82 protein-coding genes, 3 rRNA genes and 1 pseudogene (2 of these 86 cut by a window edge) are annotated in these 115,343 nt (G+C 71.3%); 41 read left to right on the plus strand and 45 right to left on the minus strand.

Annotated features, from left to right (window positions below; all coding sequences use genetic code 11):
• Nucleotides 1-1,829, minus strand: the 5' end (the start) of a protein-coding gene (locus HUT12_RS30995; RefSeq protein ID WP_254877003.1) for an alpha-(1->3)-arabinofuranosyltransferase. It extends 2,401 nt beyond the left edge of the window; 1,829 of the gene's 4,230 nt are visible here — the first part of the coding sequence; the start codon lies at nucleotides 1,827-1,829; its stop codon lies off the left edge, out of view.
• Nucleotides 1,826-3,493 (minus strand): substrate-binding and VWA domain-containing protein, encoded by a 1,668-nt coding sequence (locus HUT12_RS31000; RefSeq protein WP_131053211.1) that lies wholly within the window; start codon nucleotides 3,491-3,493, stop codon nucleotides 1,826-1,828. Before HUT12_RS31000 ends, HUT12_RS30995 begins: the two co-directional genes overlap by 4 nt.
• Nucleotides 3,494-3,739: 246 nt before the next feature.
• Between HUT12_RS31000 and HUT12_RS31005 the strand changes: the two genes are divergently transcribed.
• A complete protein-coding gene (locus HUT12_RS31005; RefSeq protein ID WP_254877004.1) occupies nucleotides 3,740-4,900 on the plus strand; it encodes a glycosyltransferase family 4 protein in 1,161 nt (386 codons plus the stop codon).
• Nucleotides 4,901-4,960: 60 nt separating this feature from the next.
• Here HUT12_RS31005 and HUT12_RS31010 read toward each other — a convergent pair whose 3' ends face one another.
• Together HUT12_RS31010 and HUT12_RS31015 are read right to left on the minus strand one after the other, a co-directional pair.
• Nucleotides 4,961-5,122, minus strand: coding sequence for a hypothetical protein (locus HUT12_RS31010; protein ID WP_161594961.1), 162 nt, complete (start codon nucleotides 5,120-5,122; stop codon nucleotides 4,961-4,963).
• On the minus strand, nucleotides 5,119-6,837 hold the full coding sequence (locus HUT12_RS31015) for a hypothetical protein (protein WP_176095496.1): 1,719 nt from the start codon (nucleotides 6,835-6,837) through the stop codon (nucleotides 5,119-5,121). Before HUT12_RS31015 ends, HUT12_RS31010 begins: the two co-directional genes overlap by 4 nt.
• Nucleotides 6,838-6,976: 139 nt before the next feature.
• Here HUT12_RS31015 and HUT12_RS31020 point away from each other — a divergent pair, with 139 nt between their 5' ends.
• Nucleotides 6,977-8,932 carry a hypothetical protein gene (locus tag HUT12_RS31020; protein ID WP_176095497.1) on the plus strand — a complete coding sequence of 652 codons (1,956 nt, stop codon included), beginning with the start codon at nucleotides 6,977-6,979 and terminating at the stop codon, nucleotides 8,930-8,932.
• Between the two features lie 45 nt (nucleotides 8,933-8,977).
• Here HUT12_RS31020 and HUT12_RS31025 read toward each other — a convergent pair whose 3' ends face one another.
• The gene (locus HUT12_RS31025) at nucleotides 8,978-9,733 is read right to left on the minus strand and encodes an FkbM family methyltransferase (protein WP_176095498.1); all 756 of its coding nucleotides are present in this window, start codon (nucleotides 9,731-9,733) and stop codon (nucleotides 8,978-8,980) included.
• A gap of 161 nt (nucleotides 9,734-9,894) precedes the next feature.
• Between HUT12_RS31025 and HUT12_RS31030 the strand changes: the two genes are divergently transcribed.
• Nucleotides 9,895-11,142: a polysaccharide biosynthesis protein gene (locus HUT12_RS31030; protein WP_176095499.1), complete on the plus strand. Its 1,248-nt coding sequence runs from the start codon at nucleotides 9,895-9,897 to the stop codon at nucleotides 11,140-11,142.
• Between the two features lie 145 nt (nucleotides 11,143-11,287).
• The gene (locus HUT12_RS31035; RefSeq protein WP_176095500.1) at nucleotides 11,288-13,102 is read left to right on the plus strand and encodes a VanW family protein; all 1,815 of its coding nucleotides are present in this window, start codon (nucleotides 11,288-11,290) and stop codon (nucleotides 13,100-13,102) included.
• A gap of 84 nt (nucleotides 13,103-13,186) precedes the next feature.
• Here HUT12_RS31035 and HUT12_RS31040 read toward each other — a convergent pair whose 3' ends face one another.
• The 5 genes from HUT12_RS31040 to HUT12_RS31060 form a co-directional block, all read right to left on the minus strand.
• Nucleotides 13,187-13,390 (minus strand): hypothetical protein, encoded by a 204-nt coding sequence (locus HUT12_RS31040; protein WP_176095501.1) that lies wholly within the window; start codon nucleotides 13,388-13,390, stop codon nucleotides 13,187-13,189.
• A 171-nt stretch (nucleotides 13,391-13,561) separates the two neighbouring features.
• Nucleotides 13,562-13,678 (minus strand): 5S ribosomal RNA (rrf, locus tag HUT12_RS31045).
• Between the two features lie 96 nt (nucleotides 13,679-13,774).
• A 23S ribosomal RNA gene (locus HUT12_RS31050) occupies nucleotides 13,775-16,888 on the minus strand.
• 389 nt (nucleotides 16,889-17,277) lie between these two features.
• A 16S ribosomal RNA gene (locus HUT12_RS31055) occupies nucleotides 17,278-18,793 on the minus strand.
• The 16S, 23S and 5S rRNA genes sit together here, the layout of an rRNA operon.
• A gap of 733 nt (nucleotides 18,794-19,526) precedes the next feature.
• Nucleotides 19,527-19,778 (minus strand): SCO4848 family membrane protein, encoded by a 252-nt coding sequence (locus tag HUT12_RS31060; RefSeq protein ID WP_176095502.1) that lies wholly within the window; start codon nucleotides 19,776-19,778, stop codon nucleotides 19,527-19,529.
• Nucleotides 19,779-19,844: 66 nt separating this feature from the next.
• Between HUT12_RS31060 and HUT12_RS31065 the strand changes: the two genes are divergently transcribed.
• The gene (locus tag HUT12_RS31065) at nucleotides 19,845-20,384 is read left to right on the plus strand and encodes a hypothetical protein (RefSeq protein WP_176095503.1); all 540 of its coding nucleotides are present in this window, start codon (nucleotides 19,845-19,847) and stop codon (nucleotides 20,382-20,384) included.
• Between the two features lie 25 nt (nucleotides 20,385-20,409).
• Here HUT12_RS31065 and HUT12_RS31070 read toward each other — a convergent pair whose 3' ends face one another.
• The 6 genes from HUT12_RS31070 to HUT12_RS31090 are packed head-to-tail and all read right to left on the minus strand — an operon-like array spanning nucleotide 20,410 to nucleotide 38,780.
• Complete coding sequence (locus HUT12_RS31070) at nucleotides 20,410-21,039, minus strand: hypothetical protein (protein ID WP_131054391.1); 630 nt, start codon at nucleotides 21,037-21,039, stop codon at nucleotides 20,410-20,412.
• Between the two features lie 20 nt (nucleotides 21,040-21,059).
• Nucleotides 21,060-21,695, minus strand: coding sequence for a hypothetical protein (locus HUT12_RS33050; protein WP_254877005.1), 636 nt, complete (start codon nucleotides 21,693-21,695; stop codon nucleotides 21,060-21,062).
• Entirely contained in the window at nucleotides 21,692-22,534 is an 843-nt protein-coding gene (locus HUT12_RS33055) for a DUF6406 domain-containing protein (protein WP_254877006.1), read from the minus strand. Before HUT12_RS33055 ends, HUT12_RS33050 begins: the two co-directional genes overlap by 4 nt.
• A gap of 32 nt (nucleotides 22,535-22,566) precedes the next feature.
• Nucleotides 22,567-38,004, minus strand: coding sequence for a toxin glutamine deamidase domain-containing protein (locus HUT12_RS31080; protein ID WP_176095504.1), 15,438 nt, complete (start codon nucleotides 38,002-38,004; stop codon nucleotides 22,567-22,569).
• Nucleotides 38,005-38,049: 45 nt separating this feature from the next.
• On the minus strand, nucleotides 38,050-38,391 hold the full coding sequence (locus tag HUT12_RS31085; protein WP_131054304.1) for a hypothetical protein: 342 nt from the start codon (nucleotides 38,389-38,391) through the stop codon (nucleotides 38,050-38,052).
• Entirely contained in the window at nucleotides 38,388-38,780 is a 393-nt protein-coding gene (locus tag HUT12_RS31090; protein ID WP_131054305.1) for a YbaB/EbfC family nucleoid-associated protein, read from the minus strand. Before HUT12_RS31090 ends, HUT12_RS31085 begins: the two co-directional genes overlap by 4 nt.
• 209 nt (nucleotides 38,781-38,989) lie before the next feature.
• On the opposite strand from HUT12_RS31090, the gene mycP (HUT12_RS31095) reads away from it, so the two are divergent.
• Nucleotides 38,990-40,231, plus strand: a complete 1,242-nt coding sequence (gene mycP, locus HUT12_RS31095; RefSeq protein ID WP_176096054.1) for a type VII secretion-associated serine protease mycosin — start codon at nucleotides 38,990-38,992, stop codon at nucleotides 40,229-40,231.
• A 93-nt stretch (nucleotides 40,232-40,324) separates the two neighbouring features.
• On the opposite strand, the gene HUT12_RS31100 is transcribed toward mycP (HUT12_RS31095), so the two are convergent.
• The 3 genes from HUT12_RS31100 to eccB all read right to left on the minus strand — a co-directional run bounded on the left by HUT12_RS31100 (nucleotide 40,325) and on the right by eccB (nucleotide 42,545).
• Nucleotides 40,325-40,615 (minus strand): WXG100 family type VII secretion target, encoded by a 291-nt coding sequence (locus tag HUT12_RS31100; RefSeq protein ID WP_131057129.1) that lies wholly within the window; start codon nucleotides 40,613-40,615, stop codon nucleotides 40,325-40,327.
• A 14-nt stretch (nucleotides 40,616-40,629) separates the two neighbouring features.
• A complete protein-coding gene (locus tag HUT12_RS31105; protein WP_131057127.1) occupies nucleotides 40,630-40,959 on the minus strand; it encodes a WXG100 family type VII secretion target in 330 nt (109 codons plus the stop codon).
• Between the two features lie 158 nt (nucleotides 40,960-41,117).
• Nucleotides 41,118-42,545, minus strand: coding sequence for a type VII secretion protein EccB (gene eccB / locus HUT12_RS31110; RefSeq protein ID WP_176095505.1), 1,428 nt, complete (start codon nucleotides 42,543-42,545; stop codon nucleotides 41,118-41,120).
• Between the two features lie 144 nt (nucleotides 42,546-42,689).
• Here eccB and HUT12_RS31115 point away from each other — a divergent pair, with 144 nt between their 5' ends.
• Nucleotides 42,690-43,442 carry an SUKH-3 domain-containing protein gene (locus HUT12_RS31115; RefSeq protein WP_176095506.1) on the plus strand — a complete coding sequence of 251 codons (753 nt, stop codon included), beginning with the start codon at nucleotides 42,690-42,692 and terminating at the stop codon, nucleotides 43,440-43,442.
• Between the two features lie 3 nt (nucleotides 43,443-43,445).
• Here the strand turns inward: HUT12_RS31115 and eccD are convergent, their stop codons facing one another.
• On the minus strand, nucleotides 43,446-44,834 hold the full coding sequence (gene eccD, locus HUT12_RS31120; RefSeq protein WP_176095507.1) for a type VII secretion integral membrane protein EccD: 1,389 nt from the start codon (nucleotides 44,832-44,834) through the stop codon (nucleotides 43,446-43,448).
• A 170-nt stretch (nucleotides 44,835-45,004) separates the two neighbouring features.
• Here eccD and eccCa point away from each other — a divergent pair, with 170 nt between their 5' ends.
• The 5 genes from eccCa to HUT12_RS31145 all read left to right on the plus strand — a co-directional run bounded on the left by eccCa (nucleotide 45,005) and on the right by HUT12_RS31145 (nucleotide 53,522).
• Complete coding sequence (gene eccCa, locus HUT12_RS31125; protein WP_176095508.1) at nucleotides 45,005-48,967, plus strand: type VII secretion protein EccCa; 3,963 nt, start codon at nucleotides 45,005-45,007, stop codon at nucleotides 48,965-48,967.
• Nucleotides 48,968-49,145: 178 nt separating this feature from the next.
• Nucleotides 49,146-49,769, plus strand: coding sequence for a hypothetical protein (locus HUT12_RS31130; protein WP_131055008.1), 624 nt, complete (start codon nucleotides 49,146-49,148; stop codon nucleotides 49,767-49,769).
• A 33-nt stretch (nucleotides 49,770-49,802) separates the two neighbouring features.
• Nucleotides 49,803-51,530, plus strand: a complete 1,728-nt coding sequence (locus HUT12_RS31135; RefSeq protein WP_176095509.1) for a WXG100 family type VII secretion target — start codon at nucleotides 49,803-49,805, stop codon at nucleotides 51,528-51,530.
• A gap of 105 nt (nucleotides 51,531-51,635) precedes the next feature.
• Nucleotides 51,636-52,886, plus strand: coding sequence for a type VII secretion-associated serine protease mycosin (gene mycP, locus HUT12_RS31140; RefSeq protein ID WP_176095510.1), 1,251 nt, complete (start codon nucleotides 51,636-51,638; stop codon nucleotides 52,884-52,886).
• 147 nt (nucleotides 52,887-53,033) lie between these two features.
• Entirely contained in the window at nucleotides 53,034-53,522 is a 489-nt protein-coding gene (locus HUT12_RS31145) for a hypothetical protein (RefSeq protein WP_176095511.1), read from the plus strand.
• Here the strand turns inward: HUT12_RS31145 and HUT12_RS31150 are convergent, their stop codons facing one another.
• From HUT12_RS31150 to HUT12_RS31160, 3 genes are all read right to left on the minus strand, one after another.
• On the minus strand, nucleotides 53,523-54,740 hold the full coding sequence (locus HUT12_RS31150) for an SseB family protein (RefSeq protein WP_176096055.1): 1,218 nt from the start codon (nucleotides 54,738-54,740) through the stop codon (nucleotides 53,523-53,525).
• A 71-nt stretch (nucleotides 54,741-54,811) separates the two neighbouring features.
• Nucleotides 54,812-55,297 (minus strand): SUKH-3 domain-containing protein, encoded by a 486-nt coding sequence (locus HUT12_RS31155; protein ID WP_176095512.1) that lies wholly within the window; start codon nucleotides 55,295-55,297, stop codon nucleotides 54,812-54,814.
• Entirely contained in the window at nucleotides 55,294-55,677 is a 384-nt protein-coding gene (locus HUT12_RS31160; RefSeq protein ID WP_131055396.1) for a YwqJ-related putative deaminase, read from the minus strand. Before HUT12_RS31160 ends, HUT12_RS31155 begins: the two co-directional genes overlap by 4 nt.
• Before the next feature lie 203 nt (nucleotides 55,678-55,880).
• On the opposite strand from HUT12_RS31160, the gene HUT12_RS31165 reads away from it, so the two are divergent.
• The 3 genes from HUT12_RS31165 to HUT12_RS31175 are packed head-to-tail and all read left to right on the plus strand — an operon-like array spanning nucleotide 55,881 to nucleotide 59,768.
• On the plus strand, nucleotides 55,881-57,560 hold the full coding sequence (locus HUT12_RS31165) for a right-handed parallel beta-helix repeat-containing protein (RefSeq protein ID WP_131055394.1): 1,680 nt from the start codon (nucleotides 55,881-55,883) through the stop codon (nucleotides 57,558-57,560).
• A gap of 31 nt (nucleotides 57,561-57,591) precedes the next feature.
• A complete protein-coding gene (gene eccE, locus HUT12_RS31170; RefSeq protein WP_176095513.1) occupies nucleotides 57,592-59,079 on the plus strand; it encodes a type VII secretion protein EccE in 1,488 nt (495 codons plus the stop codon).
• Entirely contained in the window at nucleotides 59,076-59,768 is a 693-nt protein-coding gene (locus tag HUT12_RS31175) for a hypothetical protein (protein ID WP_131054478.1), read from the plus strand. Before eccE ends, HUT12_RS31175 begins: the two co-directional genes overlap by 4 nt.
• A gap of 56 nt (nucleotides 59,769-59,824) precedes the next feature.
• On the opposite strand, the gene HUT12_RS31180 is transcribed toward HUT12_RS31175, so the two are convergent.
• From HUT12_RS31180 to HUT12_RS31190, 3 genes are read right to left on the minus strand one after another with little or no spacing between them, the layout of a single operon-like run.
• Complete coding sequence (locus HUT12_RS31180; protein ID WP_176095514.1) at nucleotides 59,825-61,048, minus strand: MFS transporter; 1,224 nt, start codon at nucleotides 61,046-61,048, stop codon at nucleotides 59,825-59,827.
• Between the two features lie 59 nt (nucleotides 61,049-61,107).
• A complete protein-coding gene (locus HUT12_RS31185) occupies nucleotides 61,108-62,547 on the minus strand; it encodes a condensation domain-containing protein (protein ID WP_176095515.1) in 1,440 nt (479 codons plus the stop codon).
• Nucleotides 62,548-62,558: 11 nt separating this feature from the next.
• On the minus strand, nucleotides 62,559-63,677 hold the full coding sequence (locus tag HUT12_RS31190; protein WP_131054475.1) for a glycosyltransferase family 2 protein: 1,119 nt from the start codon (nucleotides 63,675-63,677) through the stop codon (nucleotides 62,559-62,561).
• A 105-nt stretch (nucleotides 63,678-63,782) separates the two neighbouring features.
• Between HUT12_RS31190 and HUT12_RS31195 the strand changes: the two genes are divergently transcribed.
• The 14 genes from HUT12_RS31195 (at nucleotide 63,783) to HUT12_RS31260 (ending at nucleotide 79,578) form a co-directional block, all read left to right on the plus strand.
• Complete coding sequence (locus tag HUT12_RS31195) at nucleotides 63,783-65,057, plus strand: DegT/DnrJ/EryC1/StrS family aminotransferase (protein WP_131054474.1); 1,275 nt, start codon at nucleotides 63,783-63,785, stop codon at nucleotides 65,055-65,057.
• A gap of 60 nt (nucleotides 65,058-65,117) precedes the next feature.
• Nucleotides 65,118-66,338, plus strand: coding sequence for an inositol-3-phosphate synthase (locus HUT12_RS31200; protein ID WP_176095516.1), 1,221 nt, complete (start codon nucleotides 65,118-65,120; stop codon nucleotides 66,336-66,338).
• Between the two features lie 69 nt (nucleotides 66,339-66,407).
• Complete coding sequence (locus tag HUT12_RS31205; protein WP_176095517.1) at nucleotides 66,408-67,652, plus strand: acyl carrier protein; 1,245 nt, start codon at nucleotides 66,408-66,410, stop codon at nucleotides 67,650-67,652.
• Nucleotides 67,649-69,154, plus strand: coding sequence for a class I adenylate-forming enzyme family protein (locus HUT12_RS31210; RefSeq protein ID WP_176095518.1), 1,506 nt, complete (start codon nucleotides 67,649-67,651; stop codon nucleotides 69,152-69,154). The genes HUT12_RS31205 and HUT12_RS31210 overlap by 4 nt, the downstream gene beginning before the upstream one ends.
• Nucleotides 69,147-70,403, plus strand: a complete 1,257-nt coding sequence (locus HUT12_RS31215; protein WP_176095519.1) for an alanine racemase — start codon at nucleotides 69,147-69,149, stop codon at nucleotides 70,401-70,403. Before HUT12_RS31210 ends, HUT12_RS31215 begins: the two co-directional genes overlap by 8 nt.
• Before the next feature lie 5 nt (nucleotides 70,404-70,408).
• Nucleotides 70,409-70,663: a phosphopantetheine-binding protein gene (locus HUT12_RS31220; RefSeq protein ID WP_131052479.1), complete on the plus strand. Its 255-nt coding sequence runs from the start codon at nucleotides 70,409-70,411 to the stop codon at nucleotides 70,661-70,663.
• A complete protein-coding gene (locus tag HUT12_RS31225) occupies nucleotides 70,660-71,811 on the plus strand; it encodes an acyl-CoA dehydrogenase family protein (protein WP_176095520.1) in 1,152 nt (383 codons plus the stop codon). Before HUT12_RS31220 ends, HUT12_RS31225 begins: the two co-directional genes overlap by 4 nt.
• On the plus strand, nucleotides 71,804-72,916 hold the full coding sequence (locus HUT12_RS31230) for an acyl-CoA dehydrogenase family protein (RefSeq protein WP_176095521.1): 1,113 nt from the start codon (nucleotides 71,804-71,806) through the stop codon (nucleotides 72,914-72,916). The genes HUT12_RS31225 and HUT12_RS31230 overlap by 8 nt, the downstream gene beginning before the upstream one ends.
• Complete coding sequence (locus HUT12_RS31235; RefSeq protein WP_131052482.1) at nucleotides 72,913-73,578, plus strand: 4'-phosphopantetheinyl transferase superfamily protein; 666 nt, start codon at nucleotides 72,913-72,915, stop codon at nucleotides 73,576-73,578. The genes HUT12_RS31230 and HUT12_RS31235 overlap by 4 nt, the downstream gene beginning before the upstream one ends.
• Entirely contained in the window at nucleotides 73,575-75,083 is a 1,509-nt protein-coding gene (locus HUT12_RS31240) for an AMP-binding protein (protein WP_176095522.1), read from the plus strand. The genes HUT12_RS31235 and HUT12_RS31240 overlap by 4 nt, the downstream gene beginning before the upstream one ends.
• Nucleotides 75,083-75,604 carry a flavin reductase family protein gene (locus HUT12_RS31245; protein WP_176095523.1) on the plus strand — a complete coding sequence of 174 codons (522 nt, stop codon included), beginning with the start codon at nucleotides 75,083-75,085 and terminating at the stop codon, nucleotides 75,602-75,604. Before HUT12_RS31240 ends, HUT12_RS31245 begins: the two co-directional genes overlap by 1 nt.
• Nucleotides 75,605-75,813: 209 nt before the next feature.
• Nucleotides 75,814-76,689 (plus strand): inositol monophosphatase family protein, encoded by an 876-nt coding sequence (locus HUT12_RS31250; protein ID WP_131052485.1) that lies wholly within the window; start codon nucleotides 75,814-75,816, stop codon nucleotides 76,687-76,689.
• Entirely contained in the window at nucleotides 76,673-77,629 is a 957-nt protein-coding gene (locus HUT12_RS31255; protein ID WP_176095524.1) for a Gfo/Idh/MocA family protein, read from the plus strand. Before HUT12_RS31250 ends, HUT12_RS31255 begins: the two co-directional genes overlap by 17 nt.
• Nucleotides 77,630-77,832: 203 nt before the next feature.
• Complete coding sequence (locus tag HUT12_RS31260) at nucleotides 77,833-79,578, plus strand: BTAD domain-containing putative transcriptional regulator (RefSeq protein WP_254877008.1); 1,746 nt, start codon at nucleotides 77,833-77,835, stop codon at nucleotides 79,576-79,578.
• Here the strand turns inward: HUT12_RS31260 and HUT12_RS31265 are convergent.
• The gene (locus HUT12_RS31265; RefSeq protein WP_176095526.1) at nucleotides 79,557-80,483 is read right to left on the minus strand and encodes an arginase family protein; all 927 of its coding nucleotides are present in this window, start codon (nucleotides 80,481-80,483) and stop codon (nucleotides 79,557-79,559) included. The two genes, HUT12_RS31260 and HUT12_RS31265, sit on opposite strands and share 22 nt — an antisense overlap.
• Nucleotides 80,484-80,677: 194 nt before the next feature.
• Here HUT12_RS31265 and HUT12_RS31270 point away from each other — a divergent pair, with 194 nt between their 5' ends.
• The 3 genes from HUT12_RS31270 to HUT12_RS31280 all read left to right on the plus strand — a co-directional run bounded on the left by HUT12_RS31270 (nucleotide 80,678) and on the right by HUT12_RS31280 (nucleotide 86,688).
• A complete protein-coding gene (locus HUT12_RS31270) occupies nucleotides 80,678-84,859 on the plus strand; it encodes an ExeM/NucH family extracellular endonuclease (RefSeq protein ID WP_176095527.1) in 4,182 nt (1,393 codons plus the stop codon).
• Between the two features lie 84 nt (nucleotides 84,860-84,943).
• On the plus strand, nucleotides 84,944-85,576 hold the full coding sequence (locus HUT12_RS31275) for a hypothetical protein (RefSeq protein WP_131052490.1): 633 nt from the start codon (nucleotides 84,944-84,946) through the stop codon (nucleotides 85,574-85,576).
• Between the two features lie 68 nt (nucleotides 85,577-85,644).
• Nucleotides 85,645-86,688 carry a DUF916 domain-containing protein gene (locus HUT12_RS31280; RefSeq protein ID WP_176095528.1) on the plus strand — a complete coding sequence of 348 codons (1,044 nt, stop codon included), beginning with the start codon at nucleotides 85,645-85,647 and terminating at the stop codon, nucleotides 86,686-86,688.
• Nucleotides 86,689-86,724: 36 nt separating this feature from the next.
• On the opposite strand, the gene HUT12_RS33295 is transcribed toward HUT12_RS31280, so the two are convergent.
• Nucleotides 86,725-88,179 (minus strand): ATP-binding protein, encoded by a 1,455-nt coding sequence (locus tag HUT12_RS33295; protein WP_176095529.1) that lies wholly within the window; start codon nucleotides 88,177-88,179, stop codon nucleotides 86,725-86,727.
• Entirely contained in the window at nucleotides 88,176-89,834 is a 1,659-nt protein-coding gene (locus HUT12_RS31290; protein WP_176095530.1) for an FAD-dependent oxidoreductase, read from the minus strand. Before HUT12_RS31290 ends, HUT12_RS33295 begins: the two co-directional genes overlap by 4 nt.
• A 121-nt stretch (nucleotides 89,835-89,955) precedes the next feature.
• On the opposite strand from HUT12_RS31290, the gene HUT12_RS31295 reads away from it, so the two are divergent.
• A complete protein-coding gene (locus tag HUT12_RS31295) occupies nucleotides 89,956-90,840 on the plus strand; it encodes a MerR family transcriptional regulator (protein ID WP_176095531.1) in 885 nt (294 codons plus the stop codon).
• 204 nt (nucleotides 90,841-91,044) lie between these two features.
• On the opposite strand, the gene HUT12_RS31300 is transcribed toward HUT12_RS31295, so the two are convergent.
• Nucleotides 91,045-91,236, minus strand: a complete 192-nt coding sequence (locus tag HUT12_RS31300; RefSeq protein ID WP_131051935.1) for a hypothetical protein — start codon at nucleotides 91,234-91,236, stop codon at nucleotides 91,045-91,047.
• 497 nt (nucleotides 91,237-91,733) lie between these two features.
• Between HUT12_RS31300 and HUT12_RS31305 the strand changes: the two genes are divergently transcribed.
• Nucleotides 91,734-92,045: a hypothetical protein gene (locus HUT12_RS31305; protein ID WP_236145612.1), complete on the plus strand. Its 312-nt coding sequence runs from the start codon at nucleotides 91,734-91,736 to the stop codon at nucleotides 92,043-92,045.
• Between the two features lie 9 nt (nucleotides 92,046-92,054).
• Nucleotides 92,055-92,786, plus strand: coding sequence for an alpha/beta fold hydrolase (locus tag HUT12_RS31310; RefSeq protein ID WP_131051932.1), 732 nt, complete (start codon nucleotides 92,055-92,057; stop codon nucleotides 92,784-92,786).
• On the opposite strand, the gene HUT12_RS31315 is transcribed toward HUT12_RS31310, so the two are convergent.
• On the minus strand, nucleotides 92,775-93,344 hold the full coding sequence (locus HUT12_RS31315) for a TetR/AcrR family transcriptional regulator (protein ID WP_131051931.1): 570 nt from the start codon (nucleotides 93,342-93,344) through the stop codon (nucleotides 92,775-92,777). The genes HUT12_RS31310 and HUT12_RS31315 overlap by 12 nt on opposite strands.
• Nucleotides 93,345-93,454: 110 nt before the next feature.
• Between HUT12_RS31315 and HUT12_RS31320 the strand changes: the two genes are divergently transcribed.
• Nucleotides 93,455-94,387, plus strand: coding sequence for an SDR family NAD(P)-dependent oxidoreductase (locus tag HUT12_RS31320; RefSeq protein ID WP_131051930.1), 933 nt, complete (start codon nucleotides 93,455-93,457; stop codon nucleotides 94,385-94,387).
• Here HUT12_RS31320 and HUT12_RS31325 read toward each other — a convergent pair whose 3' ends face one another.
• The 5 genes from HUT12_RS31325 to HUT12_RS31345 form a co-directional block, all read right to left on the minus strand.
• Nucleotides 94,388-94,981, minus strand: a complete 594-nt coding sequence (locus HUT12_RS31325) for a hypothetical protein (protein ID WP_176095532.1) — start codon at nucleotides 94,979-94,981, stop codon at nucleotides 94,388-94,390.
• A 58-nt stretch (nucleotides 94,982-95,039) separates the two neighbouring features.
• Nucleotides 95,040-95,804, minus strand: coding sequence for a sulfite exporter TauE/SafE family protein (locus HUT12_RS31330; RefSeq protein WP_131051928.1), 765 nt, complete (start codon nucleotides 95,802-95,804; stop codon nucleotides 95,040-95,042).
• On the minus strand, nucleotides 95,801-96,454 hold the full coding sequence (locus tag HUT12_RS31335; RefSeq protein WP_176095533.1) for a hypothetical protein: 654 nt from the start codon (nucleotides 96,452-96,454) through the stop codon (nucleotides 95,801-95,803). Before HUT12_RS31335 ends, HUT12_RS31330 begins: the two co-directional genes overlap by 4 nt.
• A gap of 64 nt (nucleotides 96,455-96,518) precedes the next feature.
• Complete coding sequence (locus tag HUT12_RS31340; RefSeq protein ID WP_176095534.1) at nucleotides 96,519-97,151, minus strand: hypothetical protein; 633 nt, start codon at nucleotides 97,149-97,151, stop codon at nucleotides 96,519-96,521.
• Nucleotides 97,152-97,260: 109 nt separating this feature from the next.
• Complete coding sequence (locus HUT12_RS31345) at nucleotides 97,261-99,213, minus strand: metallophosphoesterase family protein (protein WP_176095535.1); 1,953 nt, start codon at nucleotides 99,211-99,213, stop codon at nucleotides 97,261-97,263.
• Nucleotides 99,214-99,448: 235 nt separating this feature from the next.
• Here HUT12_RS31345 and HUT12_RS31350 point away from each other — a divergent pair, with 235 nt between their 5' ends.
• On the plus strand, nucleotides 99,449-99,970 hold the full coding sequence (locus HUT12_RS31350; protein ID WP_176095536.1) for a hypothetical protein: 522 nt from the start codon (nucleotides 99,449-99,451) through the stop codon (nucleotides 99,968-99,970).
• Here the strand turns inward: HUT12_RS31350 and HUT12_RS31355 are convergent.
• Both HUT12_RS31355 and HUT12_RS31360 read right to left on the minus strand, forming a co-directional pair.
• Nucleotides 99,922-100,554: a TOPRIM nucleotidyl transferase/hydrolase domain-containing protein gene (locus HUT12_RS31355; RefSeq protein ID WP_236145609.1), complete on the minus strand. Its 633-nt coding sequence runs from the start codon at nucleotides 100,552-100,554 to the stop codon at nucleotides 99,922-99,924. The two genes, HUT12_RS31350 and HUT12_RS31355, sit on opposite strands and share 49 nt — an antisense overlap.
• Before the next feature lie 78 nt (nucleotides 100,555-100,632).
• Nucleotides 100,633-100,905, minus strand: coding sequence for a helix-turn-helix domain-containing protein (locus HUT12_RS31360; protein ID WP_131051923.1), 273 nt, complete (start codon nucleotides 100,903-100,905; stop codon nucleotides 100,633-100,635).
• A gap of 80 nt (nucleotides 100,906-100,985) precedes the next feature.
• Between HUT12_RS31360 and map the strand changes: the two genes are divergently transcribed.
• Nucleotides 100,986-101,753 carry a type I methionyl aminopeptidase gene (gene map, locus HUT12_RS31365; RefSeq protein WP_176095538.1) on the plus strand — a complete coding sequence of 256 codons (768 nt, stop codon included), beginning with the start codon at nucleotides 100,986-100,988 and terminating at the stop codon, nucleotides 101,751-101,753.
• Nucleotides 101,754-101,774: 21 nt separating this feature from the next.
• Here map and HUT12_RS31370 read toward each other — a convergent pair whose 3' ends face one another.
• On the minus strand, nucleotides 101,775-102,404 hold the full coding sequence (locus HUT12_RS31370) for a nucleotidyltransferase family protein (RefSeq protein WP_254877009.1): 630 nt from the start codon (nucleotides 102,402-102,404) through the stop codon (nucleotides 101,775-101,777).
• Nucleotides 102,405-102,765: 361 nt separating this feature from the next.
• Between HUT12_RS31370 and HUT12_RS31375 the strand changes: the two genes are divergently transcribed.
• Entirely contained in the window at nucleotides 102,766-103,932 is a 1,167-nt protein-coding gene (locus tag HUT12_RS31375) for a M14 family zinc carboxypeptidase (protein WP_236145607.1), read from the plus strand.
• A 94-nt stretch (nucleotides 103,933-104,026) separates the two neighbouring features.
• Here HUT12_RS31375 and HUT12_RS31380 read toward each other — a convergent pair whose 3' ends face one another.
• Both HUT12_RS31380 and HUT12_RS31385 read right to left on the minus strand, forming a co-directional pair.
• Nucleotides 104,027-105,589: a hypothetical protein gene (locus HUT12_RS31380; RefSeq protein ID WP_176095539.1), complete on the minus strand. Its 1,563-nt coding sequence runs from the start codon at nucleotides 105,587-105,589 to the stop codon at nucleotides 104,027-104,029.
• A gap of 164 nt (nucleotides 105,590-105,753) precedes the next feature.
• The gene (locus tag HUT12_RS31385) at nucleotides 105,754-106,446 is read right to left on the minus strand and encodes a TetR/AcrR family transcriptional regulator (RefSeq protein ID WP_176095540.1); all 693 of its coding nucleotides are present in this window, start codon (nucleotides 106,444-106,446) and stop codon (nucleotides 105,754-105,756) included.
• 111 nt (nucleotides 106,447-106,557) lie between these two features.
• On the opposite strand from HUT12_RS31385, the gene HUT12_RS31390 reads away from it, so the two are divergent.
• Nucleotides 106,558-107,523, plus strand: a complete 966-nt coding sequence (locus HUT12_RS31390) for an NAD-dependent epimerase/dehydratase family protein (RefSeq protein WP_176095541.1) — start codon at nucleotides 106,558-106,560, stop codon at nucleotides 107,521-107,523.
• Nucleotides 107,524-107,664: 141 nt separating this feature from the next.
• Here the strand turns inward: HUT12_RS31390 and HUT12_RS31395 are convergent, their stop codons facing one another.
• The 3 genes and pseudogenes from HUT12_RS31395 to HUT12_RS31405 all read right to left on the minus strand — a co-directional run.
• Nucleotides 107,665-108,870, minus strand: coding sequence for an acyltransferase (locus HUT12_RS31395; RefSeq protein WP_176095542.1), 1,206 nt, complete (start codon nucleotides 108,868-108,870; stop codon nucleotides 107,665-107,667).
• A 611-nt stretch (nucleotides 108,871-109,481) separates the two neighbouring features.
• Entirely contained in the window at nucleotides 109,482-111,602 is a 2,121-nt protein-coding gene (locus HUT12_RS33300; protein WP_176095543.1) for an acyltransferase family protein, read from the minus strand.
• 82 nt (nucleotides 111,603-111,684) lie between these two features.
• A pseudogene (locus HUT12_RS31405) lies at nucleotides 111,685-112,410 on the minus strand (TerC family protein); the annotation flags it as partial.
• A gap of 12 nt (nucleotides 112,411-112,422) precedes the next feature.
• Here HUT12_RS31405 and HUT12_RS31410 point away from each other — a divergent pair.
• Nucleotides 112,423-113,697, plus strand: a complete 1,275-nt coding sequence (locus HUT12_RS31410; protein WP_303393518.1) for a non-reducing end alpha-L-arabinofuranosidase family hydrolase — start codon at nucleotides 112,423-112,425, stop codon at nucleotides 113,695-113,697.
• Here HUT12_RS31410 and HUT12_RS31415 read toward each other — a convergent pair.
• Nucleotides 113,676-115,343 carry the 3' portion of a trypsin-like peptidase domain-containing protein gene (locus tag HUT12_RS31415; RefSeq protein WP_176095544.1) on the minus strand. It continues 585 nt past the right edge of the window, so 1,668 of the gene's 2,253 nt are visible here — the last part of the coding sequence; its start codon lies beyond the right edge, outside the window; its stop codon occupies nucleotides 113,676-113,678. The genes HUT12_RS31410 and HUT12_RS31415 overlap by 22 nt on opposite strands.

The raw sequence follows: 115,343 nt of genomic DNA on the forward strand, positions 1-115,343 counted from the left end.
CCGCTGACCGTGGGCACGTCGGCGGTGAGCACCGCCGAGGCGGCGGGGACCGGTCGCTGCACCTCGTACACCTCGACCGCCGGCAGGGTGCCCGCCGGGTCGTCGACCGGGCTGCTCCAGGTGGGGGCCAGGACGTCGGTGGTGCCGAAGGTCGCCACCCGGACGACGCCCGGCGAGTCGGCCAGCGCCCGACGCAACACCGCCACCGGTGGCGCGTCGACCTGGGGCCGGTCGATGTCGTTGCGCAGCAGCAGGTGCCGGAAACCGGAGCGGGCGAGCAGGTCGGCCAGCCCCGCCGAGCCCCGACCGCTGGCCAGGGCCTCCTCGACGGTGTCCATCATCCGGGTGTTCCCGGCCGAACCGAGCGGCACCTGGTGGCGTACCGCCCATGGTGCCCCGGCCAACGCCTGCAGGGGCTCGTCGACGGTGCGTCCCCACTGGTACTGCCCGAAGCTGGTGCCCGGCACCACCAGAGTCCGGGCCAGCGCGTCGCGGTCGGCGAGCCAGGTCGCCGCCGACCGCCAGTGCGGTGGCAGGTCGGACCAGCCGGGCCCGGGCCGCAGCAGGCCCAGCCACGCGGGTGCGGCGGCTCCGAGCACGAGCAGCAGCACCGGCACGAGGACCAGCGGCCGGAGCCGCAGCCCGGGTCGGCGTCGGACGAGCGCGTGGTGCAGCCGGGTGGCCACCGCGTCGACACCGTGCGCGAAGCCGAGCATCAGCGGCAACCGCAGCACCGGGTCGAGCTTGTGGACGTTGCGGAACGGTGCCAGCGGACCGTCCAGCAGCCCGCGCACCTGCTCGGAGACCGGGCTGTCGAGCGCGCCGACGTAACCGACGGTGAGCAGGGTCAGTCCGGCCAGGAAGCCGGCCACCAGGAACCGTCGTTCGGGCAGCAGGTTGCCGGCCAGCCCGGCCAGGCCGATCAACGCCATCACGGCGGTCAGCGTCATCAACACGGGATGGTCGATCAGCAACCAGCCGGCGGGCCACCAGGGCTCGCCCTGCACGATGTACGCCACCCACTGGTTGGTGCCGCGCACCGCCTGGAACAGCGAGGCGACCGCCGTGGTCGTGGTGGACGACTCGATGTGGTCGAGGAACGGGAGGCTGTACTGGCCGAGCAGCAGCAACGGCACGATCCACCACAGGCAGACCCCGACCACGCTGAGGCACCACCAGACGACCAGGCGCCGATGCGCGGCGTCGAAGCGGCGGGTGAGCAACCACATGCCGGGGAGCAGCAGTGCCAGCAGCACGACGGCCGCGTTGATCCCGCCCATCCCGAGCACCGCCAGCGCGGAGAGTGCGGCGGCCCGCCGTGGTGAGCCGATCCGGCGCACGGTGACCAGCGGCAGCAGCACCCAGGGCAGCATCGAGGCGGCGAGCGTCTCCGAGGAGAGCGCACCGACTTCGGTCAGGATGCGCGGGGCGAGCGCGTATCCGAGCGCTGCCGCGTACCGGGTCGGTTCACTGCCGATGCCCAACGCGCGGGCCAGCCGCAGCAACCCGTAGAACGCGGCGACGAGCAGCAGCGCCGTCCAGAGCCGCTGGGTGATCCACGGTGGAATCGACAGCAGTTGCCCGACGGCGAAGAACGGACCCATCGGGAAGAGGTAGCCGTACGCCTGGTTCTGGAGTTCCCCGGAGGTGGCCTCCGGGTTCCACAGGTGCAGCGCGCGGGCCATGAAGTGGATCGGGTTGGCGGCGAGGTCGAGCTTGGTGTCGAAGGTGACCTGGCCGGGCCGCTGCACGAAGGCGATCACGGTGAGCAGGAGCATCGACAGCGCGGTGCCGGGCGAGCGGCGCAGCGCCGACAGCAGCCGGCTCACCTGCGGCACTCCGGGGGCTGGCAGCCCAGGTCGGCCAGGGCGGAGAAGAAGATGCGGCGTATCCCGCCGTGCTGCCTGGTCACGAACACCCGTCCCCCGGTCGCCTCCGCGATCGCCGTCAGCTCCGCCGGGTCGACGTCCTCACCGAGTCCGATGAAGATGATCGGCAGTGGCTGGCGCGGTTCCTGCAACCGCGCCAACTCCGCGAGGAGTGCCGCCCGGCTGATGCTCTCGTCGTCCTCGTTGCGACCGTCGGTCATCACCAGCACCAGGTTGATCCGGCCGGGCGTCCAGTTGCGGCGGGCGTCCCGGTACGCGGCCAGCGTGCTGTCGTACAGTCCGGTCCCGCCCTGCGGCGTGACCCGGACGGCGGCCAACCGTTCCGCGAGCAGTCGTCGCTGCGGACCCAGCGGGCCCACCGGCAGGATCTCCCGGTAGTCCCGGTCGCCGTCGAGCTTCGTGGAGAAGGTCCAGATGCCGAGTTCGCTGTTGTCGAGGAGCAGCGCGGCCCCCTGCTCGGCGGCCCGGACGGTCGCCTCCAGCCGGCTGCCCTCACCGGGCACCTGCGCGGCCATCGAGCCGGAGACGTCCAGCAGGGTGAGGATCCGGCCGCTGCGCTGCACGCCGCTCCAACCGGTCAGCACCTCGGTGACCACGTCCTCGGCCGGCAGCGGGACCGGCCGCCGCTCCTGCCCCAGCAACCGGCCGTCGTCCGGCACGGCCGGCGGGAAACCGGCCGAGGTGCGGAACCCGTAACCGGTGAACACCTGCTGGGCGGCCGGGGTGAGCAGACCGGTGAGGAAACCGGCGGCGGCGTCCCGCGCCCGTCCCTGGGTGGCGGGCAGCACCACGTACGGCAGGTCGAGCCAGGGGACGGCGATCTCCGGGTATGCCGCGACCAGCTTGTCGGTGCCGGCCAACGCGTTGTGCTCCCGCACGGCCTGCTCGGTGACGGCGACGGCATCGGCCCCGCCGGGCAGCGGTCGGCCCGGCGTGAGCGAGCCCTCCGGCGTGTCCGGGCTGAACGTCCGCTTCGCGAGTGCGCGCAGGGTGGCCGTCGTGGTGGCGGCCGAGTCCCGGTTCTCGTCGGCCAGCACCCGTACGCCGAGCAGTGCGGCGGACCCGGCCGGGTCGACCGCCGGGTCCGGCACACCCACCTCGACGTCGCGTGCCGTGGACCCGACCAACGCCGCCCAGGTCAACCGCTCGTCCGGCCAACCCGAGCGGCGGGCCAGTCGATCGGGCACCGCGAGCACCACCGGGGTGCTCGCGATGGAGGTGCCCTGCCCGGCGACCTCGAACGCCCCCGCCGCCCGCGCCCGTCGCAGCCAGAAGGTCGACTCGGGTACCCAGACCTCGGCCACCTCCACGCCGTCGGCGAGGTCCCGGGCGACGACGGCCGACTCGGAGGTGCGTACCTCGACGGAGACGCACGGCTGGCTGCCGGCTCGCACCCGCGCGACCCGGTCGAGCGCGGGAGCGATCAGCGGAGCGGCCACCACGCGCAGCCGGACCTGGTCGACGCAGGTCGGTGTGCCCCGGTCGGCACGCACGTAGGCCACCGCCGCCCAACCGGTCAGCACCACCGCCAGTGCGGCGCTGAGCAGCACCACCGGCGAGCGGTGGAACGGGGCCCGCGTCGGCGCGGGACGGTCGGCCACCATCGCGGCCTCACCTCCTCGTCAGCCCTGCGCCCACCTTTCGACGCAGGTCACAACGCCACCACGAGCGAAGGACTCGGCGATCGCGGGCGGTTGCGCTGCACACCCTGCCAAGGTTTGCGTCCGTCGGCAAACCCCCGATCGATGGACGGTCATGGGCCGTCACGGCCGGAACTGCCCATTGCGCACTCGGGCCGGGCGGTCCTAGGGTGGCGCGATCGTGCTCAGTTACTCACCAGTAGGAGCAGCGTGGACACCAACGGCACCCCCTCCCGCCACGTCCTGTTCCTCAACTGGCGCGACACCACCAACCCGGAGGGCGGCGGGTCGGAGGTCTACATCGAGCGCATCGCCGCCGAGCTGGTCGCCGTGGGGCACCGGGTGACTCTGCTCTGCGCCGCGCACGACGCCGCCGCGACGGCCGGCACCACCGGTTCGGGGGTCCGCGTGCTACGCCGGGGCACCCGGATGACCGTCTACCTCCGCGCGGCGCTGACCTGCATCGCCGGCCGGTTCGGGCTGGGACCGCTGAGCCGTCGCCGACTGGGCCGGCCGGACCTGGTCGTCGACGTGTGCAACGGGGTGCCCTTCTTCGCCCCGCTCTACGCCGGACGGCCGGTCGTCGCGCTGGTGCACCACGTGCACCGGGAGCAGTGGCCGGTGGTGTTCGGCCCGTGGATGGCCCGGCTGGGCTGGTGGATCGAGTCCTGGCTGGCGGTACGGCTCTATCGGCGCTGCCGCTACGTCACCGTCTCCGAGGCCAGCCGGGCCGAACTGACTTCGCTCGGCGTGGCCGCGGAGCGGATCGACGTGGTTCCCAACGGCACGCCGCCGGTGATCGGCCCGGCGTGGCCGCGTACGCCGCACCCCTCGCTCCTGGTGCTCGGCCGCCTGGTCCCGCACAAGCGGGTGGAGATCGCGCTGCGGACCGTCGCCGCGCTCGCCCGGGAACTGCCCGAACTCGAACTGGTGGTGGCCGGGCAGGGCTGGTGGGAGGAGCCGCTGCGGGAGCTGTGCGCGTCGCTCGGCATCACCGACCAGGTGCGGTTCGCCGGATTCGTCAGCGAGGAGGAGAAGCACGGGCTGCTCTGCTCGGCCTGGATCGCCCTCACCCCGTCGCTCAAGGAGGGGTGGGGCCTGACCATCGTGGAGGCCGCGGCGCGCAGCACCCCGACGGTGGCGTTCCGCTACGCCGGTGGCGTCGCCGAGGCGATGGTCGACACCAGGACCGGCCTGCTGGTGGACGACGAGGCGGAGTTCACCACGGTGGTCCGTGACCTGCTCGGCGACGACGTCCGACGCAAGGCGATGGGCGAGGCCGCACTGGCGCACGCCGCCCGTTTCACCTGGGCCGCGACCGGGGCGCGGTTCGCACAGCTGGTGGCACGGGCGACCGCTGCCACCGGTTGACGTCCGGGCACGGCGACCGGGGTGCCCGCAGATGCGGACACCCCGTCGTCACTTCTCAGGTCAGCGCGTGCCGTAGAGGGGCGCCTCGGTCTGCTCGCTCACCGTGGAGTTCGCGGCCTCCTTGGCGGACGGGCTGAGCACGTTCGTCAGACCGACGCTGCCGAGCATGCCGAGCACGATTCCGAGTACCCCGACGGCGATGAACGCAGGCAGGTTCTTCATCCACCTTCTCCTTCCGCGGGACTCGCGTGCCGGGACGTTACCACGCGGTAGCACCATTGCGCAGTGCCCGAAAGACCGACGGCCAGCAGCGCCGTAGCGGCCAGCAGATGGGCCAGGCCGACCGGCCCCGGCCGCGCCGGTCCGGGTGCGGCGGTCCACAACGGATTCTCGTACAGGGTCAGCTCGGTCCCCGCGTACCGCAGGCGCAGGCCATCCAGCGTGACCGCGTCCGGCGGCGGCCCGGCCGCCCGTTGCACCAGCACCCAACGAGGGTTGGCCGACACCACCGGCTGCCCGGCCGTCAGGACCTCGCGCAGCCGCGCCGCCCGCACGTCCTCACCGGCGACCGAGGTGCGGCCCACCCGCAGCGTGTCGTCGATCAGCACCGGCACCGCGAGATAGCGGGGTGCCGGATCGATCACCACCTGACCGTCGTTCCAGGCATAGACCTGGTACTGCTGGAACGGCAACGAGACGACCTCGCCCGGACGCTCGGCGACCAGCCGGCTCACCGTCGCCCAGTCGGCCGGCCAACTCACCGGACGGAGTCGACCGGCAGCACCGAACGCCAGGTCGGGCAGGACCGCCACCGGCAGCAGTGCCGCACCGACCAGGAACACCCGCCCGGTGGCGGCGTCGAAACGGGCGGTCAGTCGCCCGGCGGCACGCTCCGCACCCAACGCCACGGCGACGGCCAGCGCCAGGACGTACGGCACCAGCAGTTTCTGTCCGTCCCGCACCAGACCGGCGCCGGGCACCGTCGCCACCGCCCAGCTCAGCAGCGCCGCCCCGCCGGGCAGGACGCCCAGGGCCGCGACCAGCCACGACCCCACAGCGAGCACACCGAGACGCACGACGACCGGTCCGGCCCACCGACGCCGCAGCAGCGGTACGCCGTACCCGGCGACCGCCAGCACCAGCACCGTGGCCAGGGGCACCAGCCAGCTCGCCCGGGAGGCCGGGGTGGCATCGGCGCTCCAGATGCCACCCGTGCCGGCGAGCGCCACCCACGGGCCGGCCCAGTTCTCGCCCCGCGCCGCGAAGGCGGCGACCCCGGCCGGATCGGAGCGCGCGTCACCCGCCCCGGCCACACCCGCCACCAGCCACGGCGCGTTCAGCAGCACCGCCACGCCCAACCCGGTCGACGCCGCCCGAAGCGCCCCCGGATACCGCCCCACCAGCAGCACCGCCGACACGACCAGCGCGAGCAGCCCGCCGGTCGGTGTGATCGCCGAGGCCGCCACGCACAGCAGCAGCCGATGCAGGGCGTACCGCTCACCCGCGCGGACCCCGATCGCCGCCCTCAGCAGCCACGGCAGCACCGCGTACGCGACGAGCAACCCCCACTGGCCGATCAGCAGCCGCTCGGCCAGGAAGGGAGTCCAGGCGTACCCGAGTGCCGCCACCGCCCGCACGGCCACCCGCCCGGTGGGGACGAGCCGCGCGGCACCCAGCGCGGCCAGATAGAGGATCGCCACCAGGACCAGCCGTTGCAGCACCCATCCCGGGACCAGTTGCCCCGCCAGCGCCACCACCGCGTCCTGCGGCACGGCCCGGGGCAGCGCGGTGGCCGGGGCGATCAGCTCCCAGCTCAGTGTCTGCCGAGGCACGAACACCATGTCGTACCGCAACACGTAACCGGGCAGGGCGAGCGGGGCGAGCACCACCGCCACCACGGAGGCCGCCACCGCGTGCGGCACCAGCCGTTCCCGCATCCGTCGACCCCATCACAGCCGGGCGCGGTATCGGCCGCGCTGGTGGCGGCCACTGTACGCGGCGCGGTGCCGCCGCAGCCGTCGAACCATCCGTTGGCCTGATGGGGGGCGGCACGCCCGATGTGACACCCTTCCCGCCATGACATCGACGGGGGCGGACGTGACGGCGGCACCCGACCGGACCGCCGGCCGGTGGGGCGGCGACCCGATCCGGGCGACAGCGCTGGCCATGATCGCGCTCAGCGTGTTCTGGCGTACCCACGTGGCGTTCCGCGGCTTCCTGGCCGCCGACGACTACGTGCTGATCACCCAGGCTGCGGAGTCCGACCTGACCGTCGCGCACCTGTTCGCGCTCTACAACAACCACCTCATGCCCGGCGGGCGGTTGATCGTCTGGCTGGTCACCGAGTACGTCGGCCTGCACTACTGGCCGTACGTGCTGCTCATGGCGATCGGTCAGGCCGTCCTCGGCGTCGTCTTCCTCCAGTTGCTGCGCCGCCTGCTCCAGCCGTCGTGGCTGATCCTCCTCCCGCTCGGACTGCTGCTGTTCAGCCCGTTGACCCTGGAGGCGACGTCCTGGTGGGCGGTCGGCGTCAACATGCTGCCGATGCAGATCGCCATGGTGCTCGCGATCCGCGCACAGGTCGACTACGTACGGACCCGGCGGCCCCGGCACCTGGTGGCCCTGGCCTTCTCCGTCCTGTTCGGGCTCTTCTTCTTCGAGAAGGCGATCCTGGTCGTGGCGCTGGTCTTCCTGCTGACCGCCGCCCTCTACGCCGACGGCGGCCCGCTGCGCACCGTCTGGACCACGATCCGTCGCTGGTGGCCGTCATGGCTGCTGCTGACGGTGCTCTCGCTCGTCTTCATGGCCGCGTACCTGACCCGGTCGGAGTCCTCCCTGCGCCGGCCGGACTCTCCCGACGAGGTCTTCTCGTTCCTGACCCAGATGCTCAACTCGACCGTCGTGCCGGGTCTGGTGGGCGGGCCGTGGCAGTGGCTCGGTGCCGGTGACGGCGCACCGGTCACCGCACCGCCGGAGATCGGCACCTGGATGAGCTGGGTGGTCGTCGTCGCCGTGGTCGTGGCGACGGTCCGCCTTCGCCCGCGCGCCGGACGGGCCTGGCTGCTGCTCGTCGCGTACCTGGTCATGGTGGCCGCGATGCTGGCCGCCACCCGGCTCGGGTCGGCCTTCAGCGGCGTGGCGGGCGGTGTTCCCCGGTACGTCAGCGACGTGGTCGTGGTCGCCGCGATCTGTCTCGGTGTCGCCGTGGTCGGGCTGGCCCGGTCGCCCGCCGCCGCGCCAGCCGACACCGCACAGCCCGACACCGCACAGCCCGACACCGCACAGCCCGACACCGGGCCGTCCGACACCGGGCCGGTCACGCCGGCACCGGCCGGATCACCGCCACCCGGGCTGTCCGGTCCGCTGCCGGAGCGCTACCGGGAGCCGGTGGGTATCGGGCTCGCGCTGGTCCTGGTGGCCGCTGGTCTGGGCACCGCCTGGACGACCTCCCGGTACGGCGACGAGTGGGCGGCGAAGTCCGGACGGTCGTACATCGACACGGTGCGGATCGAGTTGGCCAGCGCGCCGCCCGACACCGTCTTCTTCGACTCCCCGGTCCCGGACAACGTCGTGCCGCGCCTCTCGGAGCCGTACAACCTCCAGTCCCGCTTCTTCCGCGCGCTCGGCGCCCGTCCCACCTACGTCGACGAGGCCGAGCACCCGTCGGTGCTCGACGGGCTGGGCCGGGTCAAGGTGGCCACGGTCGTGGGCAGCACGATCCAGCCCGGTCCCCGCGAGGGCTGCGGTCACCTGGTGGCCGGCGGCGAGACGGTCCGGATACCGCTGAACGAACCGCGCTTCTCGTGGCACTGGGTGGTACGCGTCGGCTACCTCAGCTCGGCCGACGGCACGGCCACGCTGCGGCTGGGCAGTGGTGAGGCGGTGTTCCCGATCAGGAAGGGGCTGAACCAGCGCTTCTTCCGGATCGTGGGCGGCGGGGACAGCGTGGAGCTGACGGTGACCGGCACCGACCTGACGCTCTGCACGAACGAGATCGCGATCGGCGATCCGGCACCCAAGCCGGAGGGGTAGCCCTCGACACCGGTCCGTACGCCACCCGGCGGGCCCGACCCTCGGTCACTCGGGACGGAACAGCACCGAGTTGACGTAGCGCGGACGCGGCCAGACGACCCGTCGGGCGAAGCTCTGGCCGACCCGCGCGATGGACTCGCGCTGGTGCCCGCCGAGGTCGAAGTCGGCCAGCGGGATCCACTGCCGGTCGGGCAGCACGTACCCCCGGTACCCCCAGGAGGTCAGCAGGTCGATCAGCGGCTCCATCGGTTGGATCCGCTCCTCGACCTCGATCAGCAGCACCGGACGGTCCCGCCGGACGGTCTCCGCCGCGCCCCGCAGCGCCGGCAGTTCGTGGCCCTCGATGTCGAGCTTGACGAACCGCACGTCGGTGAGGCCGAGCGAGTCGAGCGTGATCCGCCGGACGGACACCGGCTGGCCCTGCGTCTCGTCCTCCAACGACGAGGTACCGACGATCGCCCCGCCCTCGGGGAGATAGAGCGTCGCGGTGCCCTCGTGGTCGGAGACGGCAGCCTCGACCACCTCCACGGCCGGGAACGCCACCCGGAGCTGACCGGCCAGGGCGCTGGTCGGCTCCACCGCGACCACCCGGTCGGCACGGCGTACCAGCCGCGCCGTCCACGGCCCGTACCAGGCGCCCACGTCGACGGCGGTGCCGCCGGCCGGCACGAAGTCGGCCAACCGTGCCAGTTCCGGTTCCACCCGGGGGTAGACCCGGCGGATCGCCCCGGCGAGCAGCCGTTGCGGGAGGATTGCCGCCACACCGGAGGTCGCTGCCGGTGACAGCTTCGTCGACGCCATGGGGCAGCACACTAGACGCTCACCGGCCGCTGGGGCAGGGTCTGTCGGAGACAGCTACCGGCCGGTAGGGTCTTGCCGGTCGGGGCCGTCTCCCCGACTCGGATCCGCCCGGGGCCGGACCCGCACGGGTCCGCCGGCCCGCCGGCACGACGCGGAGTGGCATGACACGGACCACGGGCAAGGACGCCACGACGGTACGCTTCGGCGCGGCCGGTGCCGCCGTCACCGTCGCCACCCTGGCGACCAATGCGCTGGCGTACGTCGTACCCGTGCTGGGGGCACGCCGACTGAGCGCGGCCGATCTGGGCGCCCTGGCCACCGTGCTCGCGTTGGCGGCGATCGCCGCCGTTCCCGGTTTCGGTCTGCAGATCGCGATGGCGGCGCACCGGGCCCGCCTCGGCGGTGGTGGCGAGGCCGGGTTGGCTCTGCGTACCGCCACGTACACGGCGGCGGCCACGCTCGCTGCCGCACCCGTGCTCTCCGTGGTCCTGCGACTGCCGGTGACGCTGTCCCTGCTGCTCGCGGCGACCACGTTCGCCACCGTGCTCAGCGGCCGCTGGCTCGGCGAACTCCAGGGAGACCAGCGGTTCCTGCGGCTCGCCGCCGCGATGACCGTACTCGCCGCCGGCCGCTACGGCGGACTGGTCGTCGGCATCCTGGCAGGTCGGGGACCGGTGGTCTGCCTGCTGCTGGGTACGCTCACCGGCCTGCTCGCCATCCCGGTCCTGGCCCGCCTCGCCACACCGTCCCTCGGCGTGACGCCTCCGTCGGCTCCCGCAGGCGTCACCGGTTCCGGGAGACTCGGTGGACGCCAGGTGACGACCGCCTGCGTCGCGACGCTGGCGATGCTCACCATCTCGTACGCCGACCTTCTCCTCGCCCGCCAGCTGCTACCGGCGGCCGACTCCGGCGCGTACGCGGTCGGCGCGGTCCTCACCAAGGGTGCGCTCTGGGCACCCCAGGTGGTCACGCTGCTGGTGCTGCCCCGGTTGGCCCGGCACGACCGCCGGGCCCGCGTGGTGGCGTTGGGACTGATCCTGGCCTGCGGCGCGGTCCTGGTCACGGCCGCCGCCATCGGCGGAGAGACGGCGTTCCAGCTCGCCGGCGGCGCCGACTACCGGCACCTGGCCGGGCTCGCGCCGTTGTTCGCCGCCACCGGAGCCCTCTACGCGGTGGTGTTCATGCTCGTCAACGATCGGGTGGCGACCGTCGCCCGGTGGCCGGCCCTCCCGTTGTGGGTGGCGTCGGCCGTGCTGGCCGTGGCAGCCACACTGATCGCGCCACGCACCGTCACCGGCGTGTTGTCCTGCGCCCTGGCCACCGCAGCCGGGACCGCGCTGGTGATGGGCTGGCTCGTCTTCCGTCGCGGCCCGTTGACCCGGAAGGGAATGGGCGATCACCAGGAGTGACCGCGACGACCGCCTCGACCTGCTGGACGGCCTCCCTGGACGACTGACGGGTCACTCGGACTCCCCGTCGGCCGCACCGTTGGTTACCGTAGTTGTCTTCCGGGTGGGTCCCATCCCCCTGCGGTAGTTCCCCGAAGAGGTTGCTGTGACGTTGTACGGCGAGAAGAAGCCCCCCGCCGACGATCGGCCCACCGTGGAAGTGACCGCGGTCGACTGGCCGAACGCGCGGTCGGAGCCCGAGGCGAGCCCTGCCCAGCCGGGCACACCGGGCCGGCCGCGCCGGTTCCGCCTGCTCCTCGCCTCCGGGGTGGCCACCGCCGTGCTCGCCTCGGTGGGCGCGGTCACCGTCTGGGCGTACGCCGGTGACGTGCCTCGGGGCACCAGCGTGATGGGCACCGAGCTCGGTGGCCGGAGTCGGACCGACGCGGCCCGTGAACTGCGGGCGCAGCTAGACCGTCGCGCCGCCGAACTCGCCGCCCCGATCCAGGTACGCATCGGCGAACGGACCGCCGAGATCAACCCGGCCGAGGTGGGGCTCACCGTCGACGTGGACGCCACGGTGGCGGCTGCGGCGGCCACCGACGCACACGCGGTGGACCGGCTGGTCGGCTCACGGCAGGTCGACCCGGTGGTCTCCGTCGACGTGCCGAAGTTGGAAGCCGAGTTGGAGAAGCTCGTCGGCGACCAGGGCCGCAAGATGACCATGCCGGCGATCACGTTCACCGGCACGAAGCCGAAGGTGCGTCACCCCAAACCGAGCCTCGCGGTCGACCCGGAGCACTCCGCCGACGTGGTCAAGGCGGGCTGGTTGAGCGGTCAGCCGGTGACGGTGCCGTTGGTGGAGAACCACCCGGCCACCTCGGCCGAGGAGGTGGACCGCCTGGTACGCGAGCTGGCCGAGCCGGCGGTCGCCGCGCCGGTGAAGCTGACCACCGACCGTGGTTCGGTGAACATCCCGACGTCGGCCATCGCGAAGGGCCTCCGTTTCAAGGCCGACAAGAGCGGCAAGCTCACTGCCGGCATCGACATGAAGCGGCTGCGGGCGGCCCTGGGCGACCGGCTGAACGAGGTCGAGGTGGCACCCAGGGACGCCACGATGACCATCTCCGGCGGCAAGCCGAAGGTCGTCGAGGGACGCGCGGGCCAGCAGGTGGACACCAGCAGCCTCGGCGACGACCTGATGGCCGTCCTGCCCCGCACCGAGGACCGCACGATCTCGGCGAAGCTCACGGAGAAGAAGCCGAAGCTCACCGCGGAGAAACTGGGCGGCCTCGGCATCAAGGAGAAGGTCTCCTCCTTCACCACCCACTTCACCGGCGGCCTCTCCTCGGCACGCAGCCAGAACATCGTGACGATCGCCAAGAAGGTGGACGGCACCGTGGTGCTGCCGGGCGAGACGTTCTCGCTCAACGGGCACACCGGTGAGCGCGGGTACGCCCAGGGCTACCGCGACGCGCCGGTCATCATGGACGGCAAGCTGGTGCCGGGCGTCGGTGGTGGCACCTCGCAGTTCACCACCACGCTGTTCAACGCCACGTACTACGCCGGTCTCGAAGACGTCGAGCACAAGCCGCACTCGTACTACTTCAGTCGCTACCCCTCGGTCATCGAGTCGACCATCTTCTGGCCCAACCTCGACTTCAAGTTCCGCAACAACACCGATCACGGCGTTCTGATCGACACCTCGTACACGGGCAGTTCGCTCACCGTGTCGATCTGGAGCACGAAGATCTGGGACAGCGTCAAGACCGAGTACAGCCCGCGACGCAACATCACGTCGTCCAAGACCGTCTACCTGGAGCCGGGCCCGACCTGCATCCCCGCCAGCGGCAGCCAGGGCTTCACCCAGGACGCCTTCCGCGTCATCAAGAAGGACGGCAAGGTCGTCAAGCGGGAGAAGTTCACCTGGACGTACAGTGCCGAGCCGCGCTTCATCTGCGCCAAGGAGCCAGGCACCTGACGTCCACTCTCCACCACGCCCGCGTGTAAGGAAGGGTCCCCTGCTAACGCCTCGTGCATAGCAGGGGACCCTTCCTAACAGGGCTCAGGAGCGCTTCTTCTTCGCCCAGATGACGTAGACGCCACAGAGGATCAGCATGAGGACGGCGATGCTGGTCCATGCCCAGCGGGCGAAGGGCTCGTCGGCCACCAAGGCGCGGATGCCCGCCAGGACGGCGAACGCCAGAGGGCCCAAGCCGAACCAATGGGAGTGTTCGGAGAGGGTCAGATCCTTCATCGCCTGCCTCATCCGGCGAGTCTAGGTAACGACGGACCCCTCATGAATCACCGCCGCGCTGCCCCGGTTCAGGCTGCCCCGGTTCAGGCTGCCACGGTCGGGCTGTAGCGGTCGGCCTGTAGCGGTCGGCCTGTAAATGCGTTTAGGGCCACCCCCGTGGGGGTGGCCCTAAATCGAGAAGATGTCCGGCGGTGTCCTACTCTCCCACACCCTCCCGGGTGCAGTACCATCGGCGCTGGAGGGCTTAGCTTCCGGGTTCGGAATGTGTCCGGGCGTTTCCCCTCCGCCATGACCGCCGTAACCTTATCAACATGTCAAACACAATCCGCACCAACACCAACGTGTTGGGGTGTGTTTGTTTGTTGTGAGTTACACAGTGGACGCGTAGCAACTTTGATAGTCAAGTCCTCGGCCTATTAGTACCGGTCAACTGAACCCGTTACCGGGCTTACATTTCCGGCCTATCAACCCAGTCGTCTAGCTGGGGGCCTTACCCCACCAAAGGTGGGTGGGATACCTCATCTTGAAGCGAGCTTCCCGCTTAGATGCTTTCAGCGGTTATCCCTTCCGAACGTAGCTAACCAGCCGTGCCCCTGGCGGGACAACTGGCACACCAGAGGTTCGTCCGTCCCGGTCCTCTCGTACTAGGGACAGCCCTTCTCAAGTATCCTACGCGCACGGCGGATAGGGACCGAACTGTCTCACGACGTTCTAAACCCAGCTCGCGTACCGCTTTAATGGGCGAACAGCCCAACCCTTGGGACCTGCTACAGCCCCAGGATGCGACGAGCCGACATCGAGGTGCCAAACCATCCCGTCGATATGGACTCTTGGGGAAGATCAGCCTGTTATCCCCGGGGTACCTTTTATCCGTTGAGCGACACCGCTTCCACACGCAAGTGCCGGATCACTAGTCCCGACTTTCGTCCCTGCTCGACCCGTCAGTCTCACAGTCAAGCTCCCTTGTGTACTTGCACTCAACACCTGATTGCCAACCAGGCTGAGGGAACCTTTGGGCGCCTCCGTTACCTTTTAGGAGGCAACCGCCCCAGTTAAACTACCCACCAGACACTGTCCCTGAACCGGATAACGGTCCGAAGTTAGATACCCGAATCAACCAGAGTGGTATTTCAAGATTGCCTCCCCCCATACTGGCGTATGAGGTTCACCGGCTCCCACCTATCCTACACAAGCTAACTCAGATACCAATGTCAAGCTATAGTAAAGGTCCCGGGGTCTTTCCGTCCTGCCGCGCGTAACGAGCATCTTTACTCGTACTGCAATTTCGCCGGGCCTGTGGTTGAGACAGTGGGGAAGTCGTTACGCCATTCGTGCAGGTCGGAACTTACCCGACAAGGAATTTCGCTACCTTAGGATGGTTATAGTTACCACCGCCGTTTACTGGCGCTTAAGTTCTCCGCTTCGCCCCGAAGAGCTAACAGGTCCCCTTAACGTTCCAGCACCGGGCAGGCGTCAGTCCATATACATCGAATTACTTCTTCGCATGGACCTGTGTTTTTAGTAAACAGTCGCTTCCCCCTGCTCTCTGCGGCCATACAACGCTCCACCCGCGCGGGGCTTCACGTCTCCGGCCCCCCTTCTCCCTAAGTTACGGGGGCAATTTGCCGAGTTCCTTAACCACAGTTCGCCCGATCGCCTCGGTATTCTCTACCTGACCACCTGTGTCGGTTTGGGGTACGGGCCGCTAAGAACTCGCTAGAGGCTTTTCTCGGCAGCATAGGATCACTGACTTCACCTGAATCGGCTCGGCATCACGTCTCAGCCTACATGCGCCACGGATTTGCCTATGGCACGGCCTACACGCTTACCCCGGCACAACCACCGGCCGGGCTCAGCTACCTTCCTGCGTCACCCCATCGCTTGACTACTACCCGCCAGGTTCCCACGCTCCCCATCATCAACCCGAAGGTCTCAAACAGTTTGGGTGGTTAGCACAACGAGGTTCATCAGGGACGCTCTTTCGCGGGTACGGGAATATCAACCCGTTGTCCATCGACTACGCCTCTCGGCCTCGCCTTAGGTCCCGACTCACCCAGGGCGGATTAACCTGGCCCTGGAACCCTTGGTCATCCGGCGGAAGGGTTTCTCACCCTTCTTTCGCTACTCATGCCTGCATTCTCACTCGTGCCGCGTCCACAACTCGATCACTCGGCTGCTTCACCCCCGGCACGACGCTCCCCTACCCATCCACACACCTGCACAAGAAACCCGAAAGAATCCTGCGAAGCACACGTGTGAATGCCACAGCTTCGGCGGTGTACTTGAGCCCCGCTACATTGTCGGCGCGGAACCACTTGACCAGTGAGCTATTACGCACTCTTTAAAGGGTGGCTGCTTCTAAGCCAACCTCCTGGTTGTCTGTGCGACCCCACATCCTTTTCCACTTAGCACACGCTTAGGGGCCTTAGCTGGTGATCTGGGCTGTTTCCCTCTCGACTACGAAGCTTATCCCCCGCAGTCTCACTGCCGCGCTCTCACTTACCGGCATTCGGAGTTTGGCTGATTTCGGTAAGCTTGTGGGCCCCCTAGACCATCCAGTGCTCTACCTCCGGCAAGAAACACGCGACGCTGCACCTAAATGCATTTCGGGGAGAACCAGCTATCACGGAGTTTGATTGGCCTTTCACCCCTAACCACAGGTCATCCCCCAACTTTTCAACGTTGGTGGGTTCGGCCCTCCACACGGTCTTACCCGCGCTTCAGCCTGCCCATGGCTAGATCACTCCGCTTCGGGTCTAGAACATGCGACTCAAACGCCCTCTTCAGACTCGCTTTCGCTACGGCTCCCCCACACGGGTTAACCTCGCCACATGCCACTAACTCGCAGGCTCATTCTTCAAAAGGCACGCCGTCACCCCTCAAGGCTCCGACGGATTGTAGGCGAACGGTTTCAGGTACTATTTCACTCCCCTCCCGGGGTACTTTTCACCATTCCCTCACGGTACTCGTCCGCTATCGGTCACCAGGAAGTATTCAGGCTTACCAGGTGGTCCTGGCAGATTCACGGCAGATTTCAGGAGTCCGCCGCTACTCGGGAACATCCATAGAAGACCAGCTGCTTTCACCTACCGGACTTTCACCGTCTACGGTCGGCCATTCCAGACCATTCGACTAACAACTGGTTTTGTAACTTCTTCGATGAGTGTCAGCTCACCACACAGAGTCCCACAACCCCGACCACGCAACCCCTGACAGGTATCACACGCAACCGGTTTAGCCTAAATCCGCTTTCGCTCGCCACTACTCACGGAATCACTATTTGTTTTCTCTTCCTACGGGTACTGAGATGTTTCACTTCCCCGCGTTCCCTCCACACACCCTATGAGTTCAGGTGCAGGTGACATCACATGACTGATGCCGGGTTACCCCATTCGGACACCCTGGGATCACAGCTCGGTTGACAGCTCCCCCAGGCCTATCGCGGCCTCCCACGTCCTTCATCGGCTCCTGGTGCCAAGGCATTCACCGTTCGCCCTTGACAACTTGACCACAAAGATGCTCGCGTCCACTGTGCAATTCTCAACAAACAACCAACCCACAACCCACAGCGCGACACCAAACCCGACCACCGCCGGCGGTATGCCACACCAGGTCATGCCTGGAAACCAATCCGGAACATCACGTCCCGACCATCGGTTCTGAAGCAAACAACACCCACAAGGGTTGTTCCTTCAGGACTCAACAGGGTGCTAATCATTCCCCCACAGCCGCACCAGCAGAACTCTTTCCACACCACCCCCGCAAAGAGATGGCCGTACTCGAACCTGCCGGCCGTTGCCGAAAGAAAACTCGCCAGTGTCTCCGCCAATTGAGCACCCCGACCCGACATTCGCAGGTCGCGGGCTCCATACCAGCTTTCGCCGGATGGTGCTCCTTAGAAAGGAGGTGATCCAGCCGCACCTTCCGGTACGGCTACCTTGTTACGACTTCGTCCCAATCGCCAGCCCCACCTTCGACGGCTCCCTCCACAAGGGTTGGGCCACCGGCTTCGGGTGTTGCCGACTTTCGTGACGTGACGGGCGGTGTGTACAAGGCCCGGGAACGTATTCACCGCAGCGTTGCTGATCTGCGATTACTAGCGACTCCGACTTCACGGGGTCGAGTTGCAGACCCCGATCCGAACTGAGACCGGCTTTTTGGGATTCGCTCCACCTCACGGTATCGCAGCCCATTGTACCGGCCATTGTAGCATGCGTGAAGCCCTGGACATAAGGGGCATGATGACTTGACGTCATCCCCACCTTCCTCCGAGTTGACCCCGGCAGTCTTCGATGAGTCCCCGCCATAACGCGCTGGCAACATCGAACGAGGGTTGCGCTCGTTGCGGGACTTAACCCAACATCTCACGACACGAGCTGACGACAGCCATGCACCACCTGTCACCGGCCCCGAAGGACCCCACATCTCTGCAGGATTTCCGGCGATGTCAAACCCAGGTAAGGTTCTTCGCGTTGCATCGAATTAATCCGCATGCTCCGCCGCTTGTGCGGGCCCCCGTCAATTCCTTTGAGTTTTAGCCTTGCGGCCGTACTCCCCAGGCGGGGCGCTTAATGCGTTAGCTGCGGCACAGAGAACCGGAGAGGCCCCCCACACCTAGCGCCCAACGTTTACAGCGTGGACTACCAGGGTATCTAATCCTGTTCGCTCCCCACGCTTTCGCTCCTCAGCGTCAGTATCGGCCCAGAGACCCGCCTTCGCCACCGGTGTTCCTCCTGATATCTGCGCATTTCACCGCTACACCAGGAATTCCAGTCTCCCCTACCGAACTCTAGCCTGCCCGTATCGACTGCAGGCCCGCAGTTGAGCCACGGGTTTTCACAGTCGACGCGACAAGCCGCCTACGAGCTCTTTACGCCCAATAAATCCGGACAACGCTCGCGCCCTACGTCTTACCGCGGCTGCTGGCACGTAGTTGGCCGGCGCTTCTTCTGCAGGTACCGTCACTTGCGCTTCGTCCCTGCTGAAAGAGGTTTACAACCCGAAGGCCGTCATCCCTCACGCGGCGTCGCTGCATCAGGCTTCCGCCCATTGTGCAATATTCCCCACTGCTGCCTCCCGTAGGAGTCTGGGCCGTGTCTCAGTCCCAGTGTGGCCGGTCGCCCTCTCAGGCCGGCTACCCGTCGTCGCCTTGGTAGGCCATTACCCCACCAACAAGCTGATAGGCCGCGAGCCCATCCCAAGCCGAAAAACTTTCCACCCACAAACATGCGCCCATGAGTGAATATTCGGTATTAGCCCCCGTTTCCGAGGGTTATCCCAAAGCCTAGGGCAGGTTGCTCACGTGTTACTCACCCGTTCGCCGCTCGAGTACCCCGAAGGGCCTTTCCGCTCGACTTGCATGTGTTAAGCACGCCGCCAGCGTTCGTCCTGAGCCAGGATCAAACTCTCCAACAAAAACCTATTGGAAAAGCAAACCCCAGCAACAAAATGTTGTTGCCAAAGGAATCCCCACCAACCCGAAAGTTGGCACGGGGCATCATAAAACAATTTGGCACTGGCTTATCAAGCACCCTGTTGAGTTCTCAAAGAACAACCACACACCATCAGAACACCCACACCAGCAGGCACCCCTCCGGGGCATCACCCGCACCCACCTCGCGGCGGGCACTTTTACTACGTTACCTTACCGTCTGGCCCGTGTCAACCGGTGTGTCCCGGTACGTCACGCTTCTGGCGGTTCGGCATCCGTGATCAGGCGCAGCGGTGACCGCTTCGCTCGATCGTCGGATTTGGCAGGCCGGCCGCTTGCGGTTTCCCGCTAGCTCGCCCGGTTCCCTGCCGGTCGTGAACATTACCCGGTCGTTTCCGCTCCGCCAAATCCGCCCCTCGGCGTCTTCGTCGGGCCCCGCCCGGACCGCGTCCACTGAGGATCACTCCGCACTGAACTCGGTACCGCCTGGTCCGGACCTCGTGGCTTTCGCCCCGTTTGCCCGTTCCGCAGCGGCAGAGAGAAAGTTACGCGTCCGCAGGTTTGATCGTCAAATCCGGGGGAAGCGGTCCCCGTCACACTTCGGTGCCCGTGAACGCTTCGCCGGTCCGAAGTGGCCTGTTCCAACAGGTCAACACGCAGCGACGCCTGGGGAACCGGACCGCAGCACGACCCCCGTAATTCACCCGGGTGCCCAGCTCAGCGGGTACCCCGGCGGGACATCCGCCAGGCGCGTACGCCGAGCAGTCCCACTGTCGTGCCGATCGCCAGCGACGCACCGATCAGCAGCGCGTGCACCCAGAGGAAGCCGGTCGCCGGCCAGTCACCGACCGTGCCGCTGGACCAGGACCGCTCGTCGTTCCAGATCGCCACCGCGAACCTCGGCCAGATCACCCAGGTCCAGACGCCCACACCGGCGAGGAACACGGCCCAGCCACGCGACACCACCATGGTCGGCGAGTATGCCAGCGGGCGGCGGGGACGGTGCCCGGACAGCTCGATCGGTACGGTAGGCCGATGACCCCGCCGCTGAGCCGCACCAATGCGGAGGCGCACCTCTACATGGACCTGCGTCCCTGCTCGTGCGGGGACGTCGGCTTCCCTCGGCAGAGCGCGGTCGTCGCGATGGCCGACGGCGAGCTGGCGAGTCGGTACACCGGCGCCTGCGCCGGCTGCGGGCGGGAGAGGGAGTTCGTCTTCCGGCTGCCCCCGGGTCTCGGCGCGGCAGGCACCGGGTTCCGCTACGGCGGCGACGAGCCGTCGGAGCTGCTCGACCCGGGCGAATGGCTGCTCGTCGCCGACGCGTACGCCGGACAGGTGTCGGTGAACGCGGACGGCGACTCCCGGCAGCGGGCCCGGGCAGCGTTGACCCGGGCCGTCGCCGCGCTCGACGAGGTCGGCAAGTTCATCCCGGCCGACGGCGACGCGGTCCCCCCGGAGACCTTCGCCAGCGACCGGGGGCGTCACCTGCACCAGCGCGAGCCCGGTCGGTTCCGGCGGGAGCGGCTGCGGGCGGTGCGCGACACGTACGCCGGGATGCTGGCGCAGCTCGACTGAGTCGGACCCGCCGGCGGCGACGCGGTCAGAGGCCGCGGGCCTCGTCCAGGCAGGCGGCGTTGGTGGCCAGCAGCATGGGCAGCGCCGCGAGGAACTCACGCAACACGTGGCGGGGATCGTGCTCCCGCTCGTCGACGAAGTCGACCCGGGCGCCGGCCTCGGCGAACACCTCGCAGACCTCCCACAGGCTGTCGCCGACGCTGCTCCACTGCCAGACGTCGTGCACGAGGGTGGGCACCCGGACCACCGGCTCCATGCCGAACAGGCCGATGCCGTAGTTCAACGGGTCGTCCGGGCTGTTGCCGAGCGACACCATCAGCGGCAACACCCGGTGCGCGCGGGCGAACCCCTCCAGGTCGGGATCGTCGGGACTCACCTCGACCAGCAGCCCGTCCTCCAGGAACCCGTCGACGATCCGCTCCGGGTCGGTGACCCCGACGGCGGTGGCGGACTCCTCCAGGGCGCTCCTGGTCCACGGCCGGGTCGGCGCGTCGGTCGGGGGATGCGCGGCAGCCCAGACGGCGAACGCCTGCGGATCCTCCATCGTCACCACGAGGCGACCGATGCCCAACGAGTAGTAGGCGACCGGCGCGCCCGCCTCGGGATGGAACTCGCCGGTGTATCGGCCGACCGGCAGGATCAACGGCTGGGTCATCGGCGGTGTCCTCGTCTCGGTCACGGCTGCGGCTCCAGATAGACCACGCTGGCTAGCAAGAGCGGGTGCAGGGCCCGGAGGAGCGCGGTGAGCAGCAACTCCGGCTCGGTCAGCTCCGTGTCGGTGCCTCCGCTGTCGCGCTCGTCGGCGGCCAGCGACTCGCAGACGTCCCAGAGGCTCTCGCCGGAGCGCCCGCTCTCCCAGAGGTTGTAGATCGTACGGGTGACCTTCACGATCGGCCGTTCGAAGAAGCCGATCGACCACAGCCAGGGCTCGTCGGCGCTGTTGCCCAGCCCCACCATCCGCGAGCCGAGCCGGTGGCGCTGGGCGAAGTCGACCGCCGCCGGGTCGTCGGGCGTCACCTCGACGAGCAGGCCCTCGGTGAGCAGGCCGTCGAGCAGCGGTTCGACGTCCACACCGGGAAGGTGTACGCCCGCCGCCCGCCGCACCGAGGTGAGCGACCAGAGTTGTTCCTCCTCGCGGTCAGCCGTGCTGTGCGCGAGCGCCCACAACGCGAAACGCGGGTCGTCCAGGTCCCACACGTCCGGGCCGAGCCGGACCCGCTGGTAGCGCTCCGAGGCGCCGACCTTGGGGTGGAAGGTGCCGAAGTACTGCCCAAGTGGCAGCAGCAGGGCCTCTGGGGTCGGCGTACTCATGGCTGCCCGTCCTGGTGGTCGCGGGGATCGGTGAAGGTGCTGGGCGGCACCATCTGCACCGGCGGAAGATGGTCGACCTCCACGGGAGTGAGCCGGCCGAGGAGATAGCCCATGGACCTGGCCACTCCGCGTAGCTTCCTCTCCCGGGCGACGGAAGCAGGTGGACCGGGCGGGCCGACCAGGTCCGTTTCGTGAACGAAGTACACGATCGAGTCGCCCGACTGCGTCGAGACGACCAGCAGGCCGCCGGAGGGGTTCGCGATCACCAGCCAGGCCGGCGACAGCCACGGGTCGCGGTGTCGGCGCTGGGCCTGCACCAGATCGAAGAGCGGATAGTCGGGGTGCACACCGAACAGCGGGCGTTCCGGCGTCAGGGCGAACGGCACTCCGGGTACGTGGTGTGGCACCTCGGGCTGCGCGCCGTTGTTGCGGCGCAACCAATCGCGGTAATCCGCGGGCAGGCGGAGCCCTAGTGCGGACTCGACCGATTGGAGCTGTGCCTCGTCGACCTGGCCGTAGGGTCGCAGCCGAGAGGGTTTCCACAGGCGCCCGGTGGGTGGATCCATCACCTCGTTCGCGTCCACCCGGCGAACCGTGACCTCCCACTGGTCCTCGCTGGCCATGTCCAGGTCGGCGAACCGCCAGGTCTCGTCACCCACCGGGAACGTCTCGCCCAGCCGCACCTCGTGATGCGTGGACTCCTCGGCCCAGTGCGGCATGACCACCACCTCGGCGCGCACCGGCGGCCCCACGTCGACCCATCGCACCGCTAGTCGGGCGTGCCCGATGTCGACTGGGACGTTGTTCGGTATGGAGGTGATCTCCGTGAAGGAGCGCAACGGCCGTTCTCCCTGTCCTGTCGTCGGCATCGTCAGCCGTTCACCATGTCGTCCAGCACGGACTCCTCAGGGAGCCTGAACCCGAGCACGTCCTGCGCGATCTGTTCGGCCGCCTCCCGACTGACGGGCATCGATCCTCCGACGCCTGGTTGCCCACCGTCGGCGCTCCAGTGGGCCGTGCGCTGCCCATGCTCGGCGGAGACGACCACGAGCAGACCATTCACCGTACCGTCGGCACCGAGCAGGGCGAAGTAGCCGACCGTCGTCAGGTGCTCGTCGAGGAACGTGCGACCGAGCGAATGACGGTGCGAGCGTTCCGGCTCGCTCTGAGCGGGCACCTTCGGTGCCGGACTCGGCGTATCCAGCCGCGCCGCGGCGGCATCGGTCTCGAGCGGGCCGGGCGCTGTTGCGGCGGCCCTGGGCGCGACTGCGGGCGCGACGTCCAAGTGGGCATAGGACGTGCTCATCAGGTGCAGGAAGTCCAGGATCGGCATCTCCGCCGGATGATCGAAGTTCCACGGGTTTCGCAACGACACGCGGCCATCAGCGACCGCGACCACTTCGTACGCGTGGCCGGGCACCAAGCCGAACGGGAGTTGATGACGAATCTCCGCCGGGTAGTCCCGTTTCGGCAGCGTGCCGGTGATGATCGGACTGCCGGCGGCCAACAGCTCGCCGAGTCGCGCCGCGACCGCAGCCTCCTGTCCCGGCCGGGCGTCGAACGTCGATGCGCGACTGGGAGCACCCGTGAGCTGGGTCAAAAGTTGCGCCTGCATGTCGGGGGTGCTGCCGATGTTCAGCCGCGCGTAGCCCGTCGGCGCCGCCTGGTGCGGATCGTCCGGGCTGTGCCAGGCCAGCCAACTCGACTGCCACTGTTGGCGCTGCTCCACACTCCAGGTCCGGTCGACTGCCGCCAGGGCCTTCTCAAGCAGGGAGGCCCAGGCTGCGCCGTTGACCGACTGGTCGGCGTAGGCCGCCGATCCGGCTGCCACGGATCGCAGAGGTACGTCGGGGGTCACCGTGATGCGCAGTCGACGACCCGTGGGCGCCATCGTCTCACCGAGCAGGGTGCTCTCGTACAGCAGCACATCGACGGTGCCGTCCGCATTCGTCTGGAAGAGCTGCGCCAGCACGTCTGGTCGGTGACCGGCGACCGCAGCGATGGTGGCCAGTACTCCGCAGTCACCGAGCATGCCCTGTCGTACCTGGTCACGGCGGGGTGGACCGTCGAAGACCGGTGCCGGTCGCCCGGTCCGGGTATCCATCGGGCGCCCGTACTCGACGACGCGTCGGGGAACAGGGTCGGGCAGGGTGACTCGGTCGGCGGTCGCGGTGACCTCGCCGGTGGTCACCGTCGGAGTGGATTCGACCTCGACCTCGGTCTCGGGCGGCATCATCGACCGCAGCGCCTCGGTCAACGCGTTCGGCACCAGCGCCATCCGCCGCGCGTCGGTCTGGTAGTGGAACGCGTGGGTGGTGAGTACGGCCATCGCGGCGCGATTCGTGCCGTAGGCGGCCCGGAAGGCGGCGTCGATGCGGATCCGGTCCTCGGCGAGCAGGGCCTGGCGACCGGCCGGGGTGTTCAGGTCGTACGCGGGCGCCGACGCGGTGAGGGTGAACTCCGGTGCGCCGTCGAGGGTGTACGGGCGCAGGTCGAAGCGGCCGGTCAGGTCGACGTAGACGCCTTCGGCGGCCACCCGGTCGGCCAACCGTGGATCGACCTGACGGATCTGGTCCAACAGGTTCGGCGGCAGGCCGATGAGCTGCCCGGCCAGGGCGGGCATTCGGGGCATCGAGGACTGGCGCTGCTCCCCGTGCACGGCCAACTCGCGCAGCTTCGCGGTCAGCTCGGCAGCCTCCGGCGGCGGTCGGAAGTCCGGGGCCAGATGGTCCCGGTAGTCGATCGCGCGGTACCGCTCGACGAGCGTCGGGTCGGGTCGGTACGCCAGGACGTCGTTCACCGTCTCCGGTGTCATCGTCGGCAGGCTGAGCGTCATCACGTGGTACCAGACGTCACCGGGCACGACCGCCATGCGGTCCTGCGCGTCCGGCGTACCCCAGCGCAGGCCCAGGTGGTCGACCAGCGTGTCGATCTCGGCGCGCAGGGCCAGCCGGGCGGTCGGGTCGGCCTGCGCGTACCAGGTGGCCATCAGACGCAGCTCGGCCAGCCGTCCCCGGTCGGCGACGGTGAGGCCGGCCGGGTCGATCGGTCCGTCGACGGTGTCCTGGTCGAAGAGGCCGACCTTAGCCACGCCGGTCTCGTGCCGGGCCAGCAGTTCGGCGGTCTCGTGTGCCAGCGCGCGGTCGACCGCGCTGTCGGCGGCCCGGTCGGAGACGGCGAGGGTGAAGGTGCCGTCCAGGTTGCGGGTCGTCTGCGCCACCGTGCCGGTGGGCAGCGCGTCGGCGACGACCCGGACGCGCAACGGGTCCAGGCCGTCGGCCCGCACCTCGAAGACGTCCGGGCCGACGGCAACGACCTCGGTCGCGCCGATCGATTCGGCGAGGGTGGGCAGCACCAGCCGGGCCCGGTCCCGCACCGCCGTGGAATCGGCGGTCGGTCGGCCGTGACCGTGGAACTGCGAGTCCGGCAGCGCGGCGACCGTGCTGCGGGCCAGTTCGACGTGCGCGTACGTGGGCCTCATCAGGTCGAGGAAATCGCGGATCGGCATCGGCGCGGGGTGGCTGTCGTTCCACGGGTTGCGCAGCCGCACCTCGCCGTCGGTCACCGACACGACCTCGTACGCGTGCCCGGCGTAGAGCCCATGAGGCGGCTTGCCGTGCTCGTACGACTCGTAGCGCGCGGCGGGGTGCGTACCGGTGATCACCGGGCTGCCGGCGTCGAGCAGGGCCGCCAGTCGGGCCTCGGCGTCGGCCTCCCGTCCGGGTGTCGGGTCGAGCTGGTCGACCCTGGTCGGTAGGCCGGTGATCTGGCTGAGCAGTTCCGCCTGCACATAGCGGCTGCTGCCGCTGCCCAGCCGGGCGTAGCCGAGCGGGGCGGCCTGGGCGGCGTCGACGTCGGGTCGGGCGCTCCACTGCCGCTGCCACTGGTCGTGGCGTTGCGGGGTCCAGGTGCGGTCGACCGCCGCGATCGCCTTCTCCAGCAGTGACGCCCAGGACGTACCGACCATCGACTGGTCGGCGTAGGCGCTGCGGCCCTTCGAGGCCGCGTGCACGGGCACATCCGGGAACACGGTGACCCGGAGCAGGCGTCCGGTGGGGGTGACCGCGCTGCCCGGCCCGTCGGTCTCGTGCAGTAGCACGTCCACCGAGCCGTCCGGGTTGGTGTGGAACATCCGGGCGACGGTGTCCGGCAGGTGACCGGCGACCGAGCCGATCACGGCGATCATGCCGCAGTCACCGAGCGCGCCCTGCTGCACGTCCGTCCGCTTCGGCGGGCCGTCGAACAGCGGTGCCGGCTGGCCGGTCCGGGCGTCGAACGCCACCCCGTAGACCGGTCCGCTGCCGGCCGCCTTCTCCGCCGGCAGCGTCACCCGGTCGGCGGTCACCTCGATCTCGCCGGCCGGTCCCTCGGTCGGGGCGGTCTCCGCAGCGGCGGCGGTGTCCGGCGGCGTGGGGGTGATGCCGCGCAGCGTCTCGGTCAGGACGTCGGGCACCAACCCCATCCAGCGGGCCGTGCCCTGGTAGTGGAACTCGTGGTCGGCGAGGAGGGTGGCGGCCTGATCGCCGCGCAGCCCCCGCAGGGCGGCGTGAGCGCGTTGCCGGTCCTCGTGCAGTTGGGCCCGTCGACCGGATTCGGTGGTCAGGTCGAAGACCGGTCGGGCGGCGCCGAGATCGATCGCCGGAACCCCGTCCACCATGTACGGGCGCAGGTCGTATCGGCCGGTCACGTCGACGTAGATGCCGTCACGGCCGAGTCGGTCGGCAAGGTCGGGGGCGACGGCCCGGATCCGGTCGAGCTGTGCCGGGGGCAGGCCGACGATACTTCCCGCGAAGGACGGCATCCGGGGAATCCCGGTCTGCGCCTGCTCGGCCTCGATGGCCAGTTCCCGCAGCCGGTTGGCCAGATCGGCCTGTTGCGGCACCTGGAAGTCCGGCGCCAGCCGGGCCCGGTAGTCGATCAGCCGCACCCGTTCGACCTCGCTGGGGTCCGGTGTGCCCGCCAGTACCTCCGACACTGCGGCCGGAGTGAGGGCGGGCACGCTGAGCTGCACCAGGTGGGCCATCACGTCACCAGGGAGCAGCGCCCACCTGCCCCGGACCTCCGGGTCGCCCACCCGCAGGCCGAGGTGGTCGGCGAGGGCGTCGATCTCGGTACGCAGCGCGAGCCGACCGGCCGGGTCGGCGTCGGCGTACGCGGCGGCGAGCAGGCGGATCTCCGCCATCCGGCCCCGGTCGTGGGCGGTGAGCCCGGCCGGGTCGATCCGGCCGTCCACGTTGCCCGGGTCCAGCGGCCCGACGAGTGCCTGCCCCGACTCGTGCAGGGCCGACAACTCGGCCACCTCGTGCGCGAGCGCCCGCGCCACGACCTGGTCGACGGCCCGGTCGGAGACGGTGACGGTGAACGTCCCGTCGGGGTCGCGGGTCGACTGGGCCACCACGCCGTCGGTCAACGGGCCGGTGGTGAGGCGCACCGTCAGCGGGTACTGCCCGGCCACACGGATCTCGAACAGGTCCGGACCGACCTGCACCACGGCGTCCACCTGGGCGTACGGCGCGATCTGCGGCAGGGCGGCCCGTGCCAGGTCGAGTACGGCCGCCGGGTCGGCGGCCGGACGGCCCAGGCCGTGGAACCCGGAGTCCGGCACGGCAGCCGCGGTGATCCGCCCCGAGTCCGGGTCGGTCCCTCCGTCCGGCCGACCGGCGGCCAGGTCCGGCGCGGCGGGGTCGCCAGCGGCCGGGTCCGACGAGGTCGGGTCGACGGCGGTCGGGTCCGCGGAGCGCGGGAAGGCGCCGAAGAGACGCCCGAGTACGCCGTTGCGCTGCTGTGCCCCGGCCAGGCGCTCGGTGAGCCGATCGGCCGCCGACTCGGCCGCGTCGAGCCGGGCCTCCAGGTCGGCCGTCGCCTGTCCGAGCTCCCGGACCGGCTCCTGCAACCGGTCGACGACCTGGTCCACCTTGTCGGCTGCCGCCCGGGCGTCGCTACGGGCGTCGAACCGGGTCCGTACGTCGTCGGCCGCCAGGCTGGCCCGTTTCGCGTACCACTTCGCGGCGCCGATCACCGGGACGGCGGCGAGCGCGGCGACCGGGATGATCGGGGCGAGCGGACTCGACAGGGCGAGCGCGATCGCGGTGCCCCCCGCGCCGGCCAGGCCGGTCGTGGCGAAGCTGGCGCGCAGGTACGTCCGCAGGCTGGGCACGCCCGGCGGACGGCCGACGTCGATGTACCTCTGTCTTCCGCGCAGCGTCCGGAGCCGGACCGACCGACTGGCCCGGTCGCCGCCGTAGTCGACGACCACCTGGCGTGCCTCGGGCGACAACTGGGCCACCCGGTCCACCCGGCCGAACATGCCCTCGCGCAGCCCGAGCCGGTCGATGACCGCGTACAGCTCGCGCAGGGCGGGCTTGAGGGACATCGGGTCGGCGGTGCGGACGTGGCTCTCGGCGACCTGCAGTTCCCACGAGTCGGCCCGGCGCAGGACGTCCGAACCCTCCGTCGTGGTGGTGTCGCCGTCGCGGGAGGTCGACGGGGTCGGTGCCGGCGGTCCGTTCTCCGCGCCACACCCCGCCAACCGGTCGACCGCCGAGGTGACCCGGCCGAGGTTCGCCACCGCCACCCGGAGCCTGCGGGCCGCGTCGGTCACGACGACCTCGGTGGGTACGGCGAGCCGGTCCACGCGTGCCGCCGAGTCCGCCGCCGGGTTCGGATGGTCCAGGTCCCACTTGCGGCGGGCGTCCTTGACGCTGGTCTCCATCCGTTTCAGCGCCAGGTCGCGTACCGAGCCGAGCACCCCGCCTGCCGCCATGTTCAGCGGCCCCGCCCCGGCGGCGACCTGGATCACGCCGGCCAGGCCGACGGTGGTGGCAGCCTGCACCAGCGGCCCGGGGGTCTGTTCCACCGCGTACACACCGGCGTTCGGCACGTTGCTCGGCCGCGCGTCACTGTCCGTGGCGTCGGCAGGCCGGCCGACGAAGATCCGCGCCATCCGGTCCGCCAGCAGCCGACGGCCGTGGCGCTCGGCGACCGGTCGCAGCTCGGCCGGCAGGTGCTCGCGCCGCTGTGCGGCCCCCGGGGTGCCGTCGCGCAGGCCGAGCTGGTTCAGCAACGCCCGCAGGTGACGGGCGTGCCGGATCCGGACCGGACCGCGCGCGGCGTCGTGCCGGGCCGCCAGGTCGGCGAGCTGCCTGAGCGCCGCCGCGTCCCCCGGGTCACGGGTGCCGGTGGACGGATCGGCGGTGGTCGTCCCACCACCCGTCGGGTCGCCGGGGCGGGTCGGGGACGTGGCGTCGGGGGCGGCGAGCCCCGCCCAGGCCGGGTCGCCGAAGAGCAGCCGCCGGAACGACCCGGCGGCGCTGTTACGGCGGTGCGACTCGGCCAGCCGCCGGTCCAGGTCGGCCACCCGCTGCTCCAGATCGGCGGTGCGCCGGACGACGTCGGCGACCCGGTCCGTCACCAGGTCCACCGGGCCGGTCACGGCCTCGGTGAGCTGGGTGAGCTGCGCGTCCGCCGGCATCGCCGGGTGGTCCGTGTCCCAGGTGTCGCGGGCGTCCTTGGCCGCCGCCTCACGACGGGCCATGATCGGGTCGACCACGGACCCACTGGCCATCGCGGTCAGACCGGCGGTGATCGCGAACCAGCCGAGTCGGAGCTGACCGACCAGGTCACCGACGACGGCGATGCTGCCGGCGGCGAGCACGCTGGGCGCGTTCTCCGCAGTGCCCATCCACCAGGGCGCCACCTTGCCGGGCCGGTCCCCTTCGGTCGGTCGCCCGTCGACGGCCGCCGCCAGGCGGTGCCGCACCATCGCCGTACGGGAACCGCCGAAGCGGTCCGCCATCGACCGGAGGTCCTCCGGCAACAGGTCCCGGCGCTGCTCGACACCGGGTGTGTTCTGTCGCAGACCGAGTGCGTCGAGCAGAGCCCGGATCTCGCGGGTCACCCGGGGACGGGCGAAGGTGGAGGCGGCGTCGCGTTGCGCCGCGAGAGCCCGCAACTCGGCCAGCCGCCCCTGCTCGTGCGGGGTGAGGCCGACCGGCTCGGTGGAAGTCGCCGTCGCGGACGGGTCGGACCGGTTGGTCGTCGGCGGGCCGCTCGCCGGCGGGCCGGGATCCGGCGGGGCGAAGCGTCGCGGCCGGCCGATCAGGCGACGACGTCGTTCCCCGGCGTCGAGCCGCTGTCCGAGCGCCTCGACCCGGCTCTCCAGTCGGCCCGTCGCCGAGTCCGCCTCCCGGGTCGGCGGCCCCACGTCGTCGGCCCGGGCGGCGACCTCGCGGCCCGTGGTGACATCGGAGTCGACGGCGGAGCGGGCCTCCTGACGTGCGTCGTGCCGGGCCCGACGGTCCTCGGCGGCCAGACCGGCCCGCTTCGCCAGCCACTTCGCCGGACCGGTGGCGACCGCGCCGATCACCCCACCGACGCCGAGCATCAACGCCAACTCGGGCCGACCGGCGTCCGCGGTCAGCTTCACCGCCAACGCGGTGAGCATCGAGTTGGTGGCGATGTGGGTGATCACATAGGTACGCAGCCGGGGCAGTCCGGTCGGACGCGGGTCGCTGGTCGGCGCGGCGGGCAGGCGGTCCAGCGCCCGGCCCCGGCGGTCGGTGTACCAGTCCGGGTACACCTCGGTCAGGGCGGTCCGCGTCGCGGCCGGTACCCCGCTCAGGCGCTGCTCCGCGCCGAGCATGCCGTCCCGCAGGCCCAGGCGGTCGACCACGGCGGCCAGTTCGCGGCGGGCGGCGCCCAGCGACCAGCGGTCGGCGACGGCGACCTGGTGCGCGGCGGTCCGCAGCTCGGCGAGGTCGGCGGGGGAGAGCGGGGCGACCGTGGGTCCTGCCGGATCCACCGGCCGCCCGAGCGCCGACAACTCGGCCACCTCGTGGGCCAGTCCCCGCTCGACCACCCGGTCGGCGGCTCGGTCGGAGAGCGTCACCACGGCGACGCCGTCGCTGCCGAACCGGCTGGTCGCCACCGCGCCGTCCGCGACCGGCCCGCTGGTCAGGCGGAGCGTGAACGTGCTGCCGTCGGCCCGGGTCACCTGGTAGGTGCCGTCCGGGCGGGCGAGCACCTCGGAGACCTCGGCGTGGGTGGCCACCTGCCCGGCCACCGCACGAGCCCGGTCCAGGACGGCGTCCGGGTCGGGTTCCGCCCGGCCCTGGCCGTGGAAGTCGGTGCCGGGCAGGGCACTCGCGGTGATCACCGTGCCGGCCCGGTCGCCGTTCGTCCGGGTATCGCCGACGTCGGTCCGGTCGGCCGGTCCGGTCAGGTTGTCGGTTCCGCCTCGGGCCACACCTGCCGGCCCCTGGTCCGCCCCTCGCGTCGCGCCTGGGCGTACTCCTGCATGACCCGCCGGGGCGGCAGGCTGGGGTGCACGGTGATCACTCCCGAGTGGTCGATGATGTAGCTCCCCTGGCCCACGTGCGTCCCCGAGGCCCGGTCCTGCTCCGAGAGCGTCTCCCGGGCCAGCCAGCCGTACTCGAACTCCCGGAGCACGATCGGATTCCGGGTCGCCAGCAAACTGCTGATCAGTGTCAGCGCCTCGTCCTCGGTCAACTCGCCCCTCTCCGTCAGGCATCATCATCGCCCAGAGGGCATGGGTTTCCCGGATGTCCGCAGCCGGCATGTCCGCCGACGTCGTCCCGCTCTGCGGATCCCACCACACCGGCGCGTCGGCATCGACCGGGAAGACGATCACGAACGCGTGGGCACCGTCGATCTCCGGTTGGCCGTGGGCGTCCAGGATCGGCTGCCCGGCCGCGTCGACGTACAGCCAGTCGGCCACCACCAGCGCCGACGCGCCGGGACCGGCCTCCGCCACCCGCCGGTAGAGGTCGGCGTACTGGTCGGCGACCGCGTCGGTGCGGGCCGACAGGTCGGTGGGCAGGTTGTCCGGCCCGCCGATCCACTCCCCGCCGATCCACGCCTCGGCGCGTTCCAGGCCGCCCCGCTCACCGGAGACCAGGTCGATCGCGCCGTCGTCGGTCCGGTCCGCCCACCGTGGCACCGACACCTGTGGGTCGCCGTGGAAACTGGCCAGGGCCGCCAGCGACGCGTCGAGGCAGTTGTTGGCCCGGCCCGGCTGGTCCGGCCCACCATCGTTGACCAACTGGCCGTACGGGTGGGTGGACGGGTCCGCGAAGACCGCGTACCCCTGCGGCGTGGCCAGACTCGCGGCCAGGTCGTCCTGGTACCGCGGATCCTCCAGGGGGGCCAGCTCACCTGGCCCGTACCGCCGGCTCTCCGGCAGCGACGGCGCGGGACCGACGTCGGTCAGGCCGTCGGGTCCTCCGTCGGCCAGACCTGGCGGCCGGTGATCCGGCCCTCCCGGCGGGCCTGGGTGTACTCCATGATCAACAGTGGCACCGGCAGACTCATCTGTGCCGTGACCACTCCCGTCCGGTCGACTATGTAGCTCCCGTGGCCCAGGTGCCGGCCCTGGGCCCGTTCCGGTGGCGACAGTTGCTCCTTCGCCAGCCACCCGAACTCGAACGGATGCATCTCGATCTCGTTCGGCGTGCCCAGCAGGCGTGTGATCAGTGCCCGCGCCTCGTCCTGTGTCACCCGGACCCCCTTCCACCGACGGCACCATCGACCACAGCGCGTACGTCTGTGCCATGTACGCCGCTGGGGGCTGCGGCCACGTCATCCCCCGTTGTGGATCCCACCAGACCGGTCCGTCGGCACCCTCCGGATGCACCACGACCAGGGAGTGCGAATCCCCGGCCTGCACGTGCCCGCCGTCGAGCACGATGTCCCCGGTGTTCGGATCCGTCCTGCGCCATTCGACCACGACCAGGGCCGCCGTGCCCGGACCCGCCGCCGCGACCCACTGATGCAGCCGCGCGTACTGCTCGGCGACCGCCGCCGCGTTCTCGGTCGGCGTGGTGGGCAGGTCCGCCGAACCGCCGGACCAGTCGACACCGAGCCACGCCTCGGCCCGGTCGAGACCGCTCGCCTCCCCGGCCAGCGTCTCGATCGACCCGTCCGGACGGACGTCGGGCCAGCGAGGGAGGGAGACCTGCGGGTCACCGTAGAAGCTGGACAGGGCAGCCAGCGACGAGTCGAGGCAGTTGTTGGCCCGGCCCGGCTGATCCGGCCCACCATCGTTGACCAACCTGCCGTAGGCATGTGTCGACGGGTCGGCGAAGAGCGCGTAGCCCTCGGGCGTCCGCAGGCTCTGCTCGACGTCCGACTGATAGCCGGGGTGTTCCAGCGGCGCCAACTCACCCGGGCCGATCCGCCGTGTCTCCGACAACCGGTGATCGGTGTCGGTCGGCGCAGAGTCGGTCTGGTCCGGCGTCGGTACGCCGGGGTCGCTCAGTCCGTCGGGTCCGGTGTCGGCCAGACCTGCCGGCCGGTGATCCGGCCCTCCCGGCGGGCCGTCGTGTACCGCTTCATGACCAACGGTGGAGGCAGGCTGGGATGCGCGGTCACCACTCCCGTCCGGTCGATGATGAAGACCCCCTGGCCCATCTGCCGGCCCTGTGCCCGCTGCTGCGGGGAGAGCGTCTCCTGGGCTGCCCAGCCGAACTCGAACGGGAAGACCGCCACCGGGTTGTCCGTCCCGAGCAGCCGGGTCATCAGCTGCTGGGCTTCCTCCCTGCTCATCGGCATAGCCGGGGTGTACCTCCATCGACCACAGGTTCTGCGTCAGTCCAACATAGTCCCCGGGGAGCGGGTCGGTGGTGGTGCTGGCGTACAGCGGGTCCCACCACACCGGCCCGTCCGCGCCCTCCGGATAGACCAGCAGGAACGCGTGCTGGGCGGCCGGCTGGGTGTGACCGTCGGCGTCGAGCAGCGGAGCGGCGTTCCCGTCGAACTGCACCCAGTCCACCACCACGACGGCGGCCGTGCCCGGCCCCCCGCCGAGGACACTCTGGTAGAGCTGCGCGTACCGGTCGGCCACGGCCTCGGCCCGTTCGACGGGCGTACCCGGCATCGCCTCGTTGGCACTGTCGCCGACCCAGTCGCCGCCGATCCAGTTCGCGATCCGGTCGACACCGGCCAACTCCCCCAACTCGGTCTCGATGGAGCCGTCGTCGAGCCGATCCGGCCAGCGCGGATGGGACACCTGCGGATCACCGTAGAAGCTGGCCAGCGCGGCCAGCGTGGAGTCGACGCAGTTGTTGCTGCGCCCCGGCTGGTCCGGCCCACCGTCGTTGATCAACCGCCCGTACGGGTGCGTGGACGGGTCGGCGAAGACCGCGTACCCCTCGGGGGTCCACAGGCTGTCCGCGACGTCGTCCTGGTAGCGCGGATCCTCCAACGGTGCCAACTGCTCCGGCCCGTACTGCCGGGTGTCCTGCATCGGCCAGCCCTGCATGTCGGGCCAGATCGCGGCGTTCGGATCGGTGAACCTCGGGTCGACGACCGACGACGGAGCGGTGTTCGGCTCGATCCTCGGCCCCACGTCGGACGCGGTCGAATCCGGCGGCAGGACCGGGTTCGTCGTGCCCTGTGTCTCCACCGGCCGAATCGGGTCACCTTCGGCGTCGAGAACGATGGCCCAGACGTCACCCACCCTGTCGGCATAGAGCGGCTCGCCGTCGGACAGGGTCGCGTGCTGGCCGTCGATCCAGATGATCGTGCCCTCGTGGTTGACGGCGTTCCAGGTGTGCGCCCGGCCGCTGTCACCCGGCCAACTGCCCACCACGAGTGCGGCGGCGCCGGGACCAGCGGCGCGGAGCGCCTCGGCGACCGCTTCCAGGGCGGGGGAGCCACTGCCCTGGTGGCCGAAGCTGGCCCGGAGAGCCTGTTCCTGCCGGGCCGTACTGCCCAGCTCCACCTGACCGGCAGCGACGGCCGCCACGTCGGGCCGGCCGTACCAGGTCGACAGGACGGAGAGGCCGACGTCAGCACAGTTGGTGTCGCGTCCCGGTGTGGTTGGTCCACCGTCGTTGACCAGCCCTGCCCATGAACCCTCGCGGGGGTCCGGATGGACCGTAGGGCGGCCGGTACCCGCATCCCGGGGAACCGCCGCATCGAGCGCTGCCTGGTCGGCCTGGTCCGGAGCCACCAGTCCTTCCGGCCGCCCGTACGGACGGTTGTCGCTGAGCGGTGGACCATTACCCACTACTCCGGGTACGGGCGGTTGGTACACGGAGACGTCACGATCCGGGTCGGTGATCGGATCGACGTTGAACTGTGGCAGGAAATGGGCACAGCTCCGGCACGGCGGGCGGTAGTGCCCGAGGTCATAGGTGACACCATCCGACCTTGCCGTGGCCACTTGATGCGTGACGATTTTGGCGTTCTCAAAGGCGTTCAGCGCGAAGGTCTCGAACCGGCCCGGCCGTCCCGCGTCACGCCACTGCTGTTCAAGCCGATAGAGCTGGTCCGAAACCAGTGCCACTTCGGCACACTTGCCGTGCCCGCCGCCGACCCCCCTGCCCAGCACCGCTGCCGTCCGGTCGAGAGCAGCCTGGGCCAACGGGTGGACGGCCGGCTGGGTAGGCGGTTTGGTGCTCTTGTCAGGGGTCATACTGGTGTGCGTCGTGATGTCACCGTTGGGCATCAGCAGGGCGCCAGCCATGCCGGGTTGCTTGGCTTTGGAGATCGTTCCGCCCTTGACCTCCAACCGCACCGCCTCGGCCAGCGTCCGCGACGCTTCAACCAGGGTTCGTTCCGCGTCCGGGCTGGTGGGGTCGCTGACCGACGTCGGCTCCAGATGCCAACCGTAGGTACCTCGACCGGTCGGTGACTCCGAGCGTCGGAGAGTCTCCGGATTGACCTGACCAGTGTCCCTCCCCGGCCCCACCGGCCCGACCGGCCCGTTGTGGACGGTGCTTCCCGTACTGCCCGGAACAGGAACGACGACCGGCCCTTCGGCCGGCGGTGAGACCTGATCTGTCCGCCCCGTCACGGGGTCGCCAGCAGTGTCGGGAACTGACGGCCCAGTGGTGTCGACGGTGGTGGCTGGCGGGTGGGTGCCGGCCGTCTGGGCCGGCACCGTGGGTGCGGTCGGCATACCCGGGTCCGGCCGGCCCGGAGCGGGTCGGTTGTCTGGGCGGCTCGTGGTGTCCTGCTGGGTAGGTACGCCCAAGGCCGGAGTGGCTTGCTGGTGGGGCGCACTCTGCTGGGAGCCGGTGCCGGGTTGGGTGGGATTGGTGGAGGTGGGACCGGTGGACGGGGACAGCGAGACCGATCCCGCCGAGTTCGCTGCCGCCGGATTGACGGTCGGCCCTGCCGGAGGCGTACGGTTCGGCGCCGGCTGCGCGGCGGGGTTGGTGGTGCTGGGCTGAGTGGTGGTGGCCGCATTGTTCGTGCCGGTCGTCGGCGGGCCGGCGGTCGTCGGCGGTGCGGTGTTGGGGCCCGCCACCACCTGAGGGCCGGTGGACACCGTGGATCCGGCCGGGGGAGACAAGTTCGCGGTGGGCGGGACCGTCGAAGCGATGTTGCCCGGGTTCTGACCGACCGACGGGGTGGTGACCGGGTTACCGGGAAGCACAGCTGGTGGCGTGTCCGCGAGGATGGGGTCGGCCCGAACATCGACAGACCCGGTGTCGGTGAAGCCGTCCGTAGGGGATGTCTCGATGACGCCGCGGGCGGGTCCGGCCGTGCTGTCGCCGGGTGTGGTGGTACCCACTTCCGGTCCCGGAGCCGTCACCGGTCCGCCGCCGGACTGCTCAGTGGAGCTGCTGCTTGACTGGTCGACACGGACCGAATCGGGGGTCGCGGCGACCTGCCCGTCCGGGACACTCTGCACGGTGGTGTCGCTGGTGGGTGGGCTCGCAGCGGCGGTGTCGCCGGCAGGCGCGGTGGCCGCGCCCTCGACGACGACACCGGCCGGAGTTGCTGTCGCGCTGTCCGTAGTGGTGGGGGCAGCCCTGTCGTCCGATTGCGCGGCCGAGGTGTCCACCGGGGAGGCGACCGCCGCGTCCGCGGTGGGTGGCGCGAGGCTTATCGAGCCCGAGCCGCTGTCCGGCACCGTGCCGGTGACGTCCTGGTCCACCGCAGCGGTGTCGATGTTCCCGTCGCCGGTGACGTTGAGCGCGCCGTCGGCACCGGTGTTGCCCGTCGTGCCGGACCCCGTACCGCTCGTGGTGTCGGTGCTCGTCGCGCCGGTGTTGCCTCCCGACGCCGCGTTGGTGGCGGCACCACCGTTGGCGCCACCCGTAGCGCCGCTACCCGTGGCACCGGCTCCGGCCGGGCCGCCGCCCGCACCACCGTTGACACCTCCGACGGTGCCGAGGCCGTCGGCGGTGCCGACGTTCAGAGCCGGGTCGATTCCGCCCGCCGGGAGACCGGCGCCGGGGTTGAAGTCGCCGGTCCTGCCGAGGCCCCAGTTGGTGACGTTCGCACCCACGTTGCCCATGCTGCTACCGATCATGGTCAACCCGGTGCGGCCGGCGCCGCTGGTGAATCCGCCGAGGAACGCGTCCGCGCCCGGCATCGCCCACTGTCCGTTGACCGTGCCGTTGGCGAGCACGCTGGCCGCAGGGGAGACGACGGCGTTCTGCATGCCGGAGGCGAGACTCGTGGTGCCCCAGCGGACCATTCCGCTGCCGGGGAAGGAGAGCTGCGAGGGGCGGAACGAGAAGGGCATGTGCGGTGCCACCCGCCGGCCGGCGAAATGCATGCCGGTGCCGAGCACGCCGCCGATCGCGCCGCCCACCCCGGCGGTCAGGGTCCGGTTACCGTCCCACTGCCGCCGCTCGCCGGTGTGCATCTGGTACGCCTGGGCACCCACGTCGATGATCAGCTCTTCGCCGATCTCCTCGACCAGTTCCAGGCCGAGCCGGGTCATCCCCTGGCGGAAGCCCTGGCTGCTGACGATCTGCCCGAGCCTGGTGCCGGCGGCGCGCAGGGCCGTCTGCATGCCGGCACGGGTGAGCAGTTGCCGGCCCATCTGGGCGATCAACCGGCGGAAGGCGACCGTCACGGCCTGCCGACCGGCCGCCAGGATGCCCGGGATCGCTCCGGCCGACACACCGCCCAGCCAGGCCATCAGCAGGGCGACGAAGACCGCGATGACGGTGATGAAGACCGCGATCAGCACGGTCAGCTTGGCGTACTCGATCTCCATAGCGGCCTGGTCGCAGCCGGCGGCGTACGCTGCGGCGACCTCCTGCATGAGCGGCAGGCCGGTGTTCGGGTCGACGGCGATCTGGTTCCAGAGCCCGCCGAACGCCTCGCCGGCACCGCCGCCCCATGCCTGCAGGATCTTCATGACCGCCGGGTCGGCCTCGCCCAACGCCTCGCTGATCGCGTCCGCCATCACCTGCCAGGCGTCGGCGAGCTCCCGCATCTTGTCTTCGTCGCCGCTGGGCCACGCCTCGCCCGCGCTCACCCAGCAGATGGCGTCCCAGACCCACGCGTACTCGCCCAGCGAGTTCCTGGGATTGGGTACCGCCACCCCGCGTGCCCTTCCGTCCGATGTCGACCGGTGAACGGTCGCCGGCTACTTCTCTTCGCCGCCGAACAGCGTCCGGGTCATGTCGTCGACGTCGACGGTGCCCTCGACCGCACCCTTGACGGTCGGGCCCAGCAGCTCCACCACCGGCACCAGACCGTGGCCCATGTCGAGGACCTTCTGTGCCGGCTGGTTGTCGCCGCCGAGGTAGTTCTTGTTGAACTCGTTGCCCGGCTCGTCGTCGCCCCACGGCCGACCGCCGTTGAGCGTCTCGATCGTCGTGGCGGCACTCCGGAAACGCATGGCCAGCAGGGCACCGGCGGAGCCCAGTCGGTTGGCACCGTCCAGGGCCGCGTCGGGCTTGACGAAGGTCTCGCGCAGTTCGCTCACCGTTTCTCCTCCCCGGGCAGGTCACTGTCCAGTTGTCGGAAGATCCCGTCGAGATCGTGGTCGATGTAGGCCTGGAACTGGCTGTCCGGCACGTACGGCTGGAGGAGCTGCTCGACCTCGGCCATGGCCTTCTCACTCGCCCGGCGGATCGTCTCGGTGACGGTGGCCGAGAGCTCCTTGGAGTCCGGACGGCGATAGATGCGCGGGTCGAACTCGACCTTCGTCACCTGCCCACGGGGCCCGGCGGTCACGGTGACCAGGCCATCCTCGGAGGTGACCGTGGCCTTCACCGCTTTGATCTTCTGCTGGAGGTCACCCACGCCGGAGCGCATCCGCTCGAACTGAGCCATCAGTTCGTCGGCACGGGCGCGCAGCGCCTGTACGTCCATGGCGTGTCCCTCCCCGCGCACGTCCACGTCTCACCCGCGCCTTGGGCGTGGCGACTCGACCATACTGAATGGGCGCGACATCGGGGTGGCCGGTCTGCGGCCGAGCGTCGTTAGGATGCACCGGCACCGGTCGACGGGGAGGTGAGCAGGCAGTGTTCCGTGACCGTCCGATCGCGGCATTCGCCCTCGTGGGAGCCGTTCTGGCCACGATGGTGACCGCGCCCGCCCCGACCCCGGCCCGGGCCGATCCGACGATTTGCCGGAATCCGAGCGATCCGGGAGAGATGAACATCGAGACCCCGTGGCACCAGCGGTGGTTGGCGCCGCAGCGGGTCTGGCCGTTCAGCACCGGTGCGCGGGTGAAGGTCGCGGTGATCGACTCCGGCACGGACAGCACCCATCCCCAGATGGCCGGACGGGTGGCCGCCGGCTTCGACGCGTTGCGTGACGCGCCGGGGGGCGATGTGGACTGTGTCTCCCACGGCACTGCCGTGGCCAGCATCATCGCGGCCGGCCGGATGGAGGGGATCGGGTTCTACGGCCTTGCTCCGGACGCCACGATCGTGCCGATCCGGGTCAGTGAGCGCAACGCCAACGAGCAGCCGGGAACCGGTGGCGACACCGTCACCAGCGAGGTCTTCGCCCGGGCGATCCGGCGGGCGGTCGACGAGGGCGCCAAGGTGATCAACATGTCGGTGACGCTCTACTACTGGGACAAGGACGTCGAGCAGGCCGTCAGGTACGCGGTGGATCGGGACGTCGTACTGGTGGCCGCCGCCGGCAACCAGCACCAGGACGGTGCCCGTCCCGACCCGGTGCCGTACCCGGCCGACTTCGACGGGGTGATCGGCGTGGGCGCCGTCGACCAGAACGGGGCCCGGATCAGGCAGTCCCAGATCGGACCGTACGTGGACGTCGTCGCGCCGGGCGGGGCGGTGGTGGCCGCCACCCGCGTGTTCGGACACAGCGTATGGGACGGCACCAGCTTCGCCGCCCCGATGGTGAGCGCCACCGCCGCGCTGATCCGCGCGGCGGAGCCGAACCTATCGGCCAAGGAGGTCACCCGGCGGATCCTGGCCACCGCCGACCCGGCCCGTGGCGACGCCGAGGCCGGGTACGGCAGTGGAGTGGTCAATCCGTACCGCGCCGTCACCGAACGTCTGACCAGTGCGGCACCGGTGGCCCAACCTCCGCTGCCCGACGTGCCCTACGACGCCGCTGCGGAGGCCCGTGCCGAGCGGTGGGCGGTCTTCGGCCGGTGGGCACTCTGGATCGGTCTGCCGCTGGCCGTGCTCTCGGTCTGCGTGGCGGTCCTGGCGGCGTTGCTGCCGCGCGGGCGACGCACCCGGTGGCGGCCCACTCGGCCGTCGGCGCCACCCGCCCCGATGCCCGAGATCGACGAGCCCGAGGAGGCGTTCTTCCGGGTACCGACGTCGACGCCGCGCGGCTGACCAGCACGGCGGCACAGGCAGCACTGCCGCACAGGCCTTACGACGACGGCCCGGCACAGGGCCGGGCCGTCGAGGTGTCTCCTGGTGGCGGGATCAGCCGCCGAACTTCTGCCGGTTCGCCGCCTCACGGGCCTGCATCTTGCCCGCCGACTCGCGCAGCGCGCGCTCGATCCGGGTGAGCAGGTCACGCAGGTCGTTGGCGGCCGACTCCCACTCTGCCTGCCGCTGGAAGTACGCCTCACGGGCGTCGCCGTCCCAGGTCGCGAGCAGCGGGGCGATGCCGGACTTGAGCCCGTCCAGCTCGCCGGTCATGTTCCGGACCGCGCCACCACAGCTGTCCGCCGCCGCGTTCAGGCCCGCGAAGTTGTACCGAATCTCCGTCATGACTTATCTCCCCGTCAGAGCTTCAGCGCCGCGGTGATCTGGCCGGCGGTCGCGCCCGCGCCCTCCATGTCCGACCGGATCTCCTCGTCGCTGACGTCGTAGTCCTTACCGGCCGATCCCACGGCCTCGGCGATCGCGCGCAGCGCGACGTTGAGCCGGGCCATGTCCTGGTCGAACCGCTCACGGACCTGGTGGAAGGAACCCGCGCCGGCCCCCTTCCACTGGTCGTACAGCGGAGCGAGCTGGTCCATCAGCGAGTTGAGGTTGCCGGTGAGCCGGTCGGCGACGGCATCGACGTCACCCTCGGTCTTCAGCATCAAGCCGGTGTCGGTATTCATCGACATGGCGGAAGTCACCCCCGTCCTCGTTCGATCGCCCCGCGTCACCGGGGGCGGCGTGTCAGTCGGCGCTCACGCACCATCGTCGTACGAACGGTAACGGGTCGTGTCCAGTCGACGCTAGACCAGGAACCCGGCCCAGCCTTCCATTGTGGCTGGTCGGATCACTCCGGGTCGAGTGCCCGCTTGGCGATCGCCGGGTCGAGGGCGGGACCGGCGGGCAGCCGGACCACCAGGCTGGCCGGCAGTCGTACCGGCTGCACACCGGAGTAGCCGAGCATCGCCGCCACCCCTTCGGACGCCAGCGGGTAGCGGTAGCCGATGTCGGTGACCAGGTTGAGGGTGCCGGTCCGCTGGTCCGGGGAGGGCACGGCATCGACAAGCACGCCGTAACCGGGTGCGATCACCACCCGGTCGGCCAGCGGAATGCCGTCGCCGGTCTGCTCACCGGTCCGCACCGGCTCGCGTACCGGTTGCACCTCGGCGTCGAGCAGCACCGTCGGCTCGTCCTGGTCCGGCTGGTAGGCGGCACAGACGGCGGGCTGGTCACCGGTCAGTCGGGCGATCTCGGGCCGCTGCTCCGGGGCGCGGTGCCGACCCTGGGCCGGTGCCTCGCCCTTCGGCGCGGCGGCGGCGGTGCCGGCGGCGAGTTCCAGCGCCCGGGGCTCCGAGGAGTCCGGGTACGCCGCGCGGGTCTCCGGGTCGGCCAGCACCACGTCCGCCTGCACCGGAGTCAGCGGTACGAGCCGGTTCCGCTCGGCCTGGTAGTGCTGGCGCGTGCCGTTCTGGCTCTCCACCACGAAGACCTGACCAACCCGGGCGTTCGCCAGCGCGGTCGAGGTCGTCCCCCGGTCGGAGACCCGACGAGGCGCGATCGGTTCTCCGGCGGGCAGGGCGTTCAGCCAGGCACCACCGACCTCCACCACCGGTTCGGCGCTCATGGTGAGCCCCTCCAGCACGATCTTCTCGTTACGGATCTCGTACCGGTGGTCGCGCCAGACCAGGTGCAGTCGCTCGGTCTTGCGGTCGCGTACCAGCAGCGCCGCGTCGCCGGGCTCGCGCCCGCCCTCGGGTGCCCGCCCGACGGTGAGCACGGTGGTGGCGACGATCCCGCCGGCGGCGTTGCGGGCGGGCTGCGTGCACAGCGTCCACGGTCCGTCCAGGATCCGGTTGGCAGCCGGCAACGCGTCCGGCGCGAACGGGATGCCGATGCGGGGGCCACGGGGAGTACCGACCAACGAGTTGCGGGAGACCGACACGATCGGCGCAGCGGACTCCATGGCCAGCAGTGCCGAGGCGTAGTTGAGCACCGGGTGCAGGCGGCCCTCCCGATAGAGGTAGCGGGTGCCGGTCTCCTTCTCCAGGATGACCGCGCCGCCTTCCTTCCACTTCGTGGCGCCGCCGGGACGCAGCAGGCCGTAGACCCCGACGGCGCCCAGGAACAGCACCGCCACCATCACGCTGGCGAAACCGGCGCCACCGAGCCGACGGAACGGCGCCGACTCCGGGTCCGGGTCACGCGCCACCAGCGCGGAGGTCATCCGTTGCACGAAGAACTGGTACGACTGGACCTGGTCCCGCCGCGACGGCATGGCACCCCTCCCCCTGGCGTACACCCGGCACGGTCACGTGGGCCGCGCCGCGCGGTGCCTACCATATGCAGGGCGCCGGGCCAGCCGATGCCCGCACCCGGCCCGCCCGGCGAAACCGAACTCGCCAGCCCGAGGAGTCGTTCGATGATCAGTCGCGAGCAGGCCCTGGCCATCGCACGCCAGTGGGCCTCCGCCGATCGACCCGGTCCCGACCCCGAGATCGAGTTGTACGAGTTCGACCTCGGCTACGTCGCCTGGGAAGTGATCCCGCCACCACCACCCACCGACGGACCACCCGCCCCTCCAACATCCACCGGCTTTCCCAGCGCCGTCATCGACCGGGAGACCGGCGAGGTGTCACGGTGGCGTTCGGTACCTCCGGACCTGGTCGCCGAGGAGTACACCCAGCACCGGGCCGCCGAGGGACGCTTCCCGCCGGACGTACGGCATGTGTTGGACAAAGCCGGCTGGCGCCCCGGCCGCGACGCCACCTCCGCCGTGAACCACTGGATGCGACGTTTCGCCGACGAACTCACCGGCCTGGAATGCTCCCCCGCCGCCCGCGCCGCCCTGGTCGAGTTCGGTGGTCTGCGGCTTCCCCAGTTCGGTGGTCACGGCGAGCCCGGCGGCGGCTACATGAGCTTCATCTTTCCTACGCTCGGCGGCATCGTCACCGACAAGGCACACGGCTTCTCGGAGGAGTTCGACAACCCGGTCTTCCCATTCGGCAACAACGAGGACGGACCATCCGAACTGGTCGTGGACGCCCAGGGACGCGTCTTCATGCTGCACTGGGCCGACGACTTCTTCGTCGGTCCCGACATCGACTCCGCCATCGTCGCACTCATCCGGGGCGGCCCGATGACCGAAGCCAGCGACCTCGACTGGCAGACCTGAGGGTCAGCCGTTGATGGCGCGCATGAAGGCGTACAGGCCCAGCACGCTGCACGCCACCGGCACGATGGCGAGTTGGAGCAGGATGTCGCACACGTCGCCGAGGCGGGCCAGCCGGGGTGACGGGGGGCGTCGGCTGTAGGCGAGCCCGGCGGCGGCGGCGAGACCGGCCGCGACCAGGGCCACCGGCAGCACCGCCAGCACCCGCGCGGCCGTCGACGCGTCGGCCGCGCCGACCAGGGGCAGCAGGCCCAGGCCCACCAGGCCGGCGGCGAGCATCGGCACCCGGTGCCGGACCGTCGCCACCAGCCGGGCCCGCAGCAGGTAGCCGAGCGAGATCACCCCGGCCAGCAGCAGCGCGGAGACGGTGCCGGTGGCGGTGAGTACGACCAGGCAGCTGACGGTGACGACGAAGGCCCCGAAGATCATGCCGGTGAGCACCTCGTCGGCGCGGGCGGTGGCCTGGTAGACGATCTCCCGCTTGGGCTGCGGCTCGTCCCGCAGCAGGTCCTCGGCGGTACGCGGCAGCGCCGGCATCGGCATCTTGCCGAGCCGTACGGAGAGCAGCGGCATCGCCGGCAGCAGGAGGGCCACCGCGCTGACCACGACGGCGGTGCCCTGGGCGGCGTCCATCGTGCCGAAGGCGAGCAGCCCGCCGACCATGCCCCAGAACCCGACGAAGACGGCGGCGACGAAGACCCGGGTCGCGTCACCGACGCCGAGCAGACCGAGCAGACCGGAGAGCAGCAGCACGGCGGAGCCGAGTAGCACGTGCGGCGCGCCCAGCGCCCAGACCGACTCACCGGAGCCGATCACCAGCACGCCGCCGACGAAGGCGTAGGGCAACCCGGCGGCGGCGACGACCGCTCCGGCCAGCGAGTCGGCCATCGCGCGGGACAGCACGATCCCGCCGGCCAGCAGCACCGCGGCGGTGCCGAGCGCGACCGCGCCACCGAGCCAGCCGGGCTGGGTGGAGGTGACGATCACGACCAGGCCGAGCAGGAGCAGCACACCCGCCACGATCAGGCCGGTCAGTCGGGTCGCGAACGGGGTCCAGGCGACGCCGCGACGCCGGGCGCCATCGGCGACGGCCTCCATGAGGTCGTCGTACGCCAGCTCCGGCCACTCGGTGCGGCGCGGCACCAGGTGCAGCGTCTCGCCGTCGCGGATGCTCTGGGCGGCGAGCGTACGGGTCAGGTCGACGGCGCTACCGTCGCTGCGGCGCAGCGTCCACCCGCCGTGGCCGGTGCCGTCCGACGGTTCCTCGTCGGCCTGGCGCAGCACCGCGGGCATCAGTCCGACGAGCGGCAGATGCTCGGGCAGGGCGAGGTCCAGCCGTCGGTGGGGGGCGACGACGGCGATGCGCGCGAGTCCGGTTCCGGCCTGGGTGACCACTGACGACCCCTCGGTACGCGGAGCGGGCCGATGGGCCCGCGGCTGTCCTGACGGGAGAAGGCTACCTACCATGTGCCGGTGACGCGGGTGCCGGTTCTCCGCGACGGCCGAGCGCACGGGGGTGTCGGGCGTACGCACCATGCCCGCGAGAGGCAACGGAGGTCTGTCACGTGAGCACCGTGGTCGTCAAACGACCCGCCCGGCAGCCGGAACCGGAGTATCCCTCCGGCGAGGTGCTCCTGGAGGCACCGCCCGAGGTGCCGGCGCCGACCGGTAAGGCCTGGGGGCAGATGATGATGATGCTGCCGATGCTCGCCGGTTCGTTCGCGATGGCCCTGATGTTCGCGGGTCGGGGCGGTTCGACTCTCGGGTACGTCACCGGTGGTCTGTTCGGGCTCTCCGCCATCGGCATGCTCGGTTCGCAGTTGAGCAACAACGCGGGCGGGCCGGGAAAGCAGGAGATGCTCCAGCGACGCCGGGAGTACATGACGCACCTGTCGCGGCAGCGTCGTCGGGTGTTGAAGACGATCCGCAAGCAGCGCGAGGCGGCCTTCTATCGGCACCCGGATCCGGACATCCTCTGGTCGCTGCCGTTGGGGCAGCGGTTGTGGGAGCGCCGGCGCGGCGACGTGGACTTCGGTACCGTCCGGATCGGCCTGGGCCCGCAGGAACTGGCCACGCCCCTGGTGCCGCCGCCGGCCACGTCGCTGGAGAAGTTGGAGCCGATGTGCGCGCTGGCGTTGCGCCGGTTCCTCACCACCTACGGTGAGGTGCCCGACCTGCCGGTGACCATGGCGCTGAACGGGTTCGCCCGGGTGCACCTGCGCGGCGACGTCGAGGCGGCGCGCGGCATGGTCCGGGCGGTGCTCGCCCAGGCCGCCGCGTTCCACGCGCCGGACGACATGCTGATCGCGATCTGCGTGGCGCCGGATCGGCGGGCCGGGTGGGAGTGGACGAAGTGGTTGCCGCACGCCCTGCACCCGTCGCGTACCGACGCGTTGGGGCAACTGCGGTTGGTGTCGCCCTCGGTGACCGGCCTGGAGGCGATGCTCGACGACGTACTCGCCAGCCGGCCCCGGTTCAACGCCAGCGGTGGCGGTCAGCAGGTCCCCGGGCCACACGTGCTGGTGGTCGTGGACGGCGGTGACACCGCCGGTTCCGACCATCTGATGACCGAGGGCGGGGTGGAGGGTGTGACCCTGCTCGACCTCTCCACTCCGGCGCCGCGTCTGCTCGACCGGGCGCGGCTGGTGCTGGAGGTGTCGGCGGACCGCCGGCTGGACAGTGTCACGGTGGACGGGCCTGCGGAGATCGGGCGGGCCGACGACTGCCGACCGGCCGAGGTCGAGGCGCTGGCCATGCAGTTGGCTCCGCTGCGTCTGTCGGCCGCCTCGCGCAGCGGCGGCGACACCCCGTTGACCGGCGAGTTGGGCCTGGCCGACCTGCTCGACATCGGCGACCCGTACGAGTTCGACGTCGACCAGGGCTGGCAGCCGCGCCCCAACCGCGACAAGTTGCGGGTGCCGATCGGGATCGGCAGCGACGGCGGGCCGGTGGAGCTGGACCTGAAGGAGTCCGCGCAGGACGGCATGGGGCCGCACGGGCTGCTCATCGGCGCGACCGGGTCCGGCAAGTCCGAACTGCTGCGGACCCTGGTGCTGGCGCTGGCGGCCACCCACTCGTCGGAGAGCCTCAACTTCGTCCTGGTCGACTTCAAGGGCGGCGCCACCTTCACCCGGCTGGACGGGTTGCCGCACACCAGCGCGGTGATCACCAACCTGGCCGACGAGCTGCCGCTGGTGGACCGGATGACCGACTCCATCAACGGTGAGCTGGTCCGTCGGCAGGAGTTGCTCCGGGCCGCCGGCAACTACGCCTCGCAGCGCGACTACGAGAAGGCCCGGGCGGCGGGTGCGCCGCTGTCGCCGTTGCCGAGCCTGCTGATCATCTGTGACGAGTTCTCCGAGCTGCTCACCGCGAAGCCCGACTTCATCGACATGTTCGTGCAGATCGGCCGGGTCGGCCGGTCGCTCGGCGTGCATCTGCTGCTGGCCAGCCAGCGGTTGGAGGAGGGGCGGTTGCGGGGGCTGGACACCCATCTGTCGTACCGGATCGGTCTGCGGACCTTCTCCGCGATGGAGTCGCGGGTGGTGCTCGGTGCCACCGACGCGTACGAGCTGCCCCGGTCGCCGGGGCACGGCTACCTGCGGTTCGGCACCGAGCCGTTGGTGCGGTTCAAGGCCGCGTACGTCTCCGGCGCGTACCGGAGCAAGATCGCCGCAGCGGTCGCGGCGGGTGACGGCGGGGACCGGGTACGCGAGTACACCACCGCCTACGTCGCCCCGCCGGTGACCCGCACGCCGAAGCCGGAGGAGACACCGGATCCGGTCGACGGGGTCGGCGAGAGCGTGCTGGACATCCTGGTCGGCCGGCTCGCCGGTCGGGGCAAACCGGCCCACCAGGTGTGGCTGCCGCCGCTGGCCGAGCCGCCGACCCTGGACCAGTTGCTGCCGCCGTTGACGGCCGACCCGGCGCGCGGGGTGACCGTGGCGCACGCCGGTCTGCTGGGCGAGTTGCAGGTGGCGGTGGGCATCGTCGACAAGCCGTTCGAGCAACGCCGGGACGTGCTCTGGTTCGACCTGGGCGGGGCGGCCGGACACGCGGTGATCGTCGGAGGTCCGCAGAGCGGCAAGAGCACCCTGCTGCGTACCGTGGTCACCTCGCTGGCCCTGACGCACACCCCTCGGGAAGCCCAGGTGTACTGCCTCGACCTGGGCAGCAGCGCGCTCTCCTCGTTGCGCGAGCTGCCGCACGTCGGCTCGGTGGCGACCCGCCTCGACGCCGGCCTGGTGCGGCGTACCGTGGCCGAGTTGCAGTTGCTGATGGGCGAGCGGGAGCGCCGGTTCGCCGAGCGTGGCGTGGACTCGATGTCCGAGTACCGGCGGGCGCGACGCCACGGGCAGCACGACGACGACCCGTTCGGCGACGTCTTCCTGGTCATCGACGGCTGGGCCACGCTGCGGTCGGAGTTCGAGGACCTCGAACCCACCATCAACGACATCGCCAACCGTGGTCTCTCCTTCGGCATCCACCTGATCGTCACCGCCGGACGGTGGATGGACCTGCGTCCGGCCGTCCGGGACGTCTTCGGGACCCGGTTGGAGCTGTGGCTGGCCGACGCGAGCGACTCCAACCTGGACCGCCGGGCGGCGATGAACGTGCCGGACAAGTCACCGGGACGCGGCATCACGCCGGACGGCCAGCAGTTCCTTGCGGCGCTGCCCCGGGCTGACAGCTCGCAGGAGGCGGAGACCCTGCCCGAGGGGGCACGCAAGCTGGTCACCGACCTGGCCGCCGCCTGGCAGGGGCCGGGTGCCCCGCCGATTCGGCTGCTTCCGCCGGTGGTCCCTTACGGCAGCCTGCTGGACACCGGCCGCCCGGGGGTGCCGATCGGCATCGCCGAGGTGGACCTGCAGCCGGTGCACCTGGACTTCGCCGCCGACCCGCACTTCATCCTGTTCGGCGACGGCGAGTCGGGTAAGAGCACGTTCCTGCGGGCGCTGGCGCAGACGATCGTCGACCGCAACGAGCTGACCCAGGCGCGGCTGGTCCTCGTGGACTACCGACGCAGTCTGCTCGGTGACATCGACTCGCCGCACCTGATCGGGTACGGCTCGACGGCACAGGTCACCGAGGGCATCGTGACCGAGGTCGCCGCCGTGATGCGGGACCGGCTGCCACCGCCGGACATCAGCGCGGAACGGTTGCGGGCCCGCGACTGGTGGAAGGGCCCCGACCTGTACGTGCTGGTCGACGACTACGACCTGGTGGCGGGCGCGGGCAGCAACCCGCTGACCCCGCTGCTGGAGTTCCTGCCCCAGGCCCGGGACATCGGTCTGCACCTGGTCATCGCCCGCCGCACCGGTGGCGCGAGCCGGGCGTTGTACGAGCCCGTCCTGATGCGGCTGCGGGAGATCAGCACACCGGGCATCGTGATGTCCGGCAACCGGGACGAGGGGGTGCTGCTCGGCACCGTCCGTCCCGGGCCGCTGCCACCGGGCCGGGGCTGGCTGGTGTCCCGGCGCGGCGGGACCCGGCTGGTGCAGCTGGTGCAGCTTCCACCACGGTCCTGAGCGCGGTACGGGGTTGCCCGGACGGCCTACCGTCGGCCAGAGTGGATTATCGTGCGCGGCTGCGCGACCGCCTCGGTGGTCGACGACCCACAGGCTGCGACTCCGGCACAAGGCGGGACCCTCGCCGGGGCGCGTGGGCCGGCCGCGCCGGTGCCAGGTGAGTGATCGGGGGAGGGACATGGGCGACGAGTGGCTCGTCGACGAAGAGATCAACGTCGACATCCAGCAGCTCAAGGACTTTGCGCAGGCAATCCAGAAGGAGTTGGACGAGAACTTCCGGCCCAGTTTCGAGGGCGGCCTGCAACCCATGCTCACCGTACAGGCGCCGTTCGGCGGCGGCGGGATGAAGGAGGCCGCGTTCTTCCGGGGCCGCCACGACGAGAGCCGGATGGCGGTCTCCCACCTGATGGGCGACGCGATGAAGGGACTCGTCGCGCTCAGCACCGCCGCCATCTCGATCTCGGCTGAGTACCTGACCGGTGACGCGCTCGCCCAGGCCACCAACGACGACGTCCTCAACGCGTTCCACGGGGTCGACGGTCAGGAGACGCTCAGCGGCGCCTGGCAGGAGGGCAACGCCGACGATCCGGCCGGGACCGTTCCTCAGGAGGCCGCCAACCCCGTGCCGATGAACCCCTACGAGGGTATGGACTCCTGCCCGACCGGCGATCGGCGCGAGGAGACTCCGGCGTGGGCCCAGCGCGAGGTGGTCGGTGAGGGTCCGGGGGCGTACGTGATCGCAGGAGACGCCGAACGTCTGCACGGGGATCACCTCGCGATCGACCAGTCGAACCTGCGGTGACGGTCGGCCGGTCAGCGAAGCGGAGGAGCGGGGATGAGTGACTACTACGGCTGGCAGCCGCCGAGCTACCACATGTATTCCGGGGTGTCGGACGACTACGCGGCCGAGCGGGCCGCCCAGTCCACGCCGTACGAACCCACCTCCTGGGACTCGGTGAACATCGAGCAGATGTGGGAGTACGTCCGCAAGGAGAGCGACGAACGCACGACCGCGCTCGCCGAGATGTGGCGACGCGCCGCCAGTCTGCTCCAGTCGACCCGGGACAACCTCCAGCGCCACGCGGACTCGCTCGACGCCAAGTGGCAGTCGCCGGCCGCCCGCGTCTTCATGGGCCGGGTCGGCGCGACGCTGCACTCGCTGGACGAGTGGAAGACCGTGGCGAGCAACAACGCCACCGGTCTGGAGCAGCTCGCCAGCAAGATCAAGACCACTCAACAGGACATGCTGGCTCTCTGGCAGGAATATCAGGCCGAGCAGCGCAACCAGCAGCGGATCTACGATGAGGACAAGGCCAAGGTCACCTTCAGCGACATCTTCGGCGACAAGCACAAGTCCTACGAAGAGGTCCAGACGGAGTTTCACCAGCGAGCCAAGAACATCGCCAAGCCGCTGGCCGACCTCTACATCGACGTGTACATCACCAACATCTCCCGGGGCGGCAAGTTCAAGGGACCGACCGACGCCGTCATCAACTATGGATCGGCACCTCGGCCCGGTGCACCGGGCCGGCCGGGCGGCGCCCCGGGCGCGCCCTCGCTCAACGGCTCGCGCCCGAACCGGCCGGACATGCCGAACCGGCCGGACACGGGCGATCGGCCCGCCGCACCCGCCGCTCCGCCGCCGGGCACGCCGGACGGCGTCAGCCTCGCCGGCACCACCGCTCCGGTCGCTCCGGCCGGTCCGCCGCTGGCCGCACCACCGCCGGTGAACACGCCGAACACGCCCGTCGCACCCGGCCCGGCCCCGCCGCCGGTGACGGGTCCCGGACTTCGTCCGGCCAACCCGGGCCTGCACCAACCGGGCTCGGGCGGTCGACCGAACGCTCCCCGCACCTCGCTGCCGGGCGCCGGCGGACCCACCACGCCGGGCAGCCGAGGGCCGGCGCCGAACCGTCCCACGCTTCCTGGAGCTGGTGGAGCGGGTAACGGCGCCGGGGCGCCTCCGGGCGGCAAGCGCGGGCCCGCACCGAACCGTCCGACCCTGCCGGGCAACACCGGTGCACCGGGGGCGCCGGGCGCACGTCCGGGCCGACCGGGCGGGCTGCGGCCGACCGGCTCACCCACCCCACCGGCGTCCAGCCCGAAGCTGCCGGGATCCACGGCCCGTCCCGGTCAGCGCGGCGCCGCCCCCGGGCGTCCGGCCGCCTCGCCGCCACCGAGCCTCGGTGGACAGCGCGGCACCACACCGGGAACCCCGCCCAAGGCGGGTGCCGCTCCGGGCGGCCGGGGCGCCACTCCCCCGGCCACGCCGTCCGGCAAGTCCACTCCGGGCACCGGTGCCCGGCCCGGCCTGACCGGTCGCACCGGTGCCGCGCGTCCGGCACCGACGACCGGTCCGGCCCCCTCGCTCGGCGGACGCCGCGTTGGAGGCTCGGTGCCCAAGCCGCGGACCGGTCAGGCGCGCGGCGGGGAGCAGGAGACCTGGGAGTACGGCGAGGGCGACGACGAACTCTGGGTCACCGAGTCGTCCGCCGTCGGCGTGGTCGAGGCGCCGGCGGAGCAGCGGCCCCGAGAGCAGGGCAAGGCCCTCGGCCAGGGATGACGTGGGCGGGCCGGTCACCCCAGGCGGGGTCACCGGCCCGTACCATGCGGATGACCAAACGTCCCTCGGCCGTCCGGCCAGAGCCCACAGAGGAGGTTGACGGACATGCGTGTCCGCACCCGACCGGCACCGGCCCTGGCACTCGCCGCCATGAGTGTGCTGGCGACTCTCGCCCTTCCGGCAGTGCCCGCCCTGGCCGATTCGACCCGGGACGACTCCTGGCATCTCAAGGCGCTGGAGCTTCCGGAGATGCACAAGATCACCCAGGGTGAGGGTGTCGTGGTCGCGGTGGTCGACACCGGGGTGGACGCCCGCCATCAGGACCTGAAGGACAACGTCCTGCCCGGCGTCGACCTCTACGACGACGACAGCAAGGGCGGTGTCGATCGGCAGGGACACGGCACCGGGGTGGCGTCGTTGATCGCCGGTCACGGGCACGGTCCGGGCAACCGAGACGGAGTGCTCGGGATCGCCCCTAAAGCCAAGATCCTTCCGGTGACCGTCAGCAGCGAACGGAGTCCACTGATCCAGCCGACGGCGGTAGCTGCCGGGATCAACTGGGCGGTCGACAACGGCGCGGACATCGTCAACGTCTCGCTGAGCGCCAGCTTCAACGAGGAACTGAACCGAGCGGTCGAACGGGCGTACCAGCGGAACGTGATGGTGGTCGCTGGCGTGGGCAACCGCAAGGACGGCGTCATCGGTTATCCCGCCCGGCATCAGAGCGCCGTGGCAGTGAACGGCACCGACCGCAACGGTGTGATCAGCAAGGAGGCGGCGTTGCCGGCCGAAGAGGTCGACATCGCCGCGCCAGGCGAGGATCTCGTCAGCGCGGCACCGGGTGACAAGTACGTCACCGCGATCGGCACCAGCGGCAGTGCCGCGGTCGTCTCCGGTGCGCTGGCTCTGATCAAGGCGGAGTATCCGGACCTGAACGGGTACGACATGTTCCGGCGCCTGCTGGCGACCACCCGCGACGAGGGCGAGCCCGGCCACGACCTGCACTACGGTTGGGGAGTCCTCGACATCCGGCAGGCACTGACCGGCGAGCCGGACGGCCGCGGCACCGGCTCGGCCACGACCGCGCCGGGCGCAGGGGGCCTGGAGCCGTGGCAGGCCAACCCCCGTGAGCGCGAGGACGACATCCTGATCTTCGTCTGGGCAGTGATCATTGCCGTGTTCCTGCTCATTGTCGGCGGGATAGTGGGCATCGTCATGCTGAGGCGTGGCCGGGCCCGCCGTTACCAGGTCGAGTCGGCCGACGACAATTCACCAGCAGACGACGAAACGCCTTCGGACGCGCAGGAGGGGCTCGATCAGCCCGCAGACGCGGTCTGGCGTCGGCCGCCGGGCTGACCGATGCGTCCCGAGGAGGAACCCGTGACGTCGCCGCCCACCGGTGGATCTCCGTACCCGCCTCCCGGCCCCCCGCCGGTGTCCGGCCCGTACCCGGCGCCGGCCCCTTCCCCGATCCTCGGCCCGGCGCCGACGGTGGCCGGGTCGGTGGCTGCGACGTCCCACGGCGCCCAGGGTGAGCCGCCCGGCCTGCCCGGCCCCGAACGGACGGCGGCGTCACGCCCGCCCGTGGTCACGCTCGCGGTGCTGATGATGGCACCTGCGGTCGTCGTCTGGCTGGTCGCCGGGATCGCTTTCTTCCTGGCCATGCTGCGCACGGAGGGCACCGGGATCGGTCGGCTGCTGGTGGTCGGCATCGGTGGCGCCGTCCTCGCGCTCGCCCTGCTGGTGGTGTTCCTCGCCTCGCTCGGGATGATGATGGCCTGGCAGGGTGACGGTGCGGCCGGGCTGACCGTGCCGGCCGGCTTCACGTTCGGGATCTTCGTCGTCGTCATCGTCACGCTGCTGACACAGGGCAAGCTGACCTTCCAGCCGACGATGGTCACCCCACTGGTGGTGGGCGGCCTCGCGGGCGTCTCGCTCGCCCTGGTGTGCAGCCCGCCGGCCCGCGCCTGGTTCGCCCGTCGCCGGTCCTGATCAGGCCGGGGACCAGCGCCGCGCGGTCGCGTCGTAGCGGGCCAACAGCTCGTCCCGACCGTCCTGGTGCAGGCAGTGCAGGGCGGTGCCGTCCGGCACGACGAGCGACTCCATGCGTGGCCCGCCCTCGCCCCACTCCGGCGGCGTGGTCTCACCCGGCGGCCAGCGCAACACCGCCACCCACTCGTCGGCCTCCTCGAAGGGCGAGCCCTCGCCGAGCAGCCCGAGGCGGCGGTAGAGCCGTGCCGGGGTGTCGCGGCCCGGGCCGTGCCAGGCGTGCACCAGCCCGGCCGCCCGGTCGTATCCGTCGTCGAGGTAGGACGGTAGGTACCGGTGCGGGATGACCAGTTGCAACAGCAGCGGTACGTCCGGGTCCGGTCCCCCGTCGACCTCGCTTTCCGGGGCCGTACGCGGCACCGGTACGCCCCGCCGCGACGGCTCCGCGTACGCGGCCGTCTCGCGGCGACGCTGCTCCTCCTCGGCCGCCTCGGTGATCACCTCACGCAGTTCGCCGACCCACTCGCGCAGCTTCAGCAACGCCTCACCGGGCAACGCCGCCGCCAGCGCGGTGTCCGGATTGAGGAGCAACTGCCAGGAGAGGTCCGGCCAGTGGTCGGTGAGCTGGAGGCTGCTGATCACCACCAGGTCGTGGTCACCGAACGCCTGCCGCATCCGGGTCTCCGACGTGAACACCGGCAGGCTCGTCCGGCCCTGCTCGTCGGGCAGGCTCCACCAGGGGAACTCCGGGTCGGAGAGGTCCCGGGTGGCCGGGCCGTCCGGGCGCAGCGGTAACACCAGCTCGGCCCGGAACAACGCCGACATCAGCGCGTTCGGGTCCTGCCGGCGGATCGCCTCGCGCAGCGGCCGTTCCGCCTCGACCACCGGTGCGGCGACCGACCGCAGTTCCTCGGCGGTCAGCCGCAGCCCGATCGGCAGCCCGGCGTCGACGGCCAGCATCCACGTGTCGTCGGGCCAGTCGACGGCGAGGTCGGCGAGCCCGAGCACGTGGTAGCCGACCGACCGGCCGGGCAGGCCGGCGGCGATGGCTCCCGCCGAGGTGTAGGCGAGCACGTGGGTGATCCCGTCGTGGGTGCCGGTGGGCCACGCCACCGGTTCCAGACCGGCCGCCGCCGACGGCGACACCGGCAGCAGCAGTGGACCCTCGGCGAGTGCGGTGAGGAAGGCCGCCCTGTCGTCGGCCTCGGCGGCGGCCAGCATCGCCCGCTCGGTCGTGGTGGTGGGCTGCCAGTCGGTGGCGGGCTGTCGGTCGACGGCGGGGTGCCGGTCGGTCACCAGCCGCCGTCCCGGTTCACCCGCTGCGGCTGCCGGCCGAGCACCAGACCGGTGATCGCTTCGTCCAGGTCCGCCCCGAGGAACCAGTCCCCGGTGTGGTCCAGCACGAACACCCGACCCTGGGCGTCGACGGCGAGGATGCCGGTGCCGCCGCTCTCCTCGCCGAGCGGGCTCAACGGCGCGCCGATCGCCTCGGCCAGTTCGGCGAGCGTCTCCACCGACTGCCCCACCAGGAACGGGTCCAGGTGGAAGTCGCTCGGCGCGATCTGCTCGCCGTCGCCCCGCGGGATCACCCGCAGCCCGCCGAACTCGGCGTACGCGCCGATGGCCGCAGCGGTCATCACGTGCTGACGGCCGCCGGGGCTGGCCTGGGCGGCGATCCGCAGCCCCCACTCGCGGCCCCGGTCGTCGTCGCGGCCGTCGGGCGACCAACCCGCCTCGGCGAGGGCCTCGGCCACCAGGGGTGGGAACCGTCCGGTCACGTCAACGCCTCCATACCGAACCAGTCGAGCAGCGCGGCGCAGGATCGGCAGGGCGGCTGGACCTCGCCGTGGCGCGGGTCGCCCTCCTCGCGTACCCGGGTCACCCGCACCTTCGCGCCCCAGAGCAGCGCCCGGGCCCGCGCCGCCTCGATCGGTGGTCCACCCTGCTCGGCCGCGTACAGGCGGTCGGAGACCAGCACCGCCTCGGCGCACCAGCCGGCGAAGCGTTCGCGCTGGTCGACCGACAACCCGTGCAGGAAGCGCCGGACCACCGGGTGCAGGTCCGGCGGCACGTCCCCGCGTACCGAGGTGTGGGTGTAGACGGTGCCGTCGGCCAGCAGCGCACCCGCCGCCAGCGGCAGCATCCGCGGCTGCGTCATCCGTCCTCCCGGCGTCGACAGCGATCCGGCCCGGTGCGGCCTGAACTCGCCCGACGAGCCTAACCAGTACGAAGTCCCGACGCGGCCCGACTCTCGCCCGTCGGGCCGCCGTATCCCGGACGCGACAGGCTCACACGGCGTAGTACGGCTGGGATATCGTCGGTCCGACCCCCCGCATGCTCGCCGCACGAAGCCCCGGAGCCATGACGCGCACCCTTCTCGTCTCGACCGACCAAGCCGGCGCCTACCCGTCCATAGGTGAGGCGCTGGCGGCAGCGGGCGACGACACCGTCGTGGCGGTGAGCCCCGGCACGTACTACGAGGCGCTGTTCGTCAACGACCGTGGCGCCACCGTGGTCGCCGCCGAGGGGCCGGGCACGGTAACCATCGACGCCTCCTCCGGGACGTACCCGACGGTCTCCTGCAACTCCGGGCGCCTGGAGCTGCGTGACCTCGTGCTCAAGGCCGGTGACGCACCGGTCGTGGTGGCGGACCGGGCGAAGCTGACGCTGACCGGTTGCGAGCTGAGCGCCGGCTTCGGCGCCGCCGTCCAGATCGCCGGTCGCTCGGAGTTCAACCTGGCCCGCTGCCGGGTCACCGGGGGACGCTACGGCCTGGTGGTGGAGGACTCCGAGGGCAGCGTCGAGGGTTGCGAGTTCACCGACCTCGCCGAGGACGGCATCATCGTGCGGATCGGCGCCGCGCCGACGATCCGCACCACCACCGTGGCCCGGTGCGGCAACCGGGGCATCTACATCTACCAGTACGGCAAGCCCACCATCGAGGCGTGCGAGATCTCGCAGACCGGTCAGGCCGGGATCGCCGTGGTGCACCAGAGCGCGCCGGTGCTGCGCCGCTGCCGGATCCGGGACACCCGTGGTCCGGCGGTCTCCTTCGGCCGGGGCTGCCAGGGTTCGGTCACCGAGTGCACCACCGAGAACACCGCCGAACCGGCGTTCGAGATCGCCGAGGGAGCCTCCCCGACCATCGTGGAGGGTCGGGTGAACCGGCAGGCGGCCTTCGGTGCGGCAGCCGCCCGCGCCACCACGCCGCAGGACACCGCCCGGGTGGAGAGGCTGCTCGCCGACCTGGAGGCGATGGTGGGCCTGGAGTCGGTGAAGGACGAGGTCCGTGCCCTGATCGACGAGATCCAGGTCAACGAGTGGCGACGCAGCGCCGGGCTGCCGGTCGGTGCGGTGAGCCATCACCTGATCTTCGCCGGTGCGCCGGGCACCGGTAAGACCACGGTGGCGCGCATCTACGGCGAGTTGCTCGCCGCGCTGGGTGCCCTGCCCGGCGGCTCGTTCCGTGAGGTGTCCCGCCGCGACCTGGTCGGACAATATCTCGGCCACACCGCCGAGAAGACCGCTGCGGTGTTCGAGCAGGCGCGCGGCGGCGTGCTCTTCATCGACGAGGCGTACACCCTCTCCCGCTCGTTCGGCAGCGGCGGCGACTTCGGCCAGGAGGCCATCGACACGCTGGTCAAGCTGATGGAGGACCACCGGGACGAGATCGCGGTGATCGCCGCCGGCTACACCGGCGACATGGTGACGTTCCTCGACGCCAACGCCGGTCTGGCCTCCCGGTTCGCGCGGACGATCGAGTTCGGCAACTACTCGCCGGAGCAGTTGGTCGTGATCGTGGAGCGGATGGCCGACGGCGACGAGTACCTCCTGGACGACGGAGTGTCCGAGGTGCTCCGGGATCACTTCGGGACGATCGAACGCGACGAGAACTTCGGCAACGCCCGGGAGGCGCGCAAGCTGTTCGAGGGCGTACGCAAGGCTCAGGCACAGCGACTGCGCCAGTCCGGTCAGCGACCCAGCCTCGACGAGTTGCGTACCGTGACGGTCGCCGACGTCCAGGCCGCGATCGGACGCTGACCATGCCGGGCCGGTCAGGGAGGGGCGTGCGGTGACGCATCCGGGTGCGGCACGGCCGGGCGAACCGGGTTGGCAGCAACACCCGGGGGCCACGGCACCGCCACAGCAGCGCACGGCACCACCGCAGCAGGCCGCCGCGCCGGCACCGACGCTCGGCGGTGCCGGGCCGGGGCAGGAGTGGGCCGCTCAGCGTACTCAGGGGCGGGCGACCGTCGGGACCGCGTACATCAGCCAGGCCGCCGCGTCGGCCACGGCCGCTCCGGCAGCCGGGCCGCCGGTGGCGGCGACGTCGACGCCCACCGCCCAGCCGGACGCGGTGGCCCGACCGGCGGGCCTCGACGACGCGGCGACCGCACCCGACGCGGCAGCGGTCCCGGTGGTACGCCCGCACCGGCGCCCGTTGCGGGTCGGCGGGATCCACGTCGCCCAGCTCGTGGCCTGGCAGGCGGGTGCGGCCGGGGTGCTGGCCGCGAGCGCGCACGGTCTGCCGGTGACCGTCGCGGTGGCCACCGGTGTGGTGCTGCTGCTCTCGCCGACCGTGCTGCGGCACCGGGGCCGGTGGCTCTATCAGTGGCTGGCCGTCTGGTGGGGCTACCGGGGCAGACGTCGGCAGCTCACCGCGACCGGCATGGACGCGGCCTGGCAACTGCTGACCAATCTGGAGGGCAGCGTCGAACTCGACCAGGTCGAGATCGACGACCAGCCGGCCGTGCTGTTGACCCATCGGGGCGGCCTGAGTGCCGTGCTGGAGGTCGACCCGACCGAGGGCGCCCTGCTGATGGGTGCGCCGCAGGCCCTGCCGTCGCCGGTGTCGCTGTTGCCGGCGGCCGACCCGGACACTCCGGCCGTGGCGGTGCAGGTGTTGATCCAGGTCACCCCGGCGCCTCGGGCCCGTTCCGCAGCGGTGGACCGGGCGTACCGCGAGCTGACCGGCGGGGAGGTGCCGGCGAGCCGGCAGGCGTGGGTGGTGCTCCAGGCACCGCGTACCGCCGACTTCCACGCCGACCGTGACCTGCGCCCGGCCCTCACCGCGGCGATCCGCCGCACCCGACGGCAGTTGCGCCAGGACCGGGTGGCCGCGCGGCTGCTCAACCGGGACGAGGTGCTGGCCGCCGTCGCCGGGCTGACCCATCTCACCGACGGGCCGACCGGCGGTGACCGGCCGCTGGCCCGGGAGGGCTGGCGGCACTGGTCGGCGCAGGGTGTCCCGCAGAGCTGCCACCGGCTGCTCGACTGGCCGCGTCGGTCGTGGGAGGTCGATCCGCTGCTGCGCGGGCTGCCCGCGGTGGCCGGTGTGGTGTCCATCGCGGTGGCCCGGGACGCCACTGGCGCCGGTGCCGCCGGCACCGTGGTGGAGGTGGGCTTCCGGCTGATCGGGGCCGATGCCGACGCACTCGCCGCCGCCGACCGCGCACTGGAGGAGGCGGTCCGTGGTCACGGGGGTCGCCTGCAACGACTCGACGGCGAGCACGCGTACGGCGTGGCCGCCACCCTGCCGCTCGGAGGCTTCCTCAGGTGAACGGCGTCGCCTTTCCCGGCAGCCGGATGGGGCTGCACGTCACCGACGAGGCCGCCGTCGCGGGCCTGCACCTGGTCGCCGGGGGCGGCGGGCTGGTGGTCGGGCGCAACCGGCAGCAGGAGCCGGTGGGGCTGCGGGTGTTCCGGGCCGAGCCGACCCGGCTGATGCTGACCGGCGGGGTACGCGCCGCCGAGCTGCTCGCCTTCCGGGCCCTCGCGCTCGGTGCCCGGCTGTTCATCCAGACCGCACGCGAACAGGAGTGGGACGCCTTCCTGCGGCGCTGCGTGATCGGCCGGGAGATCGCCTCGTTCCTTCCTCCGGGAGTGGCTCCGCCGGTGCCCGCCACCCCGACCGAACCGCAGCTCGTGGTGATCGACACCGGTCCGGTCACCGGCCCGGACACCAACCTCAGCGCGCCCTGGCGGGCCACCCTCGTGGTCCGCGACGACCTGGCCGGTTGGGACGTGGAGGTGCTGGTCCGCAGCGACATCGTGGTGCTCCAGCGACTCACCGAGGCCGAGGCGGCGACCGCCGCCACCGCCCTCGGTCTGGTCAGCGTGCAGGGCTGGTTCACCCAACTGCATCCGGAGATGGTCGGCCTGATCACCAAGGGCAAGGTGCAGTGGGTGATGCTCAGCATGACCGGCACCGAAGGCCAGCTCATCGGTCCGGTGGCCCGGGGGGGCTGACCGCCGCACCTCGGCCGCCACCGCCCGTCGGTCATCCGGCGGCGCTGACCGACGGTTCACCCGGTGGCGCCCTCGCCGGGCAGCGCGGTGGCCCGGACCCGGCCCACCAGGACGATCACGGCCAGCACGAGCACCAGCACCACCACGAAGGCCAGCCGCAGGTCGAGCGCACCGGCGAGCAGACCGATGACGGGCGCGGCCAGCAGCGCGCCGGGCCACTGGCCCATCGCCACCACCGAGACCCCCTCACCGGACGTCAGGCCGGGCTGCTCACCGGCGAAGCCGAGCACCGTCGGCGTGACGCAGGCGAGACCGAAGCCGAGCAGGCCGAACCCGGCCATCACCGCGGCGGGGTGCGGGACGGCCAGTGGCAGCGCCAGCCCGGCGGCGGCGACCAGGGCGGAGAGCCGGACGAAACGGATCCGGCCGAAGCGCCCGGCGAGCGAGTCGCCGACCAGTCGGGCACCGGCGGCGGCCAGCGAGAGACAGGTGTACGTCGCGGCGGCCAGCACCGCCCCGGCGGCGGCGACCTCGGTGGCGTACAGGGCGCTCCACTGGGCGCCCGCCATCTCCACGAAGGACGCCAGGAAAGCGATCGCGGCGAGCAGCAGGAGCTGGGGCGTGAACCGGTCGCGCAGCCGGCGGCGCGCCTCACCCTCCTTGGTCTCCTGGCGGGGTGTGTCGGGCAGCCACCGCTGGGTGCCGATCAGCAGCACGCCGAGCAGGGCACTGGTGATCGCCATCTGCACCGACGGGGAGAGGCCGATCGCGGCGGCACCGGTGCCGCTGAGTCCACCGGCGAGCATGCCGATGCTGAACCCGGCGTGGAACGTGGACAGGATCGGGCGGCCGTACTGCTTCTGCACCTCGACCGACTGCGCGTTCATCGGCGTGGCCAGCAGGTTGGCGGCGAATCCCCAGACCGCCAGACCGCCCGCCAACGCCACCACCGTTGTCGAGGCGGCCAGCAGCGGCGCGTTGACCAGGATCAGGGCGGCACCGGCCAGCGCCAGGCGGCGGGTGTTGATCCGGCTGATCAGCACCGCGACCACTACGAGCGAGATCAGCTCACCGGCGTTGGTGGCGATGTTCGCCAGTCCCCAGCCGGTGTTGCCGAGGCCGACCGCGTCGCGGACGTCCGGCACCCGGGAGGACCATCCGCCGATGGCCAGGCCCATGATGACGAAGAGCAGCACCACCGAGTAGCGGGCCCGGACGGCGCTTCGCGGCACCGGTGGTGTCACCCGATCGGCGGGCTGGTGCGTCGAGGTGTCCGTCATGGTCGTCGTACCTCTCCCGAGTCGGCCTGGATCCTGGTCCCCGCCTCTCCCCGCTCCTTCTACCCCGCCGCGTGATCGAAGAAGCACGCGCCGTCAGGGAGCCGGAGTTGCGCCGGGCAGCGGTCCGGGTCGTCGACGAGGGCGGCGACGACCGCCAGGTAGTCGTCGATCAGCCCGTGGACCAGGTCGTCGTCGAAGAAGCTGCGGTTGCGGATGAAGACCCCGCCGGCCCGGTCGTCGTCCACCACCACGATCGGCGACCCCCGCTTCAACCAGACCGGCAGGCAGTCGGCGGGTACGTCGGCGGCGACCACCGGCGCGGGTGTGCCGGGAGCGGGACGCGCCGTGATGTCGAGCGGTTCGACCCGCAGCCCGGGGCAGTGCAGCACCGGTGAGGCGGAGGCCGCCGACTGGAACCAGGCGTCGAAGAGGTGACTGTCCGTCCAGGGGCGCTGCCGGACGAAGTCGGGGTGCACCGCCTCGGCCACCCGGTGCAACGGTGCCACGTGGGCGATCGCCTCGGTCAGCGAGGCGTGCGCGGCACGGACCACCGCACCGAGTGGTGCGTCCGGTGCGATCTCCACCGGCACGTACACGTTGTTGGTGAACTGGCCGATCAGGCGCTGCGACAGCGGGCTCTCCCGGCCGAGCGTGGTGGTGCCGAGCACGATCCGCTCCCGACCGGCACGCCGCGACAGCATCACCAGGTAGGCGGCGAGCAGCAGGACGTACGGGCTGGTCCGGGCTCGTCGGGCGGCCGGGCGCAGGCGGGCGGCCACCTCGGGTGGGATCGCGAAGCGGGTGGCCACCTCGGCGCTCAGGTCGGCGTCGGGGGCCGGCGGGGTGGCCGGGAAGAGTTGGTACGGCGACACCGGCCGCAGCCGATCCCGCCAGTGGGCGGCCCGGGTGGCGGCGTCGACCCCGCCACCGGCCAGTTCCGTCTCCTGGATCGCGGCGAGCCCGGCGAAGTCGACGCCGAGCGGCGGTTGCGGGCGGACCGCGCCCAGTCGGGCCGCGTACGCGTGACAGAGGTCCTCCACGAACAGCCGGCACGACCAGCCGTCGGAGACCATGTGGAAGAAGCAGAGCGCGAGAACGTGTTCGGTCGCGGAGAGCCGGATCAACGCGGCCCGCCACAGGGGCGCTTCGGTCGGGTCGTACGCGACCGTGCGGTGCTCGTAGGCGATCTGCTCGATCCGGGCCTGCTGGGCGGCGGGCGACTGGCCGGTGAGGTCCACCTGGACCAGGGGTGACCGGACCCGGGGCAGGATCTCGATCTCCGGCTGGACGCCGATCCGGACGAACCGCATCCGCAGCGCGTCGTGCCGGTCGACGACGTCCTGCACGGCCTGCCCGAACGCGTCGACGTCGAGCCGACCGGAGAGTCGACGGAACTCCACCACCACCAGTCGGGCGGCACCCGGGTGGGCCGGGTCGAGGGCGGTCATGAACTCCCACATCATCTGCTGGCTCGGGGCCAGCGGCAGGGTGGTCGGCACGCCGGCTCCTCTCACGCCGCGACCGGTTCCGCCCGCGACGGGGCGACCGGTTGGTAGTCGGCCTCGTCCGGGGCGCGGAATCCGGTGAAGAGCAGGTCGGGGCGGCGCATCCGGAGTGCGGTGACGAAGGCGGCGCCGTCGAAGAGGGTCTCGATCGCGACGCAGGCCACCGACTCGGCGAGGGCGCGCGGGCCACGGTCGTCGCCGAGCCGACCGGGTGTCTTCGCAGCCACCAGCGCCGCCGCGACGGCCGGCACCGCGAGCAGGCTCCGTCCGCCGGTACGCCGTGCCGTGGCCAGCCCGGCGGCGGCGGTCACGGCGAGCGCGCTGACGGTGTTCAGGACGAACCGGCGGCGGTGCGGGTGGGCCAGGCAGAGCCACTGTTCGGATCGCCCGTACGTGGTGAACCGGTACGCCACGGCGCCGACGGTCTCGGCGACCGACGTGTCGTGGGTGACGACCGCCTCGGGCTCGGCGAGCAGCGCGTACCCGGCGTCGGTCAGCAGCAGGCCGAGGTGCAGGTCCTCGCCGCCGATCGGCATCGGGGAGTCCTCCGGGAAGCCGCCGACGGCGTCGAACGCGACGCGTTTCACGGCGGTGTTCGCCCCGGCGCCCCAGGACACCCGCTCGTGGTGCAGCGGCCGGGTCAGGTCACCGAGCAGCAGGTAGGAGCGGCTCATCACCCGGAAGAAGGCACCCTCGCCGGGTTCCACCAGGACCGGCCCGGTGACGCCGGCGACCTCCTCACCGCTGGCGCGCAGCCGGGCGGCATACCGGGTGATCAGGTCCTCCGGCACCCGGCAGTCGGAGTCGGTGAACAGCAGCAGGTCGTGGCGGGCGTGCCGGACGCCCAGGTTGCGTTTGGCCCCGACGTGCCGGGGGCCGCGTACGTATCGGGCGCCGTACTGGGCGCAGGCGGCCCGGTGGGCGGCTGCGGCCGCCGGTGCGGAGTCGTCGACCACCACCACCTCCACCGGCTCCGGGCAGTTCCGGGCCGCCTGTTGCAGGCTGCGGAGTTGCCGGCGCATCTCGGGCACCCGGTCCTTTACCGGGATGACCACCGAGACACCGCGCTCGACGCCGGGTGGTGCGGTCGGCTCGCTGCGGAATGACTGCGGGGATCGGCTCATGTCCCGAGGGTCGGCCAGGCCGATACAACGCCGATACACGGCATCGACGTCCGCCGGTATCCGACGTGTACGGAGGATGTATCGACCGGCAGCAGTGTCGACGGCATGACGACCTCCATCCGTACCGACCGGCGGCTCGCCGTAGACGGTGGCCGACCGTTCCGACCGCCGGACCGGCCGTGGCCCCGCTGGCCGGTCCCCGCCCCGGACGCCGAGCGCAACCTCGCCGCCGTGCTGCACGGAGGCCGGTGGGCGATCAGCAGCCCGACCTGCGGCGACACCCCTCTGTTCGAGCGCCGGTTCGCCGCCGACTTCGCCCGCTACGTCGGCACCCGCCACTGCGTACCCGTCGACCACGGGTCGAGCGCGCTGGTGGTGGCCCTCGAATCCCTCGGCCTCGACTTCGGCGACACCGTCCTCGTCCCGGCCCTGACCTGGACCGCCTCGGCCACCGCCGCGCTGCGCGCCGGGCTGGTGCCGGTGCTGGTCGACGTGGACGCCGACACCGGTTGCGTCGGGCCGGACGACCTCGACCTGTCGGTGGACCCGCGCGCCGTGGTGGCCGTGCACTGGGCCTCGAACATGGCCGACATCCCGGCACTGGACGCGGTCACCGCGCCCCGGAACATCTCCATCGTGGAGGACTGCGCCCAGGCGCACGGCGCCACCTGGCAGGGCCGTCAGGCCGGCTCCCTGGGCCGGATCGGCTGCTTCAGCTTCCAGCACGGCAAGGTGCTCACCTGCGGTGAGGGCGGTGCCGTGGTCACCGACGACGACACCCTGGCGCCGGTGTTGCAGGAGTTGCGGGCCGACTCCCGCCGCTACCGCGACGGGCGCCCGGCCCCGGGTGAGCTGGACCTGGAGGAGAGCGCCGGGATCCAGGGCGCGAACTTCTGCCTGAGCGAGTTCTCCGCCGCCGTGGCCTGCGCCCAACTCGCCATCCTGGATGAGCAGCACACCGTCCGGAACCGCAACTACGCGCTGCTCACCGAACTGGTGGCCGACCTCGACGGGGTACGCCTGCTGCAACCCGCACCGGCGCAGACCCGGATCTCCATCTATGAGGGCACCATCGTCGTCGACGAGCTGCCCGCCGGGATGAGCAACGCCGACGTGGCCACCGCGCTCACCGCCGAGCTGGGCAAGCGCTTCTATGTCACCGACGAGCCGCTGCACCGCAGCCCGCTGCTCCAGCCCTGGACCAAGCCGCTGCTCGCGCCGCTGGCCGAGCGGTTCACCGCGATCCACCGCGACCGCGCGTACCCCAAGACCGAGTGGCTCGCCGCGCACAGCGTGCAGACCCACCACAGCACGTTCCTCGGCACCGAACCCGACATGCACGACATCGCCGGCGCTCTCGGGAAAGTGCTGACCCGCTGATCCGTACCCGCCACCGAACCGCGTGCCACCGACCCGGCGCGCCCAGAGAAGGGACCTTCCGTGACCGTCACGCACAGCGAGACCCCGCAGAGCACGTCCTCGTCACAGAACTCCGACGGGCCGATCGGCCTGTGGCTCAACGGCGCCCGAGGTTCGGTCGCCACCACCGCCGTCACCGGCCTGATGGCGCTGCGGGCCGGGATGACCCGGTCCACCGGCTGCGTCACCGACACCGACATGCTGCGCGACGTGCCGCTGGCCGGCTGGGCCGACATGGTCGTCGGTGGGCACGACGTGGTGGACACACCACTGGAGAAGAAGGCGGAGGCGCTCGTCGACTCCGGCGTGATTCCGGCCCCGGTCCTGGCCGCTGTCCGGGGCAACCTACCCGAGGTCGAGGGTGAGCTACGCACCGGCTACGACGCGCAGTCCCACACCGGCAGTCAGGCCGAGGCGATCGACCGGCTGGCCGCCGACATCGAGGAGTTCCGCAACCGGCACGGGCTGGCCCGGGTGGTGGTGGTCAACGTGTCGTCGACCGAACCGCCCGTCGACTTCCGACCGGAACACGACGACCTGGAGGCACTGACCCGCGCGCTGGCCGACCCGGACGCCCGGGTGCTGCCGCCCAGCTCGGTCGTCGCGTACGCGGCCTTCCAGGCCGGTTGCGGGTTCGTCGACTTCACCCCGTCGACCGGGGCGCGGTTGCCGGCCCTGGAGCTGCTGGCCCGCCGGCAGCAGGTGCCCTTCGCCGGGTCGGACGGCAAGACCGGTGAGACGCTGCTGCGGACCGCACTCGCGCCGATGTTCACGTGCCGCGCGTTGCACGTGCTCTCCTGGGCCGGGGTGAACCTGCTCGGTGGCGGCGACGGGGCGACCCTGGAGGACCCGGCGAACGCCAAGAGCAAGCTGAGCTCCAAGTCGGGCGTGCTGCCGGCGCTGCTGGGCGAGGACGTGACAGCCCCTCTGCACATCGACAACGTGCCGGACCTCGGTGACCACAAGACCGCCTGGGACCACGTCTCGTTCGAGGGCTTCCTCGGCGTCCGGATGTCCATGCAGCTCACCTGGAGCGGCGTCGACTCGACGTTGGCCGCGCCGCTGGTGCTGGACCTGGCCCGGCTGACCGCCGCCGCGCACCGGGCCGGTCACGTCGGCCCGGTCGAGGAGCTCGGCTTCTTCTTCAAGGACCCGATCGGCTCCGACGAGCACGCCCTCGCCGACCAGGCCCGGGCACTCACCGAGTGGGCCAACGGCCTCGACCGCGAGGCCGACAGCTGAGCCGTCCGCGCCGCCGGCGCGGGCGACCGCGCCGGCGGTACCGCCCGCCGTAGCCACGAGGAGCCTCCCATGCCCCCACACACCCAGAGCCGGCCGGACCGGCGGACCGGGGATCCGGCGTGGACGCCGATCCTGACCACGCTCCGCGCCCCCGCACTGGACTGCCTCCAGACGAGCTTCGCGCTGCTGGCCGACCACGCCCACGGCACCGGCAGCCATCTCGCCCTCGGCGCACGCGTCGAGTTCCGCACCCGGGAGCGCGCCGGGCTGCCCACCGTCGAGGCCACGCCGGACGACCGCGCCGCCGAGGCGGTGGGCCTGCTCGGCCTGCGGGTCGAGGGTCGATGGACGCAACTCGACGGGCCACGGGTCCGTCGGCTGTTCGCCACCGGCCAACCGTTGTACGTCATCGCGGACGCCTACGACCTGCCCTGGTGCCCGTACGAGGGTCACGAGCACATGCGGCACAGCTTCCTCGCCACCGGTGACGGCTCGGGTGCGGTGACCGTGGTGGACGCGTACCACAACGACACCGCCTGGGGGCCGGCGCGCCCGGGCGTGTGGCGGCTGCCGGTGGACGAGTTCGACGCGGCGCTGGCGGGCGGTGCCCACACGCTGGCCATCACCGCCGGTCCGGCGCCGGTCCTCGACGTGCCGGAGATGCTGGCCGGCAACGCGGAGCGGGCCCGGCAGTCCCGCCCGGCGGTGGCCGGACATCTCGCGTCGCTCACCGAGACGCTCACCACCGTGGATGGTCTGCACCGGTTCGTCCTCGACGTGTGGCTGCTCGGGCGCGCCCGCCAGTTGCACGAGCACTGGTTGGCGTCGGTCCGCCCGGAGGCCGCCGCTGCGCTGGCCGGGCAGGCGCAACGATGGCAGCAACTCTCCGCCCGCAGTTACGTGGCGTTGCGCCGCGCCCAGGCGGGACGCCCCGCCTCCCCCGAGCTGGCCGACGCGCTGGGCGCGCTGGTCGACGAGTACCTCTCGGTGGTGGAGACGATCGGGGCCGCGCCGACGGCGGACGGCGACGCACCGCGCGCCGCCGACGCCTCCGGGGACGGCCCGGTGCAGGCGGCGGTACTCGGCGCGCTGCGGGACACGCTGCACCTCGACGAGGCCCGCCTGCGCCCCACCGACGTGCTGCGGGACCTGCCGGGCTTCGACTCGTTCCGGCTGGTCGACGTCATCGACCGGGTCGAGCGGCGGCTGGGCGTCGAGGTCCCGGCCACCGCGCTCTCCGCCGCCGACCTGCGGGACGTCGGCTCGCTGTGCGCGATGTTCGCGGACGCCGGCCCTGCCGGAGGCGACCGATGAGCGCCGACCTGCTGCACGGCCTGCTCGACCGGGCCGCGACACGGTGGCCGGACGCGGACGCGGTCACCGACGGTACGGCCCGCCTCAGTCACCGGGATGTGGACGCGCGCAGCCGCCGGCTCGCCGACTGGCTGCGCCGGCAGGGTGTGCGACGCGGTGACCGGGTGGTGGTCGCGGTGACCGGCGACGCCACCCTGCCCGCCCTGCTGTACGCCGTGGCCCGGGTCGGCGCGGTCTTCGCGGTGATCCGGGTGCCCGCACCGGAGGTCGCCCTCGCCCACGTGCTGGACGACGCCGAGCCGGTGCTCACCGTCACCGACGACCCGCTCCTGCGGGAGTTGGCGCAGGCCCGGAACGTCGCCGTCCGCGACTCGGCCGCACTGACCGAGGCGGCGGGCACCGCACCGGTGACCCTGGCCGGGGCGCCGGAGGGCACGCCGCCGCTGGCCGTGGACCCGGTCTGCCTGATCTACACCTCCGGCAGCACCGGCATGCCGAAGGCGGTGGTCTCCACCCATGCCCAGGTCACCTTCGCGGTACGCGCGATCCAGTCGGAACTGTCGTACCAACCGGAGGACGTGGTGCACGACGTGCTGCCCACCTCCTTCGACTACGGCCTGTACCAGATCTTCCTGAGCACGCTCGCCGGATGTCGGCTGCACCTGGGCGACGCCGGGCAGACCGGGGGACGTCTCCTGGTCGCGCTGCGCGAGTCCGGGGCGACCGTGCTGCCGTGCGTGCCGTCGCTCGCCATCAACCTGCTGCGGCTGCTGCGCCGTCCCGGTGCGGTACGCCCACGGCTGCGCCTGATCACCAACACCGGGGCGACGATGCCGCCCGAGGTGCTCGCCGGTCTGCGCGAGGCGCTACCCGACCTGAAGGTGCAACTCATGTTCGGACTCACCGAGTGCAAGCGTGCCGCCATCATGCCGCCGGACGAGGACCTGCGGCGGCCGGGCGCGAGCGGTCGGGCGCTGCCCGGCACCGAGATCTTCACGGTGGACGACGCAGGCCGGCGGCAGTCCCCCGGCGCCCCGGGCGAGCTGGTGGTCCGTGGTCCGCACGTGATGGCCGGCTACTGGCGGCGTCCCGAGCTGACCGCCGAACGCTTCGTCCGCCGCGACGGGCTGTTCCCGCAACTGCACACCGGCGACTACGGCCACGTGGACGCCGACGGCTACGTGCACTACGCCGGGCGACGCGACGACGTCTACAAGGAGAAGGGGACCCGGGTCAGCGCGACCGAGGTGGAGGCCGCCGCGTACCGGGTGGACGGTGTGGAGGTCGCCGGGGTGCTGCCGCCCGCCGAGGGCCGCGACGGCGCGACTCTCTTCGTGGTCGCCGAGGTGGCGGCCGACGACGTCCTGCACCGGCTGCGCGGTCAACTGGAGGAGATGAAGGTGCCCGCGCGGTGCGTGGTGCTGCCGAGCCTGCCGCTCAACGGCAACGGCAAGGTCGACCGGCGCGCGCTGGCCCGGCTGGCGGGTGAGCGTCGTGGCTGAGCTGCCCTTCGAGACCCCCGCGTACCGCTACGACCTGGCCGACGTACGCGCCAACCATGCCACGTTGCGCGCGGCCCTGCCCACGCCGAGCCGGCTCTACTACTCGCTCAAGGCCAACCCGCACCCGGCGATCGTGGCGACCCTGCACCGGGCCGGGTGCGGTGCCGAGATCTGCTCCCCCGGCGAACTGGCCACGGCGCTGGCCGCCGGTGTGCCTGGTGACCGGATGCTCTACACCGGTCCCGGCAAGCGCGACGCCGAGGTGGCCGAGGCCGTCGAGGCGGGCGTGCGCTGGTTCTCGGTCGACTCGCCGGGGGCACTCGACCAGGCCGACCGGATCGCCCGTCAGCACGGCACCACGCTGCGCTGCCTGCTGCGGGTCAACGACCGGGTGGCGAATCCCGGCCAGGGGCTGACCATGACCGGCGTCGCCTCGCAGTTCGGCGCCGACGTGGACTGGATCGAGCGCCAACCGGAGGCGTTCCGGTCCCGGCCGGCGGCCGTCGTCTCCGGGTTCCACCTCTACACCGGCAGCAACGTCGAGTCGGTGGACGCGCTGGTGACCCAGTTCGCCTCCGCCGCCGCCACCGCGCACCGGCTGCGCGACCTGCTCGGCATCGAGCTGGAGCTGCTCAACCTGGGCGGTGGCTTCGGCGCGCCGTTCGCCCGCGCCGGGCGCAACGCCGACCTGACCGGGCTCGACGCGCAGATTCGTACGACACTGGACGATCTCTTTCCGGGCTGGCCGGACGACGACCCGGTGATGGCGTTCGAGTCCGGTCGCTTCCTCACCGCCACCGCCGGGACCCTGCTGACTCGGGTGCTGGACGTCAAGCACTCGCACGGCACACCCGTGGTGGTGCTGGAGTCCGGCATCAACCACCTCGGCGGGATGTCCGGCCTGCGTCGATTGCCGCCGCTGGTCCCGGCCCTGCACACGGACGGGTCCACCGAACCGGCCGACGGGCCGGCGTTGACCGGGGCCATCGTCGCCGGTCCGCTCTGCACCCCGCTGGACACCTGGGCCCGCGCCGCGACGCTGCCCGACGTACGCCCCGGTGACGTGCTCAGCGTGCCGAACGTCGGCGCGTACGGGCTCTCCGCGAGCCTGCTGGCCTTCCTCGGCCACCCGGCGCCGCTGGAGGTCGTCTGCGACGGCGAGCAGGTCGTCGAGACGTCCCGGCTGACGCTGACCCGGACGCAGGGCACCGCACCGGCCGACCCGACCGATCCACGAGACGAAAGGTGACCGTCATGAACGCCGAATTCACCGAGATGCTCCGGCCGTTCCTCAAGTTCGCCGGCGACAAGGAGATCACCGAGGAGTCCCGCCTGCGTGACCTGGGACTGGACTCGATGCGGGAGATCGAGCTGCTCTTCGCCATCGAGGACACCTTCGGCGTCGCCGTTCCCGACGACAAGCTGGTCGACTCGACGTTCGCCACGGCAGGCGGGCTGTGGCACGTGGTCGAGCAGTTGCGGACGCCGGTCGGTGGTGGTGCCCGATGACCGGGTACGCCGAGGCGGTGACCACGGTGACCGAGGTCGCCGCCGCGCACGCCGAGGCCGCCGACACCACGGCCACGTTCCCCACCGAGGCGCTGGACGCGATGCGCCGCACCCGACTGCTCGGCCTGCTGGTGCCGACCACCGAGGGCGGACCCGGCGGCACGCTCACCGACATGGTCGACGTCACCGAGGCGTTGGGCCGGGTGGACATGTCGGTGGCGATGGTCTTCACGATGCACTGCCAGCAGGTGGCGGCACTTGCCGCGTACGCCGGGGAGAAGCTGCGCGCCGAGGTGCTGCCGGCGGTGGCGCGGGGCGAGGTGTACCTCGGCTCGGTCACCACGGAGCCGGGCAAGGGGGGCCACCTGCTCACCTCCGAGTCGGGGCTGGAGCAGGACGGGGAGATGCTGCGCATCGACCGGCAGGCCCCGATCGTCACCGGCGGCCCGTACGCGGACGCGTTCCTGATCACCACGCTGGCGCCGCAGGCCGAGTCGGCCACGCAGGTCGACCTGGTCTACGCCGCCCGTGACCAGGTGGAGACCGAGGTGACCGGCGGCTGGCAGCCGTTGGGCATGCGGGCCACCCACAGCGTGCCGATGCGCCTGCGCGGTGCGGTGCCGCAGTGGCAGGTGGTGGGTGAGCACGGCGGGTTCCGCGACATCGCCACCCGGGTGTTCGCACCGCTGGCCCACGTCGGCTGGGCTGCGGCGTGGCTGGGGACGGCGGCCGGCGCGTACTCGCGGGTGCTGCGGCACGCCCGCAGCGAGGCGGGACGGCGTCAGTTCGCTCCGTCGTCGGAGTTGGTGCTGTTGCGCCTGGCCGGGATTCGTACCCGGCTCGACGCCGTGAACGCCCTGCTGCGGCACACCGTGTCGGTGGTGGACTCGGCATCCGACATGTCCGCCGCGCCGGTGCAGTCGCTGCTCAACACGCTCAAGATCCGGGCGGCCGAGGAGTCCTTCGCCGCCGTGCACGAGCTGGTCGAACTGGTGGGGCTGCGGCACGGCTACCTCACCGGCTCGCCGTTGGCCGTGGAGCGTGCCTTCCGCGACCTGCGGTCGGCGTCGCTGAACTATGGCAACGACCGGCTGCGGCTGGCCAACGGGGCGCTGGCACTGCGCGATCCGGGGGTGCGTCTTGCCTGAGCCGACAGCCGACTTCACCGCCACGCTGCGTACGGCGCTGGCGGGGGCGGACACCGCCGACGCACGGGCCCTCTGGCGGGCACTGGGCGCCGGCGGTGTCCTCGTCGCCCTCTGTCCCGACGGTGGTACCCAACCGGACCCGCGCCGGCTGGCGACGCTGCTGACCGAACTGGACGCACGCTGCCCGCTCGGCGTGACCCTGTCGATCTGCGTCCAGGTAGCCACCGTGCTGCCGCTGCTCTCGGAGGCGGCCACCGGGCCAGTCGCCGGACCGGTCGCCGAGACGGTGGCCGACATGGTGCGCGGCGAGACGACGGTGGCGCTGGCCGTCACCGACGCCGGTGCCTCCGGGTCGGACCTGCTCGACGCCACCACCCGGGCCAAGCTCGGCGACGACGCCGTGACCCTGGACGGCCGCAAGGAATGGATCACCAACGCCACCACCTGCGACGCGGCGCTGGTGCTCGCCCGGCACCGCGAGCCCCGGCACTTCACCAGCTTCTGCTGGCTACTGGTGCCGCGGTCGGCGCCGGGGGTGACGGTCGAGCCCGCCGGGCGGGCCTTCGCCGGGTCCGGAGTGGGACACCTCCGGTTCGACGGCGTGGCCCTGGAACCGAACGCGCTGGTCGGTCGGCCCGGCCGTGCGCTGGCCGGGTTCGCCCGGCAGGTCGGCGTCGAGCGGCTGGCCGGTGCCCTCTGGTCCCGGGCCATCTGCCGCCGGCTGATGACCGGGCTCGGGGACTGGCTGCGGGCCCGGCCCGCCGCCGACGGCACGCTCTGGGAGCACCCGGCGGTCCGCGAGCGGTACGCCCGCTGCCTGGTCGCCCTGCGCCAACTCGACGCGTTGTGCGCGCCCCTGCTGGACGGGCCGCCCGGTCCACCGTCGACCGCCACCGGCATGGTGCTCAAGGTGGCCGCCGCCGAGACGGTCGAGACGATCGCCGCCGAGGCGGTGCACCTGCGTGGCGCGGACGCGTTCCGCGACGGCGGCGAGGCCGCGCTGCGTACCGAGGCGGCCATGTTCGGCATCGCCGGTGGTGCCACCGGGACGATGCTGGCCGGGCTCGCCGACCACGCGGACGACCTGCTCGGGAGCAGGCCATGAGCAGCGGGTACCGCCTATCCGGGATGCCGGGGTCGGTGGCGGTCGCACTGCCCGACGGGGTCTTCACCGCCTACGCGCCGATCGGGGACCCGGGGACGCCGGAGGGCCCGGCCGGGGACACCGGTCGGGGGCTGCCACCGTGGCGGGTCAGCGAACGGGTCGCCGCACGGCGGCTGCTGACCACGCTGATCGCCGCGGTGGCACCGGCCGGCACCGGCCGCCTCGCGGTGGGCAGCCGCCCGGGTGGGCAGCCGTACCTGCCGGGCCGCCCCGACCTCGAAGTCAGCCTGGCGCACTCCGGGGCGGTCGTCGCGGCGGCGGTGCACACCCGGGGCGGTGCGGTCGGGGTGGACGTGCAGGAGCCGTACCCGGTGGGTGACGCCCTGGTGCGGCGCTGCTGTCCGCAGGGCGTCGCCGCGCTGCTGCGACACGACCGGCCCACCCGCGACGCGGCGGTGGCCCGGATCTGGACGGTGCAGGAGTCCTGCGCCAAGGCCACCGGGCGCGGGCTGGGCATCCGGCCGTGGCGGATCCCGGTCGGCCCGGACCAGGAGCACGGCCGGTGGCGGCACCTGCGCTGGCGGACGCTGCCACCGACCGGCGGTACTCCGTGGAGCTGCGCCTGGGAGCCGATCGACGACAGGAAGGGAGCAACGCCGTGAGTTTGTACCAGTGGTTCCAGCGGAGCGTCACGCGGTCGCCGGAGGAGACGGCGCTGGAGGTGGGCGCGGCGGCGGTGACGTACCGGCAGCTCGACGAGATCGTCGCACACCTGGCCGGACGACTCTGCCACCCGACCGGCCGCCGGCCCGCCGCCGTCGGTCTGCTGGCCGCCCGGAGCCTGCCCGCGTACGCCGGCTATCTGGCCGCACTGCGGGTGGGGGCGGTCGTGGTGCCGCTCAACCCCACCTTCCCGACCTCCCGCAACGTGCAGTTGTGCCGGGGCGGCGGAGTCGAGGTCGTGGTGGTCGACGAGGCGGGTGCCACCGTCTCCGCCGACCTGTCGGCCCGGACCGGTGCCGTGCCGGTACGCCTCGACGACTCCCGGGACGCCGCACCGGTGCCGCCGATCGGGAGCGGACCGGACGACGTGGCGTACACCCTGTTCACCTCCGGCTCGACCGGCCGCCCGAAGGGTGTGCCGATCCGGCACCGCAACGTCGACGCCTACCTCGCGTACTGCCTCGACCGTTACCCGATCGGGCCCGGCGACCGGCTGTCGCAGAACTTCGACCTGACCTTCGACCCCTCGGTCTTCGACATGTTCGTCGCGTGGGGCAGTGGGGCGACGCTCGTCGTGCCGCAGCCCGACGAGGTGCTGACCCCGGTGCGCTTCGTCAACGAGCGGGGAATCACCGGCTGGTTCTCGGTGCCGTCGGTCGTCTCGCTGGCCCGTCGGATGCGGATGCTGTCGCCGGGTGCCATGCCGGGCCTGCGGTACAGCCTCTTCGCCGGCGAACCGCTGACGTGCGAGCAGGCGCGGGCGTGGGCCGAGGCCGCCCCGAACAGTGTGCTGGAGAACCTGTACGGCCCCACCGAGCTGACGGTGACCTGCACCGGTCACCGGTTGCCGGCCGACGTCGCCGACTGGCCGGTCACCTCGAACGGGACCGTGCCGATCGGCGAGGTGCACCCGCACCTGGACGCGATCCTGCGGTCCGAGACGGGCGCGATCGTCGGCGACGACGGCGAGCTCTGCGTACGCGGACCGCAGTGCTTCACCGGGTACGTCGACCCGGACGACGACACCGGCCGTTTCGTCGAGCACGACGGGCAGCGGTACTACCGCACCGGTGACCGGGTCCGCCGCGAGGACGGCGTACTGGTCCACCACGGACGCCTCGACGACCAGGTGAAGATGCACGGCTACCGGATCGAGCTGGGCGAGATCGAGATGGTCCTGCGCGGCCACCCGAATGTGCAGGACGCGGTGGTGCTGGCGCTCGGTTCGGGTGAGCGCACCTGCCTGGAGGCCGTCTACACCGGCACCGGGGGGATCGGGGAGGAGCTGCGGCAGCGCTGTGCCGACCGGCTGCCCGGATACATGGTGCCGAGTCGCATCCACCACGTACCCGCGCTGCCGACGAACGCCAACGGCAAGACCGACCGACGCCGGATAGCCGCCCTGGTCGACACGGCGGCCGGCGAGACGAGAGGAGCGCTGTGATGACCGACGTGTCGCGTCGGGTCGACACCGACCGGGGATTCCGGTCGGTCGCCGGCCGCTTCGCCACAGGGGTGGCGGTGGCCACCGCACGAGGTACGGACGGGCCGGTCGGCATGACCGTCAACTCGTTCACCACCGTGTCGTTGGACCCCCGGATGCTGCTGATCTGCCTCAGGCACGACTGCCGGCTGCTCGGGACGGTCCGCCGGACCGGCCGATTCGCGATCACGGTGCTCGCCGACGACCAACGCGACGAGGCGGCCTGGTTCGCCTCCCGGGGCCGTCCGGCGGGGACCGAGGGCTTCGCGGGCATCCCGCACGACCGGGAACGGACCACCGGCTGTCCGCTGCTCACCGACGGGGTCGCGTACTTCGGCTGTGAGGCGGTGCGTACCGACCCGGCCGGTGACCACATGGTGCTGATGGGTGTCGTCCGGTCGTCGGGCCTGTTGCGCCCGAAGCCGCCACTGCTCTTCGTGGACGGCCACTACGCCCGGGTAGCCGACGGAGTGCGGGCATGAGCGAGCGCAGCGAGCGAATCATCAGGCTCAGCACAAATGTCGGCCCGCAGCGCAGCGGAGGGACGACATGAGCGAACGCAGCGAGCGAATCATCAGGCTCAGCACAAATGTCGGCCCGCAGCGCAGCGGAGGGACGACATGAGCGAACGACGTGAGCGAATCATCAGGCTCGGTGGAAATGCCGGCCCGCAGCGCAGCGGAGGGACGACATGAGCGTCGGGGCGGCTCCTACGGATCTGCGGAATCTCAGCGTCCGTGCGGCGCGGGCGGGTGCGGACGCGATCCGCGAGGTGTGCGACCGGGGGGTGCGGTTGTCCCTCAAGGGCGGCGCGGCCCAGAACCCGGTCACCAGCGCGGACCACGCCAGCGAGCGGGCGATCCTGGGCCTGATCGCCCGGTCCCGGCCCCAGGACGCGGTACTGGCCGAGGAGTCCGGGTTGACCACCGGATGCTCGGGTCTGCGCTGGATCGTCGACCCGCTCGACGGCACGCTGAACTTCAGCCACGGCCTGAGCCGTTACGCGGTGAGCATCGCCGTGGCGGCGGACCGGGGCGACACCGGTGGGGTCGAGGGGCGTGGCACGGGTGACGGGGGTCGGGTGGTGGCCGCGACGATCCTCCAGCCGGCTACCGGCGCCTGCCTGATACTCGGCGGTGACGAGGTGCGTGACGGTCAGGACGCCCCGGTCACGGTGGACCGTGCCGCGGTGCCGGGGCACGCGCTCGTCGCGTTCGCGGTGCCCAACACGCCCGGTCCGCGCCGTCAGGCGTACCGGCTGTTGAGTCTGGTCGCGCCCCGCGTGGCCGATCTGCGCAACTCGGGCTCGACCGTCTGCGACCTGGCCGCCGTGGCGACCGGCGAGTTGGACGCCTTCGTCAGTTTCGACCCTGCGCCGTGGGACATCGCCGCCGGCACCGCCCTGATCGAGGCGACCGGTGGGACGAGCCGGCGCTGGCACCGGGCGGGCCGTCGCGTCTTCGCCACCGGCGCTCCGGCGGTGGTGGCGGCACTGGCGGACTGGCTGGGCCCGACCGGAGACGACCGTGCCGACGAGGAGGAGTGGCGAGATGACCAGCAGTCCTGATTTCCGACTCGCGTTGGTGGGGGCCGGCCGGATGGGCCGGCACCATCTGCGCGCGCTCACCGGCAACCCGACGGTGGCGGTCACCGCGGTGGTCGACCCGGTGCCGGCGGCCCGCGCCGTGGTCGCCGGCACCGGTCTGCCGGCGTACGCCTCGGTCGAGGATCTGCTCGCCGAGACGACACCCGACGGCCTGCTGGTGACGGCGCCGACCGGCCGACACGGCGCGCTGGTCGCCGCTGCGGCCAAGGCCGGGCTGCCGGTGCTCTGCGAGAAACCGGCCGGGCTGACCGCCGACGACGCGCGGGAGGCGGGCCGGGTGGCGGCCTCGGCCGGTGTTCCGTTCCAGGTGGCCTACTGGCGCCGTTTCGTGCCCGCGCTGCGCGAGTTGCGGGAGCGGATCGCGGCGGGCGAGCTGGGCGAGATCCTCTTCGTGGCGGCGTTGCAGTGGGACGGTGAACCGCCGGGGGCGGCCTTCCGCACCGGCAGCGGCGGAATCTTCGTCGACATGGGGGTGCACGAGTTCGACCAGGTCCAGTGGTTGACCGGGCAGCGGGTGGTCCGGGTCTGCGGGGAGGCCGCCGGGCCGGTGACCGACCCGGCGGTACGCGGGCACGACGTGGACAGCGCCCAGGCGTTGCTGGGCCTCTCCGGCGGTGCCACCGCGCTCGTCTCGTTGGGACGGCATCACCGGGGCGGCGACATGGCGAGTGTGGAGGTCTTCGGCACCCGTGACCACGTACGCCTGACCTTCCTCGACCCGGCCGACGGTGACGCCACGATGTACGCCGCCCTGGCTCGCCAGGCCGAGGACTTCGTGGACCTGGTACGCACCGGACGCTCCACCGGGGCGGGGACGGCGGATGCGGCGGCGGTGCTCGACGCTGCGTACCAGGCCAGCGCGGCGGTGGCCGTTCGCGGTGGGGCAGAGCCCGATCGGTGACTGTTTTCATCATCTGCTGGCCGCGTTAATACTCCCTCCCGGCGGGGACTGCGAAATCGAGGAATTGCTCACCGGCGTTGTCCTGCCGCAGGGAGAGAGAATTTATGCAATTCAATGTGCTCGGCCCATTGACATTAGCGACCAAAGCTGGTCCGCTTCCGATCAACGGGGCGAAACCTCGGTCCCTGCTCTCGATCCTGCTGATGAATCCCGGTCGGACGGTCGCCACCGGTCGCCTCATCGACGGTATCTGGCCGACGTCACCGCCCGCCTCGGCGCTGCACAACGTCCGGACCTACGTCCACCGGCTACGGCAGCTCCTCCAGCAGGTCGGGGACTCGGCCGACCGGCTGGTCCGCGACGGCACCGGCTACCGGTTGCGGGTCGAGGAGGACGAACTCGACCTGCTGCGGTTTCAGCGGTTCGTCGGTCAGGGACACCGGGCGGCCCGGGAGGAGCGCCTGGACATCGCCGTCGACCTGCTCGGCAAGGCCCTCGACCAGTGGCACGGACATCCGTTGGAGGATCTGCCGGATCTCGGCACCGACGTCGCCGCGTGCACCGTGGCACTACAGGAACAACGGCGGGCGGCGGTGACCGAGCTCATCGACGTACGGCTCCGACTGGGACAGCCCGCAGCGGTCATCCCGCAGTTGCGGCGGATGGTGGCCGAGGAGCCGTTCGACGAGCCCCGGCAGGCCCAACTCGTCGTCGCGCTCACGCTCGAAGGCCGGGTCGCGGAGGCGCTCGCCGCCTATCAGGAGGCACGACGGGTGATCGTCGACGAGTTGGGCGTCGATCCGGGTCCCACCCTCCAGGGTGCCCTACAGGTCGCGCTCGACGCGGACTCGGCCGAGGCCCGGCCGCCCGGCGGTTGGTCGGCGGTGATCGCGGGCGGACCGCCCCCGGTCGCTGTCGATCCACCGGCCGGTCGCCGGGCCCTGCCGATGAAGCCGCCCCGGCTGGTCGGACGGGTCGCCGCCGCCCACCAGTTGCGCGCCATCGCGGACACCCTCGGCGCCGACGAGCACGCGGCCGTCGTGCTCGTCACCGGCGCGCCGGGCGTCGGCAAGTCCAGCTTCGCCGTGGCCAACGGCTACGACCTGGCTGACCTCTTTCCCGACGGGCAACTCTTCGTCAGCTTCGACCACGCCGCCGGTACGCCCCGGAGCACCGCCGACCTGATGCGGGAACTGCTCGTCGAACTCGGCGTCGCCCTGACCGACGTGCCCGAGGACGTCCGGGAGCGGGCTGCGGTGCTGCGGTGCACGCTCGCCGATCGGCGACTGCTCCTGATCATCGACGACGTCGACTGCGCCCAGCAGGTACGGCCCCTGCTCCCGGGCGCCGGCCGGAGCCTGGTGCTGATCACCAGTCGACAGCGCCTGCTCGACCTCGACGTGGGGTGGCGGCTGAGTCTCGGGCCCCTGAGCCGGGTCGACGCGGTGCAACTGCTGGCGACCATCGCCGGTGAGCACCGGGTACGCGAACAGCCGGAGGTGTTCGGTCGGATCGCGGCGGCCTGCGACCAGTTGCCGTTGGCGCTGCGGATCGTGGGCAGCCGCATCGCCGACCAGCCCGGCATCGCCCTGCCCAGCTTCACCGAGCAGTTGGAACGGGAGGAGAACCGCCTGGAAGAACTCGCCGTCGGTGACATCTCGGTCCGCCACAGCCTCTCCGGCAGCTACCAGTCACTGACGCCCCAGGCGCGGGCCGCGCTCAACGCGCTGGCCAGCAGCGACCTGTTGATCACGCAGTCCAGCGCCGGGGACATCCTGCACCTGCCCCGACCGCAGGCCAACCGGGTGGTCGAGGACCTCGTGGCGCACAACCTGCTGGTGCCGGTCGACTCGGACGGCACCGGGCAGCGCTTCCACCTGCCCAACCTGCTGCGCATCTTCGCCCGGGAGTGCGCCGCCCCGCCCACTCAGTTCTCCCCGGCCGCCTGACCGGAACCCACCCGGCCGGTGCCGAGCGCATCGGCCAGCACCTCGACGAACCGGGTCAGCACCGCGCCGTCCGGCAGGTGGTCCGGGTTGATCTCGGTGACCGCCAGTCCGGCGAAGCGCGGGCTGCGCACCAGCGTGGCGAGGGTGGTCGACGCCTCGGCCAGCGTGAGTCCGGTCGGTTCCGGCACGTCGGCCAGCGGAGTCTCGACGAAGTCGAGCACGTCGACGTCGAAGTGCACCACGAACGACTCGGCGGCGGCCTCGGCGGCAGCGCACGCCCGTCGTCCCGCCGCGAGCGGATCGGCGTGCACCTCGTCCGCCGGCACGTACGTGATGCCCAGCTCGGCCACCAGGTCGTACTCGTGGTCCCCCGGGGGCAGCGAGTCTCCGTACACGACCACCCGGTCGGGAGTCAGCAGCGGCACGGCACCACCGACGGCGGCGACCTCGGGCCGGGTGCCGGGCAACCCCAGCATGTGTGCCAGACCCATCGCGTCCATGTTCCCGTTCGCCCTGGTCAACGGTGTGTACAGGTCCGGTCCACCGTCCACGTAGACCAGCGCCGCCGGTGCGCCGGCCCGGACGTGCCCGGCCACCAGCCCCAGGCTCACCGTGCAGTCACCACCGAGGACGAGCGGCAGTCGGGACCGGCGTACCGCCGCCTCGACCTGCTGCGCGACGCCCGTCGCGACCCGTGCCACCTCGGCCGCGTTCTGGCCGGTACGACGTGCGGGGTCGGGACGCCAGCGGGACGACGGCACGTCACCGAGGTCGTCGACCTCGCAGGTGCGCCGCAGCAGCCGGACCAGACCCGCCTCGCGCAGCGCGGCCGGCGCCTGCTCCACTCCGGGGGTGTGCGCGCCCGCGCTCGACGGTGCACCGATGACGTCCCATGCGGTGGTCATGCCTCATCATCACCCCACCGATGCGTCGCTGCCGGGCACCGGAGTGCCCGCGACGGGTGCGGATCCGGCGATCCGGCAGGCCAGGCCGGTGGTCCGAGCCACCCACTTTCCCGTGCTTTAGTACATCTGGTGGCTCCCGCACGGACACCGACGCCGCTTATCCTCCCGAGGTCTAACCCTCGGAGGCCGCGCACATGCAGCGAAGTAGAAGTACACGACTACTCACAATCCCGGGCGTACTGGTCACCGCCGCCGCGCTCACCCTCTCCAGTGGCACCGCCGCGTTCGCCGACCCGGTGCCCACGACGCCGTTCATCAGTGAGATCCACTACGACAACGTCGGCGCGGACGTCGGCGAGGCGATCGAGATCGAGGCGCCGGTCGGCTACGACCTGAGCGGCTGGCAGATCGTCCTCTACAACGGCGCGAACGGTGCGCCGTACAACACCAGGACGCTCAGCGGTGCCGTTCCGACGGCGGGCGTCGTCGTCGCGTCGTACCCGGTCGACGGCATCCAGAACGGTGCGCCCGACGGCGTCGCCCTGGTCAAGCCCGACGGCGGGGTCGCCGAGTTCCTCACCTACGAGGGCACCTTCACCGCGGTCGGCGGGCCGGCGAACGGCCGGACCGGTGTCGACATCGGCGTGGAGGAGACCGGGTCCACCCCGGTCGGCCACTCCCTCCAGAAGATCGACGGCACCTGGCGGCCCCCGGCGCCGCACAGCTTCGGGGTGCGCAACGGCGAATCCGGCCCCGGTCCGGACCCGGACCCGGACCCGCCGCTGGGCTGCACCGTCACGGTCGACCGCACCATCGCCGAGGTCCAGGGCACGGGCGACGCCACGCCGCTGGCCGGCACCCGGGTCACCGTCGAGGGCATCGTCACCGCCGACCACCGCACCGGTGGCTACAACGGCGTGTACGTGCAGACGGCGGGCAGCGGCGGGGAACGCACCGTCGCCGCCGGGACCGCCTCGGACGCGGTCTTCGTCTATCTGACCACGAACACCGCCAACCACCCGTCGGTCGCGATCGGCGACCGGGTCCGGGTCAGCGGCACGCCGAGCGAGTTCAACGGCCTCACCCAGCTCACCATCGCCGCCAAGAGCGACGTCCAGGTCTGTGAGCAGGGCGCACCGCTGCCCACTCCGGTCCCGGTGGAGCTGCCGCTGAGCGACGACGCCCGCGAGTCGGTCGAGTCGATGCTGGTCGCCCCGGTCGGCGCGTACGCCGTCTCCGAGGTCTACAACACCAACCGGTTCGGCGAGGTCGTCCTCACCGCCGGTGACAAGCCCGCCGCCACCCCCACCGACAAGGCCCGGCCCGGCTCGGAGACCGCCCGCCAGATCTCCGCCGACAACAAGGCGCGCCGGCTCCTGGTGGACGACGGCAAGACCACCAACCTGGCCAACGCCGGACTGCTCCCGCCGTACGTCTCCCCGGCCGCCCCGCTGCGGGTCGGCGACTCGGTCGAGGCGTTCGGTCCGTCGGTGCTGTCGTACGCCTTCAACGAGTGGCGTCTGCAGCCGACCCGTCCGGTCGACGCCGACACCCCGCCGGCCGACCGGACCACCTTCAAGTCCACCAACCCGCGTACCGCCGCTCCGGTCAACGTCGGTGGCGACCTGCGGGTGGCCAGCTTCAACGTGCTGAACTACTTCGTCCACTTCGGCGGTGACGCACGCGGTGCCGCGAACGAGGCGGCACTGGTCAAGCAGGAGGCGAAGATCGTCTCGGCGATCAGCGCACTCGGCGCCGACGTGGTCGCACTTCAGGAGATCGAGAACTCGGTCCGCTTCAACACCTCCGACCCGCAGCAGGCGCTCAAGCGGCTGGTCGCCGCTCTGAACACCGAGGACGGCGCGGGCACCTGGGACTACGTCCGCACCCCGACCGAGCTGCCGGGTGCCGCACAGCAGGACGTCATCACCACCGCGATCATCTTCAAGCCGGCCAAGGCCCAGCCGAAGGGTCCGTCGCGTTCGGTGAACGACGAGTCGGTCTGGTTCAACGCCCGCGAGCCGCTGGCGCAGACCTTCACCGGCGGTCCGCTCGACTTCACCGTGGTCGTCAACCACTTCAAGTCCAAGAGTGGCGCCGGCAGCGGTGACAACGCCGACGCCGGGGACGGTCAGGGTGGCTGGAACGGCGACCGGATCCGCCAGGCCACGGCGCTGGCCACCTTCGTCGACCAGGTGAAGGCCGACAGCGGCACCGACAACGTGCTGCTGCTGGGTGACTTCAACTCGTACACGCACGAGGACCCGATGCAGGTCCTCTACGCCAAGCAGTACGGCAACCTCAACGACACCGGTAAGACGAGCTACGTCTTCGGTGGCGAGTCCGGTTCGCTGGACCACGCCCTGGCCTCGCCGTCGCTTGCGGACCGGGTGACCGGCGTGGACGTCTGGCAGACCAACGCGGTCGAGTCGTACGCCTTCCAGTACGACGGTCTGGCCTCGTTCTTCGCGCCGGACCCGTACCGCGCCAGCGACCACAACCCGCTGATCGTCGGGCTCAACTCCGGGGCCGCCCCGGTGGACCTGCAACTGCTGACGATCAACGACTTCCACGGTCGGCTGGAGTCACCGGCCACCGTGAACGGTCAGCCGGTCGGCGGTGCCGCCCAGCTCGCCGGTCTGGTCAACCAGTTGCGGGCGCAGAACCCGAACACGGCGTTCGTCTCCGCCGGTGACAACATCGGCGCGTCCACCTTCATCTCGGCGATCGACGACGACAACCCGACGATCGACTTCCTCAACCAGGCCGGGCTGACCGCTTCGGCGGTGGGCAACCACGAGTTCGACCAGGGCATGACCGACCTGACCGACCGGGTGATGGAGCGGGCCGACTTCCCGATCCTGGGCGCCAACGTGTACCGGGGCGACACCCGGGCGCTGCCGGCGTACTCGGTCAGCAGCATCGGTGGGATCAAGGTCGGCTTCATCGGCGTGGTCACCGAGCAGACCGCGTCGCTGGTCAGCCCGGACGGCATCGCCGGCCTGACCTTCCGCGACCCGGCTGCCGAGGCGAACCTGGTCGCCGCCCAGCTCAAGGACGGCAACCCGGACAACGGCGAGGCGGACGTGGTGGTGCTGCTCACGCACGAGGGCGCCGCCACGGAGAACATCGACTCCCCCGAGGCCCTGGCGAACGACCCGGTCTTCGGCAAGTTCACCCGGGTCGACGCCACCATCGACGCCATCTTCAGCGGTCACACCCACCAGCCGTACGCCTTCGAGGTCCCGGTCCCGGGCACCGACAAGCTGCGTCCGGTGGTCCAGGCCGAGGACTACGGCAAGCGACTGGGCAAGGTCACGCTGACCTTCGACCCGCAGTCGGGTTCGGTCACCGCCGCCGACGCGTCGCTCGTCGACGTGGTCGGTGCGCCGCAGGACCCGGCGGTGGCCGAGATCGTCGCCGCCGCCAAGGTCAAGGCCCAGGAGCTGGGTCAGCGCAAGCTCGGTGAGATCACCGCCGACATCCGGCGGGCCTACACCGACGGCAACGAGGACCGGGGCAAGGAGTCGGCGCTGGGCAACTTCATCGCCGACGTGCAGCTCGCCGGCACCGCCGACGCCGGCCGGGGCGGGGCGCAGATCGCGTTCATGAACCCGGGCGGTCTGCGGGCCGACCTGCTGTACCGGACCGACGGCACGGTGAGCTACTCCGACGCCTTCTCGGTCCAACCGTTCTCCAACGACGTGGTCACCAAGTCCTACACCGGTGCCGAGATCAAGCAGGTGCTGGAGCAGCAGTGGCAGCCGGCGGGCGCGTCCCGTCCGGTGCTGTGGCTGGGTGTGTCGAAGGGCTTCAGCTACACCTACGACCCGGCCGCCGCGCAGGGCTCACGGATCACCTCGATGCAGCTCGACGGCGCGCCGATCGACCCGACCGGCACCTACCGGGTGACGGTGAACTCGTTCCTCGCCTCCGGCGGGGACAACTTCACCACCCTCGGTGGCGGCACCGACCGGGCCACCACCGGCGACAACGACCTCACCATGCTGGTGAACTACCTCGCCGCCAACTCGCCGGTCACCGCGGACACCACGCCGCGCTCGACCGTCGGGCAGGGCGACCCGGACTGGGACGTCACGGTGCAGGCCCGCAGCCAGTGCGTCGGCACCAACGCGTACGTCTCGGTCAGCGCCCAGAACGCCGACGACGTGGCACTGACCATCGAACTGGTCACCCCGTACGGCTCGCGCACGGTCACCGATGTGGCTCCGGGCAAGACCGCCTACCAGGCGTTCAACACCCGGGCCAAGACGGTGGCGGCCGGCACCTCGACGGTCAAGGTCACCGGTACCGTCAACGGCCAGCCCGTCACCACCCGGGTAGAGGCGCCGTTCCCCGCGCTCACCTGCGGTTAGTTCGTCTCGCGGTGGCGGTGCCTCCGGGTGCCGCCACCGCACCATCCCCCGTTCGACAGACATGAGCACCAAACGGAGCATCGAATGCACACAAGGAACCACAAGCGCCTGATCGCGGCCACTGCCGCCGGTGCGCTGCTGGCCGGGTCGGTGGCGCTGGCGTCGCCGGCCCTCGCCGAGCCGGTCGACAGCACCGACGTCCGCGTCACCGTCGACATCGAAGAGGTCAAGGAACCGGGCGTGCTCGCCCTCTCGGTCGCCGGCAACTCGGTGGCGCTCTCCGAGGACGGCTCGACCCTGCTGGTCCGCCAGTTCGTCGGCACCCTGCCGACGGTCACCGTCACCGACACCCGGACCGCCGACGAGGTGCCCGAGGGCTCCGCCTGGGCGGTGCTGGGCAGCGCCACCAACTTCGTCGGCAGCAGCGGCCAGGACCCGATCAGCGCCGGACATCTGGGCTGGAAGCCGCGCCTGGTGGACGGCGGCGACAGCGGCCTGGTCAGCGAGGGCGAAGAGGTCGTCACCGTGCTGGACGAGCCGACCCAGCCGGGCAACAACGTGGGTCTGGTCGACCAGGAACTGCTGATCTCGACGTTCGACTCGGGCGCGGTCACCGGTGACGCGTACTCCGTCAACGCCGGGCTGTTCCTGCGGACCCCGGCCGATGTGGCCGCCGGGTCGTACACCTCGACGCTGACCCTCTCCCTGTTCGAGTAGTGCCCTGGTCGGGGAGCCGCCTCGCGCGGCTCCCCCGGCCGCACCCCTACCGCCGAAGGGATCCCGCCATGTTCCGAACCTCGCCACCGCGAGCGCTGTCGCGGCTGCTCGCCGTGCTGGCCGTGGTGCTCGTCGCCACGCCGATCGCGCCGGCCGGTGCGATGGCGGAGCCGACCACCCCGACCGTCACCTGGGCGGTCCAGCCGGCCGACCGCAGCGGTCCGGACGGGCGGCGGTGGATCGAGCACACCCTCGACCCCGGTCAGGTCATGACCGAACACCTGGCGGTCCGCAACTTCAGCGACTCCTCGGTGGTCTTCTCCCTCAAGGCGGCCGACGGCTACCTCACCGACAAGGGCCGCTTCAACATGCTGCCCTCGAACGAGACCTCGGTGGACGGCGGCACCTGGATCGACGTGCAGGAGCAGGTCACCGTCGGCGCCAAGCAGACCAAGGTGGTCCCCTTCACCATCACCGTGCCGGAGAACGCCACCCCGGGCGACCACCCGGCGGGTATCGCGGCGACCGTCACCAGCACCGGCGGCACGGTCGCCGTGGAGAGCCGGGTCGGCTTCCGGGTGATGATGCGCGCCAGCGGCACGATCACCGCCAGCCTGGCCGTCGACGGGCTCAGCGCCACCTACACGCCCTCGTGGAACCCGTTCTCCGGCGGCACGGTCGAGGTCAGCTACACCGCCACCAACAACGGCAACGTCACGGTGACCGGCGGTGGCGACGTGGCCGTCCGCGAACTGTTCGGCCTGACCGGCCGGGAGACCCCGACCGAGGTCGACGAGATCCTGCCGGGCGGCCAGAAGACGTTCGGCGCCCGCGTCGACGGCGTGTGGGGGCTGGGCCGGATGCGGACCACCGTCGACCTCACCCCCGCCGTGCAGGGCGGCGACGCCACCGGCGCCGTGATCCGCCCCGCCTCGGCCACCGTCACCACGTGGAGCGTCCCGTGGGCGCAGCTCGTGCTCCTGCTGGTCGTCGGCGTACTCGTCGTCGCCGTTCGGACCGTGCTCCGGCGCCGTCGGCAGCGACTCGCGAACCTGCTCGCCACCGCCCGGGAAGAGGGCCGGGCCGAGGGCCGCAAGGCCACCGTCGGTTGACCGGCCACCCGGCGCCCGCCTCGGCGGGATGCCGGGTCAGCCGGTCGGCGGCTGGGCCAGGTCGGTCGGCAGCAACACCCGGAAGACCGTGTCGCCCGGCGTGCTCGTCACCCGGATGTCGCCGTGGTGCTTGTTGACCACGATCCGGTACGAGATGTCCAGCCCCAGACCGGTGCCCTCGCCGACCGGCTTGGTGGTGAAGAACGGCTCGAAGATGCGCGGTCGGACCTCCGCCGCGATACCCGGTCCGGTGTCCGCGATGTCGACGGCCAACTGGTCGTTGACCAGGGCGGTGCGGACGGTCAACGTGCCGCTGTCGGGCATCGCGCCGAGGGCGTTGTCGATGAGGTTGCTCCACACCTGGTTCAGCTCGGCCGCGTACGCGGGAATGGCCGGCAGGCTCCGGTCGTACTCCCGGACCACCCGCACCCCGGCCGGGACCTTCGCCTTGAACATCACCAGCGTGGCGTCGAGCAGCTCGTGCACGTCCACCACCTGGTAGGGCGCGCGGTCGAGCTGGGAGTACTGCTTGGCGGCGCCGACCAGCGTGGAGATCCGGATGGCGGCGTCGGCGATCTCCGCCATCAGCAGCTCGGTCTCCACGGCGTAGGTCAGCCAGCGCACCGCCGCCTCGACGTCCTCCGGCCCCACCGCCGCCTGGACCCGCTCCAGCCAGTCGACGTCCAGCCCGGCGCTGACCAGCGTCTCCGCCAACTGCCAGCCGGAGGTGAAGCCCTGCTCGTCGAACCAGTCGGTCAGCGCGTCCTCGGCGTCGCTGGCGGCCAGGGCGGACAGCGGCGCGGCCTTCGCCACCCGTTCGACCGCCTCCTCTTGGAGGCCGACGAGGGCGTGCAGCCGTCGGCCGTCGATCCGGCCGTCGGCGATCAACGCCAGTTTGTGCCGCATCGCGGCGATCCGCTCGCGCAGGCTGGAGGTGGCCCGCACCGCCGCGCTCGCCGGATTGTTCAGCTCGTGGGTCAGCCCGGCCGACAGCGAACCGAGGGCCAGCAGCCGCTCCCGCTCACCGACCAGCGTCTGAGTGTCCCGCATGCCGATGAACATGCCGTCCAGCAGGTGCATCGCCATCGGGAACCAGGACCGCACCGCGTGCGCGAACTGCTCCGCCGGGAGCACGAAGAACTCCGAGTCGGTCAACGCCCACATGCTGTTGCGATACTGCCGGGCGTCGCCCACGTACGCCTGGGTGGCACCGCCGTACGCGCCGCGCTGCGAGGTGCGGCTGATCTCCACCTCGTCGCCGTGCACCGTGCGGCAGAGGCGTACCGTGCCGTCGAGCAGGACGAAGAAGCACTCGGCCGGGTCGCTCTCCCCATAGACAAGCTCACCGCCGGCCCGCCGCTCGACCCGCCCCTGACTGGCCAGGAACGCCAACTGCTCGGCGTCGAGCGACTCGAACAGGAACAGCGTCCGCAGCTCGTCCTCGGTCAGCCGCTGCGGCTCCGCTCCGGCTGTTGGTCCGTCGGTGGTCATTGCGCCTCCAGGTAACGGTGCACCAGGGATACCGCCATCGCGCCCTCGCCGACGGCCGAGGCCACCCGCTTCACCGACGCCGCGCGCACGTCACCGGCGGCGAAGACCCCCGGCACGCTCGCCTCCAGGTGGTACGGGTCGCGCGGCAGCGACCAGCCGGCCGGCCGGCGCCCGGCGGCGACCAGGTCCGGCCCGGTCACCACGAAGCCCCGGTCGTCGCGGACCACCGTGCCGTCCAGCCAGCCGGTACGCGGTTCCGCGCCGATGAAGACGAACAGCCAGGAGGTGTCCACGTCCCGCTGCTCGCCGGTGCGGGTGTCGCGCAACGTCAGTTGTTGCAGGTGTTCGTCGCCGGCGGCGGAGACCACCTCGGTGTGCGGGTGCACGGTCACCTGCTCGATGCGGCCGAGCTGCTCGATCAGGTACTGCGACATCGAGGCGGTCAGGTCGGCGCCCCGGATCAGCAGGTGCACCCGCTGCGCGTACCGGGAGAAGTAGACCGCCGCCTGCCCCGCCGAGTTGGCCCCGCCGACGATGTAGACGTCCGCGCCGACGCAGCTCGGCGCCTCGCTGGACGCCGACCCGTAGAACACCCCCCGGCCGGTGAACTCGTCCAGGCCGGGTGCCGCCAGCATCCGGTACGACACGCCGGTGGCCAGCACCACCGAGTGCGCGGCCAGGCTCTGACCGTCACTGAACCGCAGCACCCGCGCCGAGCCGGCCTCGTCCAGGCCGACCACCTCACGGGTGCTGAGCAGCTCCGCGCCGAACTTGAGCGCCTGACGACGGGCCCGGTCGGTGAGCTGCGCGCCGGAGACACCGTCGGGGAAGCCGAGGTAGTTCTCGATCCGGCTGCTCTGCCCGGCCTGTCCACCGGTGGCCAGCCGCTCCACCAGCACCGTCCGCAGCCCCTCGGAGGCGCCGTACACCGCCGCGCCCAGCCCGGCCGGACCGCCACCGACCACGATCAGGTCGTAGAAATCGGCCGTCGGGGTGACGTTCAGACCGATCAGCCCGGCCAGCTCCGCCTCCGCCGGGGCCACCAGCGTCTTGCCGTCGCCGGTGACCACCAGCGGTACGTCGGCCTCGGTCACCCCCGCCGCCGCGAGCAGCCGCACCCCCTCGGGGTCGTCGACCAGCAGCCAGCGGTACGGCACCAGGTTGCGGGCGAGGAAGTCACGGATCGCGAAGGACTCGGCGGACCACCGGTGCCCGACCACGCGGATCTCGGTGGCCGCCGCGATCGGGCTCGCCGACCAGGCGTCCAGGAGCGAGTCGACCACCGGATAGAGCTTCTCCTCCGGCGGGTGCCAGGGCTTGAGCAGGTAGTGGTCGAGGTCGACCAGGTTGATCGCGTCGATCGCCGCACCGGTGTCCGCGTACGCGGTCAGCAGCACCCGACGGGCCGACGGGAACAGGTCCATCGCCGCTTCCAGGAACTCGATCCCGGTCATCTCCGGCATCCGGTAGTCGGCCAGCAGCAGGGCCACCTGTTCACCGCGCAGTTTGATCTCCCGCAGCGCCTCCAGCGCCTCCGGGCCGGCGTTGGCGCGCACCACCCGGTACCGGTCGCCGTAGCGACGCCGCAGGTCCCGGGCGACGGCCCGGGAGACCGCCGGGTCGTCGTCGACGGAGAGAATCACCGGGTTCGCCATGGGCCAATGAAAGCACGGCGGTGTGCCACCTCGGTTGCCCCCGAAACGCCCGCTGTTGCACGTGCCGTAGCGGCATGTGGTGGGGTCGGATCACCACACCACGCGAAAGGCGCTGCCTGCGATGTACCCCACACTCACACCTCCCCGGCAGGTCAAGATCGGTGATGCCGCCGCGTTCGCCGGGACCACCCCACGCGCCATCCGCCACTACCACGAGATCGGTCTGCTGCCAGAGCCCGAGCGCGGCGGGGACGGCCGCCGCCGCTACGGCTATGACGACATGACCCGCCTGCTGTGGATCCGCAAGATGGCTGATGCCGGTATCAGCCTGGACGACATACGGGCCGCCTTCGGCGGTGCCCGGGACGACGCCGGAGACGCTGCCCAGGACCACGCCCCTATCGAGTCGGTCCTGAGCAGGCTGGAGGAGACCTTGGCGGCGCAGGAGGCCGCCATCAAGCGTCGGCGCGCGGCTGTCCAGCGCCTACAGGCGGTGGGCAGCCCACTGGGGCTGCTCTCCGAACTGGTCACGGACCGGCTCAGCCACCTGCCCCCGGGCGCGTTGCGCCCCTCCGATCTCGACGCCCTGCTGATCACAGAACGGATCTTCGGGCCGCTGGGCGCCGCCATCCAGGCCGGCACGTTCATCGTGCTGGCCACCCACCCCGAACTGCGGGCCGAGGAGGACCGGCTTGAGGCCGCCGAGGCCGCCCTCGACGACGGCGTCGACCCCGACGACCCGCGCGTCGAAGAGCTCGCCGCACAGCGATGCGCTCACCTGATGGCCCTGAATCAGGCCATCGAGGCAGCCGGTCTCGACGCGGCCGAGGAAAAGATCTTCGAGACCTACGAGGCCGATCTGAAAGCGGAGGGCACAGAGATGAGTGCCGCCACAGCGATCACCAAGATGCCGTACGACTTCTCTCCTGCCCGGATGCGCTGCGTGGAGCTAGCCGGACGGCTCTTCGGCGAGGCCCTTGCCGACGCCCACTCCGCAGACAACTGATCGCCTGCGCCGTGCACTGACATCCAGCCCGGCGGGTGGGCACCCGGCATCGTCGCAAGTGCCTGCACCAGGTGCCACCCGCATACGGCCGCAGCGTGACGGAATGCGGTCCGCTGCGCCTCTATCCCGTAGACGGTAGGCCGGACCGTCGGCACGCGGGACTTCCTTGCGCCGGGAGCGCTCTGCATTCCGGCTCGGTCGACGTCAGTCCTCGTCGATCGGGCTGGGGCGGTTCTCGGCGATCCAGGCCCGGACATCCTTGCCATCCCAGACGCGGCCCATCTTCAACGTCACGACCGGGTCAGGGAATCCCTTGCGACCCACGATGATCGTGGCGCGCTGCTTGCTGATTCCACCAAGCAGATCACGGATCTCATCCAGCCCGAGCAGCTCCACAAACTGACGCTATGGCCTGCAGGAGTTGCACAATGAAAAAGAGGGTTAGACGCTTCCTTTGGGGGTTGTCTTTGTACACCCCCCGTGATGCCATGGATTCATGACGCGATTCGTCTCGTTCAAGGAGTGTCTGGCCGGCGTTGCTCTGACCCTCACGCGAAGGCACAGACCGGCGTGGAACCACATCCTCAAACGAGTGACCTGTCGGTGCGGACGGGATCTCCCCTGCCGAGTGCGGCACCGGGTGCCGATCAACCGGGGCCACTGGCCCGGGGAAACGTCGTGACTAGCCACGGGCCGGTTTTGCCGATCTGGACCTGCGCGGGGTGTGGTGCCCCCTGGCCCTGCCGCACGCGCCGCCAGGAGTTGCAGGCCGAGTACGCCAACGCACCGGCATCCCTGGCGCTCTACCTGGGCTCGTGCATGTTGGCGGCCAGTCGGGACATGGGGTGGGCTCCGGCCGGGCTGCTGCACCGAAGGTTCCTCGGGTGGCTGTCGTGACCACACCCCGCGCCGGTGAGCTGCTCCGGGTGGGACGTGAGGCCAGCGTGCAATTCCGACAGCCGATCCTGTTCCGCGTGATCCGGGTCCTGAACCGGACCACGTACGACGGGTGGATCTGGTTGGAGGGCTACCAGCTCAACGGCCGAGGAGATGCGGTCGACCGCCGGGCCATCTTCGTCCAACCGGCCGGACTGCGGACCGCACCGGCACCCGTGGCGGACCGGCGTTCGGGGCGGAAGAGGGTTTCCTCCAAGCCCTGCGGCGCGGCCTTCGTAGGGACAGCGGACCCGGGAACGCCGCCGTAGGCTTCCGCCATGCTGGCGTACCGCTCGATGGACATGGGGTGGGGTCGGCTGGCGTACCGCAGCATCGAGGGCGGGTCGGGCACGGAGGCCGCGCCGCCGATGGTGCTGGTGCACGGCGGCGGGGGCGATGGGACCACCTGGGACGCGCTGGCACCGACGTTCGCACGGCACCGCACCGTCCACGTGCCCGACCTGCGTGGCATGGGAAGCAGCGACCGGGTCGGACCGTATTCCCTCACGGTGCTGCGCGACGACCTGCTGGCACTGCTCGGCCGACTGGCCCTGGAACGGGTGGTCCTGGTCGGGCATTCGCTGGGTGCCGCCGTGGCACTGCTGGCCGCCGAGCGGGCACCGGAGCGGGTGACCGCCCTGGTGCTGGAGGAGTGCCCGCCGCCGGTGCCGCTCGGGATCATCGTTCCCACCGTTCTGCCGGAGAGCGCGCCGTACTACGACCGGGAGATCAGACCCTCGGTGCTGGCGGAGTTGAACGCTCCCGACCCGGCCCGCTGGTCGGCGTTGGCCAGCCTCTCGGTGCCCACGCTGATGCTGGCCGGTGGGCCGGGCAGCCACCTGCCGCAGGAGCCGATGGCCCGGATGGCCGAGAGCCTCCCCGCCGCGCGCCTGGTGACCGTCCCGACCGGCCACCACGTCCACGCGCAGGCACCCGATGTCTTCGTCGCCGCCGTCGAGTCCTTCCTCGCCGACCCGCCGACGGCCCGCGCCGAGCCGTCAGGCGCGTAGTCCTCGGAGCAGGATCTCGACGTACCGGTCCCGGTCGGCGTCGCCGCTCACCGTGACCGCGTGCTGGAGGCCGCAGAACAGCGCCCGGAGGTCGTCGGCGGTGATCTCCGGTCGGATCTCCCCGGCGTCGCGGGCACGGTGCAGAAGTCGGTCCACCGCTACGGTCAGCGCCCGGCCCAGTTCCCTGGTCTCCGGGCGGGCGGCGGCGGGTTCGGCCAGGACGGCGGCGAGCGCCGGGTCACCGAGCTGGTGGTCGAGGGCGGTCCGGAGCAGCCGGGCCATCTCGGCGGCGACGTCCGGCCCGGCGGCGGCCTGTTCGGCCGCGTCGACGAGCTGGGTGAACCGGTCGACGGCCAGCGCCTCCAGCAGGGCCTGCCGGCTGGGGAAGTGCCGATAGACGGTGCCGACGCCGACCCCGGCCGCCTTGGCGATCGTGTTCATCGGCAACTCCGCGTCACCTGCGGCCAGCCGCTCCCGGGCGGCGCGCAGCATCCGGGCGCGCACCCGGGCCGAGTCCGCGCGCAGGGGTTCGGCGTTCGTCGACGGCTCCGTGGACATCGCACGAGGATAATCCACCCGAGCAACAGCGGATAACTTATCCGTTCACGTGGTACGGTCGACACCCACGCAGCGGATAGATTATCCGTTGCGCTCGACCGGAGGTGCCCATGCCTGCCACCTGGACGTTCGACGACATCCCCGACCAGAGCGGCCGGACGGCGATCGTCACCGGCGCCAGCAGCGGACTCGGCCTGATCGCCGCCGGGCAGCTCGCCGCCCGGGGCGCGACCGTGATCATGGCCGTCCGCGACCCGGCCAAGGGCGAGCAGGCCCGCGCCGGCATGGCCGGCGATCTGGTCGTACGCCGGCTCGACCTCGCCGACCTCGACTCGGTGCGCGAGTTCGCCGCCGAGCTACGCGCCGAGGGCCGCCAGGTCGACCTGCTGCTCAACAACGCCGGGATCGCCAAGCAGGGCAACGAACGGTCCGCTCAGGGCTACGAGAGCGTGTTCGCCACCAACCACCTGGGTCACTTCGCCCTGACCGGCCTGCTGCTGGAGATCTTCCGGCCCGATCGGGACCCGAGGGTGGTCACCGTCGGCTCCGGCTTCTATCGACTGCTGCGCGGTGGACCCGACCTGGACGACCTGACCGACAGGGCGGGCATCGATCCGCCCGTGGCGTACATCCGGTCGAAGCAGGCCAACGCCCTCTTCGGCGTCGAACTCGACCGTCGACTGCGCCGCACCGGCAACCCGGTACGCAGCCTCCTCGCCCACCCCGGCATGGCCCGCACCCCGATGAACCGCAGGTACGACAGTGCCGGGGAATGGGCGGTGACCCGGATCGGTGGTCTGCTGCTCGCCCGTAGTTCCGAGAGCGGCACCCTCCCGCTCCTCTACGCCGCCACCGCCCCGACCGCCCAGACCGGCGTCTTCCACGGCCCGCCGCTGTTCCGGTGGGGCAACCGGGTGCACACTCGTCCGGTCGTGGCCCCCGCCGACGACCGGGCCCTGGCCGCACGGCTCTGGCAGGTCTCCGAGGAGGCGACCGGCGTGCGTTACCTCGACGCACCAAAGGTCGCCACTGCGCCGAACTGATCAGCCAGTCTTCTCCAGGGCGGCGCGGAACACCACCGTGACGCTGAACGTGGTGCCGTCGACCTGGTACGCGTAGCACCCCGGCCCGCCGACCGTGGTGGTGGCGGGCAGGTCGTTCTCCGGACGGACCAGCAGGGCGTGGTGCCCGTCGTCGCGCGGCTCCCCGAGGTAGGCGAACTCCGCACCGGCCGGGCCCGACCCGTCGATCCGGGCGGCCCGCACCAGCACCGGCCCGGCATAGCCGGAGCCGATCCACCGGACCTTCGTCGTGTACGTGCCGTCCTGTTTCCGGTCCATGGCCCGCAACTCCAGCACCCCGTCCCGGAAGTAGTCGGCGACCGGATAGAGCGGGCCGGGGCCGAGCACCCGACTCGCCTGGTCCGGGTGGGGCCAGGGCTGCGGCTCGGTGACCGGGCAGGCGTCCCCGGGTGCCACGGTGGGCAGCCGCAGCGGCGGGGCGACGAACTCGGTCGGCGTCGCTGCGGCAGCGGACTGCCCCGACGGAGCGCCCGACGGGTCCGGCGGCGGCGTGTCGTCGCATGCCACCACCGCCGAGAGGAGCGCGCCGACCAGTAGCCAGCCGATTCTCACCACCGTCACATTATCGACCGGCCACGATGGATACGCAGCCCCGCTCAGCCGAGACGGCCGGTCAGGCGGCGAGGGCCGAGACGGCCGCCGCCACGTAGAGGCACCCGCCGAGGCAGACCGCCGCACCGGCGATCGCCGGCATCCAGGCGGCCAGGCCGGCCATCAGCGCGCCCCGACCGGCCCGCCCGGCGATCAACGCCTGACCGCGGATGGTGAGTACGCCGACGCCGGTGAGGGTCAGCGCCATCCCGGCGCCGAACCCGAGCACGATCACCACTGCGCCCACGGAACGGCCGGTCAGTAGTCCGCTGACCAGGATCAGGAAGGCCGACGGCGAGGGCAGCAGCCCACCGGAGAGCCCGAGTGCGATCAGTCCCCGCCGCGACCACGGGTCGACCGGCTGTTCGTGGTGATGGTGGTGTTCCTCGCCGTGGTGGTGATGATGGTGGTGGTGCCCCCGCTTGGCGAGATGACGTCGGATCAGGTGCGCGCCGACACCGATCACCACGAGCCCGGCCAGCACCTGGAGTGCGGCGGTGAGGGTCCTGGTGCCGATCTCGGCGACGCCGCTCAACCCGGTCCAGAGCAGTGCCAGCACCAGGACGGAGAAGGTGTGCATCACCGCGACGATCACGCCGAGCCGGAGCGCGTCCCGGTAACGGCCGTGCGTACCGACCAGGTACGCGGCGGTGATGCTCTTGCCGTGCCCGGGTGCCACCGCGTGTGCGGCGCCGACACCGACCGCCACGACCAGGGCGACCCAGAACAGGGCCGCGTTGTCGAAGAGGGCGACCAGACGCTCGTCGAGCCCGTTGAGGTCGTTCATTGCGTACTCCGGTCACGTCGTCGGGTCAGGGCAACGAGCAGCACACCGAGCCCACCGGCGGCGACCACGCCGACGGCCAGCGCGGCGGCCGGGGCGGATCGGCCGCCCGAACGGGTGAAGTCGACCCGGTGGGTGCCGTCGGTGGCGGTGAACAGCGCCTCGGCCGGTGTCGCCGACTCGGCCCGCAGCACCGTGCGGTACGCCTGGTTGAGGTCGGTCAGCGCGGTCACCGTGATGTCGAGCGCGGTGACCGGGGCCGGACAGTCGAAGCGCAGCCGGGCTCCCTGCGCGAGCAGGGCGTCCAGCGGCTGGAGTTCCGCGCGGCACACCTGGCCCTGCTGGCTGACGGTGATTCGCTGGCGCAGGTAGTCCTGGACCGCGGTGGAGTCGCGAAGCTTCTGCTCGCCGGTCACCTGGGTGGTGACCGGGCCGGTGGTGGGGTCCTCGAACGCGCCGAGCGACTGGCCGAGTGCGACCCAGTCGTCCTCGGCGGGCTGCCAGGAGAGGTCGACCCGGGCACCGTCCACGGCGACCCGGGCCGTCGTGGGCGGCCCGAAGGGATGGGCGGCGGCGGGCACGCCGCCGCCGGTGACGACGGCCAGGGTCGCCGTGCCGGCCAGCAGCGCACCCGTGATGCAGCGGTGATTCATGGAACGCTCCGGAACACGCCGGGCCGTGGGGTTCCGCCCGCGCGGCCCCCACGGCCGGCGGCGGTCATTCGAACAGGGACAGGGTCAGAGTCGAGGTGTACGCACCGGCGGCCACGTCGGCCGGGGTGCGCAGGAACAGGTCGGCGTCGACCGAGTACGCCCCACCGGCGACCGCACCCGAGTCGAACGTGGAGACCAGCAGCTCCTGGTCGACCAGACCCACGTTGTTGCCCGGCTGCGTCGGCTCGTCCAGCACAGTGACGACCTCTTCACCCTCGCTGACCAGACCGGTGTCGCCACCGTCGACCAGGCGCGGCTTCCAGCCCAGGTGCCCGGCACCGATCGGCTCCTGACCGTCGGCCCCGGTGAAGTCGGTGGCACTACCGAGCACCGCCCACGCCGCACCCGAGGGCACCTCGTCGGCGGTCCGGGTGTCGGTCACCGTCACCGTCGGCAGACCACCCACGAACTGCCGCACCAGCAACGTCGACCCGTCCTCGGTCAACGCCACCGAGTCACCCGCGATCGACATCGCCAGCACACCCGGCTCCACGATCTCCTCGATGTCGACCGTCACCGACACGTCGCCGCTGGTGCCGGGCTCGGCCAGCGCCGGTGACGCCAGCGCCACCGACCCGGCCAGCAGCGCACCGGCGGCGACCGCCGCGAGCAGCCGCTCACGATTCCATGTGTTCATCCGTTACTCCGTCGATCTTCGCTGGGGCGGAACTGATGGCTTCGCCGGACGGTTTCGTCCGGCCGGGAGACGGTGGCGGCGCCGGGGAGGACGCCGCCACCGAGGTCGACTAGTCGCAGCTCGCCGCGTCGAACGGCACCTCGACCCGCATCGTCACCGGGTCGCCGTCGACCGTCCCGGTGACCTTGACCGTGGCGGTGCCGGCCGGCACGGACCTGGCCCGGCTGGTGAACGCCTGGCTGGCGGACTTGCCGGGGGCGACGTCGGAGACCTTCCGCGACCCGTACGGCGTCACCAGCTCGACGTCCAGCGGACCGGCGTCGGTGTTGCGGGCGGTGACCGATACGTGCGCGGTGGTGCCGACGCAGTGGGCGCGGGCCTGGACGTCGACCTTCCAGCCGGTCACCGAGATGGCCGGGCTGGTGATCTTCTGGTTCTTGCTGGTCAGGAACACCTCGTACGCGCTGCCCGCGTTGGCGCTGGTCGGCACGGTCAGCGCATAGGTGACCCGACCCAGCTCGTCGGCGGTCACGGTGGCGACGCGGTCCTCGTCCCGGCCGGTGTCACCGGTGCTGCCGGCAGCGCGCAGGTGGACGGCGACCTTCTCGGCCGGGTCGTAGCCGTACGCGGAGACCGCGACCGTGCCCTTCACGTCGACCGTGGTCCTGTCGACCGTGACCTGCTGCCCGACCGTGTTCTGCGGGGTACGCAGCTCGTTGACGGTCCGCTCGCCCTGATCGTTCTTGCGGATCAGGAACCCGTCGTGGTGCTGCCCGTTGGCGTAGCGCGACTCGTAGCGCAGCGTGCCCTGCTCGACGTCGATGAGCTGGTAGAGCTGGGTGTTCTGGCTGGTGCTGGTCACCTCGGCACCGTTGCCGGTCCAGTTCTGCCCGTTGTTGAGCTGGTACATCTTGCCGCCGGAGACGGACACCGCGTAGACCGTGCCGTCGTGGACGGCGGCGGAGCGACGGTTCGTGGCCACGTTGCCCCGGCCGTACGAATGGTCGTGGCCCTGGAGCACCAGGTCGACGCCGTACTTCTCGAACAGCGGGCCCCACTGGTTGCGGACCTGGGCGTTGTTGCGGCTGCCGGTGGTCGAGTAGACGGGGTGGTGGAAGGTCACCACCGTCCACTTGTTCGGGTTGTCCTTGAGGACTCCCTCCAGCCAGGCGGTCTGCGCGGCCATCAGGGCGGCGTTGCTCTGGTGGTTGGAGTCCAGGGCGACGAAGCGCACGCCCTGGTAGTCGAGGGAGTAGACGGTCTGCTTGAGCTCCGGGTTGCCCGGCCCGTTGTCCGGGTACGGGAACTGCGGCCGCCAGAACTGCGACAGCCCGCCGCTGTACTCGTGGTTACCCGGGACCGAGATGTTGTTGATCTGGCCGTCGATGAAGCCGCTGGCCTTGTACCACTGGCCCCACTGCTCCTCGCTGTTGGCGTGGTCGATGAGGTCACCGGCGTTGACGATCGCCTTGGCCTTCGGCCGGTCGGCGAACGCCTGCCGGAAGACGCGGGGCACGGCCGAGTCGATGTAGTTCTGGGCGTCGCCGTAGTAGATGAAGGAGAACGGCGCGAAGTCGGCGGCGGCGGTGGTGAAGTCGATCCACTCGCTCCAGTTGCTGCCGTCGCCGACGCGGTAGGTGTACCGGGTGTTCGGCGTGAGGCCGGTGAACTCGACGGTGTGGTAGGTCGAGGCGTACCCGAGCGAGGTGTTGACCGCCGTGCTGGCCAGCGCGGAGAGGCGGGTCACCGCGCCGGTGGGCGGTACGACGTCACCCAGGGCCCGTGGTGCTTCGAGGATCTCGGCGCGGGCCCACTCGGCCGGCGCCTCGGCCCGCCAGGTGACGCGCTGCGAGGTGGACGGTGTGGTGGTCGGGGTCAGGATGATGCGGTCCGGTACGGGGGAGGGCTTATGGATCTCAGCGGCGGGATGCTTGGGCGGCGGGGCGTCGCCGAAGGCGGAGGGGCTGATCGCCACACCACCGGCGATCAGGGCCGCGGCACCGATCGCCACGATCTTGGTCCGGCGCGCACCGCTGCGCCAGGGAGCCTTCTGGTCGGTCACGACTCTGGTCACCCTTCAATGAGGAGGCGGACGGCGGCGCCGGTCGTCCGTCACCTGCCGGCGCGCCGTGGCCATTCGCGCAGTCGTGCCCGACCGGGCGGCAACAAGATCCTTTCGAGCGGGTGAACAGTGGCCGCGAGGCCGCCGTGACCAGCAACTGTTGGCCCGCCGGCCATCCGCCCGACACCGATGTTCCGCCTGCGTTCAGCGTCCCCTTCGTACGCTCGGCCGCGTTATGACCGATCAGCACAGTGCCCCGCCCCACCCCGACCGGACCGGCCGTCGCCTGCGTACCGTCGCTGGCCTGCTCTGCACGGCGGTCCTGCTCGGCGCGCTGGTCGGCAGTTCCGCCCCGGCCGCCGTCGTGGTCAAGGACGAACACTTCATCAGTGCGCAGACCCCGGGGGTACTCGACATCGAGGGTGGCGAGTGCTTCGACGACCCGGTGCACCTGCCGGAGGCCGGCGAGGTGGTCGTCCGCTACCGGCCGTGCGCGTCGACGGCGGACAACCAGACGTACGGGTTCGTGCACGCCGACGACGACGCGGACTGGGCACCGACCGCGTTGGGTGAGTTCGCCTGGCGCGCCTGCCGGGACCTGTTCACCCGCACCTGGCCCGACGGGCAGGATCGGGACCTGCGCTTCTATCCGGTCCTGCCGACCGAGGAGACCTGGGCCGGCGGCGACCGGGACGTGATGTGCGTGGCCTATCGGCCCGGCGGCAGGCTGCCCGGCTCGTTGCTGCCCAGGTGGTGAGCGGAGACCGAGTCGAGCACCGCGTCCAGCGGGCGTGGCATCCGGTCCAGGTCGAGCGCCTGCACCATGAGCCGGGCGTACGCCTCCTTGCGGCCGGACCGGGTGCCGACGAACCGGTGCAGTTGGGCGGTCAACTCCCGTCCCTGCTGCGCGGGCTGTCGCTGGAACAGCCGGAAGGATCGCAGGTCCCCGACGGCGTCCAGGAACTCCTGCACCCCGTCGGTGCCGACGGCCCGGATCAACTCGTCCTCCAGGTCCCGTACGCAGACGTGGAACCCGAGTTCGGCGATCCGGGCGGTGGAGGCGGCGGTGGCGATGCCGGCCCGGTCGAGCCCGCGCTGGACGAAGCCCTCCTCGGCGACGTCGTAGAGGCCGGCCAGCCGTAGTCCGCGTCCCTGCGGGCCGAGCAGGACCAGGTGATGCCCGATGTTGGTGATCCCGCCCATCGGCAGCACCCGTACGCCCTCGGCGGCCAGGTCCCGACCGCGACGGAGGGCGAGCGCCTGCACGGCCGCCTGGTCGCTGGCGCCCTCGACCAGCAGCACGGCGCGGGCGTCACCCAGGGTGTCGATCGGGATCTTCACCCGCACCTCCTGACCCTCGGCACCATCATGCCGACCTGCGCCCGGGTGGCCCAGCGAGTTACCGCGCGGGGCCGGGGGTCAGGAGGCGAGTCGCCCGGTGGCCGGAGACGGCTCGGCGAGCCGGGTCGCCAGGTCGTCCAGGGAGAGCCCGAGCACCCTGGCCAGGGCGGCGACGGTGAAGTAGGCGGGCGAGGCGATCGCCCCGCGTTCGATCTTGCGCAGCGTGTCCAGCGAGATGCCGGCCTGGAGGGCGACGGCGGCGGCGCTCCGGCCGCCACGTGCCTGCTGGAGCAGGCGTCCCAGCGCCAGGCCACGGGCCCGCTCGTCCTCGGTCATCGGGGTACGCACCATGTGGCTATAGTAATCCTGGTATTAAAATACCAGGGCCGGGAGCGCACCGCCCCGCCCGCACGAACGACGAAGAGGTAGAGATGGTCGAGTTGAAGACCCCGGACGAGATCGCCGTGATGCGCGAGGCCGGACGGGTGGTGGCGACGGCGCTGGCCGCGACCCAGGCGGCGGCCACGGTCGGGACGTCCCTGCGGGAGTTGGACGAGATCGCCGCCACGGTGATCAGAGAGGCCGGGGCGAAGCCCTCGTTCCTGCACTACCACCCCCGGTCGGCCCCCGGCCCCTACCCGGCCGTCGTCTGCACCTCGGTCAACGACGCGGTGGTGCACGGCATCCCCACGTCGTACCGGCTCGCCGAGGGAGACGTGCTGAGCGTCGACTGCGGCGCCTACATCGACGGGCTGCACGGCGACTCGGCGGTGACCTTCATCGTCGGCACCGCCGACCCGGACGACCAGAGGCTCGTCGACGAGACCCGCCGGGCCCTGCACGCCGGCATCGCCGCCGCCACGCCCGGCGCCCGGATGGGCGACATCGCCCACGCCATCGGCACCGTCGGGCGGTCGTGCGGATTCGGCCTGATGGAGAACCACGGCGGCCACGGGATCGGTCGCGCCATGCACGAGGACCCGTTCGTGCCCAACGAGGGCAAGCCCGGTCGGGGCCTGCGGCTTCGGCCGGGACTGGTCCTCGCGCTCGAACCGATGTTCATCGCCGGCGGTAACGACATGTACCGGGTGGACCGGGACGGCTGGACGCTCCGGTCCGCCGACGGCAGCCGGGCCGCGCACTGGGAGCACACCATCGCGGTCACCGACGACGGGCCGGTGATCCTCACCGCCCTCTGAGAGCGGCATCCGCAGGCGACGTCAGGCGCTCGCCGCCTCCCCGGCGGCGAGGAACCTGACCCGGTCGGCCTCGGTGTCGATGTCACCGCCGTCGGCCACGTCGCCGACGGGCACGACCCGGATCTGCTCGACTCGTTCGCGCAGGTAGGGACGGGCACCCACGTCACCGACGGCCGAGGCGGCGACGCCCACCCAGTGCGCCCGGCCGAGCAGGACCGGATGACCGCGCCCGGTCTGGTAGCCCGCCATCGCGAGCACCTGCGGGGCGGCGAGACCGACGAGCCGGCGTACCGCCTCGGGGGTGATGCCCGGCATGTCGACCAGGAGCACCAGCGCGGCCACCGCCGAGGTAGGCATCACCGCGGCGAGACCGGCACGCAGGGACGACCCCATCCCGCCGGCCCAGTCCGGATTGACGACCACCGCCGCCCCGGTCAGATCGGCCCGAGCACCCACCGACTCCGCGTCGGCACCGAGCACCACGCTCACCGAGTCGCACCCGCCGGCACGCAGGGTGGCCACCGCACGCTCCACCAGCAGCCGGCCGTGCACCTCCACCAGCGCCTTCGGTCGCCCGTAGCGTCGGCCCGCGCCCGCCGCGAGCACCAGCCCGGCGACCGGGGCACCCGGCCCGGGATGCGTCACGTCCACCCGCCGACGTTAACACCGGTCGGACGGTTTTTCGGTGCCGCCATTGCGCGGTGGACCGATTTCGAATAGCTCCGGGGCAGCCGCCGCAGTACGCGCGAACCACCACGAACCTCAAAGTTTCCTCAAACACGCAGGTCGACACCGATGCACATTAACCAACGCCTTTAGTTTTGCCTCATCCGATCGGCAGGGCCCCTTCGCCGAACGCCTGCCAGCAGGCGATACGTGGCCCACGATGACTGGAAAACGAGGTGAAAGCCGCCCGGAGAACGCCCGGATCGACGCACCGCGCAGCCGAATTCATACAGATGTAGGAGGTCTGATGCATCGTCGCCTTTTGGTGTCGACAACTGTCGCAACAATGTGTGCCGTAACCCTGTTCGCGCCGTCTTCGTCGGCGGAGAACGTGAACGCCAACTGCGGCAATCTCCCCGGTAATCGATCCGACTCCGGTTGGACCGACTACGAGCAGCTCGGCAAGCGCCTCGACCAGATCGAGGCGACCAGCAACGGCCGGGTCGCCGTCGACGTCATCGGCACGTCCCACCGGGGCCGGGACATCTACACCGCGCGGGTCGGCACCGGTGACCGCGTACTCCTGATCACGAGCGAGATCCACGGCAACGAGAAGACCGGCACCGAGGCCCTGCTCCAGATGCTCAAGACCCTCGGGTCCAGTGGGAGCCCGCAGGCCAAGATGATCCGGGACAACCTGACCATCGTCGCCGTTCCGAAGTTCAACCCCGACGGTGCGGAGCTGAACCGTCGGCAGAACGACTTCCCGTGGACCGAGGTGGTCGAGAAGTTCCCGCAGCTTGCCGGCACGAACGCGCCGTACTACTACAGCAACGGCGCACGCGGCTTCGACGTCAACCGGGACTTCAGCGCGGACCTGACGGCCGAGCCCTCGCCCGCGACGCGGCCCTCCAACGAGACGCTGCCCGGCATGTACCTGACCAACGAGTCCCGTGCCCTGCGTGACCTCTACGTCAACCTGCGCGACGAGTTCGGCAAGGTCCACGCCTACGTGGATCTGCACCACATGGGCCCGTGCAACGAGAACATCGGGACCGACCAGTACGTCACGGTGGCGCTGGACTTCCCGCCGCTCGGTTCGGAGGTCGACGGCAACCCGAGGTACGCCGACTGGCCGCTGCTCGACCAGGACGCCTCCCGTCGGCACACGCTGGCCGCCGCCCTCGGCATGATGCAGCACGCGGGCAACGGCTCCGGTACGGGCTCGCCGTTCTTCGGTGGGGTCAGCCAGTACGTCCACTACCAGGTGTCGGACGGCTACAGCTTCGACCGCGACTACGCCGGGCAGGCCCGGTCGGCGTTCGCCCTCAACGGCAGCGCGAGCGTCCTGTTCGAGGTGCGCGGCCAGTCCCACGCCTGGGGCCAGAAGCAGAAGGGTCAGCTGACCAAAGCCGTCGAGGCCGGCATCGTCGGCATCGCCGAGCGGATGGCGGACCGGTCGGTCGACAGCCTGAACGGTGACGACTTCTACGAGCTGCCGAAGTACTGGTAGGCATCACCGCAGGTCGGTGACCGGGCGCATCCGGTCACCGAGCGGGCCCCCTCCCCGGTCGGGAAGGGGGCCCGTCGTCGTCACGGCCGGAGCGTCAGCCGATCGCGTACGCCCGGACGATCGTCACGTCGGTGTAGCCGCCGATGGTGTCGGTGACCCGCGCCCGCAGCGAGACCGCGCCGGACGTCGGGTTGCCCACCTGGGCGGTCCAGACGCCGTCGATCTTCTTGACCGACACCGAGCGCCAGGTCTTGCCGCCGTCGAAGGACGCCTTGGCGGTGACCGTCTTCACCTTCGGGTTCTTGCCCAGCTTGGCGTCCGGACCGGCCTTGGGGCGGCTCAGCTTCAACTGGACGTTCGTGCTGCCGCCGGCCTTGGCCCGGTTGTGCAGGTCAAGCCCGGTGGGCAGCATGGTGAGCGCGTAGACGGGCGCGGTCACCGAGGTGTTCGGCTTCGCCTTGAACCGGTACGTGACGCTGGTCTTCGGCGACAGCATCCCGGCCGGGAAGGTGATCTCCGGGTAGTACCGGCTCGCGTCGTTGGTGAGCGTGTACCACCCGCTCTTCTTGACCTTGTACTCAAGGCTGGTCATTTCCGACTCCCAGCCCCTGTCCTTCTTGGTCTTGACCGTCTTGCCGCCGAACTTCAGCGTCGCGGTCGCCTTGTCACCGCCCTCGACGCTGTCACGCGGGAAGCCCGGGTCGGCGAACATGTCGTTCAGCGAGTACGACAGCCAGCCGTAGTTGACCTGCGGCAGCCGGGTGGACGGCCCCCAGGCGGACCGGAAGAACCGCACGGTCTGCGACTTGCCCGCGCTGACCGTACGTGGGACGAGGTAGCTGCCGACGACCGGTGCGGAACCGTCCTTCGCCTCAGCACGGGCGTGCGCCCTGACGTACCACTTGCCGGCCGACAGGTGAAGCTTCGTCCGGTACGGCTGTTCGGTGTCGAACAGAAGTCCGTACATCTCGTCGCCGCAGGCACGGTCGGCCGGCTGCACCGCCAGGTTGCTGAGAGTTCCCGCCGACGGACCGCGCCGGCTCTCCACGTCGACCGTGCCGAGCGAGGACTGCGCGAAGGTCCGGGTCGGGCTGCTCGGAACGCCGGTCGTGCGGTACTTGACCACGTAGTGGGGTGACGCGCCGCTGTGGTCGACCCAGGACCGCATGGCGGCGAAGGCCAGCCGCTTCGACGAGTTGGGCACGACGTACAGCCCGCCGCCGAGGTCGGCGGCCCCCACGTGCTCGTACGAGGACTTGCCTACGGTGCAGATCCGGGCCATCGTCCGGATCTCCCGCCCGGCCGTGTCGATCGCCGGGCTGAGGCCGAGTGAGACCCGCTTGCCCTTGCGGGCGTCCACGGTGGTCTTGCTGGCCCCGGAGACCTTGACCGTGCGGGCACCGAGGGTCGAGGTCTCCCCGGTGCGGATCGAGGCGAGCACCGCGTAGGTGCCCTTCGGCAGCTTCTTGGCCTTGTTGGACGTGACCGAACGGCGCTCGCTGGTGGCGAGGTTGACCACGGTCGTGGTGACGGTGACCTTCTTGCCGTTGCGGTCCAGCGTGGTGACGGTCAGCGTGTTGGTCGCCGCGACCGCAGGTGCGCCGGCACCGAGCAGCAGCGCCGGCACCAGGGCCGACGCGACGGCGGCCCGGGTCATGACGCGGACACGCGAGGACGATCCGGGGCCGGAGGCGGCCCCGATGAGAGTGGAGAACAATCCAGGAACTCCCGTGAGTGGAAGCCGATCCCGCAGTACGACAACGGCGGGAAAGCTGATGCTAGATCACATTCGCCGCCCGCACCGTCCCCCCGACAGCCTTGTCAGGGCAGGCCGATCAGGTCGGCCATCCGGCGCATCTGGTGGTCGAAGTACTCGTCCCGTGCGGTGATCAGGCCGTCGAGCTGGCCGAAGAGTTCGAAGCTGACGGCACCGAAGCAGTGGATCCAGCCGACGGAGCCCCTGGCCAGCAGGGTTTCGGGCAGCCCGGCGAAGAGTCGATCCCGCACGGCGGCGAAGTCGGCGTGGACCGGACCGGGCAGTTCGTCCGGGCCCGGATCGGCCAGGACGCCGGCCGTGAAGCCGTCGAGCAGGATCCGGATCAGGGTGGTCGGGGTCCGGGACGCCGCCACGATGGTCTCCTGCGGTGCGGCGTACCCGGGGACCGGACTGCCGAACAGCAGGGCGTACTCGGCCGGGTGGGCCAGCGCCCAGCGGCGTACCGCATGACAGACGGCGAGCCATCGGCCGCGCAGGTCGGTGCGGGCGGTGACCTCGGCGTCGGCCCCCTCGGCCGCGTCGCCGAGTGCCTGGTAGCCGTCGAGGATCAGCGCGGTGAGCAGCTCGTCGCGGCTCGGGAAGTAGCGGTAGATCGCCGAGGAGACCATCCCCATGTCCCGGGCGACGGCACGCAGGGACAGGTTCGCCCCCTCTGCGGCGAGGTGGCGGCGGGCGATCGTCTTGATCTCGTTGATCATCTCGGCTCGGGCCCTGGCCCGGATGGTGGCGGCAGGCATGCCAGAGAGTGTCGCACACATTCGAGAGCACTGCTCTTGACGAAAGCCGTCGCCATGGGTGAGCATTGGTCTCAACAGAGAGCACTGCTCTCAATACGAGGGGAGACTTCGATGGCCGTTCACCTGATCGTCGGCGCCGGCATGGTCGGCTCGACCACCGCGCGACTGCTCGCCACGCGTGGCGAGCAGGTCCGGATCGTCAGCCGGTCCGGGCGGGGCCCGATCCACGCCCGGATCGAGCGGATCGCCGCCGACGCCACGGACGCCGACCGGCTCAGCGAGCTCGCGCAGGGCGCCACCGCCGTCTACAACTGCCTCAATCCGGCCTACCACCGCTGGCTCACCGACTGGCCGCCGATGGCCGACGCGCTGCTCACCGCCGCCGAGCGGTCCGGCGCGCCACTGGTGATCGCCGGCTGCCTCTACGGGTACGGCGAGGTCAGCGGGCCGATGACCGAACAGACTCCGCTCGCCGCCACGCACCCCAAGCTACGGATGCGCGCCGACATGTGGCGCGACGCCCTCGCCGCCCAGCGCGCCGGGCGCCTGCACGCCGCGACCGAGGTACGCGCCAGCGACTACCTCCAGGCGCAGTCGATCCTCACCCTCTTCCTCGGTCAGCCGCTGCTCGCCGGACGCCGTGCCGTCGTCCCCGCCCCGCTCGACGTGCCGCACACCTGGACCTCGATCAACGACGTGGCGGCCATGCTGGTCACCGCCGCCACCGACGAGCGGGCCTGGAACCGCCCCTGGCACGTGCCCAGTGCGGCGCCGATGACGATCCGGCAGCTCACCACCCGCCTCACCGAGCTGGCCGGGGTGCCCGCGCCGAAGCTCACCAGCATTCCCGCACCGGTCTTCCGGGCCGCCGGTCTCTTCGCCCCGATGCTGCGCGAGTTCCAGACCACGGCATACCAGTTCGCGCGGCCGTTCGTGCTGGACTCCTCGGCCGCCGCCACCACGTTCGGGCTGCGTCCCCAGCCCATCGACGAGGCGCTGCGCGAGGCGATCACGCTGCTGCGCGAAGCACCGGGTACGAGCGCCGGCACCGCTGCGCCCTTCCCGACCGCCGCCTGACGACGACACCGCATCTGACGAGCGCCGTCGGCTCGCCGCGTACCGCTGAGCTGCTCCCGCACCACGCCGAGACGCGAGAAGCGGTGGTCTGAGGACCACCGCTTCTCGCTGCTCCCGGCGCGGCCGGAGCCCTCCCGACCGTCAGGAGACCGGCAGGGTCTGCCGGGTCTCCGCGTCGCGGTCGACGCGACTGCGGGCGCGCACGCTCTCGGTCTTGAAGCGCAGGGCGGGACGTTCCACCAGGTGCCAGGAGGGTACGGCGAACGCCAGGGTGCCGAGGATGCTCAGCACGGTGTAGCCGAACATCCCGAACTCGGCGCCGCCGACCAGGGCGATGACCTGCTGCACCGGGAAGCCGTAGATGTAGAGGCCGTAGGTGTAGTCGTGCCGTCGGCTGATCCTGGACAGCTGCTTCGGCAGCGCCACCGCGGCGTAGAGCACCACGTAGGCGAAGGCCGGCAGGCCGACGGCGAAGAAGCCGCCCTTGAGCAGCGAGCCGGTCAGCACGACGCCGGCCAGTGCGGCCCACACGCCGTTGACCGGGATGCGGTGTGCGTAGAGACGTGCGGCCGTACCGAGCAGGAAGAGGAAGCCGAGCATCAGCGTCCAGTCGGCGGCGAAGGCACCGATCAGCGGGAACGGGCCGATCGCGCCGTGCTGCGGCGGGCGTGCGGTGATGGTCGGTCCGTTCAGGAAGTCCCACAGGACCAGCGCGTAGCAGATGACCGTCAACAGCAGGACGGCACGCGGCGACCGGCGCAGGACCGCGGTCATCATCAGCAGGGCCACCACGCCGTAGAACGCCAGGTCGTACCGGAGGGTCCAGAGCGAGCCGTCGAACGCGCTCGGACCTCCGCCGAGCCGCCCGTACGGGGTGTCGGCGAGCAGGCCGGAGATCGGGAACTGCTCCATCGACGCGAGGACGTTCGTGGTGACGTAGTCGAACGGGCCCTCCGGGTGTCCCCAGAAGCCATCGAGGCTGCCGTTCTCGTAGATCGCCACCAGCGGCGCGATGACGAAGGCCGTGACCAGCAGGCAGACCCACAGGCCGGGAAGCACCCGCAGCGCGCGGGCGCGGATGTACTGCGGCAGGGACGAGCGCAACGCGCTGTCGGTGATGAGGAACCCGGAGATCAGGAAGAAGCCGTAGAGGGACATCGTGCCGATGTCGCTCTGCCCCGCGAAGAGGCCCGTGCCGAGGTTTCCCACCCCGAACCCGATCGGCCCGGAGTGGGCGATGATCACACCGCACGCCATCGCCAGACGCAGCGCGCCGAACGCGTTGTGCCGGGCCGAGTATCTGTCTTGCAGCGTCGGCGAGCGCCCTTCGTTGAACCACGCCTGCACGTGAGGACTCCCTTGAGGACCAATCCGGACGGTGGTCGAGTCGTCGTGCCGACCGCCGCATGTGACACATGCAGTATCGGCACTTTTAAGCCTTATATTTTGATTTTCATGATTTGTCCACTCTGCACCGTTTTGCCGGGTCGTCGGGCGACCGGGCTGACGTCGGCGGACGGCCGGGCCGACCGGCGGGCAGCGGGCCTGCGGAGCAGGCCGCACCACGGCCGCCAGCGGCGGTCGTGGTCGACTCGCACCACGACCGCCGCTGGGCAGATGTCCGAGCAGACCGTCGACCACCGTCCACAGTGCCCCGCCGGTCGACGGACCGGCGCAGGCGCGGGTCACCTCCGGGCGGAGCCCGAACGCGGGGTGGCGACCTCGGCGGCGGGTACCCGGATGCTGTCCGGAATCGGCCGGCTCGTGTCGTACTCCTCGGGTCCACGAGGAGACGGCGAGATCAGAGGTCGTCCCGTGCCCACCGGTCGGGTGCCGACCAGGTGCGGGACCGCCCACGACGTTCGACTTCTCGTACGCGGCTCAGCATGGCACCGCCAAATCGGACAAGAAGGACTAAATGCCCCAGGTAGCCCGGAAGGCTGAATCCGCCGTGAGGGTCACGACAGGTGCCGCGCGGTGTGCCTCACCAGGAAGTCGTCCAGTCGTGGCGCGAGACGGCGCGCGTACGTGGCGGTCAGATGGTGCGCGTCTCGATAGACGAGCACCCCGTCGATCACGGCGGGACAGCGCTCGCTCGGACAGATCGCGTCGTTGAGGTCGGCCAGATGCACCTGCGCCACCGCAGCCGCAGCCCGCTCCTGCGGTACGCCCCAGACGAGTGCGGGCTGCCGAGGCTGGGCGCAGGCGCTGAGGCGTTCCCGGTTGGCGGAGACGCACTCGGCCATGTCCACCCTGAACGCCGGGGTGTCCCGGATGACCACCAGCGGTATGCCCGCCCCGGTCAGCTCCGACCAGGTCCGTGTCAGCGCCTCCGTCTGCGCGTCGGCCGTCGACGGCCCGGGTGCCGGCGTACTGCCGGCCACCAGCGGTATCTGGGTCACGCTGGAGACGATCAGCAGCCGGGGCCGTCGCTCACCCGTGAGCGCCGTCCGCAGTTCGCGGTTCCACTCCGTACAGCTCTCGTCGACCCGTCCGCCGACGACCGTCGGGGCGGTCATCAGCGAGCAGGCGGTCTTGATGTAGGTGACCAGGCGCCACCCGCGCTCCGACGCGACCTGCTGCAACGCCGGCACCCAGTGCGCCGCGTGCGAGTCGCCGGCCAGCGCGACCTCGACCCGCGAGTCCTGGTCGCCGTAGACGCACGTGCGCAGGCGCGACTCCTGCGCCTGCGTGACACAGTCGTCCCGATAGACGTCGGGCAGGTCGTCGCGGGCGGCCAGCGGGTCGGGCGTGATCCGGGCGAAGCGGTCCACCAGCGCCGGGTCCCCGCCCGGCGACGCCTGACCCACACCGGCGAACTGCGGCGGAACCGGAGCGGTCGGTGGCCGGACCGCGAGGCTCAGGCCGATGCCGGCCAGGACGGTCAGGCTGGTGGCGGCCAGTCCCATCCGCAGGGTGCGGGCCGGGGAGAACTGTGCGTACCGGAACGGGTTCTCCACCAGGTAGTGGGTCAGCACCGCCGGGAGCGCGGAGCAGACGATCATCGCCAGCCCGGCACCGGTCCCCAACGGACCCCAGCGCGCCTCCGCCACGACGAGCAAGGGCCAGTGCCAGAGATACCAGGAGTACGAGACCACCCCCACCGCTCGCGTCATCCGCATCTCCAGCAGCAGCGCGGGACCGTACCGCCCGGCACCCGGACCGGCCGCGATGACCGCCACCGCGCCGAGCGTGGGCAGCAGCGCGAGGTGTCCCGGATAGGCCGCGTCCGGCCCGATCAGCACGGCACCGAGAGCGATCATGAGCATGCCGGCCCAGCCGAGCGTGACCGCGGTCGGACGGGACAGCCGGGAGAGGTGGCCGCTCAGGATCGCCAGCGCACCACCCAGCGCCAGTTCCCACATCCGGGTGGTGGTGACCAGGTACGCCCGCGCGGGCTCGGCCTGGCTCAGGTACACCGACCAGGCCAGCGACGGTACGCCGACCAGGGCGATCGCCACGAGCACCGGGGTGGACGTCCGGTCGGCGAAGAACCGTCGACGGTGCCGCCCACAGACGTCCACCGGCGACCGCGCCTCGATCGACTGCGTCCGTCGACGCCCGAGCGCCACGGCGGCCAGCAGGAGCAGCGGCCAGAGCAGATAGAACTGTTCCTCCACCGCCAGTGACCAGAAGTGCTGGAGGATGCTCGGCGCCTCCTCCGACCGCAGGTAGTCGGTCGACTGCTCGACCAGCCGCCAGTTCATCGCGTAGACGGCGCTGGCGAGGGCGTCCCGGGCGGTCTCGGACCACCGGATCGGCGGCAGGAAGAGGTACGTGAGCAGCATGCTCGCCACGACGACGACGCTGGCGGCGGGCAGCAGCCGCTTGGCGCGCCGGACGTAGAAGGCGGTGATCGAGATCCCGCCGGTCCGGCGCAGTTCGTCGACGAGCAGCCCGGTGATCAGGAAGCCGGAGATGACGAAGAAGACGTCGACGGCAACGAAGGCGCCCGGCAGCGCGGCCACCCCGGCGTGCCCGACGAGCACCAGGACGAGCGCGAGGCCCCGCAGCCCTTCGATGTCCTCGCGGAACCGGCCCGACAGGATCGGCCCGGCTCGTTCCCCTACTCGTGTCATCTCCACCCCTCTCGGGGCGGAGCATAAAGGCAATAATGGGGCTTTTGACCGTTTTAGCTGGACCAGCTACGGCGCCTGGGGCTCACTGCCGTTCGGTGACGACCTCCTTGGAGCCCGGCACCACGTTGCGGGTGGCACGCAGGCTGGTGATCGTCACGACCGTCAGCACACCGATGATGACCAGCAACGACGCCACGGTCGGGATCTCCGGCACGCCTTCCCAGACGCCGTGCGCCCAGTGCAGACCGAGTTTGACGCCGATGAACGCCAGGATCACGGCGAGGCCGTAGCTGAGGTGGACCAGGCGGCTCAGCGCGGCGTGCAGCACGAAGTAGAGCGCCCGCAGACCCAGCAGCGCGAAGGCGTTGGTGGCGAAGACGAGGTACGGGTCCTCGGTGATGCCGTAGACCGCCGGGACCGAGTCCACCGCGAAGACCGCATCGGCGGCGAAGACCGCCACCACCACCAGCGCCAGCGGCGTGAGCGCACGCCGACCGTCGACCCGCACGACCATCTTGGTGCCGTGGTACTCCTGGACCACCGGCATGAACCGACGCAGCAGCCGCACCGACCGCATGTTGCCGATGTCCACCGTCTGCTCGTGCCCGGTGAACGCGTCGCGCAGCAGCTTCGCGGCGGTGAACAACAGGATCAACGCGAAGATCAGAAATGCGAAGTCCAGCGTCTGCAACGCCGCCGCGCCCAACGCGATGAAAATGCTCCGCAGCACCAGCGCGCCGGTGATGCCGAAGAGCAGCACCCGCTGCGCCAGCTCGGTCGGCACCGCGAACGCCGCCAACAACAGCATCGTGGCCACACGCTGGCCTGGCACTCGCAGCAGCCGGGCTGGATGCAGAACATGTCCGGCACCCAGTTGCGTAACGCCATGCTCAACCACGTCACGCGCGTCGCGACCTACTACCGGGGCAAGATCCATTCCTGGGACGTGGTGAACGAGGCGTTCGCCGACGGTGACAGTGGCGCCCGGCGCGACTCGAACCTGCAGCGCACCGGTAACGACTGGATCGAGGCGGCGTTCCGGGCCGCCCGGGCGGCGGACCCGGGCGCGAAGCTCTGCTACAACGACTACAACACCGACAACTGGAACTGGGCCAAGACCCAGGCCGTCTACCGGATGGTCCAGGACTTCAAGAACCGGGGCGTACCGATCGACTGCGTCGGGTTCCAGTCGCACTTCAACGCCCAGTCGGCGTACAACAGCAACTACCGCACCACGCTGTCCAGCTTCGCCGCGCTCGGCGTGGACGTGCAGATCACCGAGCTGGACATCGAGGGCTCCGGCACCTCGCAGGCCAACACCTACCGCAGTGTGGTCAACGACTGCCTCGCGGTCGCCCGCTGCACCGGCATCACGGTGTGGGGCATCCGGGACACCGACTCGTGGCGCTCCGGCGGCACCCCGCTGCTCTTCGACGGCAGCGGCAACAAGAAGGCCGCGTACACGGCCACCCTGGACGCGCTGAACAGCGCCGGTCCCGGAACCACCCCCACGCCCACCACGCCGGGGCCCACCAACCCTCCGTCCGGCTCCGCCAGCGAGATCGTGGGTTCGCAGTCCGGCCGGTGCGTCGACGTGCCCAACTCCTCGCGAGACAACGGCACCCGGGTCCAGCTCTACGACTGCAACAAGCAGACGAACCAGGCATGGACGTACGACAGCTCCACCAAGCAACTCCGCGTCTACGGCGACATGTGCCTCGACGCCGCCGGCACCGGCAACAGCGCCGCCGTCCAGATCTACGCCTGCCACAGCCAGACCAACCAGCAATGGAACATCAACACCAACGGCACCATCAGCGGCGTCCAATCCGGCCGCTGCCTCGACGCCTGGAACACCACCAACGGCGCCCAGATCCAGCTCTACGACTGCCACGGACAGACCAACCAGCAGTTCCGGCTGGTCTCCCTCGGCGGTCCCACCTCACCGCCGCCGACCACTCCGCCGCCGTCGGGTAACTGCTCGCTGCCCTCGTCGTACCGGTGGTCCTCGACGGGCGCGTTGGCGCAGCCGCGGTCGGGGTGGGTGTCGTTGAAGGACTTCACCCACGCCCCCTACAACGGCCAGCTGTTGTAGGAGATCGACAGGTCGCGGGCGTAGCTGGTGTTGTCCGGTTCCAGTTCGTACCTGCGTTGATCGATGGACAGGGCGGTGGTGAAGATGCTGCGGGCGTCGGCCGAGCGGCCGTGGTCGCGGGCGAGTACGCCGAGGGCGTCGCCGGCGGCGCTGAGCTGGGCCTGGACAGCGATAGGCAGGTCGGCGACGCGGTCGGCGGTGAGCAGCGCGGTGTGGGCGCGGCCCAGACTGTCAAGCAGGCTGACACGCACCCGCTGCGCTGGCTGCTGAACGGCCATGGGCATCCGTTGATCGGTTGGCCTGGTCTGGTCGGTGCAGCGCTGCACCAAGTCGGCGTATCTGGTGGCGAGAGCGGCCACAGCGATGCCGTTGACGGCCGGGGTAGCGGCCAGCCGGATCAACACGTCGAGGGCCCGCTCGACCTGAGCGTCGGAGCGTAGGGTCAGCACGGCGGTCAGTAACCTCAAACCGTGGTCGTCGTGTTCGCCCAAGAGTCTGGCGACGAGGGCTTCACCGAGACGGTCGGGGCGCAGCGGATTCCACCGGTCCGGCCCGTCGTACAGGTCGCGGAGCCACCGATCGATCTGACGCCTTGAGGGCGCAGGGGTAGCGTCGGCCACCAGGTCCAGTAACGCTGAGGCTTCGGCGTCGTCGCGGGCTCCCGCCAGGGTGGACAAGGCCACGCACAGACGCGCCGTCCGCTGGTCGAGTTCTGGCATTCGCTGGTACCAGCGCCGCGCTTCATGGTCGAGGGCCCTATCCACCGGAGGCCGCTGCCCAGATCGCCAGTGTGGCCCGGACAAGGCCGCGTCGAACGCCTCCAGCAACACATCCAGCGGACGGCCGTAGCGCGGGTCGGACAGGTCCACCTCCACCGACGGAACGGCCCAACCCGGACCGTTCCAGGTGCGGCCGAACGCGGCCAGCCCGGCAGCGAACAACATGTCCCGTTGCGGGCCGGTCAGGTCGGCCACTGCGGTAGAGGTGTCAACGGCATTGTCCAACGCGCTGAGCGTGGCACCGGTAGCGGCCTCGGCCAAAGGCGCCAACGCCTGCCCGGCCAACGCCCCGGCGGAAGGACGGCCAAGCAGCAGCAGACGCACCGGCGCCAACGGCGACGCCGACCGGGCCAGCGCGGCGAGCCGAGCGGCCAACGCAACCGCGTCACGTTCCTCGACGTAATCCACGACCAGCAACCGGGGCATGGCCAGCTTGTCGACGCCTCTGTCATCGGCAGGCAGCAACCCAGCCACCCACCCACGTGCCCGCTGCGCCCGGCACGCCTCGACCGCGAAGCGCGTCTTGCCGGTGCCGCCACCGGCGTCGATGTAGCGCACCGACAACCGCTCAGGACGATCGCACCAGTCGGTGACAGTCGTCAGGATTTCGGCCCGGAACAGGTAGTCCACAACGGCGAACTCAGGACGCAGGATCGTCGAGGGCTGGCCCGTACCAGGCCGTATGTCTGCGTGAGTCCAGGGCTGATCGACCAGTTCGTTGGCATCGTCGACCGGCAGCACAGCATGCCAGCCGGCTCGATCGGCCAACACCGCCGCAGCGCCCGCCACGGCGACCTGCTCGCCGTACGCGGTCAGATCATCCGGCACACCCGGCCCGCCCGACAGCAGGGCAGAAATCGGCGCGGC

Source organism: Verrucosispora sp. NA02020 (assembly GCF_013364215.1).
Taxonomy (GTDB): Bacteria; Actinomycetota; Actinomycetes; order Mycobacteriales; family Micromonosporaceae; genus Micromonospora.

Bases quoted from the DNA above. Each gene is read 5' to 3' on its own strand.
- HUT12_RS31000 (WP_131053211.1), bottom strand. From the start codon at position 3,493: ATGGTGGCCGACCGTCCCGCGCCGACGCGGGCCCCGTTCCACCGCTCG.
- HUT12_RS31010 (WP_161594961.1), bottom strand. From the start codon at position 5,122: ATGAAGAACCTGCCTGCGTTCATCGCCGTCGGGGTACTCGGAATCGTG.
- HUT12_RS31015 (WP_176095496.1), bottom strand. From the start codon at position 6,837: ATGCGGGAACGGCTGGTGCCGCACGCGGTGGCGGCCTCCGTGGTGGCG.
- HUT12_RS31020 (WP_176095497.1), top strand. From the start codon at position 6,977: ATGACATCGACGGGGGCGGACGTGACGGCGGCACCCGACCGGACCGCC.
- HUT12_RS31025 (WP_176095498.1), bottom strand. From the start codon at position 9,733: ATGGCGTCGACGAAGCTGTCACCGGCAGCGACCTCCGGTGTGGCGGCA.
- HUT12_RS31030 (WP_176095499.1), top strand. From the start codon at position 9,895: ATGACACGGACCACGGGCAAGGACGCCACGACGGTACGCTTCGGCGCG.
- HUT12_RS31040 (WP_176095501.1), bottom strand. From the start codon at position 13,390: ATGAGGCAGGCGATGAAGGATCTGACCCTCTCCGAACACTCCCATTGG.
- HUT12_RS31060 (WP_176095502.1), bottom strand. From the start codon at position 19,778: ATGGTGGTGTCGCGTGGCTGGGCCGTGTTCCTCGCCGGTGTGGGCGTC.
- HUT12_RS31065 (WP_176095503.1), top strand. From the start codon at position 19,845: ATGACCCCGCCGCTGAGCCGCACCAATGCGGAGGCGCACCTCTACATG.
- HUT12_RS31070 (WP_131054391.1), bottom strand. From the start codon at position 21,039: ATGACCCAGCCGTTGATCCTGCCGGTCGGCCGATACACCGGCGAGTTC.
- HUT12_RS33050 (WP_254877005.1), bottom strand. From the start codon at position 21,695: ATGAGTACGCCGACCCCAGAGGCCCTGCTGCTGCCACTTGGGCAGTAC.
- HUT12_RS31090 (WP_131054305.1), bottom strand. From the start codon at position 38,780: ATGGACGTACAGGCGCTGCGCGCCCGTGCCGACGAACTGATGGCTCAG.
- mycP (WP_176096054.1), top strand. From the start codon at position 38,990: ATGGTGACCGCGCCCGCCCCGACCCCGGCCCGGGCCGATCCGACGATT.
- HUT12_RS31100 (WP_131057129.1), bottom strand. From the start codon at position 40,615: ATGACGGAGATTCGGTACAACTTCGCGGGCCTGAACGCGGCGGCGGAC.
- HUT12_RS31105 (WP_131057127.1), bottom strand. From the start codon at position 40,959: ATGTCGATGAATACCGACACCGGCTTGATGCTGAAGACCGAGGGTGAC.
- eccB (WP_176095505.1), bottom strand. From the start codon at position 42,545: ATGCCGTCGCGGCGGGACCAGGTCCAGTCGTACCAGTTCTTCGTGCAA.
- HUT12_RS31115 (WP_176095506.1), top strand. From the start codon at position 42,690: ATGATCAGTCGCGAGCAGGCCCTGGCCATCGCACGCCAGTGGGCCTCC.
- HUT12_RS31130 (WP_131055008.1), top strand. From the start codon at position 49,146: ATGGGCGACGAGTGGCTCGTCGACGAAGAGATCAACGTCGACATCCAG.
- HUT12_RS31135 (WP_176095509.1), top strand. From the start codon at position 49,803: ATGAGTGACTACTACGGCTGGCAGCCGCCGAGCTACCACATGTATTCC.
- mycP (WP_176095510.1), top strand. From the start codon at position 51,636: ATGCGTGTCCGCACCCGACCGGCACCGGCCCTGGCACTCGCCGCCATG.
- HUT12_RS31150 (WP_176096055.1), bottom strand. From the start codon at position 54,740: ATGCTGGCCGCCGCCGAGGCCGACGACAGGGCGGCCTTCCTCACCGCA.
- HUT12_RS31160 (WP_131055396.1), bottom strand. From the start codon at position 55,677: ATGACGCAGCCGCGGATGCTGCCGCTGGCGGCGGGTGCGCTGCTGGCC.
- HUT12_RS31165 (WP_131055394.1), top strand. From the start codon at position 55,881: ATGACGCGCACCCTTCTCGTCTCGACCGACCAAGCCGGCGCCTACCCG.
- HUT12_RS31180 (WP_176095514.1), bottom strand. From the start codon at position 61,048: ATGACGGACACCTCGACGCACCAGCCCGCCGATCGGGTGACACCACCG.
- HUT12_RS31190 (WP_131054475.1), bottom strand. From the start codon at position 63,677: ATGAGCCGATCCCCGCAGTCATTCCGCAGCGAGCCGACCGCACCACCC.
- HUT12_RS31195 (WP_131054474.1), top strand. From the start codon at position 63,783: ATGACGACCTCCATCCGTACCGACCGGCGGCTCGCCGTAGACGGTGGC.
- HUT12_RS31205 (WP_176095517.1), top strand. From the start codon at position 66,408: ATGCCCCCACACACCCAGAGCCGGCCGGACCGGCGGACCGGGGATCCG.
- HUT12_RS31210 (WP_176095518.1), top strand. From the start codon at position 67,649: ATGAGCGCCGACCTGCTGCACGGCCTGCTCGACCGGGCCGCGACACGG.
- HUT12_RS31220 (WP_131052479.1), top strand. From the start codon at position 70,409: ATGAACGCCGAATTCACCGAGATGCTCCGGCCGTTCCTCAAGTTCGCC.
- HUT12_RS31225 (WP_176095520.1), top strand. From the start codon at position 70,660: ATGACCGGGTACGCCGAGGCGGTGACCACGGTGACCGAGGTCGCCGCC.
- HUT12_RS31235 (WP_131052482.1), top strand. From the start codon at position 72,913: ATGAGCAGCGGGTACCGCCTATCCGGGATGCCGGGGTCGGTGGCGGTC.
- HUT12_RS31245 (WP_176095523.1), top strand. From the start codon at position 75,083: ATGACCGACGTGTCGCGTCGGGTCGACACCGACCGGGGATTCCGGTCG.
- HUT12_RS31250 (WP_131052485.1), top strand. From the start codon at position 75,814: ATGAGCGTCGGGGCGGCTCCTACGGATCTGCGGAATCTCAGCGTCCGT.
- HUT12_RS31255 (WP_176095524.1), top strand. From the start codon at position 76,673: ATGACCAGCAGTCCTGATTTCCGACTCGCGTTGGTGGGGGCCGGCCGG.
- HUT12_RS31260 (WP_254877008.1), top strand. From the start codon at position 77,833: ATGAATCCCGGTCGGACGGTCGCCACCGGTCGCCTCATCGACGGTATC.
- HUT12_RS31265 (WP_176095526.1), bottom strand. From the start codon at position 80,483: ATGACCACCGCATGGGACGTCATCGGTGCACCGTCGAGCGCGGGCGCG.
- HUT12_RS31270 (WP_176095527.1), top strand. From the start codon at position 80,678: ATGCAGCGAAGTAGAAGTACACGACTACTCACAATCCCGGGCGTACTG.
- HUT12_RS31275 (WP_131052490.1), top strand. From the start codon at position 84,944: ATGCACACAAGGAACCACAAGCGCCTGATCGCGGCCACTGCCGCCGGT.
- HUT12_RS31280 (WP_176095528.1), top strand. From the start codon at position 85,645: ATGTTCCGAACCTCGCCACCGCGAGCGCTGTCGCGGCTGCTCGCCGTG.
- HUT12_RS33295 (WP_176095529.1), bottom strand. From the start codon at position 88,179: ATGACCACCGACGGACCAACAGCCGGAGCGGAGCCGCAGCGGCTGACC.
- HUT12_RS31290 (WP_176095530.1), bottom strand. From the start codon at position 89,834: ATGGCGAACCCGGTGATTCTCTCCGTCGACGACGACCCGGCGGTCTCC.
- HUT12_RS31295 (WP_176095531.1), top strand. From the start codon at position 89,956: ATGTACCCCACACTCACACCTCCCCGGCAGGTCAAGATCGGTGATGCC.
- HUT12_RS31310 (WP_131051932.1), top strand. From the start codon at position 92,055: ATGCTGGCGTACCGCTCGATGGACATGGGGTGGGGTCGGCTGGCGTAC.
- HUT12_RS31315 (WP_131051931.1), bottom strand. From the start codon at position 93,344: ATGTCCACGGAGCCGTCGACGAACGCCGAACCCCTGCGCGCGGACTCG.
- HUT12_RS31320 (WP_131051930.1), top strand. From the start codon at position 93,455: ATGCCTGCCACCTGGACGTTCGACGACATCCCCGACCAGAGCGGCCGG.
- HUT12_RS31330 (WP_131051928.1), bottom strand. From the start codon at position 95,804: ATGAACGACCTCAACGGGCTCGACGAGCGTCTGGTCGCCCTCTTCGAC.
- HUT12_RS31335 (WP_176095533.1), bottom strand. From the start codon at position 96,454: ATGAATCACCGCTGCATCACGGGTGCGCTGCTGGCCGGCACGGCGACC.
- HUT12_RS31340 (WP_176095534.1), bottom strand. From the start codon at position 97,151: ATGAACACATGGAATCGTGAGCGGCTGCTCGCGGCGGTCGCCGCCGGT.
- HUT12_RS31350 (WP_176095536.1), top strand. From the start codon at position 99,449: ATGACCGATCAGCACAGTGCCCCGCCCCACCCCGACCGGACCGGCCGT.
- HUT12_RS31360 (WP_131051923.1), bottom strand. From the start codon at position 100,905: ATGGTGCGTACCCCGATGACCGAGGACGAGCGGGCCCGTGGCCTGGCG.
- map (WP_176095538.1), top strand. From the start codon at position 100,986: ATGGTCGAGTTGAAGACCCCGGACGAGATCGCCGTGATGCGCGAGGCC.
- HUT12_RS31375 (WP_236145607.1), top strand. From the start codon at position 102,766: ATGTGTGCCGTAACCCTGTTCGCGCCGTCTTCGTCGGCGGAGAACGTG.
- HUT12_RS31380 (WP_176095539.1), bottom strand. From the start codon at position 105,589: ATGACCCGGGCCGCCGTCGCGTCGGCCCTGGTGCCGGCGCTGCTGCTC.
- HUT12_RS31385 (WP_176095540.1), bottom strand. From the start codon at position 106,446: ATGCCTGCCGCCACCATCCGGGCCAGGGCCCGAGCCGAGATGATCAAC.
- HUT12_RS31390 (WP_176095541.1), top strand. From the start codon at position 106,558: ATGGCCGTTCACCTGATCGTCGGCGCCGGCATGGTCGGCTCGACCACC.
- HUT12_RS33300 (WP_176095543.1), bottom strand. From the start codon at position 111,602: ATGACACGAGTAGGGGAACGAGCCGGGCCGATCCTGTCGGGCCGGTTC.